The following is a 112,467-nucleotide window of genomic DNA, read 5'->3' as shown; positions in this document are numbered from 1 at the left end:
ACTGCCATTCCACTGCCGCCAGCCGCGCAGCTCGGCGCGCCGGCCGCCAAGGTGGAAGAACTGGGTGGCCGGGTTGGCCCGTTCAAGGGCGGTGACCATGGCGCGCATCGCGTTGGTCTTCCCGCTCTGCGGCGGCCCGGCGATGACGAAGGTGCCGATGGGCTCGAAACCGCATGGACCGAGGGTGGCATCGGACAGGCCGATGGCCGGCAGCCCGTTGACCGTGTCGGGCAGCGCCGCCGCCGCGAATTCCTGGGGGAGGGTTTCGACCCCGGCTGCCTGCGGGGCACCGGTTGCCGCGAGCTCCTGGGCCCAGCTGGTGGTCAGCGCCGTCTGCTCGGCCACATTGGCGGTGCCGCCGAGTACCGCGATCTGCGCCTCGTGGCCCTTGATGATGGCGCGGCCGGGCACGCTGCGCTCATTGAGCACGTCCTTGGCCACGCCCAGCACGTTGTAGGCCTGCTCGTCGGCCATGCGCAGCACCACGCGCTGGGTGATGTTCGCGCTGATCGCGGTGGGCACCGCGCCGAAGCGGTCGGCGGTGGCGACGACGTGGATGCCCAGCGGGCGGCCCTCGCCGACGATGCGCATGAACACCTGGTAGAACTCGCCGCGGCCGTGGCCCAGCTCCCAGTCGTTGCGGAACTGGCCGAAGCCGTCGATCAGCAGGAAGATGCGCGGCTCGGACAGGCTGCCGGTCACCTGGCGGTACTCGCTCAGCGAGGCGGCGTTCGCGGCCGCATAGCGGGCCGAACGCTCATCGAGGTGCTCGGCCAGGATGCGGAAGACGCGCTGGATGCGTTCCACGTCATCGCCGCCAATCACGGCGCCCAGATGCGGCAGCGGTTCGAGCGAACGCAGCGAACTGGTGCCGAAGTCCAGCGCGTACACCGCCGCGGTGCCGGCCGCCGGGTTGGCTCCCGCAGCGATCGCGATGCTGCGCAGCGCCGCGGACTTCCCGGCACCGGAGGTGCCATAGACCAGCAGGTGGCCGTCGGTGTCGGGTTCGAACCAGGCGGTTTCCTGGGCCTGGTGCTCGGGGATGTCGGCCAGCGCCAGCGGGATCCGGCTGTCCGAATCCGGGGCGAGATCGCGCAAGTCCACGGTGGCCGAGAGATCATCGAGCCATGGCCGGCGCGGGGCCGGGATCCCGGCGCCGTTCGAGGCGGCGATGAAACTGGAGACCAGGCGCTTCTGGTCGTTCGGGCCGCTGTTCTCCTCGATGTCCGCATTCTCCGTTTCGGGCTGCTCCCAGACGCGCGCCCCGCCGAAGCGCAGGTCCTCCACGCGCACCTCGGCAGCTTCCGGCTCGTCGGTGGTCCAGCCGCCGGCGTAGCCGGACTGGAAGGGCACCAGCCGTCCCGGGCCGGTCTTGGCGATGCCGCGCCCGGGCAGCGACGGGTCGAAGCCAGCGGCGATGGGGTCCTCCACCACGTCATTGGAGTCCGCGGCATCGGCCATGCGCAACGCCACGCGCAGGTTGGTGTTGGCGCGCAAATTGTCCTTGATCACCCCGGCAGGGCGCTGGGTGGCCAGGATCAGGTGGATGCCCAGGGAGCGGCCGCGCTGGGCGATGTCCACCACGCCGTCCACGAACTCGGGCACCTCCCCGGCCAGGGCGGCGAATTCGTCGACCACCAGCACCAGGGCCGGCGGGGTTTCCGGATCCTGGCGCTTTTCCAGCTCCAGCAAGTCCTTGGCCTTCTTGCGGTGGAAGAGCTTTTCGCGGTGGTGCAGTTCGGCGCGCAGGCTCATCAGCGCGCGGCGGACCAGATGCGGGGAGAGGTCGGTGACCAGCCCGACGCAGTGCGGCAGCTCCACGCAGTCGGCGAAGGCCGAGCCGCCCTTGTAGTCCACGAACAGGAACGTCACCCGGTCGGGGCTGTATTCGGCGGCCATGGCCAGCACCCAGGCCTGCAGGAATTCGGACTTGCCCGAGCCGGTGGTGCCGCCCACCAGCGCGTGCGGGCCCTGGGTGCGCAAATCCAGGCTCATCGCATCCGGGGTGCCCTGGCCGATGAAGGCACGCAGGGTTCCGGCGCGCTTGAGCCGTGGCCGGGCGCCGGTGGCGGCGCGGTCGATCACCGAGTTGTTCTGCTTCCAGCGTTCCAGCACTGCATCCGGGGATTCGGCCAGGTCCGGGCCCAGGATGCGCAGCAGCGACACCGAGTCGGGGATGTCCGAGGAATCCGGGACCAGCGAGCTGGAGTCCACGATCGGGGCCAGCCGGCGGGCGAAGTGCTCGGCGTGCTCGCGCGAGACCCCTTCCACCGACACCTTGACGGCTTCCTCGCCGGCACGCACCCAGCCCACGAGGGCATCATCCAGGCCCTCGGTGACGTCCACGAAGGTGCGGCAGGCCGCGGGCAGCGACTGCACGGTGGGGGCCACGAAGATCGTGTAGATGCCCACGGCCGGGCCGCGCTCGATGATCTGCGAGAGCCGGGCGCGGTCCACCGGGGCGTCATTGGTCACGAACAGCACCAGCGAAAGATCCTTGGCCATCGGCACGCCGGTGGACTGCTCGCCGGCTTCCCTGCCCAGCTCCATGGAGGTGTGCCGGGTGGCCAGCGGGCCCAGCCGGTAGGAGGACGGATCGTTGCGCCGGGCGATGAGCTCTTCGAGGGCGTTGACCAGCACCGTGCCCGAGGTCTGCGTATCGGCCAGCGCCACCTGGGCCAGCGGGGAGCGCGGGCCGGTGGTGTGCGGCAGCCACTTGAACCATTCCAGGTCCTCGGTCCAGGCCGGGTCGATGATCGCTGCGGTGCACAGGTCGTTGGGCGCGTGCAGGCCGAATAGCTGCACCGCCAGCGCGCGCAGCGCATCGGCGGATTGCAGCCGCGGCCCGGCAATGCCGATGGCGCCGGCCGAGGGCAGCAGCTCGATGATCGGCACGTCCTCGATCATCCGGTATTGGGCGGTGAGCGCGTCGACGCGTTCCACGTATTCCTGCAGCCCGGTCCGGTCGGCCAGCGCGGCGACGGTGGTGCGGCTGCGCGCGGTACCCGAGCCCAGCCGCAGGGAGAGGAAGTTCCAGTGCTCCGGGCGCCGGGTCCATAGCAGCGGGCCCAGCGATTCGGCCTGCTCGAAGACGGTCGCGGTGGCCGGGGCCTCGCTGCGCCGGTGCGCGCGTTCGGCTTCCTCCCCGGCCAGCAGGGAATCCTCCAGCGCTTCGAATTGCCGTTCGAAGGTCTCGATTTCCAGGCGCAGCTTGTTGTTGTTCTGGGTGCGCTGGCCGATCAGGTTGCCCAGCATCATCAGCGGCGAGATCAGCACCACGATCAGCGACAGCGCGCGCTGGGTGAGCGAGAAGATCGTCAGGCCCATGATCAGCGGGGCGAAGATCATCGGCCAGGGGAAGAGCTTGGGGCTGGCCTCCTGCGGGATCGCCGGGCGCGGCAGTTCCTCGCCGGGGTAGCGCACCTCCACCCGCGGGGAACGGTTGAAGAGGATCGAGCCGCCCTTCTCATAGACCGGGGAATGGCCGGTGGCGGTCCCGGGCAGCAGCTCGAAGAAGACCTCGGTGGCGCCCAGAGTGATCAGCTGGCCGGGGATCACCGCGACGCGCTGGGCCAGCCCGCCATCGACCAGGATGCCGTTGGCGGAGTTCAGGTCCACCAGCTCGATCTTGCTTCCCACCTCGATGCGCGCATGCCGGGTGGAGACCATGCGGTCGTTGAGCACCACGGTGGCCTTCTCCGAACGCCCCACATAGGAGGTGCCGGCGGGCAGCGCGAAGGCCATGCCCGCATCCGGGCCGTTGGCCACGCGCAGCACCGCTGCCGCCGAGCCGCCCGAGACGAAGGCATCGGTGGTCGGCACGACCTCGATGGTGAAGCCCGAACCCAGTTCGGCCTCGGCCAGCGGGGTGTGCGGATCGAGCTGGACCGGTGCGGTGCCGGCGGCGGTGGCCAGCAGCGTGGGATGCTCGGGAACCTGTTCTCCGGCCAGGGCCCGGGCGGCATCTCCCACGGTGGCGGTGGCATCGCAGGTCAGCACTACGTCGATGGTGCTGGTGTCCTGGCGCCTAAGCGTGGCCTTGATTTTCACTTCGCTGTCTCCTGGAAGGTAATGCGGAAGGTACGGCTGCCTATCTGGACGACATCCCCGTCATTCAGATGCAGGCGGACATTGGGTGGTGCATTGCGCGGGGCGCGGGAGGCGGCGGTGACCTGCGTGCCGTTGCTGGAACCCAGGTCCATGATCCAGGCATTCGCCCCGTCGCAGCCGAAGGCCAGATGCGTCTTGGACAGCAGCCGTTCGGGGTCCTTCAGCGCGACCAGCAGTTCATTGCCGGACTCTTCCGTGGCCTGGGGCGCACGTCCGATCAGCCCGGATTCGGGAACAGGGAGATAGGACCCGTCGTCAAAGGCGAAGGCCGCGCGGCGGACGGTTCCCGTCTGTGGCGCAGATGGCGAATGCCAGTCGCTGTTCTGCGCTCCGATGATGCCCGCTGTGGATCGGGGACGCGCGGGCACTGCGGCGTCATCGTATATGTCGTCCTCGGCGGACGTGCCCAGCGATGGCAGATGCTCGGAAATGTCCCGGTCCGGGCGGGAGATCAGGTATTCGGCACGGGCCAGCGCCCGCGGGTTGGTCGGATCCAGGCCCTTGCGGATATCAACCACGTAGGTTTGGGCGATCTTGTCCATCCAGCTGCGGCGGTGCTCCCGGTCGAAGAAGCAGGACAGCAGCATCAGCAGCGGGCCAATGACCGGGATCAGATGGCTGAGCAGGAAGACGAAGGCGGCGAGGAGGATCCGGCCGAAGCCGGGTGCGGAAAAAGAATCCAGCCGGGCGGCGCGCAGGCGCATGGCGGACTTGCCGGGCGAAGAGCCCCTGCGGCTGTTCATCACGAGCAAGACAACCAGATAGGCCACCAGCAGCAGGGCGCTGACTCCGGACAGGACCAGCGGGACCGTGGAGTAGTGACCTGTCACCAGGAAAATCACGTATCCGATGCCGGCGGGCAGCAGCGCGGCCAGCGAAATGGCGTAGTCGATGAGGCAGGACCAGATCCGGAGGCGTGCTTCGGCTGGCTGCATTCCGAGGGTTGAGGATCTGGCCAGTGCTGCTGCTGAAACTACGTCCATGGGATCTTTCTACTTCAGTTCAATGCCGGCGCGCTACGGGGAGTTCTCCCCATTGAGAGCAAGTCAGCTGCCACACTAGTCTAGTCTGTGGACGAAAAAAAGTGGCCCGGCAGCCGGGCCAGTCGATAAGTTGAGGAGCATTGTTGTGACTGATTTCAAGGCTAATTATGGCGAAATGGAAGCCATGGCATCGAAGCTTGACACCGGGCGCGAGGACTTGGACGGCGTGCTTGAGCAGCTGCAGTCCGGCGTGGACAAGCTGCTCGGCGAGGACTTTACCACTGAGCACGCCTCGGGCCAGTTCGGCGAAGGCTACAAGGACCTGAACGACGGCTTGAAGACCGCGTTCGATGGCATCAACGACATGGCCACTGCGCTGCGCGATATGATGACCCAGATCCAGGACACCGACCGCGGCATGGCCGGCCAGTAGCCGGACGCAATTTTCCGGCTGATGTGGTCGCCTCGTTATTCACGGGGCGACCACATTTCTGATCATGCTGCGTGCATGAGTCGAAGTGGACGTTTGGATTTTAAGGAGTCGTTGCCCCGTGGCCGATGAGATATACCTGGCTCGCCTTGACGAGATTGTTACTGATCTTGGTACCAGCAAGTCTGAATTTGAGGACGCATCACAGGTCGCAAGGGACATTGCACGATCCGTGGGCAACCCGAAGGGCAAAGGAGACCTCAAGAACCGAGTTGAAGATTTTGAGGATGATTGGAACGACACACGAGACGACCTCTTGGAAAGGCTGGCCACCGTGCATCAGAAACTCAATGAGATCCGTTGCACTTTTCAAGAGTGGGACCTTGAAACCAAGAAAGCCTTCCTTAACTCCCGAAGTAGCGACATTCCCAAGGCAGCGAAGTAGACGAACAGAAAGCACCTGAAGATGACCTTGCAGTCACCGAAAACCGGAGAAACCCTCGAACTGATCGATGGCGATGCCGACGGCATCAAAAGGCATGCCTTGGACCTGATTGAGTCAAGTGAGGCTATGGATCGAGCTGCGGACCGATTGGAAGACATCTGCAATGGCACTACCGATCTAAAGTCTGAAGCTATCGCTACGGTGCGCGAATCGGCCAATGAAGTCTTTCCCGAACTGCGCAAAGCAGCCATCCGCTACAACGGCACGGGTGAAGCGCTGAAAACCTATGCAGCTGCACTGGGTAGCGTCCAGGGTGCCTTCGCCCGGTGCACGCCGCAGGGAGGCTCGGATCCCTATGCTTCCATGAGCATCTTGATAGACGAGATTGAGGAAGCGAACACAACCGCCATATCGAAGCGGAACCTCGAAGATGAGGCACAAGGTCTTGTCAATGAGCACAACGGATTTCTGGGCATGGGAGAAGGCACAGATGAGCAAAAGGAAGATGCCGCGGAAGGCCTGAAAGAGGCAAAGTCAGCCCGCGAGAGTGCCGAGGATGAACTTGACGAGCTGTGGGGCAAATTCGACGGACGAGTCTCGTACTGGGAAGACGCCTATGACGACGCCGTGAGCAATATCGAAAAGGCGTTTGAAGCAGCAGGTAACAATGACCGTTTTCTCGATGTATTCATGGACATTCTGACTCTCGTCGGGATCGGCCTGGCCATTGCTGCCTTCGTGCTGACCGGTCCTCTTGCGGCTGCCCTGGCGTTGATTGCCGTGGCAGTGTCTGTTCTCAGCCTGGCAATCGAGATTGGCAAGTTCATGAACGGTGACGGAGACTGGTTGGACTTGTCTTTTGCAATTCTTGGCCTACTTCCCTTCGGGCGCATTGTGGGCAAAGCTGCATCCAGCCTGGGCAAGGGCTTTGGTGGATTCTTCAAGGCGATGGCCAAGAGTCCGACCAAAGAAGCGAAGGGTATGGTCCGCCGTTCAGTCAAGGCGACCACCAAGCAACCGAAGAAGACCCCCATCAAGGGTGACCCACGCCAGCGCCGCCAGGCCAGGGAAGCAAATGCCGCAAAACAGGACAAACGCCGAGGGGCGCGCAATGCGCGAAAAGATCGGTACATGGATGGTTTTGATGACTCGTTCACAGAGAGCAAATGGAAGATGTTTACCAAGTACGTCCTGGACAACGACGCCGCCAAGCAGCGCGCATTGGCGGATTATGTTCTTGAGAATCCTCGCCCCGTGAGCAGAAAGGCAGAAGACTGGGCAAGAACCGTGAAGGCGCAAGAACATAACGAGACCGTAATTTCCTTGTACTATTCGATAGGCCTGCCTTTTGTGGACAAGAGCATCGACGCTGTGAAGGCGGAAATTGACAAAGCGAACGCGTCGAAATAATCGGAGGGCAGTCACTGCATCCCGCGGGTGAGCAGTGATGGTTTCAGGTGAAAAATGACAATGCAAGATAATCTGTCGGCTGATTCGAAAAACCGAAGCCTTGGTTACAGTATGTTGTTCCCGCCGGGATGGCGCGAATTCAGAACGACCGTTGAATTCGAAAAGGTATTGGTCAATCTTATAACCGCGGAGGCAAAATCGGCTGGGCGCGCAGATGTGGTGCTCAAACTACGACAGCACGTGCATGAAATGTTCGAGCATCTACGTCGTCGAGGATCATTGGGATTCGCCATCCCTGTACACGAAGCCACAAGCGGACGCTGGCCTGCATCACTGATCGTGACTCCGCTGAAGGTCGGGACTAGCGGCACGCTGACAGGCGGGATACAAAAGGTAGCCGCAGGAAATGCAGTCGAAACCGAGACTGTAGACGGAACCACATGGTATCTCTGGGATTCCGCTGGCTCTCCGGAAGAATCGCCTAGTATTCGGAGCCATGGAATTAACCTGGTAGTTCCCCGCCCATTGCGAGATGGAGGCATTGATCCTGATCCCAAAGCCGGATTGTGGCTGCTATATTCATATGCCGAAATTGACGGGGCTGTCGGCAAAGAAGCCGCCGACGGGCTGCGCCAGCTTGGACATGCAATATTGGGAACGTTCAAATGGGGGATTGGCCAGTGACGACCTACGAAATTGATGCCGACCTCGAGATCTGGATACCGGTACCACGCCAATTCCCCGATGACGTTTTCACATCCGCGGAAGAGTGGGCAGATGACTTGTCCGAAGCGGCAATTCCTGATGACCAAGCGCAGCGCCGAATATATCGGGGTTTGGCGCTAGAAGTGGCCCACAACCAACTAGAAGAGGCGTCGCATACCTTTTGGTACTCACCGGAGGACGGCCACGCGCTAGGCACTGCTTCCCTATCCATTTTTGAGGAAGAGCCGGAAATAAACCTGTCTGAGGTTGTGCGGCCAGAATACGAGTCTGCGACTCCATTGCAAATCGAGACCTTCGAATCGAGGACTTTCGGACAGGTTCTACAGGCTGCGAGCACTATTTCTGCGGATCCAATAATTCAGGACAACGTGGCGACTGCTCCTGTGGTTGGCCAAGTTCGAACAGTCGGGTACAGCAAAGGGCTGCTTTTCATTCTCGATGCCTACGATGCGGATTTGGCTACGTTGGGCTTTATGATGAAGCCGATGCTCGAGCTATTTGAAGCGGTTACCATTTTCGACGACGAGGATAATGAGGCTACCGAGTGAGTGATTCTGAACCTCAATCACGTGGCAGCGAATGGTTCGTTTCGCTCCCGCAGTATCACCGGCCGCGACTGCGGCGGGGACTCTATTCGCTGGCGATCGGCGTGGCCCTTTTGGGACTCGGCACGTACCTCTTCAGCCAGGGTCTTCCTGATATTTCGTCGCGTCGTCCACAGCTAATGGCGCAAGGAATCCCGACGATCGGTGGTGCCTTTACCTTGATCTTCGGTGTCATCGGGGTAGCCACCTCGGCAGTGCGCCTTCGACGCAGAGGCTCTCAGGCTACTGACTTGGAGCTTGAGCAACAAGGAATAAAAGTTCGCGGGGACCAACTAATTCCTTGGGATTCGATCGAGTCTGTCACCAGCATCAAGTATAAAAACAGTGCCAAAATCCAACTCCTTTGGAACCATGATGATCTGCACCGTGCCTTGCTAGTGATCCTTAACGAAGATATCGATATTCCTGGCCAGAAAATCGTCGATGGGAAACCCCGTATCACGATTGATCTTTTGTACTACCCAGCGGCGGATTATTCAAAACGGTATGAAGCCGCGATTCAACAGTTCAACAAGCGCAAAATTTCCGTTACCCACAAGACAAAGTGGAAACAGACCTGACGAGTACGCATATCACTCTGCCCGCGTCAGCGTTTGGGGTGAACGCATGGACGATCCGGAAATAAACAGCGCTAATAGATGGACCGAAACTGGGCGAAGCCTTGCGAGGGCACGATCAGTAGTGGGCCGCATCAGGGCGGCCGGAAGCGAAGGCGCGAGCATTTCGTGCTCGACGCGTTCGACACTGACACCGTGGCACTGGCATTCATGGTGGATCCAATGGTTGAGTTGCTCGAATAGATCACCATCACCTCAAGACCGCGGACCTGCCACCTGTCGAAAGTCCACTAGTGAAATTCATCAGTACCCCGCAACTGCATGCCAAACGCCTGAAGCGTGGAATCATCCTGACCGTGCTGGGCCTTGCCTCGGCCGCCGCAGGATTCTGGATCCTGGGCCAGAACATCCGAGTGGGCGAGAGCAGCATTGCCACCAATTGGCTGAACTACGGCCTGATCGTGATCGCCGCGGCGTTGCTGACCTTCGGCATCGTGGGCATCGTCACCGGCCGGCAGGGCACTCGCCGCAGCGTCGGCGATGATTCGATCGACGTAATCGTCACCGAGCAGGGCCTGGTGACCCGTGGCGGCCGGGAGGTGCCGTGGTCGAATATTGGCCGCGCCGAGGTCATCCGCTACATCAATGACTCGATGGTGCCGCTGCTTTGGGACTACTCGGTGCTCAACCGCGTGGTGCGGATCAGCCTGCTGGATAACTCCGAGGTCGACCCGGCGTCCCCCGGGGTGCGCGGGCGCGCGCCAATGCATTATCTGGAGATCGACCTGCGGCGCTACCCGATGGCCGAATACCAGGAGCACCTCGATGCACTGGTCGCGACCCTCAAGGAGCGCCGCTTCCACACCAAGGAACGGTTCAAGCACAAGCAGTTTTGAATGGAACCCTACGAGGTCAGGAATGCACACCGATCGCCCACGGCCGCACTCGGCGCCAACTGCCCAAGCACTTCATCACCGCCAAGGCCCACCATTGGCCGCGGGTGCAACGCAGTTCCCAGCTGCTGACGGTGGCCTGGATCCTGCTGCCGCTGGGGCTGTATCTGGTAGCCAACGACCTGCCGGAGACCTCCGTCCGACGTGCGCAACTCATGGCGAGCTACACGCCGACGTTCTTCGGTGCCATTCTGCTGCTGTTCGGTGCCTGGGGCATAGGTACCGCGGCGCTGGCCATGCGCCGCAAGGGTGTCGATGCCATCGATGCGAAGATCCGCGCGTCCGGGCTCATCCTGCGCGGCGGGCGGAAGGTGGCTTGGGATGACATCGGCTCGGTGACCGCGATTAGTTTCCAGATCGATGCCAAGGTGCAGCTGCTCTGGGACCGGGCCGAACTGCACCGCCGGCTGGACGTGCAGCTGAAGCAGCCGGAAACCGGGACGCTGCGCATCGACCTGGTGCGCTATCCAGCAGTGGACTGCCTCGGGCTCTACGAGTCGCTGCTGGACGAATTCGAGCGCCAGCGCATCCCGGTGATGCACAAGAAAAAGTGGATGCAGACCTAGCAGGCAGGGATGCCCTTTTACAGGGTATCTGGCGCCTTGCCAATACGCGCGGGGAATCACTAGTTGGCCTGTGCACAAGAGAAAAGCCGGGCCCGGTACGTCGAAATTCGACGTACCGGGCCCGGCTTTGCCGTGGGCTACTTCTTCAGGTGGTCGACCAGCTGCGAAGCGATGCCGTTGTAGGTGCCCGGGGTCAGGGACTGCAGGCGGGTTTCTGCTTCAGCAGACAGGCCCAGCTCGCCGACGAATTCCTTCAAGCGGGCTGCATCCACGCGGTGTCCGCGGGTCAGGTCCTTCAAGCGCTCGTATGGGTTGTCCATGCCTTCAACGCCGGCGATAGCCTCGGCGCGCATGACCATCTGGATGGCCTCGGCGAGAACTTCCCAGTTATGGTCCAGATCGTCAGCCAGCACAGCTTCGGCGACGGACAAACGATCCAGGCCCTTGGCGACGTTGGAGATCGCCAGGACCGAGTGGCCGATAGCGGTACCGATGTTGCGCTGCGAGGAGGAGTCGGTCAAATCGCGCTGCCAGCGGCTGGTCACCAGGGTGGAACCCAAGGTGTTGAGCAGGCCGTTGGAGATCTCCAGGTTGGCTTCGGCGTTCTCGAAGCGGATTGGGTTGACCTTGTGCGGCATGGTCGAGGAGCCGGTGGCGCCAGCGACTGGGATCTGAGCGAAGTAGCCGATGGAGATGTAGCTCCAGACATCGGTGCACAGATTGTGCAGGATGCTGTTGAAGCGTGCGATGTCTGCGTAGACCTCTGCCTGCCAGTCGTGGGATTCGATCTGGGTGGTCAGCGGGTTCCAGGTCAGGCCCAGGTGCTCGACGAAGCCCTGCGAGATCTGCTGCCAGTCTGCGTTTGGAACCGAAGCGTAATGGGCTGCGTAGGTGCCGGTTGCACCGTTGATCTTGCCCAGGTACTCGGTCTTCTCGATGCGGTCCAGCTGGCGGGTCAGGCGCCAGGCCAGTACTGCCAGTTCCTTGCCCAAGGTGGTTGGGGTAGCTGGCTGGCCGTGGGTGCGCGAGAGCATCGGCACTTCACGGGAATCCTCGGCCATCTTGGTCAGCTGGGCCACCAGATCGCGGGCGGCTGGCAGCCATACCTGCTGTACGCCACCCTGGACGCCCAGAGCGTAGGAGAGGTTGTTGATGTCTTCGGAGGTGCAGCCGAAGTGCACCAGCGGCTTGAGGTTTCCAATGCCGATCGCTTCCAAGCGGTTGGCGATGTAGTACTCCACTGCCTTCACATCGTGCACGGTGACCGCTTCGATCTCGGCCAGTTCCTTGACGGAATCTGCATCGAAATCGGTAACGATCTTGCGCAGGGCGGTCTTCTGTTCCGCAGTCAGCGGGGAAGTGCCTGGAAGTACCGAGTTGTCGGTCAAGTGGATCAGCCATTCAACTTCAACGTGAACGCGATCGCGGTTCAAAGCCGCTTCGGAAAGGTAGTCAACCAGCGGTGCCACGGCGCTGCGGTAGCGTCCGTCAAGGGCAGTCAAAGCCAGTGGTTCATTAGCAAGGGAAGTGCGCGCAATCTCAGCCATACTCATATTCTTCCATCCTCGGCGCTACATCACATCTTTTACTTCACCGCTGTTTCCACAGCTAGCGGCAAACAGTGCTGTCCGGCTCACAAAGCGATCCATGATGGTGGACAAATCCTTAGAGATGCGGAGTAGGCAAATGATGTTTCAAGCAACGCTGCTGAGCGTGGCCAGCCAGTTGGATGATGCCCAGAAAACTACGAAGTTCGCCATCGCGCAATTGGGTTCAATCAGGACATTGACTTGGAATTCAAAGGTTGGCAAGGCCTTTCTCGATAATGTCAATGAGCTCAGCGAAAGATTAGAAATGCTCACCGGCGAGTTGTCCAACGCTGAAGAATATTTGGGGATCGCCATGCGTGAGATCCAGAACTTGGAAGCACAAATCATGGATCAGCGAATGGCCTCGTAGCCATGGGATATGAAGTCAATTACAACGAATTGGATTACGCGCAAGCTGGCGAAATATGCCAGCAGGTTGCCCGCGATATCAACGACGTGGTCGATGCATTGGCCAATGCCTCGCAAACGGCAGATCGCTGCGAGACGGATATGAATCTTCAATGCATGGTGTCCGGTATCGGAGCACAGGGCTACAGCGTTGGAATTTTAGGAGACTTGATCCGAAAGGGCTATCACCAAGCCAGAGAAGGTGAAATCCAAGCGTTCGAACTGACAGGAAAAGTCTCTGAGGCCATGCGCAATTATGAAGCTGCCGAAGCTGCCGTGGAACGCATGATGCTCACCAGCACCAGAAGCGTGCTGATAGGGGACTTCATTTCCAAGACCCGCGAAAACGGGTGGCGCCCACCGCGGGAGAACATGCAGACTTTTCTGCGGTTGCTGATGACCTACATGCCGCACTGGAGATTCAACACCGATAGAACACTGAACGACCAGATCGAAGGTGTCACCAAATTCCTGTCCCAGACAATCAAGGGGCTGGGACCGAACCGGAATACCGAAGTTGAACTCACGCAGCAGGACCCGGAACAAACAGTCGAAATTGATGGCAAGCTGACCAGCTACTTCCAGCTGCACGAAATGCTGGAAGGAAAGGGGACAGAAAATAACGGGAAGATCATGATCGTGCAGGCTGATCCTGATACGTATCTTGCACTGTTCCCGGGAACCCAGAACGACTTGGACGTTCCCTCGCCCTTTGGGTTGGAAGGCATTGCCGATGGTTTCGGTCTTGAATCCGAAAACTTCGTGGATCCCCTCGACGAGGCATTGGAGATCAGCGGGGCAAAAGAGGGTGATGAAGTAATTCTTTCCGGGTACTCGCAAGGAGGCATTCACGTCGCCCAGCTGATGAAGAACAAGTTCCTGAAGCACAAGTACAAGATGAACAAAGTCCTGACCCTGGGTTCGCCCATCGGGAACATCGACTTGCCTGAGGATGTTCGCAGCCTGCATGTCGAAGACCGGAAAGACATGGTGCCCGGCACTGACGGCACCGCTAATCCCAATAAGGATCAGCAGTACACGACAACCTTTCCCGGTCCACGTGAGCAGATGAATGGAATCCTGCCAGAGGATGGCTTATTCGGTCCGCCGCATAACCTCAAGAATTACGGTGATCATCTGCTGGAGCTTGACCAAGAACCAAAGACCGAAATTCGCGAGCACTTGAAGAATTTCTACCTGCCTGAACCGTTGGTGAAGATACGGATGTTCAGGCTTGAACGCAAAGAAAAGAAGCGTCCACCGCTGAAAGAGGATGACAAAGAACGCCTCAATCAGGTGGCGCCGCCGCATTAGGCCGAGGCCGGATGGAAGAGAACAAGTTCCTGATGACAGCTCGGTAAAAGATTTGCGGAGACAAGAGCTGTTCAGCAGCGCCGGATTGAGCGGATTAACGCACTAGAGGAGGGCATCGGGTAGATGCCCTCCTCTAGTGCGAAGTGTTGAACTCTCTGGCTTTACTCGTTCCCGCTCTTGACGAACAATCCCAGGACCGCCGAGACGATGGAAATGATGATCGTGCCAGCGATGGCGTCCCACCAGAATTTCTCGATGATCAGTTCGAATGGGGTGAAGGTAGTCAGCCATGAAGTCAGCAGCAGCATCACGGCATTGATCACGATGGTGAACAGGCCCAAGGTCAGGCATGTGATTGGCAAGGAGAACAGCTTGACGACCGGACGTACCAGGGCGTTGACCAAGCCGAAGATTGCAGCAACCACCAGATAGGCGATCACCGTGCTCGTGAGCCCTTCATTTGTCGCGACGATTTTGAGGCCGGGCACAATCCAAACGGCCGCCGCGAGGGCAAGTGCATTGACGATGACTCGAATCAGGAAGCTCATACCTTAATTTTGTCATATAAAGCAGGGATGAAGATGAACTGCAGATATCGCTAAGGCCGTAGTGAGGACTAGGCTTTGAAGTATGACTGAGAACCCGGTGACCCAAGATCAGGTGCAGCCACGCTCTGTAGTTGCACGTTTGCCAAAATACGCAGCGGGCAAGCCGCCAGCGTCTGTTCAGGGCATGACAGCCTACAAGCTGTCGTCGAATGAAATTCCCTTTGGACCATTGGATGCGGTGCATCAGGCCGTGGTCGAGCAGAACAGCTTGAACCGCTACCCGGATCCGCTGTCCACCAAGTTGCGCGATGCACTCGCCGATTACCTGGACGTTCCGGCACAGGACATTGTGACCGGTGCAGGTTCGCTCGGTGCCCTGGTGCAGATCCTCAATACCTTCGCGGGACAGAACGAAGATGGCGTTCAGGACGAAGTGATCTACGCGTGGCGTTCCTTTGAGGCCTACCCGATTCTGGTGCAGACTGCCGGAGCTCTTCCGGTGGAAATCCCGTTGCTTGAGGATGGACGCCATGATCTGGAATCCATGATTGCCGCGGTCAACGAGAACACGTCGGTGATTTTGCTGTGCACCCCGAATAACCCAACCGGCCCAGTGCTGACGCAGGCCGAAGTTGATGACTTCCTGGCTCGGGTTCCCAAGAATGTACTGGTAGTCCTCGATGAGGCGTATATCGAGTTCGTTCGCGACGAGAAGTCGGTGGACGGCATCCACACCTACAACGAGAACGAAAACGTCGTTCTGCTGCGTACCTTCTCCAAGGCCCACGGCATGGCGAACCTGCGCGTGGGCTATTCGGTGGCTCACCCGCAGATCACGGAAAATATCCGTGTCGTAGCCACGCCGTTTGCCGTCTCAAGCGTGGCTGAAGACGCTGCGGTCGCTTCGCTGGCCAACATCGACCAGGTGCTTGAGCGCGTTGAAGGGTTGGTATCCGAACGCGAACGCGTGGTGGCTGCCTTGAGCGAGCAGGGGTGGAAGATTCCATCCACGCAGGCGAACTTCGTGTGGCTGCCACTGGGTGCGAACACCGAACAGTTTGTCGAATGGGCAAACGCGGTGGCCCTGTCGGTGCGCGGCTTCGCTGATGAAGGGGTGCGTGTCTCCATCGGCGAAGTTGAGGCAAACGATCGTTTTATTGAACTGTGCAAGGAATCACTAGACCTGGCATAGGTGTAACTGGGGCTGTTTTCTCGCGTTTTAGCGGTCGATGCCTATAGGCTTAGGAAGTAGACAAGCCGTATATGTCCCATGCGGAATGTATTCCGCGTGGGGCATATTCATGACCGAAGGATGATAGATGACGCGTGCTGAGACCCAGGCGTCGGAGACGGATCTGATTCAGATCTTGACACCGGACGGCCAGCGTCAGTCCCACCAAACGTACGATGCGTATCTGGGCGACGTTGACGATGACATGCTCCGCGGTTTCTACCGCGACATGGCGTTGACCCGTCGATTCGACCAAGAGGCCACAGCACTGCAGCGCCAGGGCCAATTGTGCCTCTGGGTCCCACTGCGCGGACAGGAAGCGGCGCAGATCGGCTCGGGCCGCGCCACGCGTCCAAGCGACTACATCTTCCCGACGTACCGCGAACATGGCGTGGCGCTGACCCGCGATGTCTCGTTCTCCGAGATGCTGCGCCTGTTCCGCGGCATTTCCGGCGGCGGCTGGGATCCACGGGAAAACAACTTCCACATGTACACCATGGTGCTCGCCGCCCAGATGCCGCATGCAGCTGGCTACGGCATGGCGCTGAACATGGAACAGCGAGGCTGGGATGAAGCCCGCCGTGCCAAGGAAGGCAACGCCGTCGTGGCGTACTTCGGCGATGGTTCCTCCACCGAGGGCGAGACCCATGAGTCCATGGTCTTCGCCAGCTCCTTCAACGCACCGGTGGTCTACTTCTGCCAGAACAACCAGTGGGCCATCTCGGTGCCATTCGAAGTTCAGTCCAAGGTGCCACTGGTCAAGCGCGCCGCCGGCTACGGCATGCCGGGGATCCGCGTGGACGGCAACGACGTGCTTGCAGTCCTGGCAGTCACCCGCTGGGCACTGGAACATGCCCGCAGCGGCAAGGGACCGGTGCTCATCGAGGCCGTCACCTACCGCCTGGGAGCGCACACCACCGCCGATGATCCGACCAAGTACCGCATGAGCGAAGAAGAAGCCCAGTGGGCGCCGAAGGATCCGCTGATCCGCCTCGAAACCTACCTGCGCGAAAACAATCTCGTCGACGACGCCTTCTTCGAGCAGCTCTCCGCCGACGCCAACGCAATGGCCGCCAAGGTCCGCGAAGACGCCATGGCATTCCCTGTCCCACCGCTGGCCAAGTCCTTTGAACAGGTCTACGCCGAAGCGCATCCACTGATCCAGGAAGAACTGGCCTGGCACTTGGAATACGAAGCAGGATTTGCCGACGCGGCCGAGGGAGAGCACTAAATGACCACCACAATGACCCTGGCCAAGGCCATTACCAGCGGCCTGGACAAGGTGCTGGAATCCAACGACAAGTCGTTGCTGATGGGCGAAGACATCGGACGCCTCGGCGGCGTCTACCGCATCACCGACGGATTGATGGCAAAGTACGGCGAACACCGCGTCATTGACTCCCCGCTGGGCGAAGCCGGAATCGTGGGCACCGCCGTGGGCATGGCCCTGCGCGGATACAGCCCGCTGGTGGAGATCCAGTTCGACGGCTTCGTCTTCCCTGCCTTCAGCCAGATCACCACCCAGCTGGCCAAGATGCACGCCCGCTCCGAGGGACGACTGACCGCCCCGGTAGTCATCCGCATCCCCTACGGCGGCGGCATCGGCTCCATCGAGCACCACTCCGAATCCCCGGAAGCGCTATTCGCGCACACCGCGGGACTGCGCATCATCACCCCATCCAACGCGCATGACGCCTACTGGATGATCCAGCAGGCCGCGACCTGCCAGGACCCGGTGATCTTCTTCGAACCCAAGCGCCGCTACTGGCTCAAGGGCGAGGTCGACACCGAAACCCCGGCACTGGATGCCTTCAAAGCCCAGGTAGTACGCCAGGGCACCGATGCCACCATCGTGGCCTACGGCCCGCTGGTGCCGATCGCCTTGGCTACCGCCGATGCCGCGCTGGAAGATGGACGCTCCATCGAGGTCATCGACCTGCGCTCGCTCTCGCCGATCGACTTCGACACCATCACCGAATCCGTGCAGAAGACCGGCCGGCTGATTGTCACCCATGAAGCCCCGACCTTTGGCGGCCTGGGCGGCGAAATCGCGGCCCGCATCACCGAACGCGCCTTCCTCTCGCTGGAAGCTCCGGTGCTGCGCGTGGGCGGATTCCACATGCCATACCCGATTTCCAAGGTGGAGTCCCAGTACCTGCCGGACATCGACAAGTTGCTTGAAGCCCTCGACCGGTCCTTCGCGTACTGACGCGGAAGCCAAGGAGTAGAAATGACAGTCTTTAATCTCCCCGATGTGGGTGAAGGCCTGACCGAAGCGGATATCGCCGCATGGAAGGTCAAGGTCGGCGACACCGTCGAGGTCAACCAGGTGTTCGTAGAAATCGAAACCGCGAAGTCGCTGGTTGAGCTTCCCTGCCCTTTCGCCGGCGTCGTCACCGAACTGCACGCCGCCGAAGGCGACACCGTGCTGGTGGACAACCCGCTGATCACCATCGACGAAGAGGGCAACGCCGCCCCTCCAACCGGTGTGCCCGAAGCAGCCGAAGCCATGAGCACGGCCGCGCCGCAGGCCTCGGAAGAACCTGGCCCGCTGGTCGGTTCGGGTCCGACCGCCGACTCCTCGGTACGCCGGGTACGCACCAGCCGTCCGGCCCCGTCGGCCACCGGACAGCGCTCGGCAGCAGTACGCGCCTCGGGTTCGGCCCTGGCGGAGAACATCACCCGCCGTGCGCAGTCGCTGGGCAACGCGGTCACCCGCGAGGTGGACCGCCGCAAGCCGGCGGTCGCGAACTTTGTTGACCGCGTGCTGGCCAAGCCGCCGGTACGCCGCCTGGCCAAGGACCTGAGCATCGATATCAATGATGTCGTCGGTACCGGCAGCCAGGGCGAAATCACCCGTGAGGATATCAACAGCTACCAGGCCCAGCGCGAAGCCGAGCACGCCGCGGCGCCAACCTACTGGGCCCATGGCCAGCTGGCCGATGCCCGCATCGAGCGCACACCGGTGCGCGGGGTGCGCAAGGCCACCGCGAAAGCCATGGTGGAGTCGGCATTCACCGCACCGCATGTCTCGATCTTCGTGGACGTGGATGCCAGCCGCACGATGGAATACGTGCAGCGCTTGAAGAAGTCCCGCGATTTCGAGGGCATCAAGGTCTCGCCATTGCTGGTGCTGGCACGCGCGGTCATCTGGGCTGCCGCACGCAACCCATCGGTCAACGCCAGCTGGGTGGAGACCGAGAATGGCGCGGAGATCCACCAGAAGCGCTTCATGAACCTGGGCATTGCCGCAGCCACCCCGCGCGGCCTGCTGGTGCCAAATATCAAGGATGCCCAGAACCTGAGCATGAAGGAACTGGCCATTGCCCTGAGCGAGCTGGCGACCACCGCTCGTGCCGGCAAGACCCGTCCTGAGGACATGCGCGATGGTTCGCTGAGCATCACCAACATCGGTGCGCTGGGCATCGATACCGGCACCCCGATCATCAACCCGGGCGAGGTCGCGATCGTTGCCTTCGGCACGATCCGCCAGAAGCCGTGGGTTGTCGACGGCGAAGTGGTCCCGCGCTGGATCACCACCCTGGGCGGATCCTTCGACCACCGCGTGGTGGACGGGGACCTCTCGGCCCGCTTCATGGCCGATGTCGCCTCGATCCTGCAGGAACCAGCCCTGTTGCTGGACTAAACGCCTGAAAATGACACCCCGGGGAAAACTCCTGAAAAAGTTTTCCTCGGGGCGTCACAGTTTAAGCTCGGAATCCGACGTACTTTTGAAGGGCATGAGATTGCCTGGACACCACGACGGATTGGAGCCATGCCATGCGCATGAATTTGAGTAAGACCCATAAGAAGGGCTACGCCGCAGTGCTGGGATTGGAAGGCTACGCCAGCGGATCGTTGCCCAAGGAACTCTACGAACTGGTCAAGCTGCGTGCCTCGATCCTGAACGGATGCTCCTTCTGCACCGACATGCATTCGCACGACGCATTGGAAATGGGCATGCCGGCAGCGAAGCTCTTCGCGGTGGCTGCCTATAACGATTCCCCGCTGTTCAGCGCTGCCGAATGCGCTGCCCTGCGCTTGACCGACGCAGTGACCCGGCTGGATCCGCTGCAAGGCGTCAGCGATGAGGTCTTCAATGCCGCCGCAGAAGAATTCAGCGAAGAAGAAGTGGGCAACCTGATCTTGGCCATCGCCACCATCAATGTCTGGAACCGCATCGCCATCACCACGCAGCTCGAGCCACCTGTGCGCGGCTAATGCCGGAAGCAGCTCCATCGCCCGGGGTGGCGCAATGGCACGCCCAGCGCGGTCAACTGACCGCGCTGGCCTACCGCATGCTCGGGCAGTGGGCGCAGGCCGAAGACGTGGTCAGCGCCGTCGGCGAGCAGATCCTGTCCATGGATCCTGCCACGGCTACTGGCGTGCGCCGTTGGGAAGGATATCTGCGGACACTGACCACACGCCGGGCCATCGATGCGCTGCGCTCGGTGCAGCAGCAGCGCACCGAATATGTCGGCACTTGGCTGCCCGAGCCGGTAGACCAGGCGCTGCTGCCCGAGGACGCGGTGGCCAACGAATCGATGCTGCGATTGGGAGTGCTCTTCTTGCTCGAAGAACTCTCCGCACCGACGCGCGCCGCCTACGTGTTGCACCACGGGCTGGGCTATTCCTCGTCGCAGATCGCTAACGTGCTGGAGATGAAGCCGGCGGCGGTGCGCCAGATGCTCAGCCGCGCCGCGCGGAAATAGGGCCGAGCCCAAGCCCCGCAACGTGAGGAAGCCGAGGTCAAAGGCCTGCTGGCCCGCATCGTGCAGGCCATTGAACGCGCAGATGTCCCCGAGCTGGTCGCCTTGCTCGATGCGCAGGTCATCGTGCACTCCGATGGCGGCGGCAAGGTGCGATCCGCCCTGAATCCGGTTTCCGGTGCCGACCGCGTGGCCCGGTTCCTGATCGGCGTGCAGCGCAAGAGCCCGGTAGGCAACATCAGTTTGGGACAGGTCAACGGCGCCCCGGCGCTGCTGATGGAATGCGAAGGGCGCACGGACCTGCTCACCGTGGACACGGGGGCAGGAGCGGCCACACGCATCTTGCTGATCGCCATCCCCCAGAAACTGGGGCATCTGGGCGCAGCATTCGGACCACTGCCCGGATAGCGGCAGGACCCTGCCCGAGGAACTAAGTTAGTCAATCTCGTGTTGATACCATGGAACTCATGGACCGCACCACCAGCCCTGGCAAGATTTCTGCAACGAGGATCATCTGCGCCTGCTTGGGCGCGCTGCTGCTGGTGGCCGGATTGAACGCACTGAGCTTTCCTGCCCAAGCCGCTGGCGAAACCACCGAGCCGGTCTACCCCTCGGCGCCGCCTGCGCAGGACTCCGAGGATGAAGGCAGTGTGCTGATCCCGAGTGTCACGTCCCAAGAAGGACAGTTCTATCTGGCAGTCACCGATGCGGCACTGGATAACGTGGACCAAGAACAAATCATGGATGCGGTCCGTGAAGCTGTCGCCGGGCAGAACGTAAAGATCCTGCTCGGAGTGGATCAGGAACCGAACAACCTGAAGGGCGCGGCCCAGCTGGTGCGCGGCATGCTGTTGTTCGGAGACAGCGACGCGATGGCCGATGACTGGCTGGAGAACGGCAAGGAGCTGGGCTACGTCGGCAAGGGGTGGATTGCCATTGGCGTGATGCTGCCGGAGACGAGCGGAGATCCGGTCCAGGTCTACGTTGACCCGGGACGCGACGTGAGCGAAACCCAGCCTGGCGGCCGGGACGCGGTGATGAAGGCCGGCGCAGCTGAATTCGCGGCCGGGAACTACACCGAAGGCACCATCGCAGTAGCGTTGGGTGCCACCAAGCAACTGCAAGCTCCTGCCGATAAGACCTTGGCTAAGTTCATCGCCCTGGGCGTGCTCGCACTGCTGGTGATCGTTGGAATCATCTGGGCGCTGCTGGCCAAGAAGCGCAAGGCCAAGGGCCTGCAGGTGGCGCAGCGGACCAAGGAAGCCGAAGTGCTTGTTTCGAAAATCCACCGCGGCCGCAACTTCCTGGCCCGCCGGTATGTGCCGGAGCCGGGGTTGCCCGCCACCAGCACCACCAGCGCCATCTTCGCCGGAATCCAGGAGCGGCGCACCCAGGTTCTGGCCCTGCCTCCAACGGCCGAATCACAGAACCCATCCGAGCGAGAGCTGAACGAGCTGCGCGCCCGCGAGCAGGAACTATCACAGCTGGGCAGCGCCATCATACTGTGCACTGAACTAGCCGGCACTCCGGCGAAGAACCGGGATACCTGGCGGGGAATCTTCGGGGCGCACACTGCCAAGGTGGAAGAGCTGGCACTGTTCCTGGACCTGCCAGGAGCCAGTGATTCTCACTGCGCGCCCGCGGTGCGCACCGTGATCATCACCCATACCGATGCCCTGCGGCAGCTGCGCCGAGAGGTGGAACAGCGCGGCGCTGGAACGCGGGAATCACTAGCCGTCTTGGAGAAACTGTGGCCGCTGCGTGAAGAACTCGACCAGGTCTGCAAGGAGGCACGAGGCGAACTGCGCAAAGGAAGTGTGAAGGGCGAACACCGCACCAAGAGCACGCATCTTTTCGAATCGCCCGAAGGCGAAGACGGCTTGGGGCTGCTCATCGGCTTGGCAGGCAAGGGCGGTAGCCGCTGATGCCAACAAGAATGCTGCATGACTCCATGGGCCGCCGCTTGCGCCGTCCATGGCATTGGTCTGGGGTGGCCGCGATCATTATGGCGGTGCTCACCGCGCTGTTCGGCATCCAAGCCGGCCTGTCCATCGCCGCGGCGAATAAGCCGCTGGAACATGAAGTACGGATCATCGTGGAGGGCGAGCAGGACTACAACATCAGCCAGGGGACCGTTGATGCGCAGCTGGCAGGCAATCCCGTCCGCTCCTCGATACCGCTGACCCTGGTGCTGACCGACCGCTGGCTTACCGGCGATGAACTGCTGCGCGGAGAAGTTCCGGAAAACACCATTATTCTCAGCTCCCAGCTCGAAAACCTGGATCAGGACTATGATGATCCGCAGTTCTCCGAGCAACGATTCGACGGTGCCGGGGTGGATTACCGGCTGATGGGCAGCGAGGAAGAACTCGACGACGCAAGCTACGACATCGCCGGGTCCTTCACCAAGAACGTCTCGGTGGGCCACGGGCCCAAGGCCGTGATCGCCGCAGCGCATACCGCGGCGGTGGCCACCGGTGATACGACACCGCGCAGCATGCTCTTCTGGTTCACCGTGGTGGGCGCGAGCGCAATGATCACCGCGGCCTTCTTCGCTCGCTCGCTGTCCTTCCGGCGGCGCTGGTCCTCGCGCCATCGCCGGTTAGCTGCCGCGCAGCGCAAGCTGGCGCGCGTGGTGCTGGACCTCGAAGCGCTGGAAGCCACCTACTACGCCACCGCGGAATCCCGCCGTCCCCAAGGCTTCACCAAAGCCTGGTCGCAGCTTCAGCAGCTTTCGCTCTCCCTCGCCCGGCGCGAGGATGCTGTGGTCAGTTCAGTGTTCGATCGCAAGAATTGCCTCGATCAGACCACGAACATCCTGCTGAACGAATTCGAAACCGATGCTCGCAAGCTGACCAGCCTGGCCGACAGCCTCATGGGTGCAGGCTCGGTTCACGCAGACCTGGCCGGAACCGGTTCGGTATTCGACAAGCTCAGTACGCGCATCAACGATGCGGCCACCAAGCTGCTGATCCGCTTGGAGAACGCTCCAGGCCAGATGGTCCGCGGCACCGACATTGAGCAGCTGCGCGATGCGCTGGGTTCGCTGCTGCAGGCCGCACGCGGCAACGCCCAGCACAGCGCGGCGGTGCAGCGCTGGGCCGCTGCGGAGAAAGAATTGGCACAGGCAGCCCACAGGATTATCGGCCGTTTGCGCCACTATCCTCATGGCAAGCGGCCAACGGTGGAACCACTGGATGAGTCGCTTGATGATTTGCGCGCCACCTTGGGACTGGACGCGGCAAGCGCCAAGGGCGCGCTGCATCGGCTGCGCTTGGCCAACTCGATGACCCGCGCAATCCTGGGCGACACCTTGGACAGCGATCGTCAGGAGTCAGCGCGGAAGCCGAAGAAATCCCGCAAGCCCGCGCACCACAAGGAGCTGGTGCGCGGAACCAGCCGCCTGGTCAAGTACGGCCTGCTGGCAGGGCTGCTGGTTGCCAGCCTGATTTGCGCAGGGCTGGTAGTCGCCAGCCTGCCCCAGGCTCCCAAGGCCACCTATGAGGGCAGCGGCCAAGGCATGGTGCTGCAGATCGATGATAAGGCGAAGCTGGTCGATGAATCAGAGATCCGCAGGTACATGCATGAGGACTTCGCCGAACGCCAGGACTTGCTCATTGCGGTGCGCGACGCCGAGTCCTATTTGGAATTCACCCGCATTGAAGGCAGCGAGTACCGCGATTCCACGCCGCAAAGCGTGCGCGAGGCGATCTGGCGGATCAAGGACGAATACCCGGATCGGCAGGATCCTGCCAGTGGTGAGCTGGATGGGGATCTGACCATTATTCCGCTGCTGATCACTGATGCGGGCGACGGCATCATGCCGGGGTTGATTTCCGGGGCCGTGATCAGCGGTGAAGCTTCTTGGGGCTCGACCAGCGGCTGGGACTACGGAAGCATCCACGAATCGAAGTACCCGGCCATGGAAGCGGCCAATGCGGCCGAGGATTTCGCGGTGGTGCTCAAGCGCGCCGGCTATGAAAAGCCGGATTACAACGTGAGTCTGCTGTACTGGATGCTCGTGTTCATGCTGTTCTTCAGCGTGCTCAACCTGGTCCAGGTGGTGCAGTACCTGCTGGGTGCAACCAGCAGGTTCAGCCGGTTCTCCCGCGGATCGCGCTCCGTGCAGCGCTCGCGCCGCCAGCTGGAACAGCTGGCGTTGGGGCTGGAGGAAACGCAGATCAACGCGGTCGCGGTGCTCGGTGCGAGCAGCTCGGGCCGTGCCGATGAGGCAGGCCAGCGTCTGTTCGAACGTGCGCTGATGATGGCCTGGCGCGAGGCAGAGGAACTTTCCACGATGACTTTGGGCCAGCGGCTGTCGCCGGGCTATGAACGGCGAACCGCGCATCTGGCGCAGCTGGTGGATCTGCTCGGGGAGCGCGACGCCGATGTTGCACGCCGCGCCAAGGCGCTGGTGGTGGCCAGCCGCGGTGCCGGCGGTGATGCGCCGGCACCGGTGAAGCTGGCCTAGATCCGGCTACCCGAGCAATTCGGGCAGCTCGTTAGGTGCGTTGCCCAGGACCTTCTGCGAGAGGAACTCGGTGACGACCTGGTACCAGATCTTCGCGTGCTGCGGGGTGAGGATCCAGTGGTTCTCATCCGGGAAGTACAAGAACTGGTGCTCGGTGCTGCCATCTTCCTTCTGCGGCAGCCCGGAATCGGCCAGCAATTCGTACCACAGGCGCAGCCCTTCGCCGATCGGCACGCGGTAGTCCTTGTCGCCGTGGATGACCAGCATCGGGGTGGTGATATTGCCTACCGAATGGTGCGGCGAGTTCAGCTCGCGCATTTCCGGGCTCATTTCCCGGGTCCAATAGAAAGCCGCGTCGGTGGTCTTGCCGAAGCCTTCCAACGCCCACAAGCTGGCGTGGGTGACGATCGCCTTGAAGCGGTCGGTGTGCCCGGCCACCCAGTTGGCCATGTATCCGCCGAAGGAGCCGCCCATGGCCGCGGTGCGGGTTTCATCGATGTCATCGCGGGCTTCGGCGGCATCGGTGATGGCCAGCAGATCGGTGTAGGGCTCTTGGCCCCAGCGGCCCCAGCCGCGCTGGATGAAGTCCTGGCCGTAGCCGGTAGACAGGGCTGGATCAGGCAGCAGCACCGCGTAGCCCTGGGCCACCAGCAGCCACGGGCTCCAGCGCCAGCTCCAGGCATTCCACGAGCCCAGCGGGCCGCCGTGGATCCACAGCAGCAGCGGCGCCTGATTGGCGGCAGAAGCGGATTCGGGCAATGCCAGCCACGCGCGCACGGTTGAGCCGTCCTCGGCGGTGGTGGCGACTTCAGTGAGCGTGCCGGGCAGAGCCGGGCGCGGCGCAGGGGAGGGCAGTTCAAGCAGCGGCGCGAATTCTCCTGCTTCCAGATCCTGGGTGTGCGTCAGGTCGATGGCCACCGGCTCAGCAGGGTACAGATAGCTGGAGCGCAGCGCGTAGGCGGTGCGTGAATCGTGGCTGATCACTACATTGGTGAAGGAACCCTGGTCAGTGAGCCGGGTGATCTTGTCGTTGTACAGGCTCAGCTGGAAGATCGGGCTGTGCCCCTGGTCATCGGCGGTCAGCAGCAGGGAACGGCCGTTGGGCACCCACTGGATGTCATTGACCCAGCGGTCCCAGCCGGCCGCGATCTGGTGGGTGGAGCCGTCGGCCAGATCCATCAGCCACAGCTCGAAGACCGGGGCGGTTTCGGCCGTTGAGCGGTGCCAGCGGCCGTAAGCCAGGTGGGTGGAATCCGGGCTGATCTTGCCCATCGTGTATTCGAAGGTGCCATCCGGTGGCAACAGCATTTCCTGGGCGCCGGAGTGCAAATCAATGCGCATCAGGCCAGTGGCCATCGAAGCGCGGCCTTCGCTGACCAGCCACTCGGTGATCAGGAAATCACCATTGGAGGCCGCATCGTAGGCGGTTTCCTGCAGGTTCGCTCCGATGTCCGGGGTCAGATCGGTGAGCTGCGTTTTGCCGGTATCTTGCAACGCTGGCAGGGAGCCAACATAGAAATGCGGGGTGGAGGGGCCCAAATCATGGTCCCAGTAGCGAACCGGGTAGCCGGTGTGCAAGATGGCAGAGACCTTCTTGTCCTTGCGGCCGGTGCGCAACTTGGCTTCGGCTTCCAGATCCTTGGCCCGGCTATGCGCCGCGGTGCGCAGCACGACGGTATCTGCAGCATGGGCGCAGAGGCTCAAGGACTGCACGCCGGCAGGGTGGGAGATCACCGGGCGGGCCTCGCCGCCGGCGACCGGCAAGATCCATCCTTCAGCCTTGGCATCCTCCTCGGAGGAGCGCTTGGCCACGAACATGAGGTCGCCGTTGGCGGTGAACTGGGGCTGGGATTCGCCGTTTTCGCCGAAGGTCAACCTGCGTGCTGGGGCTCCTGCCTTGGGATCCAAGGACCAGAGCGCGCTTTCGTACTTTGTCTCATCCTCGGAAAGGGTGCTGAGGGTGGTGACGAGTTTCGTGCCGTCGGGTGAGAGCGCCAGGCCGCTGAGCCGACTCAGGCCAATATACGAATCTAAATTATGAAATGAATGCTTAGAGTGTTCCACTTCACATATCTTGCCACTGTTCGCTGCTTGGCACTACTGCTTTGCGAAAATTACGCGTGCCCAATGGCAAGATGTGGAACATTTGTAATCAAGGCGTGACGCGCTCGCTATCGCAAATCCAAGGCAGAGCGTGGAGGATGGGCTCATGGGGAAAGCAGGATGACCCGAGGGCATCGCCACGTCTTCAACGAGGAAGTTGATAATCATGAACCGCAACCGTATCCGGCTTGGCACGTTGTCGCTGCTATCGGCCTCAGCGCTCCTGCTGGCTTCGTGCACGGCTGGTGACCAGCCCGCCCCGTCACCGGATGGCAGCACCCAAGGCACCGCTGCAGCCTCTCAACCAGCAGATGACTCGATGGAGCCAACCCCGGCCCCCAGCTCGGCCCCGGAGCCTACCGCGTCGGCCTCGGAGAACGCGAAGCCAGCTGAACTAAGCAAGGTCCAGCAGATTCATGGTATCGAATTCAAGACTCCCCAAGGGTGGAGCGCGGCCGGTGAGGATTGCGAGGGCGAATGCACCGAATGGGACGAATGGGAAATCAAGGACGCCGATGGCAAGCATGTGCTGACCTTGATCCCGACGACAGCAACTTCCCCGGACGGCGACATGTCCCTGTACCAGCGGGAGCTGCTTGAGCGCACCGAATTGCCGGATCCCGGAGCCGGCACGGGCTTCCACCCCACCAGCTTCATCGCCGAGTTCTGGGAATCCACCAGCCAGGAAGATGGCGAGAAGGACAGCGGATTCGACATTGCCCTGGCCGATGACCAGATGCTCGAGCAGCGCAACGAGAATCCGGACCTGAATTTCTTCAAGGTCGGCGAGCAGTCGCCGATGATGTGGGTCGAAGAGGACTACATGGAAGATTACGGGGTCGAAGACGATCCGACACAAGACCAGGCGCAGCAGTTCATGGACAGCTCGCAGTATGCGCTGGTCCGCGGGATCCTGCTCAGCGTCAAGCCGTCCTCGTAGTCCAGGGCCGCCAACGAAGCCGGCCCGGCAAGCAGCAGTTAGCTGCTTCCCGGGCCGGTAGCTATCCAAGAATCGTGCGGCTTAGACTAGTGCTGGTTCGCCGACTGCTCGTTGCGCAGCCGGGCCGCGGCAATCTCGTTGATTCTTCCGCGGCACAGGTACCAGCCGCCGATGATCAGCGGAATGATGATGGCCAGCGAAGCGATGGTCCAGGTGCCGATGGGGTTGTCGAAGGCCATCATCACCAGTACCAGGGCCAGGAACCCCAGGGTGACCCAGCCGGAGACCGGGGCCAGCGGCATGCGGAAGCCGGGGCGTTCCTGCTCGCCGCGCCTGGCGGATTTCACCAGCGCCATCTGGCACAGCACGATCATGGCCCACGAAGCGATGATGCCGACGGCGGCGAAATTCAGAACGATCTCGAAGGCCGCGGCCGGGACCACGGCGTTGAGCACCACGCCGAACACTGCGACCACAGCGGTGATCACGATGCCGCCGTAGGGAACGCCGGCCCGGTTCATGCGCCCGGCGAATTTAGGGGCCGACCCGTTCAGCGACATGGAGCGCATGATGCGCCCGGTGGAGTAGAGCCCGGCGTTCAGCGAGGACAGTGCCGCGGTGAGCACCACCAGGTTCATCACCACGTCCATGCCCTGCACGCCGATGGATCCGAAGAAGGTCACGAAGGGTGACTCGCCGGAGCTGTAGGCCGTGTAGGGCAGCAGCAGGGAGAGCAGCACCAGCGAACCGACGTAGAACACGGCAATGCGGATGATCACGGTATTGATCGCCTTGGGCATGACCTTCTCGGGATTCGCCGTTTCGCCGGCGGCGGTGCCGATCAGCTCGATGGAGGCGTAGGAGAAGACCACGCCCTGCATTAGCACCAGTACCGGCAGCAGGCCATTGGGCAGCAGGCCGCCATTGGAGGCCAGCAGGGAGAACCCGACGTCCTGGCCTTCCAGCGGGGTGCCGAAGATGACGAAGTAGCAGCCGACGACCAAGAATGCGACTAGTGCCACTACCTTGATCAGCGCGAACCAGAATTCCATTTCGCCGAAGGCCTTAACCGAAATCAGGTTCATGGTCAGCACCAATGCCAGTGCCAGCAATGCCCAGAGCCACTGCGGCACCGAGCTGATCCACCCCACGTACTTGCCGAAGAAGCCCATGTACAGCGCCACTGCGGTGATGTCCACGATCGCGGTCATCACCCAGTTCAGCCAGTACAGCCAGCCGGTGGCGAAGGCGGCCTTCTCTCCGTAGAACTCGCGGGCATAGGAGACGAAGGAGCCGGTTGATGGCCGGTGCATCACCAATTCTCCCAGCGCCCGCAAGATCAGGAAGGCGAAGAAGCCGCAGACCGCGTAGCTGATGACAATGCCCGGTCCAGCCTGGGCCAAGCGGCCTCCGGCGCCCATGAACAGGCCAGTGCCGATGGCGCCGCCAATGGCAATCATCTGCATCTGCCGGGAGGACAGGCCCTTGTGGTAATCGTTGTCGCCGGCCGTCAGTGCGGCATCGGGGACGTGCGCCGCCGTGGCGTGCGGGGTGGAATTATCCATCGGGATCCTTGCGTCTAGTCGGAGAGGTTGGCGAGGCGCTCGGGGGAGAGCAGCTCGTTGAGATCTTGTGCGGAGAGCAGTCCGCGTTCGAGTACCAGCTCGGCCACGCCGCGTCCGGTGTGCAGCGCTTCCAGAGCCACCGAGGTAGAGGCCGCGTAGCCCAAGCGCGGATTCAGCGCGGTCACCAGTCCGATGGAGTTCTCCACCTCGCGGCGCAGCGCCTGCTCGTCGACGGTGATGCCGTCGATGCACTTTTCAGCCAGGGTCAGGCAGCCGTTGGTCAGGTGCTTGAGCGACAGGCCGATGGAATGGGCGATGACCGGCTCGAAGGCGTTCAGCTGCAGCTGGCCGCCTTCGGCTGCCATGGTCACGGTCAAGTCATGGCCGACCACCTGGTACGCGATCTGGTTGACAACTTCCGGGATCACCGGGTTGACCTTGCCGGGCATGATCGAGGAGCCGGACTGCACCGCTGGCAGCTGGATGTCGTTCAGGCCCGCACGCGGACCGGAGGACAAGAGGCGCAAATCGTTGCAGATCTTGGAGATCTTCAGCGCCACGCGCTTGAGCACGCCGGAGAGGTGCACGAAGGCGCCTACATCGGAGGTGGCCTCGATCAGATCCGGGCTGGTGGTCAGCGGCAGACCGGTCAGCTCGCGCAGGTGGCGGCAGGCGGCTTCGGCGTAGCCGGCCGGCGCGTTCAGTCCGGTGCCGATGGCGGTGGCACCGAGGTTGATCTCGGTGACCAGCGACAGCGACTCGGCCAAGCGGGCCCGGTCCTCGCCCAGAGTCACGGCCCAGCCGCGGAACTCCTGGCCTACGGTCATCGGCACGGCGTCCTGCAGCTGGGTGCGGCCCATTTTCACCACGGTGCGGAACTGGTCGGCCTTGGCATTGCAGGAAGCCTGGAGCACCTCGATAGCTGCCAGCAGCGGCTGGGTGGCGAAGTGGGTGGCAATGTTCACCGCTGTCGGGTAGGCGTCGTTGGTGGACTGCGACAGGTTGACGTGGTCGTTCGGGTGCAGGTACTGGTACTCGCCCTTTTCATGGCCGAGGATTTCCAGTGCCAGGTTGGCGATGACCTCGTTGGCGTTCATATTGGTGCTGGTGCCTGCGCCGCCCTGGATCGGGTCCAGGATGAATTGGTCGTGCAGCGAGCCCTGGGCGATGGACTCGCAGGCCTGGTCGATGGCGCGGGCGCGGTCGGCATCCAGCAGTCCCAGCTCGTGGTTGGCCCGGGCCGCGGCCTGCTTCACGCGCGCCAGTGCGCGGATCAGGTGCGGGTTGCCGGCCAGGGTGGCGCCGGTGATGTCGAAGTTGTTCTTGGCGCGCAGGGTGTGCACGCCCCAATAGGCCTCCACAGGGATGTCAAGGTCGCCAATCAGATCATGCTCGCTACGCATTTCGCCGCTGAGCAAGGTTTCAGACATGGTGGATGTATCTCCAAAAAGGTAGTTGTTCGGGAAAGTGGAATCTAGAGGGCGGCCAGAACGCCCACCGGGACGCCGCCGCCCAAGGCAGGGGAGCTGGCCAGTTCGGCCAGGGCCGCGCTGGCTGCATCGCCTAGGTGCTCGGCCAGCAGCTTGGCGGTGATCGGCATGCGCGCCCGGTCCGAGCCGTCGGCAATTTTCACGGCCAGGGCGCTGCCGTCGGGCAGGCCCACGGCCTGGATGCCCTCGAAGCCGTCCTTCGCTACGGCACCGGGAATGGCGCGCATCAGGGCGGTGACATCGCGGCCAACGCCTGCCACCAGTTCCGGGTAGCGGGACATTGCCGCGGCCACGCGGGCCTCCGGGGTGCCGGGTTCAGCGGCGGACAGGCGGGCGAAGCCACGGGCCAGGCCCAGCAGGCTGATCAGGTAGACCGGGGTGCCGCAGCCGTCGGTGCTCACGCCGCTGATTTGCTCGCCGGTGAGTTCTTGGACGGTGTCTTGCAATAGCTGCAGCAGGTGCTCGTCGTGCAGGTAGTTGGCGGTGTCCCAGCCCCTGAGCTCGCACAGTGCGGCCAGGGCGGCGTGCTTGCCCGAGCAGTTCTGCGCCAGCTGGGTGGCGGTGCCGCCTCCGGCCAGGTAGTCCGCGCGTTCGGCCACGCCGTAGGGCAGGTCGGTGGAGTTGCGCAGCGCAGATTCATCCAGGTTGGCTGCTGCCAGGGTGGAGCTGGCCACCTGCTGGTGGCTCGGGGCGCCGGAGTGGCTGGCCGAAGCCAGCGCCAGCTGCTGGTCATCGAGCTGAAGGCCGGCGCGCAGCATGCCCACCGCGAACAGCGGCTTGAGGGCAGAGCGTGGGTAGTACGCGGCCTGCGGCTCGCCCAAGCTCACGAGCACCTGGCCCTGCGCATCCAGCAGCACTGCCGAGCCGTAGTGGATGGATTCCACTGTCTCCCCGCGGGTGGCTGCCACCAGTGGCACATGCTGGGGCAACACCGGGTTGGCCAGCGGGTCGGTCTGCGGCTGAGGATGGTCGGGGATCACTTATTGCTCCTGACGATGGTGGACACGGCTTGCTGTACTGCAGACAGATGATCGCTCATGGCCGCGGTGGCGGCCTGCGGATCCTTGGCTTCAATGGCGCGGAAGATGGCCAGGTGCTCGTCCTTGGACGGGCTGCGGCGTCTGGCTACGAGGTTCACGGTCTCGGACTGGCGCGCCATGGCCTCGCGAATGTCGGCGACGACCTTGGTGAACACCGAGTTGCCGCTGGCCTGGGCGATGGCGGCGTGGAAGGCGGCATCCAGTTCTACCCAGGCGGCGGCGTCGTCTTCTTGGTCCATTTGCTCCAGCAGCCCGCTGATGCGCTCCAGGTCTTCGGTGGTGCGCCGGGTGGCTGCCAGGGTGGCGGCGGGGATCTCGATATGGGGACGGGCCTCAAGCAGGTCGTCGGAGGAGAAATTGCCCAGCTTCAATTCGCGGGTGGGTCTGTGCGAAATAACAAAGGTGCCGCGCCCGGTCTCGGTGCGGGTCAGGCCCAGGGCCGCGCAGGAGCGCAGTGCTTCGCGGATCACCGAGCGGCTGACCCGGTAGTCGGCGGCGAGGGCTGCTTCGGAACCCAGTTTGCTCCCGAGCGGGATTTCCTGGGCTTCAATGGCTAGGCGGAGTGCATGGAAGACGCCTTCGGCAGCGGATCGTCGTTCAATCGGCTGCTGTCCGGGTGTCCAGCTGTCAGACAGGTTCACGTGTACCAGTGTGGGGGTGTGATGCGCCTAACGTCAAGTCGAGAACTGAAGTGATCAAGAATACTCAGGTCAGTGACGGGCGAACACCGCGAACACGATGCCGAAGGCAGGGCGTGCGCGGTGTTCGCGGCTGAGCCTCAGGCGTTCTCCAGGATGCTTTTCAATGCCCTCAGATCAGCCATGTTGGCTCGCTTCATCATCGTTTCCATCAGCGGGGCGACGAGCTTGCCGAAGCCGGTCGGCTCGCCATCATTGCGCAGGTGGACCCGAGTCGCCGTCGGCGCTATCGCTTCGAAGCGATAGGTGGTGCGCATGGGGAACGGGCCCTGCACGGTCGCCATGACCAGTTCCTCGTTCTCCGAGAACCTGATGACTTCGTAGGTGTAGGAAAGGTTCCGTCCGAGGAACCTGGCTTCAAAAGCGGTGCGCGAGCCGAGGCCGAAACCATCCTGGTCCAGCCGGCGCACGGAGTGGATATTCTGGTACCAGTTCGGAGCGTTCAGCGGGTTCATCGCGTAACCGGCCACCATGGAACGTGGCCGGTCAATCACGATGCTGGTGGAGACATCAACCATGGGGTCCTCAGGCTCCTGCGGGAACGCGACCGGTGAAGGCAATCAGGCGATCCATGCTGCTGGCGGATTCGGCGACCAGGGTTTCTTCTGCGAAGGAACCGGAGGTGCGCTGGGCCGGACCGACAGTCTTGCGTGCCAAGCCCAGTACGTATTCCGCGTGGCCAAGATGGATCTCGAACACCTGGCCGGTGGCCTGCGCGAAGTCCCAGCCGTGAACCATTAGTTCCAGATTCAGGATGCCGGCAACCACTGAAGCTGGCATGACGGCGAATCCGAGATCAATCTCGCCCTCAACGCCGCGAGCGGCAAAAGCCTCCGGGGTTGGCTGCGCCAGATTGGCGATGCGTGCTTCCGGCGCCAGGGACGGGTCATCGGATACCGCGGCGCCCAGGGCGCCGCCGATCATCGAGACCGAACTTCCAAGGTGGTCCAGCAGCTCGCTCACCGAGAATTCGGAGCAAGGCGTGGCCTTGCCTAGGTCCGCTTCCGAGATGTTGTTCAGGGCGAACTGCAGGGTTGCCAAGGATCCCTCAGCGGAAACGATCGGGTTCTCGGGATCCGGAACTGCATTCCACTGATCGATGGCGGCTTCGCCGGATGCGGCAAAGTCCTTCAGGCGGTCCAGGAAGTGGTTCCATCCCTCGGCATGGCCCGAAGACTGCTCGGCATTCAGCCCCTCATGGCGCAGGGTCAAGGCCGTGCCCTTCTCCAGCGGTTCCAAGGTGATGAAAACCGTCGAGTCGCCGGGCGGCACGGCATCCGAACCTTCCCAGCCCATGGTGAAGACCATGCGCTTGCCCGGCTCGATTTCGGTGAAAGTGCCCGATGCCTGGTGGCCAGGCCCCATGGTGAAGCGGTAGCTGCCGCCGATCTGCAGGTCGACGCGGTTGGCAACGGTTTGCCAGCGGCGAAGCCGTTCCGGGTTGGTGACAAGCTCAAAGGCGGTGTCGGCGTCAACGGGGAGGATGACTGTTCGTTCGAAGCTCATGGCTTTTCTCCTGGTGGCTGGTGCGGTGGCCCATTGAACGACGCCAATTCGGTGGCCTCGGCAACGAGCAGGTCGAGTTCGGTATTCCAGAACGAGTCAAGGAGGGCCTTGAGCTTCGTGATGCCTGCAGGGTCCAGCGAGTAGTAGCGGCTGCGGCCATCCTTGCGGGCGTGGAGCAGTCCTGCATCAATCAACAGCAGCAGGTGTTGCGAGATGGCGGAGCGGCTGACTGTGAAGTTCGCGTCCAGTTCCGTCACGGTGCGTTCCCCGGAACCCAGCAGCTGAACCAAGCGCCTTCGCGCTGGCTCGGATGCGACTTCCAGTAGATCGAGCATGAAAGATGCGTTAGCGGTCACTAACGCATTTAAGCAAGGTCATCTCTCGGATAATTTTGGAGCGAAACCTCAAGAGCCGTTAATGCACTAGTGGGCGCGCCGGCATTGCTGCCGGGGCGCCCACTAGTGGTGAAAATGCTTATGGGATGGTGATGATCTGGCCTGCATAAGCCAGGCCGCCACCGAAGGCGAAGAGCAGCGCCTTGGAGCCCGAAGGCAAAGGCTCGTCCGAAGCCATCAGCTTGGAAAGGGCAAGGGGGACCGAAGCTGCCGAAGTGTTGCCCGAGTACACCACGTCGGTGGCCACACGTGCATTCGGTGCACCTATCTTCTCGGCAAGCGGCTCGATGATGCGAAGGTTCGCCTGGTGCAGAACGATGGCATCCAATTCTTCTGGCTTCATGCCTGCGCGGTCAATGATCTTCGAAGCGATCTTTGGCAACTGGGTTACGGTCCAGCGGTAAACGCTCTGGCCGTTCTGCGCGAACTTCATGTTGTTCTCGGTTTCAATGCGCACTGCATCGGAAAGCGACGGCACCGAGCCCCAAACTACCGGCGAGATTCCATTATCTTCCGAAGCGGTGATGATGAAAGCTCCGGCGCCGTCTGCGGTCAAGACGCAGGTGGTGCGATCGGTGAAGTCGGTGTAATCGGTGAGCATCTCCGAGCCGATAACCAAAGCATTCTTGGCCGAACCCGCGGCGATGGCGCCCTGCGCCAAGCCAACTGCGTGGGCGAAGCCAGCGCAAGCTACGTTGACGTCCAAAGCTGCCGGGCCCTGATCCATGCCTAGTGCATTGGCTACGCGAGCGGCCATATTAGGGGAACGGTCCGTCGCGGTGCAGGTGGCGACGATGACCATATCGATATCCGCTGCCTTGATGTCGCCTGCGTTGCCCAGCGCCATCTTGGCGGCCTTGATAGCCATGGAGTCAACGGTTTCAACACCGGTGCCCCAGCGGCGTTCTTCGATGCCGACCCGGCGGGTGATCCATTCATCGCTGGTTTCCACCAACTTTTCCAGCTCGGTGTTAGGGACGATGCGCTCTGGCTGGAAGTGGCCAAAGGCGACGACTTTGCTGCCGGTCATGGATATAGCTCCTCGGTGGATTCAAATCTTCTCTTCCAAGATTAGTCGTTTTGAATGCTACTCGCCGTTCATATGCACTACAAAGCATGTATCGGCCCGGATTCCCGTGAATTTGGGCCAAATTTGTTCGGTAATCGAGAAATCTGATTCGCCAGGACTTCATATGGTGTCGACGCCTTGTTAACCTGCCGGTCAGACCCCCGGGCTTCAATGGGAAGGAATGCACCACCTGCACGGGGAAGGAATGATGAAGCCACTGACCGTAGTACAAGTCAGCGATACTCACCTGTGCCCCGAAGGCCAGCTGCTTCACGGAAGCATCGACACCTGGCAACTAACCGAGCAGGCATTTGAAGCCGCTGCTTCGTTTGCCCCGGACGCGGTGGTGGTCACCGGGGATGTCTCCGATCGCGGAGCGAAGATCCATCGGCGGGCTGCGCAGATCTTCAACCAAGCGCAGCAAGACCTGGGCTGCCCGGTAATCACCATTCCGGGCAATCATGATCCGTTGGGTGCGATCGCCGAATCCTTCAATATGAAACGGCTATCCACCGGCCCCTATCCGGCTGACACGGTGCACGAAGTCATGGGGCTTCGCATTATCGGCTTGGACACCGGGGGATTCCAGCAGGCCCAAGGCCAGCTGAATCGCGAACAGCTCGATTGGCTCGCTTCGCTGTTGACCGTACCGGCACCGCGGGGAACTTTCTTGCTCCTGCACCACCCTCCGGTTGAAGCCACCAGCCAGGCCCGGGCCGGACGCGGTTTGCACAACCCCATGGAACTGGCCGCAATCATTGCCGGAAGCGATATCCGGATGATTCTGAGCGGCCACTACCACCAGATGGCCACCAGCCAGTTGCTGAATACTCCGGTGTTCATGGCGCCAGCGGTGTCCTACAACATGAACCCATTTGCCCCAACCCAGATCCTGGACGAACCCGGTGCCGCATTTGCGGTCCATCAGGTTTCCCAATCGTCGGTGGACTCATTTGCCGTATCCAGCGCGCAGGCGCTGGGCCTGCATGACGGCCCGAGCTTGCCTGCACCGGTTAAGAGTTCGCAGACCAGCGACTAACCCGAAGAACAGAATTGCGCACCGTGCACGCGAAGCTGCGGTGCATGCCAGAAAGAAGAAGACGATGACTGCACAAAAACTAATCCTCATCCGCCACGGACAGACCGAGTGGAACAAAGCCGGACGACTGCATGGCCGCAGCGACCTGCCGATGAACGAGACCGGAGTCCGCCAGGCCAAGCAGCTGGCTGCCGAGCTGGGTGGGCAGGGCCCATGGGAAGCGGTCTATTGCTCCCCGCTCTTCCGTGCCCGCCAAACCGCACAGATCATCGCCAATGACTTGGATATCCGTGCCCTGCACGAGAACCAAGAACTGATGGAACAGGACTTCGGCGATCTTGAAGGCACGCTGGTTGGCGACGGCGCCGATGAGCAGCGCCAGTTGCTAGTTGGGACCGGCGAAACCGAAGAGCATCTGGTGGGGCGCGCAGTGAACGCGCTGTTCAAGATCTGCCACCAGCATCTTGGCGGCAAGGTGCTGGTAGTGAGCCATAGCGCCCTGATCTGCTCGGTGATAGCTGCGCTTACCGGTGAAAGCAACCCGCGCATGGCCAATGGAAGCTATGTCGAGGTGGACGCGCAGCTGCTGGTCAACCACGTATCGCGCGAGCCACTGTGGCATTAGGAAACGCAAAAGTGCAGCCCGCGAAATCGCGGGCTGCACTTTTGGGCTAGGTGAGGTTACAGCGAACGCAGCACCAGAGCAGTACCCTGCCCGCCACCACCGCAGATGCCAACGGCGCCCAGGGAACCGGCCGGCAAATCTTGCAACTGGCGAGCCAAGGTTCCGATAATGCGTGCACCGGACGCGCCAATCGGGTGGCCCAGCGCGATTGCTCCACCATGAGGGTTCACGATCGAAGCATCAAGACCCAGCGCCTTGGTGGACTGCACCGAAACAGCTGCGAAAGCCTCGTTGATTTCCACGGCTTTCAGGTCCTTGGCCTCGGCGCCGGCCTTCGCCAAAGCAGCCTTGATCGCATTGGAAGGCTGCTCGTGCAAGGTGCGGTCCGGACCGGCAACAAAAGCGTGCGAAACAATTTCGGCCAGTGGCTTCAAGCCCAGACGCTCGATGGCCGCATCGCTGGCCAGTACTACCGCGGCAGCACCGTCGGTGATCTGCGAGGAGTTGCCCGCAGTGATGGTGCCTTCCTTGGCGAACGCGGGACGCAGCTTGCCCAAGGACTGAACGGTGGTTGCCTCGCGGATGCCATCATCTTCGCTGATCACGGTGTCGCCGCGACGGCTGGAAATAGTGAACGGCTCGATCTCGCCAGCTGCGAAGTCGCGGGAAGCTGCCGCGCGCTGGTGGGATGCGGCCGAAACCTGATCCTGTGCCTCGCGAGTCATCGACAGCTTCGCATTGTGCTCCTCGGTGGAAGCGCCCATGGAACGCTTCTCTGCGGCATCGGTCAGGCCGTCGTATTCCAAGGTGTCGATCATTTCGATGGCACCGTACTTGGCCCCGGCACGGGCACGCTGCACATGCGGCGCCAGCGACATCGATTCCTGGCCGATGGCCAGAACGACATCTGCTTCCCCGCTGTTGATCAGACGGGCACCAGCCACCACGGCTTCAGCACCAGAGAGGCACACGGCATTCACTGCAATTGCTGGAACGTCCAGCGGTACCCCGGCACCCACCGCAGACTGGCGAGCAGGGTTCTGCCCGGCGCCGCCTTGCAGCACCTGGCCGGCGATGACCTGCTGGACTTCGCTGGCATCAACACCGGCACGAGCCAGCGCGGCCTTGGCCGCGTGGGCACCGAGCTCGGTGCCAGGCACGGATGCGAAGACGCCGTTGAACTTCACGAATGGGGTGCGGGCGTAGCCCACAATCTTTGCGGTCATGCTTTCAGATCCTCCACCATGTCCACGGCAAATTCTGCTGCCGTGATTTCCTTGATTGTTTCTACGCTTTCACCCGGGGCAACCCCCCGCAAGGTCAAGCTTCCGTTTTCTATATCAAACACCGCACGGTCGGTGATGATGCGATTGACCACGCCCACCCCCGTCAGCGGCAGGTCGCATTTCTCTACGATCTTCGAAGTTCCGTCCTTGGCCACATGATCGGTCAGGACGATCACGCGCGGGGTGCCTGCGACCAGGTCCATGGCGCCTCCCATGCCCTTGACCAGCTTGCCCGGAATGGTCCAGTTGGCCAGATCACCGTTGGCGGCCACCTGCAACGCACCGAGGATGGCAGTCTGGACGTGCCCGCCGCGGATCATGCCGAAGGACGTCGCCGAATCGAAAAAACTGCCGCCGGGCAAAATGGTGACGGTCTGCTTGCCTGCGTTGATCAAATCCGCGTCTTCTTCACCCTCATAGGGGAAGGGCCCCATGCCCAGCAGACCGTTTTCACTTTGCAATTTGACCGAAACACCCTCAGGCAGGTTGTTAGCCACCATGGTGGGGATGCCAATACCGAGATTCACGTATTGCCCGTCGGTCAGCTCGCTGGCAGCAATGGCTGCCATTTCATCTCGTGTCCACATGCTTAGGCCTCCTCTCGGGCGCGCACGGTGCGCTGTTCAATGTCCTTGACCTCATCGGCCTGGACCAGGGTCTGCACGAAGATCCCCGGGGTTTCCACCAGCGATGGATCCAAATAGCCGTCGAGAATCTCTTCGGCTTCGGCAAAGGTGTGCCGGCCGGACATGGCCGCCAGCGGATTGAAGTTCTTCGAGGTCATCCGGTAGCGCAGGTTGCCCTCGGCATCGGCCTGATGGGCCTTGACCAAGGCGATGTCAGCGAAGATGCCACGCTCAAGGATGGCTGGCTTGCCGTTGAACTCCATGACTTCCTTGCCTTCGGCGATTGGAGTTCCCACTCCAGTGGGCGTGAAGAAGGCCGGAATGCCCACGCCGCCAGCGCGCAGGCGCTCGGCCAAGGTGCCCTGCGGGCAGAATTCAACTTCCAAATCCCCGTTGAGGAACTGCTGGGCGAAGAGCTTATTCTCGCCAACGTAGGAAGCCAGGACCTTGGAGACCTGCTTGTTCTCCAACAGGATGCCCAGTCCTTTTCCATCGACACCCATGTTGTTTGAAACGATGGTCAGATTCGTTGCCTTGGAGTCCCGAAGGGCTGTGATCAGCCGGTTGGGGATGCCCGAAAGGCCGAAACCACCCACGGCAATGGTCATGCCGTCTTCTACGACTGCAGCCAAGGCGGCGGTTGCGTCATCCTGAAACTTCGTTGCCATCGATTCCTCCATGTGTCCACTATGTGGAGCGCGGATCTGCTTACTTCCTAACGTACGTAGTGGCCGGTGCGCATTCAATAGCACTTGGAGCATTGCTGGGGTATTGGTCGGATGGTGAGGAAAAATGACCAGGGTGCCCATATTATGAACGGTCATTACTCGGGTTAGACGATGTCGAACTCGTTGCCTTCGATATCGAACATGCAGATCGCGAAATGACCCATCTCCGGCATGTCGTGAACGGCGCGGACCGTAGCGCCCAAGCCGACCAGGCGCTCCGCCTCGTCGGTGACGGTTTGCCTGCGCTGCTCAAAGCGCACGCCGCGACCACCGCCTACCAGCAAGTCCAGGTGCAGCCGGTTCTTGATGCTCTTGGATTCTGGAACTTGCTGGAACCAAATCCGGGGCCCACCACCTTGCAGATCGACCAGCGACTCCGGAATTTCACCGGCTCCAGGTGGCAGCTCGTCCTCTGGCACACCCATCGACTGCCAGTAGGTGCGCCATGTGCGATGCCCCGCTGGGGCCGGCTCGGGAACGTAATGCAAAGCCTGTGCCCAGAACTTCGCCATTGCCTGCGGAGCAGCGCAGTCAACGACGATCTGCCATGTATTTTCCATGTGCCGAATTATCCGCCGATAAGTCCGCGGGCAACAGGGCTATGGAGACAAACTATGAAGCAGAAATTACTTCGGCCCGAGCACATCGTCCATAATGTGGTCATGAGCAATTCCCCGGCTGGAACCCAGGTAGTAGGACGGTTGGCTTCCGTGCTTCGTGCCGTGAGCACCTCAATGCCCGAAGGCATTACCACGACCCAAGCTGCCCAAAGCACCGGATTGGCCCGCCCTACGGTGCACCGTTTGCTCAGTGCCTTGGTAACCGAGGGATTCTGCGACCATGACAATCGCACCGGCCGCTGGCTGCTCGGCCCAGAGCTCTACCTCATGGGCGCAGTGGCAGCTGAACGCTATGACATCAGCGACCTTGCCCGCGAACACGTTGCCGCGCTTGCCGAAGCAACCGGAGAGAGCGCCTTCCTCTCGGCACGGCGGGGAGATGAAACAGTGTGCCTGCTGCGCCAAGATGGTGCATTCCCCATCCGCTCGTTTGTCCTCTATGAGGGACGGCGCTTCCCGCTGGGTGTCGCTTCTGCCGGTATCGCCATCCTTGCCTTCCTGCCCGAGCAGAGCACCGAACGCTACTTGAAGAATGCGGATCTGGAACCAGAATACGGTCCTGCGCATTCACCTGCGCAGCTGCGCAAGAAGATCGCCGAAACCCGGCAGTTGGGCTATTCGGTCAACCCGGGGCTGATCGTCGAAGGCAGCTGGGGCATGGGAGCAGCGGTTTTTGATAATTCAGGACAGCCTGCCTGGGCTTTGAGCCTGACAGGGATCCATACCCGTTTTGAAGCCCAACGACGCCAAGAGCTGGGAAAGCTCTTGCTGCACCACGCCCACGAACTGTCCACCAAGCTCTCGGCGCGGAACAACTTGGTCACGCGCTAATTCCTCCTTCCCCGCTATAAATCTTCCTGCGGTAGTCTGTCTGATCGGCGGGCTTGCTTGGTTTGAAGATAGTCCGCGGCAAATTCAAAAATATGAAGGAACGGCAAATTTGAGCACCATCCCGGTCGGAATCAGTACCCCGCAGATCCTTGTTGACGTGGCGAAACTGGAAAAGAATATTGACCGGGTGGCACACCGTGTGGCAAGCCAGGGCCTGAAGCTGCGCCCGCATGCCAAGACCCACAAGATGCAGGAAATTGCCGAACGCCAGATGAACGCCGGGGCTGCCGGACTCACCGTGGCTACCGTGGGTGAAGCCCTTTCCTTTGCGCTGCACGGGGTCGCGAAGATTTTCATTGCCTATCCTCTATGGGTCGATCAGGCCCAGGCAACGCGGATCCTGGAACTGATGCGCCGGGCCAAGCTGAGCATCGGGACCGACTCCGTTGAAGCAGTCCAGCAGATGGCGAAGATGCTGGGGGAGAAGGCTTCCAAGGTCAAGCTCATCATTGAAATCGACAGCGGCCACCACCGCAGCGGAGTCAGCCCGCAGGGAGCAGTTGAAATTGCCGAGGCCGCCCGTGCCGTGGGGATGCGCGTGCACGGGGTCTTCACCTTCCCCGGACACAGCTACGCACCGGGAGGCATCGACGCCGCGCTAAACGATGAGCATAAGGCCCTGGCCGAAGCAGCGTGCCTGCTGCGCGATGCAGGGCATACGATCAAGCGCATCAGCGGCGGCTCCACCCCGACCGCCGAATTGAGCGACAACGCGGTGCTGACCGAGGTGCGCCCAGGAGTCTACGTTTTCGGTGACGCACAGCAATTCGAACTGGGACGCGTGCGCTGGGAAGACATTTCGCTGACCGTGGCGTCCACCGTGATCAGCCGCCACGAAGGCGATGGGCAAATCCCGCGCCGGATCGTGCTGGATGCCGGCAGCAAGGTGCTCGGCGGGGATCGCCCGGTGTGGGCCACCGGCTATGGGCGCATTGCCGAGTGCCCTGAAGCGCGCATCAGTGCACTCTCGGAGCATCACGCCACCGTGCTGTGGCCCGAGCACTTGCCGCTGCCAGCCCATGGCCAGCAGCTGCAGGTTATTCCGAACCACGTCTGCGTTGCGGTGAACTTGGTCGATACGGTGCTGGCCGTGCATGAGGATGGCAGCCACGAGGCCTGGGATGTGGCAGCCCGCGGGCTGAACTTCTAGTTCCCGCCCGCAGTCCGCTTGCGGCGTTGCTCGGGAAGGACCGCCGCAGAACTGCGTCCAATGGCCGAACGCACGACGCGCAGGGCCGTTCGATGGGCAGAAGCCGCCTCTAGGCAGTGCCTGGGCGAACACCGTCAGCTCGCCTTCCCAAGAAAGCGCAGCAGGCACCGCGATGCAGGATCCAAATGGTTCTTGGCCTTGAGTTGCTGCTTGGAGCGTCGCAGCGCCGCCAGCTTTTGCGGTTCGCCAGCCAAGGCAAGCACACGCGGATCGATATAGGAATCCGCAGCAATCGCAGGAGTGTTGCCCAGTGCGCTGGCGGCCTGCTCCACGGCCAGCTTGCGCAGGTTGCTTGCCTTTTCGCTTGCCTCAGTTGACGTCGGAGAATCGAGCAGCGCCTTGAAAGCAGTCAGGCTGCCTCCCCAGGTCCTGAAGTCTTTCGCGGTGAACGCCTCCCCAAGATGCTCTGCCAGATAACGGTTGATCTGCGAGGGCTGCACCAGCTTGGATTGCCCATCCTCGTCCAGATAGCGGAAAAGCTCATAACCCGGTTCATCACGCAATTCGTTCAGCGCCTGGACCAGAAGCCGGCTTTTGACTTTGACGCGCTGCTTCTGCCCGCTCTTACCGGGGAATTCGAGGCTGGCGCAATTCCCCTGGATTTCCAGATGCTTGGTACGCAGCGACGCGGCGCCGAAAGACTTGTTGTCGCGGGAATAGGCGTGCGAGCCGATCCGCAGCAGATGCAGATCCATCAGCAGCACCACTGCGGCGGTGACCCGGTCCTTCTCGTTCCCGGATCTGCGCAAATCCCGGAGCACCTGGCGTCGCAGGTCGGGCAGCGCCCGGCCGAATGCAGCCAGCCGGTCGAATTTGGCGGCATCCTGCCTATTGCGGAAAGACTGGTGGTAGATCATCTGCGTCCGGCCTGCCGCATCGATTCCGCGGGCTTGGACCTTGGCCCGCGCGCTGCGCGCGATCTCTACCTGCTGCCACGCCGGTGGAATGGCCAGTTGGGTGATCTGCTCCAGCAGCTGCGGGTCCCGGACCTTGCACGAGTCCAGCAGGTAGAAGAAGCCGCTGCCGGCTCGTCGACGCGTAATCGGAAGCCGCTTGCTTCGCTGTGCTGGCATGGAAGCCTCCTGGATGCTGCGCAATGTGTAATTACCGACACGCTAGCGCTAATCGTGTGCGTGACCTCAAGTTCGCAGGAAAATCCCAGCCAGCCTGCTCCAAGCTGCTGCTTCTCCGGCGCCTCGAAGGTGCAGAAATGCCTCCCGTCTGCATCTGTGCAGGATTCCAAATCGCGCAGCGTCCCGTAACAAGGCATGATTAGAAGTATGGAAAATAGTGCTGCGCCCGCATGGGTGGCGAATTACCAGCCGGGAGTCCCCGCCGAAATCGACCTGCCAACCGAGCCGCTGAGCGCCATGTTCGAACGCTCCGTGCGCGAGGCCTCAGAAAGCCCGGCGACCGAATTCTTCGGGCGCCGCACCAGCTACGCCGATCTGGGCGCACAGGTTGCCAAGGCCGCCGAAGGCCTGCGCAAGCTCGGCGTGCGCGCCGGAGACCGCGTCGCCCTGGTCCTGCCAAACTGCCCGCAGCACGTGGTTGCTTTCTATGCCATCCTGCGCCTGGGCGCCGTCGTGGTGGAGCACAACCCGCTGTACACTTCACGGGAACTGCGCCACCAGTTCGAAGACCACCAAGCGCGCATCGCGATTGTCTGGGACAAAGTCGTGTCCAGCATCCAGGAATTCCCCAAGGACGTGCAGCTCGATGCGATCGTCGCGGTCAACCTGCTCGAAGCCTTCCCCGCAGTCAAGCGCATTGCGCTGAACCTGCCGGTGAAGAAGCTGCGCGAGACCAAGGCCTCGCTCACCGCCCGCACCTCGGGCACCGTTGCCTGGAAGGACCTGCTCTCCGGTGCTCAACTGGATCCGAGCCACCCGCACCCGGGCGTCGATGACCTGGCGGTCATCCAATACACTTCGGGGACCACCGGCCACCCGAAGGGTGCCATGCTCACCCACTTCAACCTGTATTCCAATGCCCTGCAGGGCGAGGCCTGGATGCTCGGCGCCAAGGAACGCGAGGAAATCCTCTACGCGATCCTGCCGATGTTCCACGCTTTCGGCATGACCCTTTACCTGACCTTCGGTGTGAAGAAGCAGGGACTGCTGGTGCTCTTCCCGAAATTCGACCCGGACATGATCCTGGATGCCTGGAAGAAGTCCCCGGCCACCGTGTACTGCGCCGTGCCACCGATCTACGAGCGCACCGCGCTGGCAGCCAAGGAACGCGGCGTATCGCTGAAGAGCGCCAAGTACTGCATTTCCGGGGCCATGAACCTGCCGGACCACGTGGTGGAACTGTGGGAATCGATGTCCGGCGGACTGCTGGTGGAAGGCTACGGCATGACCGAGTCCTCGCCGGTGGCTCTGGGCAACCCGTTCCACCCCAGCCGCCGCACCGGCACCATCGGGGTGCCTTTCCCTTCGACCTTGATGAAGGTCGTGGATGTGGAGGATCCTTCGGTGGAAGTGGCCCAGGGCGAGCCGGGCGAATTGCTGATCAAGGGCCCGCAGGTTTTCCAGGGCTACTGGAACAATCCGGAGGAAACGGCCAAGACCAAGACCGAGGACGGGTGGCTGCGTTCGGGCGACGTGGTGACCGTGGATGAGGACGGGTTCGCCCAGGTGGTGGATCGGGCCAAGGAGCTGATCATCACCGGCGGCTTCAATGTCTCGCCGACCGAGGTGGAGATCGCGTTGCGCCAGCATGCTGACGTTGCCGATGCGGCGGTGTTCGGCAAGCCGCTGGCCCGCGGCGGGGAGATGGTCGTTGCCGCGGTGCAGCTTGAAGCCGGTGCAGGCTTGAACGAGGATGCGCTGCGCGCCCACTGCCGCGAGCTGCTGGCCGCCTACAAGGTGCCCAAGCGCATCGTGCAGATCGAGGAGATGCCGCGCTCGCTGCTGGGCAAGATCCTGCGCAAGCAGGTCAAGGACCAGATGGTCGACTTGGTCTAGGGACGCAGGACCAGCCCTTCGGCAACCGGGCAGTCTTGGGCTATAGGGAAACTGCAAAGCGCATGCTGCGCATTCTGAACGCTGCTTGGAGCCAGAATGCGGAGCATGCGCTTTGCCGTGGACGATACGGCTGCGGTGGCTAGTTGTATTGGATAACCGCGCGCACGACATCGCCTTGGTCGAGCTGGCTGTATCCTTCGCGGATATTCGCGAGGCTGTACCGGTGGGTGATCAGCTCATCGAGCTTGTACTTGCCCTGCCGGTACAGCGCGAGGATTGTCGGGAGATCGCGACGCAGCGAGGAGGAACCCATCACTGTGCCGCGCACGGTGATGTGGTTCATGACCAGTTGGTTGACCGGAAGGTCCAAGCGGAACTTGGCGGGGTTGCCCAAGGCAGCGAGGACCAGCCGTCCGCCCTGGTCCAGGACGGAGATCGCCTGCGTTGCCAGCGGGGCGACCGGAACGGTCAGGATCACCACGGTGGCCTTGCGTCCATGGCTGGCGGCGTCGATGTACTCATCCGCCTCATCCAAGGAAGCGAATGCGGCATCGGCACCGAATTCACGGACCAACTACAACTTATTGCGGGGATAAGTCCACAGCCACGACGGTTGAAGCACCAGCAACTTTGGCGCCCTGCACCGCGTTGGTGCCCACGCCTCCCATGCCCACGACGATCACATGGTCGCCGGGCTGGACCTTTCCTGCGTGGACCGCAGCGCCATAACCGGTAGGAATGGCGCAGCCCAGCAGAGCCGCGACATCCATGGAGATGTCCTTGTCGATGACCACGCACGATGTGGCCTTCACGATGGCGTGCTCGGCAAAGGTCCCGACCAGGCTCTGGGCATTGAGCGCAATGCCGTCCTGGGAGAAACGAGGGTCCGTGTCTCCGGTTTTGATCTGCTCGATTTCCGTGCACAGGTGGGCCTTGCCATCTGCGCAGTAGCGGCAGAGCCCGCAGCTGGGACGGAAGGTGAAGACCAGGTGGTCGCCGGGCTTGATGTGGGTAACCCTTCTCCCACGGTGACGGCGACTCCGGCGCCTTCGTGGCCGCCGACCAGAGGGAACTGTGCGGGCAGTTCGCCGTGGCGGATGTGCTCATCGGTGTGGCAGAGGCCAGCGGCTCCCATGCGAATCAGGATTTCTCCGGGACGGATCTCGGTTTCGCGCAGTTCGACTTCGCGCACGTCCCATTCGGCGTTGACCCCGTCAATAACGGCAGCTTGCAGCTTCATTTTCTATTCCAATCCAATCCAGGTTGCCTTGACTTCGGTGTAGGCCTCTAAGGCTTCCTCGCCCATTTCGCGACCCCAGCCCGAGGCACGCATGCCGCCCCATGGGGCCGCCGGGTCCAGGCCGGAAACGGTATTCACGCGCACAGCACCCGCCGAAATCCGCGCCGCCAGACGATGTCCCCGGGCCAGATTCTCGGTCCACACCGAGGCCGAGAGCCCGTAGTCGGAATCATTTGAATCGGGCGATCACTTCGTCTTCATCCGTGTAGGTCATGATTGGTTTCTACGTCCTGAATTCGCAGCAGTTCTTCGCAGTTCCGGAAACTTGGGCAGGAACCATTGTGCTGGGCCTGCTCGGCTATGTTGCGACCCTCATCTTCGTATTGATAGAACTCCGCGTTATTTCCTGGCACCACGGAATGTATGCCGCTAGCGAGAAAGCCTGAGATCCATCATGAACAATCAATATCCCGCAGAGACTCTGCTGTGCGTTGAAGAATTGCGCGAGAGCTATGGAGATGTGGCCGTTCTCGACGGCAATAATTTCGAGGTCAACCGCGGCGAATTCGTTTGCATTGTGGGTCCTTCGGGCTCGGGCAAAACGACGCTGCTGCGCAGCATCGCCGGCTTGCAGCCGCCGACCAGCGGCAAGACCGTCTTCGAGGGGCAGGAAGTTACTGAACCACCGGCCAAGCTTGCAGTGGTTTTCCAGGACTACTCCCGGTCGTTGCTGCCGTGGATGAGTGTGGCGGACAATGTCGCGCTTCCCCTGAAAGGGAAAGGCAGCAAACAAGAGATTGCGACCCGGGTCGACCAAGCGCTGGTATCGGTAGGACTGGCTGGCAGGGGCAAGGTCCATCCGTGGCAGATGTCCGGCGGCATGCAGCAGCGTGCGGCGATCGCGCGCGACCTGGCCTACAACCCGCATGTGCTCTTGATGGATGAACCTTTTGCCGCAGTCGATGCCCAGACGCACATTGAGCTGGAAGACCTCGTCCTGCGTTTGCGCGATGAGTACAACACGACGGTGCTGTTCGTTACCCACGATATCGATGAAGCCGTCTACCTGGCGGATCGGGTGCTGGTGCTCTCCGGTGCCCCTACGAAGGTTACCGAAAATATCCGCACCGAGCTGCCAAATCCACGCAACCAGCTGGAAACCAAGCGCCTGGATCGTTTCGGAGAAGTCCGCGAGCAGGTATTCACCCTGATCCAGAACGCGAAGTCGCACGCCTCGATCTAAGAAGCGTGGCCGCTGCGGCGAATTGCCCTGTAAAACAACGCCTCCAGATGTTGTTTTACAGGGCAGCGCTGATTGCGGGCTCGTGGCAGTGTGCGAGGAGATTTCAGCGCAACCGCGGCATCGCCGAAAGCAAGAGCTTGGTGTACTCCTGTTGCGGGGCGCCGAACACCTGGGCAGTAGCGCCCTGCTCGATGATCCGGCCCTGGTTCATCACCGCGACGGCATCGCTCATGTGCTCGATGACCGACAGATCATGGCTGATGAACAGATAGCTGGTTCCGGTTTCCAGCTGGATCCGATCCAGCAGATCCAGCACCGTGGCCTGGATGGACACATCCAAGGCGGAGACCGGCTCGTCGAGCACCAGCACTGATGGCTTAGGTGCCAAGGCGCGGGCAATGGCCAGGCGCTGGCGCTGGCCGCCGGAGAGCTCGCGTGGATTGCGACCCAGTAAATCGGTGGACAACTCAACCTGTTCGAGCAGCTCGGCCACTGCCTTGCGGTACTCGGCGGCGCGCTTTGACGTGCCGCGGCTGAGCGCATCGGTCAGCAGCTGCCCTACCGAATAGCGAGGATCAAAAGATCCCAGAGGGTTCTGGTAGATCGCGCCCATTTGTTCGCGCAGCATTCGGCGCTGGGATTCGTGGGCCGGGGCGAAGTGCTCGCCGAGCAGCTGGACCCTGCCGTCATCAGGCTTCTGCAAGCCCAGCACCATGCGTGCGGTGGTGGTCTTCCCGGACCCGGATTCACCGACAATCCCCAAGGTCTTGCCTCTCGGCAGCTCGAAGCTGATCTCCTCCACAGCCTGATGCTTGCCAAAGGCTTTGGACAACTGCGTCACGGATAGTGCGGGGGCAGCATCCACGGGTTGATTTGGCAGCGGTGCCGTCAACGGCTTGCTGGCTGCCGACAGTGCAGTGAAGCGCGGCACCCCCGAGGGAACCGCGCGCAGCAGTTGGCGCGTGTATTCGTGCTGGGGGTTGCCTAAAATCTGCTCGGTGGTGCCTGCCTCGACGATTTCGCCATGGCGCATTACCGCAATGTCATCGGCCAGATGAGCTACCTGGGCCAGATCGTGGCTGATCATCAGCACGCCGCGGCCCTGTTCTTTGAGCTCGCGCAGCTGCGACAGAACCAGAGCGGTCAAGGCCGAGTCCAAAGCGGTAGTCGCCTCATCGGCGATGACCACCTGGGGGTTGCCGGCCAATGCTTGGGCAATCAGGGCACGTTGGCGCATGCCGCCGGATAGCTCGGTGGAACGCTGCTTGGCGCGGCGCTCAGGTTCGGGCATGCGCACCGATTCAAGGACCTGCAGCACCCGGTGGGTGCGTTCGGATTTGGGCAGCTTGGCGTGGACCTTGAGCGCATCACCGATTTCCCGGCCCACCGGGCGCAAGGGGTCCAAGGCCATCAGGGCATCCTGCAAGATCATGGACACCGAATTCCCGCGGATCTGCTGCCAGCTGCGGTCAGGCAGCGCCAAGGCATTCTGCCCGCAGACAGAGAGCTCGGTGGCGCTGACGGTACCGCCGGAGAGGCCAAGCAAGCTGCGCGCAGTCACGGATTTCCCCGACCCGGATTCGCCGACCAATGCCAAGCAGCGTCCGGGGACCACGGTGAAGGAAATGTTCTTCACCGCAGCTGTAGTGCCGAAGCTGACCGAAAGATCCCTGACGGTAATCATTGCTTGCTCGCTCATAGGGCCCTGGCCTTTGCGCCTAAGGCACGGCCAATCATCGTGGCACCAGCGGCCACGAAAACTATTGCCAGACCTGGGAACAGGCTCATCCACCATGCGAAGTGCAGATAGGTGCGTCCGGCTGACAGCATGGCACCCCATTCGGGAGCTGGCGGGGGAGTGCCCAAGCCGAGGAAGGACAACGCGGCCGCCCAGATGACGGCCTGGCCAATGCCCAAGGTGACCAGCGCCAGCAGGGGTTTCAGGGCATTGGGCACCAAGTGGTTGCGCACCAGCAGCCAGGTGCCGCGGCCCAGCACGGTGGCGGCTTCAAGCATTTCAGAATTCTTCAGCAGGCGGATCTGGCTGCGCACCAACCGGGCGTAGCCCGGAGCGGTGGACAATCCGACCGCGACGATGGCCGGGCCAACACCGGGGCCGGTGAAGGCAATGATCAACAAGGCCATCAGCAAGGAAGGAATCGCATAGAGGGCTTCGAGCACGCGCAGGATGATCTCGTCACACCAGCGCGGGGACAGTGCGGCGGCAGTGCCCAGGATAATGGCCAATCCCATGCCCAGACCGGTGGCAGCTAAGCCGATGGACAGTGAATCGCGGGCACCATGGATCACCCGGGTGTAGATGTCGCGTCCGGACTCGTCGGTGCCGAACAAATGCGCGGCGCCGGGTTTTTGGAACGCCTCGACCGGGTTAATGGCCAATGGGTCTCCCGGGGCGAGCACCGAGGGGGCCAAGGCGATGAGCAGCCACAGGGCGATGAATGCTGCGCAGAGGACTCTGGCGGTGCGGCTCATGAGCTTGCTCCTGCCGGGTCGATGGCGCGTTCGATACCTTCGGTGATTGCCATGACCACGATGTACACCAGCGCGGAGAACAAGGCGATGCCGGTGACCATCGGGATATCGCGGGACAGCACCGCCGAAAGCAGGGAACGGCCCAGGCCCGGGCGGGCGAAGATCGCTTCAACCACCACCGCGCCGGAAAGCAGCGAAGAGAAAGCCCAGCCGGTCAGGCTCAAAGCAGGCAAGGCGGCATGGCGCAGGCCATGGCGCCAGAAGACCGCCAGTTTGCTTTCGCCGCGGGCGCGGGCGGCCAGCGCGAACTGGCTGCCCATGGCCTCGGAGAGTGAATCGCGCATCAGCTGGGTGAGGAATCCGGCCAGCGGCAAGGCCAAGGTCAGCACCGGCAAGGCCAGGCCTTCCACGGTGCCGTTATCCACTGCCGGAAGCCAGCCGAGCACCGAGGAGAAGAGCATGATCAGCACCGCGCCGAGCCAGAAATGCGGCACCGCGGCGGCAATGATTTCCAGGATGTTCCCGATCACCGCGCCCACGCGGTTGACGCGCATGGCCAAGGCCGAGAAGCACAGGGCCAGCAGCCAAGCGGCCCCCAGGGCCAGCAGCGACAGCCACAGGGTATTGGGCAGGACCTCGCCCATGATCTGGGTGACCGGCTGCTTGAGCGAATACGAGGTACCCAAGTCCAAGGTGGCCAGCTTGCCCAGATACATCAGGTACTGGAGCGCCAGCGGCTGATCCAGCCCGTATTCGGCGCGGGCGGCGGCCAGCGCTTCGGCCGAGGCCTGCGAGCCGGGCCCTCCCATGATTGCTTCGGCCGGGTCGCCGGGAATCAGCCGGATGGCAATGAAGATGGCGGTGGCTACCAGCCACAGCACCACCAAAGCGCCACCGGCTTTGCGCCCGGCCCAAGCAATCGTGCCCACGTACTGCTACTTGGTGATGAAGGTGTCGTAGTAGATCGGGGAGGACACCGCGGTGGTGGCGCCAACCCCGTGCACGTTCTTGCCGTAGAGGAAGTGGTTCTGCTGATCGTAGAGCGGCAGCACGTAGTAGCCTTCCAGCACGATCTTCTGAGCCTGCTCGTAGAGCTTGGCGCGTTCTGCTTCGTCGCTGGTTTCCTCGGCCTGGGTCAGGATCTGGTCGAGCTTCTCGTCCTTCACCTGGGCGTTGTTGGCGAAGTAGCCCGATGGTGCTGGCACGGTCGAATTGGAGTGGTAGAGGATGCGCAGCACCGACGGTCCGACTTTGGTGTACGGAGCGGAGACGAGGTTGTATTCGTGCTTGGCCAGCGCGCCGTACCAGCTGGACAGATCCAGCAGCTCGATCTTGACCTCGAAGCCCACGGCCTTGGCCTGGGCCTGGAACTGCTCGAACAGGGACTGCTCGGCAGGAACGGACTGGTTGGTGGAGACCGGGAAGGCCAGCGACAAGCGCTTGCCGTCCTTCACGCGGTAGCCTTCGGCGTCGCGTTCGCTCCAGCCTGCTTCATCGAGCAGCGCATTGGCCTTGGCGACGTCGGTGGTGAACAGCGACTCGTCGGAGTAGCCCAGCGGCTCCACCGAGGAGAGCAGCGAGTAGCTGCGCTTGGTGGTGTCGAAGAACAGCGAGGAGATGCCTGCATTGGCGTCCACGGAGCGGATGAATGCCTCGCGCACGCGCTGGTCATCAAATGGCGCCTTGGCGCTGTTCAGCTCGATGCGATTCGAAGCGCCCGGGCGTGGGGCATCCAGGTGGCCCAGGGCGTCGTCCTTCGACGCGGTGGCGATGGTATCTGGCTGGGCGTTGTCAATGACATCAACCTCGCCGGATTGCAGGGCTGCATAGCGGGTGGCGGCTTCCGGGATGAAGCGCCAGGTGATGGCGTCCAGGTAAGCCAGGTCATCGGTGCGTTCAGCGTTGTCCACCGGCAGCACGTAGTCCTCGTTGCGGACCAGGTTCACGGCCTGCTGGTGCTCCCAGGACTCGACCTTGAACGGGCCGGTGCCTACCGGGGAGACACAGTTGGTGGCCTGGTCGCGTTCCAGGGCCTTGGGGGATTCGATGGCGGTCCACGGCATGGACAGCGATTCGAGCAGCGCGTTATCCGGGGCCGAAAGCTTCAGCTTGGCGGTCAGCTCGTCGATGACCTCGATGTCAACGACCTTGCCCACGGCCAGGTAGCCGGTGGAGGAAGCGGTGTTCGGGTCCTGCAGGTGCTCGATATTGGCCTTGATGGCTTCGGCGGTCAGCTTGGTGCCGTCGGTGAAGGAGATGCCCTCGCGCAAGATGATGGTGCGGGCCAGTCCGTCTTCGGAAACCTCGGTGCTTTCGGCCAGCCACGGGATGATTTTCCCGTCCTCATCCTTGGTGAACAGGGATTCGAGGTACTGGCTGGCAACCAGGGCCTGCGGGTAGTTTCCACCCACATGCGGATCCAAGCAGGCAGGTTCGGCGTCGCCCGATGCATAGACCAGGGTGCCGCCGGAAACTGGCTGCACCTCCTGGGCTGCGGGGTCGGACCCGGTTCCTGCGGAGCAGCTGGCTAGTAGGGAACCAAGTAGCGGAAGCGCAATGGCACAGCTGAGGATTCGGGACGCGCGCGAGTTACGTTGCATGGGGAAGGGCTTACCTCGATGAACTAGTGATGATGACCTATCCAACTCTAGTCATCCGGAACGCATTCGTCAGATCGGAGCCTTTCGCTCCGATCTGGCGAAATGCGCAATGCTGCCAGCTGCCAGCGGTTTTACTTTTCGCTGGCTACGCTCATGCGGCGGTTGGCGTGGACCGGGGTCTCGATTTCATCGAGAATCGCTACCGCGAAGTCCTGGCTGGAGACGAAGTCGCCAGCTGGCGAGTCGGTGCCCAGGGTGTAGCTTCCGGTGCGGCGTGCCGGCATGATGACCGGGGCAGGAGCCACTACGGTCCAGGTGATCCCGGAGACCGAGGTGAACATGTCGTAGACCTCAGCGCAGGTGGTGGCTTCGGCCTTGTATTCCTCGGGGAAGCCCGGGGTGTCGACCAGGCGCACGCCGTTGACCTCGGTAGCGCCGGCGCCGCCGACAACCACCAGGCGGGCAGGGATGAGGGTTTCGGTGATCTGCTCGAAAGCGTCCAGGTATTCCTGGTGGTCCCCGCCGGTGCGCGATGGCGGAACGGCAATGACAATCACGTCGTTGTTCTTGCCCAGGTCGCGGTAGGTCGCGCCATCGGACAGTTCGGCAGCCACCGCGGTGGTGCCTGCGACCTCTTTGCCCGAACGGGATACGGAGGTGACTTCATGGCCGCGGGAAATGGCTTCGGCAACAACTTCCGAGCCGACCATGCCGGTAGCTCCGTAAACTGCAATCTTCATGGTGCTCTCTTTCCTTGAAAGGGATTGGGTTCAGCACAATGATATCTTTTAGATACCGGCCACTACAACGAAACTAGGTTTCCTCATGGATAGCCATGGCTCTTTTAACGTGTTCGTGCAGGAATGTCCTTCACGTGAAATTATGCAGCGTTTAGGCGATAAATGGACACCGCTGGTCCTTTTGGCCCTTGCTGGCGGTGCGCAACGTTTCTCCGCATTACGCCAAGGCATCGGAGCGGTTACCCCGAAGGTGCTCACCAATACCCTGCGCAACCTAGAACGCGACGGACTGGTGCAGCGCACCGTATACGCGCAGGTGCCAGTGCGGGTCGACTACGAGCTGACCGATTTGGGCCGCGGGATCCTGGAGCCCATGGAAATCCTGCGCCTCTGGTCCGAGGAGCATGTGCCCAAGGTGCTCGCCGCGCGGGAACGGTTCGACGCCCGCCGCTAGGGGGTTGAGGCAGGAACCGGGTGCAAGTCCAGGAACATGAAGTGCTGCCCCACCAGGCCCTTGGTTGGGTGGTTGAACGAACCTGGAACGGTGCCCAGGATCTTGAAGCCCAGCGATTGCCATAAATGCACCGCCGGCTCATTGGTCTCGACCACCGCGTTGAACTGGATGCCGTGGTAATTTTCCCGCCTAGCCCAATCGATCACGTATCGGCCCAGGGATCGTCCCACGCCGCGATTGCGCGCTTGCGGGTCAACCAGGAATGAGGCGGTGGCAATATGGGAGCCGGCTTCGGGCTTGTTAGGTCCCATTTTGGCCGAGCCGATGATCCTTTTATCAGCCGCGGCAACGACCGTTTGTCCCGGCGGCTGCTCCATCCACCAGGACCGCGCTTCCGCCAATGCCTGGTTCAGCGGAAAGGCGTAAGTCTGCCCCTCATCCATGATTTTTTGGTAGAAGCTGAAGATCTCAGGCTCATCGCCGGCAGTGCTTGTTCGGATCTGCATAGGGGTTAGCCCAACACTTTCGAAATGAACGCTTCGGAACTTATTTGATTTGCCCTAATTGTATCCTCCATCACATAGACTGAGGTCAAAGACGGCAAGTAGCAGGCAAAGGAGCCGGTGTTGTTTGAAGTAAGCGAAGACCAGAAGTCATTGATCGAGATGGTCCATGACTTTGCCGAGACCAGGATTGCTCCCAATGCCCTGAAATGGGACCAGGAGCAGCATTTTCCGGTCGACGTGTTGGCCGAAGCCGGGCAGCTGGGCATGGGCGGGATCTACGTTTCAGAAGACCATGGCGGATCCGGACTGAGCCGCAGCGACGCGGTGCTGGTCTTCGAAGAACTCGCCAAGGCTGATCCGACCCTTGCCGCATATATTTCCATCCACAACATGGTCGTGTGGATGGTGGACACTTTCGGCAACGATGAACAGCGTGCCAAATGGCTGCCGTCGATGACCGCCATGGAAGACCTGGGCTCCTACTGCCTGACCGAGCCGGGTGTCGGCTCCGACGCGGCGGCCCTGTCCACTCGCGCCCGCAGGGACGGAGACGAGTATGTGCTCAGCGGGGTCAAGCAGTTCATCTCGGGTGCCGGCAGCTCAGCGCTCTACATCGTCATGGCCCGCACCGCCGATACCGGATCACGCGGCATCAGCGCGTTCCTGGTTCCAGGGGACGCTGAAGGCCTGAGCTTCGGCCCGAACGAAAAGAAGATGGGATGGAAAGCACAACCCACCCGACAGGTCATCATGGAAGGCGTGCGCATTCCCGCCGGGAACCTGCTGGGCGAAGAAGGCCAAGGCTTTTCCATGGCCATGCAGGCACTGAACGGCGGCCGGCTGAATATCGGAGCCTGCTCGCTGGGCGGCGGGCAGAGCGCGCTGGAAAAATCGGCGCTGTATCTGAAAGAGCGCCAGGCCTTCGGCGGACCACTGACCCGCCAAGAAGCACTGGTCTTCAAGCTGGCCGAAATGGACATGGAATTGGAAGCCGCGCGGTCACTGCTGCGCCGCGCCGCAGCGGCCTTGGATGCCAAGAGTCCGGACCGGGTGCGGTTGTGCGCAATGGCCAAGAAGATGGCAACGGATGCCGGATTCAACGCCGCGAACAGCGCCATCCAGCTGCATGGCGGGTACGGCTACCTTGCCGATTACGGGATGGAGAAGATCGCCCGTGATCTGCGTGTGCATCAGATCCTCGAGGGCACCAACGAGATCATGTCGCTCATCGTGGGACGTACCCTTTTGGAATCCTGAGCCGCAGCGGTTCAGCTGTTGAAAAGCTGTTCGGTACTGCGCACAGCATTCCCTGACTGGGAGTCCTTAGGGTCTGGATGAACCGAGGAGATCACCGGCTTGCTGGAGATGATCTGCTCGATGCTGCCCCGCTCCATCGCATCCAACAAGGTGCGCTGGGTGGGGCGCATCATTTTAACCTCGCCGCGTTCCAGTGATGCGAACAGTGCCACCGGGCTCACCCACTTGGAGACCACTGCTTCAGTGGTCTGGTGGCGCGGGTCCTGGTCCGCGCGCAATGCCGCGACGAAGAAGTAGGTGTCGAAACGCCGGGGGAAACCAGCTGGGGTCACCCAGTTCGCCCACGGGTGCAGCTGGCCAGGATCCAGCAGTAGACCCGTCTCCTCGAAGACCTCGCGGCGCGCTGCCGCCAGAATTTCACCGGCCAGATACTGGGCCTGCTCGGGACCTTCGGCATGAACAGAGGTGTGCTTCCACTGCTGGGCGTGCTCCGCTAGGGGCGCGCCATCGAGTTTGCCTTCGCTCACCGCTTGGCCATCTTGTGCATCAACGCGCCCGCCGGGATAGACCACCATGCCGGCTGCGAAGTCCATGGTGCTCACCCGATGCTGGATGAAGACCTCAAACCCGTCTGCTGCTTCGCGAAGCAGCAGAACGCTGGCCGCTTTGCGGATCGGGACGTCAGCGGAGGCGCCCGGCGCCGGGGAAGTCGTCATTGTCTACCATGTCCTTGGTGCTGCGGGGCTTAATTGCTTATTCATGGCCAGCTTAGCTTCTGGCGCACTGCAATTGCAGAACCAGAGGGACTTGCTGTGCGTGCTTGCACATTTGCCTGCGGAATCTGCACAGCTCATATCGTTGACCGGGTTCAGTCCCGGAGCCTAATTTGAAACCAAGGACCCGGTGCAAAAACCGGCAATGGATATTCAGCAACCGGGAAGGCAAAACAGCGATGAGCGAAAAGACAGGATCCGCTGGCGGGCACTTTGCGCGGTTGGCAGGACGCCGTGCACTGGTCACCGGCGGAGCCTCGGGAATCGGGCTTGCCTGCGCAACTGCCTTGGCTCAAGCTGGAGCAACCGTGACGATTGCCGACCTCAATGAGCGGGCCGCGGAAGACGCGGCGCAGAAGTTGGGCGGCACGGCGTGGGCCGTGGATTTGGCCGATACCAAGTCCTTGGAAGAGCTGAGCATAGATACCGACATTCTGGTTAACAACGCCGGCATGCAAAGGGTGGCCCCAATTCACGAATACGATCCCGAAGCTTGGCGACTGATCCACCGACTCATGCTTGAATCCCCGTTCTTGCTGATCCGTGCCGCATTGCCCGGCATGTGCGAACGCGGATTTGGGCGGATCATCAATATCTCATCGATCCACGGGCTGCGAGCCAGCGCCTTCAAAAGCGCCTATGTCTCGGCCAAGCATGGACTGGAGGGGCTGTCCAAGGTCACCGCCTTGGAAGGCGCAGAGCACGGCATCACCAGCAACTGCATCAACCCGGGCTATGTGCGCACGCCATTGGTGGAAAAGCAGATTGCCGACCAAGCGAAGATCCATGGCATCGGCGAATCGGAAGTTATCCAGAAAATCATGCTCGCCGAAGTAGCCATCAAACGTCTGGTGGAGCCCGAAGAAGTCGCTTCATTGGCAACATGGCTCAGCGCAGATGCCGCCGGCATGGTCACCGGCGCTTCCTACACCATGGATGGTGGCTGGAGCGCTAAATAAGCCGGAAGCACTGTTTTTGGTAAAGCCGGTGGCATTCCTAGGCCGGCGGCAGCAATAGGGTGCCTCCGATGGATACGGCGATGATCACCAAGGTGGCCAGCAATCCCAGCAGTAAGGCCCGTCCACTAGATTTGAGCATGCCGCGAAGGTGGACTTCGAGCCCCAAGGCGAACATGGCAGCTGCAAGCAACAGTGTCTGCAAGCTGGCCGCAGCAGAAAGCAGGATCTCGGGCAGCACTCCGGTGGTGCGCAGCACCACTGCGGCCAGGAACCCGAGTACGAACAGCGGAATCAATGGCGGGTTCTTGCCGCCTTGAACCAGTTGGTTGCGCCGCATGTACAGGCCTACACCGGCGATGATCGGAGCCAGCAGCACCACGCGGGCCAGCTTGACGGTTACCGCGACGGCCAAGGCCCCTGCGCCGACTGAACCGCTGGCCGCGACTACTTGGGCGACCTCATGGGTGGAGGCACCGATGAGCATTCCAATACTGCGTTCTTCCATGCCGAGCAGCAAGCCCACCGCGGGCATCAGCGGAATCATCAGGGTACCGAAGAGCACCACCAGTCCGATGGCGGTGGCGACCTGTTCCTGCTTGGCCTTGATGACGTTCTCGGTCCCGGCGACCGCGGCGGCGCCGCAGATGGAGAAGCCGGTGGCGATCAGCAGACGCTGCTGCAGGTCGATGCCGAGCTTCTTGCCTATCCACAGTGTGGCTAGGAAGGTCACGCCGACCGAGAGAGCGACCACCAAGAGCGCTCCGGGACCCAAGCCGAATATGGTGTGCAGAGACAGCTGCAGACCCAGCAAGACGATGCCCAGACGCAATAACTGCTTGCCGGCGATTGCTGTTCCGGCTTCAAAGGCCTGCGGAATTGGGGCCATGTTGCGCCAGAGGGCACCAAGGACGATGGCCAGCAGCAGTGCGCTCAAGCCGTTGGCATAGTGGCTGGCGAACATGCACAGGGCCCCGACCAGCAAGCACAGGAGCAATCCCGGAAGGGCGGACGCGAGGCGTGCAGCCGGTTTTCGATGCGTGCTCTCGTCGGTTCTTGACGCGGCAGATTCGTCGACGGGACTTGTGGGGTCGTGCATGCCTTTAATTCTTCGCTGGCCTAGCCGATTGCGGTATACCCGTTCTGGCTATTGCAGGCATATGATCATGATATGGAAAGCAGCTCGTCATCTCTTGAAGACATTGCCCGCTGGATTCAACCCTCTTCACTTGAACTGCTGGTTGGCATCGCCGAACACGGAAGCCTAAGCGCTGGTGCCAGAGCGGCGGGCGTGGCCCAGCCAAATGCCACCCGTGCCTTGAAAACCTTGGAACGCAGACTCGGATACCAGCTTGTAGCCCGCAAAACCACGGGATCCCGATTGACCGCTGAAGGGGTGCTGACCGTCCAGTGGGCTCGGGAAGTCCTGGCAAGCCTGGAAGCCTTCGCCGACGGAGCACGCTCCCTGGCGGAATCCGGAGAAGGCGAGCTGGAGTTCGGAGCCAGCATGACGGTGGCAGAATTTTTGGCGCCAAATTGGATTGGCCAACTTCATCGCGCCCTGCCACAGGTCAAGCCCCGCATGCAGATCATGAATTCGCAAGATGTCATTCGCGCAGTGCAGCAAGAGCTGCTCGGGCTGGGATTCGTGGAAACCCCGCATATTCCTCTGGGACTGAAAAGCCGGCAGATACTCCAGGATGAAATGCTCGTAGTCACCTCACCGGAGCATGCATGGGCGCAACGCCAAGAACCCCTGAGCCTGCACGAATTGCAAAGCACGCCGCTGATTGAACGCGAGGAAGGCTCTGGCACTCGTGCGTTCTTGGATTACATTGCCCATGCCGAACGACCGAATCCGGTAGCAGTCTTCAACTCCAACGCCATAATTTGCCAGTGCGTGGCACGCGGGATGGGTCCGGCTGTGCTCAGCCACTTGGCGGTGGAAAGCCAACTGGAGCAGGGATTGCTAGTCGAGATCCCTTTTGACGGGCCTGCGCTGTTGCGCGAGCTGAGGGCGATCTGGCCTGCACACCGCGTATTGAATGCCACCGAGCAGAAGCTGCTTGAGATTTCGGTGGACTCCAAAACCGCGCAGGGTTGATCGGCAGTTTAACCGGCACTTTGGAACAGGGCAGGGAAATGCGGCGAGCGGCCGCCTGTACAGGGACGTGTGGGTTCCCGGTACGAGCCGCCGGTCCTAGAGCTTGGAGATCTCGTTCGTGAGCAGGTCCGCCAGGCGCTTGACGCCTTCGTCGATGGTCTTCTCATCAACCGAGCAGAAAGCCAGACGCAGCTTGTTGTCGGCCGCCCCGCTCGGGCTGAAAGCCGCACCTGGAATGAAGATGACTCCAGCCTTCACACCCTGCTGAAGCAGAGCGTAGGTATCGATGCCTTCTGGCAAGGTCAGCCAAACGAAGAAGCCGCCCTCAGGATGGGTGTGCGTGACGCCTGCCGGCAGGTACTTCGCCAAGGCCTCAAGCATCGCGTCGCGGCGGGCACGGTACAAATCGTTGTACTTGGTGATCTGTCCCTTCCAATCATGCTCCTGCAGGTAGGCACTGATAATCATCTGGTTCAAGGGCGGCGGGCACAGGGCTACCGCTTCACCGGCAAGGTAGAACCGGCGGAACAGGTGGGTCGGGACCGCAGCCCAGCCGATGCGCAGGCCCGGAGCGAAGATCTTGGAGAAGGAACCCATGTAAATGACATTCTCGGGATCCAGGCTGCGCAGGGTCGGAGCGGGGGTACCTTCATAGCGCAGCATGCCATACGGGTTATCTTCCAGAATCAAGATCCCGGCCTCGCGGCAGATGTCCACGATTTCCTGGCGGCGTTCGGCCGCCAAGGTAATGCCCGATGGGTTGTTGAAGTTCGGGATGGTGTAGAGGAATTTGATGCGCTCGCCGGCCGCGCGCAGTTCGGCAATGCGCTCGCGCAGAGCGCTTGGAATCAAACCATTGCCATCGGTGCCTACTGGGCGGGCCTTGACCTGGTAGGCCTCGAAGGTATTCAGCGCACCGACATAGGTGGGGTCTTCGCACAGCACGGTGTCACCGGGATCGCAGAAAACTTTGCAAGCCATGTCCTGTGCTGATTGGGAGCCGTTGGTGACAACAACATCTTCGACCTTGACATTGGTGATGCCTTCGGCTGCCATGACGTCGATAATCTGTGCCCGCAGCTCAGGAGTGCCAAGGCCAGAGCCGTACTGCAACGCTTCGGGACCCCGCTCGACGATGATGCGCCGAGCAATCTCACCGACCTTTTCCAACGGGAGCAGCTGCAGGAAGGGGTTGCCTCCGGCCAGGGAGACCAATGAAGGGTCCAGCGAGAGCTCGAAAACGTCGCGCACCGCAGACTGCTTGATTCCGGCGGCGCGCTCGGAAAGCAAGGCTTCATGCAAAGTAGTCAGCGTTTCTGGTGCGGTGGTCATGGTTCTCCTTGGCGAAGGCTCCCGGGGCCGGGGAGCGGGGTTCCTGCGCTGGGTGCGGCACATGGTTTGTTTTCAAATAGAATACTTTGGTATTCCAGCAGGAAATTCACGCGTTGGCAAGATCTGCGCCCCCAACGCCTTGATTCTTCTTCCTCAGCGCAAGGAATTGCGTTCCTCAATGTGCAGTTGGCTCAGCGCCGCGTTCACGCGTCCGCGAAGTTTCTCAACGAGGTTCCGGGGCTTGCTCCGGCTAGCCAGCACTCTTGCGCCAAGAGATCCAGCAGATCAACGCAATCCACCGAAGCCCGAAAGTAGCCGGACTTGGAATGGTCAATGGCCATGTCGATGATTTGCAAGGACATATCCAATGCGCTGTTAACAGCTTGCGTGGTGCGCTGCCGGCTGGACAGCTGGCGCTCTTGGACCACCAGTTCTCGAACTTCGCGCAGCTTCTCGTGAATGGAGGCCACTGCCCGGTACGCCCGATTCTGGATGCCCATGAGTTGCAGCGGACGTATTGCAGCCATGAGCAACCCGACGATTGCGAACGCAGTCAGCGCGACAATACCCAGCTTAGCCAGCAAAATTCCCACGGTAATAGCGAGCGCGGCCACCGCAAGGATGATGAAGAAAATGGCCAGGGAGCCAAACCGTGGCTTTTGGGGCTCCGGGCGATAGAGCCCGGATGTGCGGATCTGTTCAAGCTTCGCCCGGATTTCGGGCACGTTGGGAACACCCAGATTGCCCTGGGCAATTCGTTGGGAACTTCGCCAAGCCTGAACACGTTTGCGGCTGCGCATGACTTGGAAAACCTGCCAACCTGCCAGCAAGGGCAGGGCCACCATGAAGAAGAGCAGTGCCGCGGAGCCCAAAGGTGACGTTGCCGGCTTGGTACATGCCATAGGCACCCATCCACGCAAAGAGCGAATAGCCTGGAAGCCGAATCAGCAGCCGGTCCCACCACACGACTTCCTGAGGGGCGCTGGCCGCCCCGACGGAAGATGGTTTCACTTCTCGGTCTCGGCGCGCGAATCCAACCAAGCTTGAATTGCGCTCGGGCGTATGCGGCGATGCGTGCCGCGGTATTCCACTTCGATGATTCCAGCATCGGCCAATTTACGCAGGTAGCTGTTGGAGATCCCGGCCAGCTGAGCTGCCTGCGAAGTATTGAGCAGCAGCTCTGGCGTACCAATGCTGACCGACTCGCCATCAGCAAAACGCGAGAGCACCTCAATCAACGCTTGATGTGCTTCTTTTGGCAGCTGCAGTGCGGTGCCGTTGACGAACACCGTCGTGTCGTTTGACTCGTCCAAGGCGCGGCGAAGTCGCTTCGTGGTCTTCTCGTCCAATGCCTCGAAAGTGCGGACCTTGCCCAGTGCTGAAGTCGGTGATGCCATGGCCCTTATTTTGCCTGAGATGTGCTTTTGGCGCACCTCATGACGGCCCGTTGCTTTTGGCAGATGGCAAATCGTTTATGACGCCGATGCGACGAATGGGGGTTGTATCGCGCCGAATGGTTCCCGTATGGTTGAAATTGTAGGTCTAAAGAAAGTACTGACCAGCCATCTTCCGGCACACCACGGCGGATACTCCAGTCTCACCCGGCGGAGCCCTTGTGGGATTTGTGTATATGGAAGCCTGAAGCCCAGCTTAATTGTCTGCGGGTCACGATCCGTTGCGGTCGGATGAATGGTCATGCGCGTTCCTACGCTCTGCCACCAACTTCGTGGGTACTGCGTTTTCGTCAATCAGAACTTTCTTGAAAGAAGAGCTATTCAATGTCTATTGAATCCACTAAAGACCTGTCCACCATCACCGACGCAGAGGTTTTCGACGCCCACCTGGGTGGCAAACTCTCTGTCCAGTCCAAGATGCCACTGAACACCAAGCGCGATCTGTCCATCGCCTACACCCCGGGTGTAGCCAAGGTTTCCCAAGCCATCGCCGATGATCCGTCCAAGCACGCCACCCACACCTGGGCCTCCCGCCTGGTCGCCGTCGTCTCCGACGGCACCGCAGTACTGGGTCTGGGCAACATTGGTGCGGCAGCATCCCTGCCGGTGATGGAAGGCAAGAGCGCGCTGTTCAAGGAATTCGGGGGACTGGACTCCATCCCGCTGGTTCTGGACACCACCGATGTTGATGAAATCGTCGAAACGGTCATCCGCCTGCGCCCCAGCTTCGGTGCAGTGAACCTGGAAGACATCTCCGCCCCGCGCTGCTTCGAAATTGAAAAGCGGCTCATCGAAGCACTGGATATCCCAGTGATGCACGATGACCAGCACGGCACCGCCGTGGTAGTTCTGGCCGCTTTGATCGGCGCGGCCCGCCAAACCAAGCGCGATATCAGTTCGTTGAAGGTCGTGGTCTCTGGTGCAGGGTCGGCCGGTGTCGCGGTAACCAACCTGCTGCTTTCGGCTGGAGTAGATGACGTCATCGTGCTTGATTCGCGTGGCACCATCCACCGTGAACGCGATGACCTGAATCCGATCAAGGCCGATCTGGCTGGCCGCACCAACCGCGAAGACGTCATGGGCGGACTGGCCGAGGCCTTGGACGGTGCTGACGTTGTTGTCGGCCTGTCTTCCTCGTCCTTCGAAGAAGCAGCGGTTGCGAAGATGAACAAGGATGCAATCATCTTTGCCCTGTCCAACCCAACCCCGGAAATCATGCCGGATGTTGCTGCCAAGTACGCGGCCGTGGTCGCGACTGGCCGCAGCGACTTCCCGAACCAGATCAACAACGTACTTGCCTTCCCAGGCATCTTCCGTGGAGCGCTGGATTCCGGAGCCAAGAAGATCACCGAAGGCATGAAGGTGGCTGCTGCGCATGCCATTGCCGATTTGGTTGGCGAAGATCTGGCCGCGGATTACATCATCCCGTCGGCAACCGACGATCGGGTGATGCCTGCTGTAGCCGCCGCAGTGGCTGCTGAAGCGGAAAAGACCAAGTAGAAACCTCGCACTAAAAGCACTGCCGGCAACGACTCGTTGCTGGCAGTGCTTTTTCGCGCCTTGGCCTATTTCGAGGCTTTGGCCAACAGATATCCACAATCGCAAGAAATTCCTGCCAGTGCCATCATTTCGCGCCACACTTGCTGACATCAGATCAACCAAGGAGGAATGCGATGAGCAATCTGGATGGCGTCCACCTCAGCGTCCGCAGCTCTCTACCTGAAATGCAGTTACTTGGCTGTATTGCGTCCAGCGAAATAGCAGCGCAAGGGTTTGCCGTAGTACTCGGAAGCCTGGCAAAGCGGCAACAAGTCGTTGGGTACACACTGGGCCTGGCAAAACTTGGACATCCTGAAATTGTCAGCGTTGGTGGAGAAGAAGATGATGTTTTCGGACTTTTGACTTATCTGGCGACACAGGTCGTCGAACATGGCCAAGTATTTTCCGAGGGTATTCACGACACACCGCTATTCAGCGAGCTCGTCTTTTGCGATCAAGAGGCGGAACCGCACAATCTACCACTCATGGAGCAAGTCCTTGGCGACACCCCGGTAACGGCTCTGTCCTGCATTGCTCCCAGGGACTTCACCGTAATCCAGCAACGGCCAGCTCACCGGGATCTGCGCCGCATTGCTTGAGGAAAAGCGGAGGAAAGAGAGGAACCTGAACATGTGCGATATGTGCAATGGAATGACCCGCAAGCAAGTCGAAGCCAAGGCGGATCGGCAGATCCGCGACCATGGACGAGTCGTGATTTTTGTTGAGCCAGACCGCATGAGCCAACCCTTTGCCTACACAGTTGGCTTGTCCCGCATCGGTCATCCCGAATTCATCGTTCGAGGGCTGAACGCAGAAGACAGTATCCAGTTGCTCAACGGATATTCCGACTCTGTGCTGGACTGCAATGAGGTTTTCGCGCACGGGCATACCGGACGGTGGAAAGACGGGACATTGCTGTACTTCTCGAAAATCAGTTCCGGGATCCGCAAGCAAGTTCCCATGGCTTACCAGCGATATGGCGAAAGCACGGGACTGCTAGAAGTTTTGTTTGTCGGCAGGGACATACCGTATGAATACGTCGTGGCTCGGCACAATTAGGTTGCTACTTGCTCGTTGAAGCGGTTAGCCACGGCGGTAGGCCTCGGCAGCTTTGTTCTCAGAGAGAGCTTTTGCTCGATGCGCTGCACGCAGCTGCTGATGGCGTTTGGACTTGCGCACCTTCAGATAGAAGATTCCAACAACTAGGAACCATAGGGGCGTAGCCAGCAATGCTGCGCGAGTATCGGCTTGCGTGGTCAAAGCCCACAAAATGAAGACGAAGAAGGCGAGCACCATGTAAGGGGCTCCCATGCCACCGGGAACCTTGAATTCCGAGGCGTCATGCAGCTGTGGTCGGCGCTTGCGGAAAGCCAAGTAGCTGATCAGAATCATTGACCAGACAAACATGAAGCACAACGCCGATACGGTGGTGACCAACGTGAAGGCCTGCGCTACGGAGTCACCTGCGTACAACAGCACGACGGCCGCAAGAAGGAAAATGCAGGAGAACAACAAAGCATTACGTGGCACCTGGGTGGCAGAAAGCTTGCCGAACTTCCGTGGAGCGTCGCCATCTTGGGACAACGCGAACAGCATGCGCGAAGTCGAGTAGATCCCGGAATTCGCACTGGAAGCGGCGGCGGTCAGTACAACAAAGTTGACCAGACCAGCAGCGGCGGCCAAACCAGCCATGGAGAACATGCCAACGAATGGCGATGCATCAGCAGTGAACTTGTACCAAGGCGTTACAGCCATCAAGACTGTCAAAGCGCCGACGTAGAAGAGGATCACGCGCAGTGGAATTGAGTTGATGGCCTTGGGCAGATTCTTTTCAGGATCTTTGGTCTCGGCAGCCGCTGTACCAACCAATTCGATGCCGACAAACGCGAAGACCGCGATTTGGAAGCCTGCTACGAAACCCATGAAACCGGTTGGGAACATGCCGCCGTGGGCCCACAGGTGGACGAAGGAAGCGGTATCGCCATCCGAAGAGCTGAACCCGGTGACGACCATGGCTAGCCCGCAGACGATCAATGCCAAGATTGCAACGATTTTCACCAAGGAGAACCAGAACTCGGTTTCGCCAAACGCCTTCACCGTAGGCAGATTCAATCCGACAAGCAACAGAATGCAGCAAAGTGCAGGGATCCACAACGAGATCTCAGCCCACCAGTAGGCAACGTACTGGGCGATCGCAACTACGTCGGCAATGCCGGTGACGACCCAGCAGAACCAGTAGGTCCATCCCGTGAAAAAGGCAGCCCAAGGTCCCAGAAGATCACCGGCGAATTCCGCAAAAGTCTTGTAGCTCAGGTTGCTGAGCAGGATTTCTCCCATGGCGCGCATGACGAAGAAGAGTATGAAACCGATGATCATGTAGACGAAAATGACCGACGGTCCAGCGGCAGAAATGGTCTTTCCTGAGCCCATGAACAATCCGGTGCCGACTGCTCCGGAGATCGCCATGAGCTGGATGTGCCTGCTGGACAGGCCGCGCTCAAGTTTCGTTCCGTCGGAATCGGTTTTCAGTTGCGTGGGAGCATTCGCCACGGCTGCGCCTTTCATGAGCAGATCCCTTCGGCCTTTCGAAGGAGACGGTCTGCTTGGAGGACGAACAAGACCGCAGAATGAGGTTATAACAGATGCATTGGCTAGCTATATTTGGTCGTCATCGGCCGCTGTGAGCGAGCTTAATAGTTGTGAATTTGGTTATATGCCACTGGAATCCGGCGGAGAGTAAGCGATCGGGAGATTTGCTTCGGCAGAAGGCATCTGCACGCGAGTGGTGATTTTTGCGCCAAGAAGATCTTGGGACCACGAACCTTCAAGGGATGAAAGCGGCCGGAAGGGATGAAAGCGGCCGGAAGGGATGAAAGCGGCCGGAATTCTTCGAGCAAAATCCTCCGTTTATCACGCGTGGAATAAACAGAAGTTAGTTGAGTAGTAGGTTCAGCTCATTCGATGCCTAGTTCCGCAAATTTCCAGACCGGTATAGAGCAGGGAAAACGATGCGGGAAGTGCAGGGCTGTACTGCTGGATGCATGTCGAGGTGGCTGATGCTGCTGATTGCGCAGTGAAACTGGAAGGGTGGAAACCAACGGCTTCAGCGGAGCGTTTCACGGCTTTTGGCGCACTTGAATCAAATACTGTGCATGGCCAGTGGAAGCTTAGAGGGTCAAGTGAGTAGTGTAGGAAGCATGGCTTTCCGAAATCGTCGAGCAGCGGCTCTTCCTGCAAAATTGTCCCGTTCCTGGCTCTTGGTCAATGCGGCCAAGGAGGAGACTTTCGCTCCTTCGCTGGCATGCGAAGCAGACTCGGTGATTTTCGATATGGAAGCTGCCGTTCCTGATGATCAGAAGATCCAAGCTCGCGACAACGTGGTTCGTGCCCTGTCCAACGGCATGACCGCCTGGGTACGCGTTAACGGAATCGATACTGACTTCTGGGCCGATGACCTTGCAGCACTTTCTGGCACCCCGGGCCTGCGCGGAATCATGCTGGCCATGACCGAGCAGCCTGAACAAGTCACCTACTCCGCTATGCGCCTGCGTGCAGGTACCCCGGTACTGGCCCTGATTGAAACCGCACTGGGTATCGAGAACGCAACCAAGATTGCCTCGGCTCCGGGCACGTTCCGCTTGGCCTTCGGCATTAACGACTTCCGCAAGGACACCGGTGTTTCCGATGACCCAATGGCCTTGGCCTATGCACGCGGCCGATTGGTGATCGCTTCACGTGTGGGCAAGTTGCCAGGCGCCATTGACGGACCTCCGCCGGCAGGTGCCGATGCAGCCAAGGTGACCGAGGAAACCCGTGTGACCGCCTCCATGGGCATGACCGGCAAGCTTTCACTGTCCACCGAGCACGTTGATGGCATCAACGCTGCCCTGGCGCCTAGTGAGGATGAGCTGTCTTGGGCCATGGAACTGCTCGAAGCGCACGCTGCCGGCGCTTCGGTGGGCGATGGCTCGTACTTGCCACGTCTGGCCCGTGCACAGAAGATTGCCGACCTGGCCGACTCCTACGGTTTGTGGAACGCATAGGAATCTAACTTTAGCTAGAACGCAAAGAACCCGTTCAGCAGTTGAAATCAATCAGCTGCTGAACGGGTTCTTTTAGTCTACGGGGGTTATACCTCGTGAGCACCGCGGTGGTGCGAAGAGCCGACTACATCGCCGGCTTTCCACTCAGCCCAGCCTGGACGCTCATTCATGAAGTCCTCGATCTGGGCCTTGTTGGCTTCCAGCTTCGGATCATGCTTGAGGTACCAGCGGGTTTCGCGGACAACCATGCCCGAGAGGATCAGCAGGCCGACAAGGTTTGGAAGGGCCATCAGGCCGTTCATCATGTCGGAGAAGTTCCAGACGGCGGTCAGCTCGGTGGTGCAGCCTACGTAGACGACTAGCGAGAAGACGATGCGGAATGGCATGACCAGCTTTCGGCCGAAGAGACGCTCGATATTGCGCTCACCGTAGTAGCACCAGCCCAGGATGGTGGAGAATGCGAACATGACCAGACCGATAGTCACGATCCAGTGGCCCCACTCACCAGGCAGGCCGTTGGTGAATGCCTGACCAGTCATCAGCGCGGCGGAGATCTGTTCGCCGGTTTCTTCATCGATCATATTCCACGTACCGGTGGTGACGATGACCAAGCCGGTGCAGGTAACGACGATGATGGTGTCGATGAACGTCTGGGTCATGGAGACCAGGCCCTGGCGAACAGGGTGGGTGGTCTGTGCCGAAGCAGCCGCGATAGCAGCCGAACCCATGCCGGACTCGTTGGAGAAGATACCGCGAGCCACACCGTACTGGACAGCGATGATGATCGCCGAACCGACGAAGCCGCCAACAGCCGAGGTGCCGGTGAAAGCGTCGGTGAAGATCTGTCCGAAAGCTGCAGGGATGCCGCTGACGTTGGAGATCAGGATGTAAATCGATGCACCGACGTAGAAGATGATCATTACCGGAACGAAACCAGCGGTAACGCGGCCGATGGACTTGATGCCGCCAACCAGTACGGCGATGGACAGCACGGTCAGTACGACACCGGTAACCCATGGGGTCACGTTGAAGGAGTTATCCAAGTTAGCGGCAATGGAGTTGCCCTGGGTCATGTTGCCGATGCCGAAGCAGGCCAGGGTAGCGGCAATAGCGAAGAACAGCGCCAAGAACTTGCCGAACGGTCCCTTGATGCCGCGTTCCAGGTAGTACTGCGGACCGCCGGATTTTTCACCGGCTGCGTCAGTGCCACGGAAGCGCACGCCGAGGTAGGCCTCGGTGTACTTCGATGCCATGCCGAGCAGGCCGGTAACCCACATCCAGAACAGTGCACCCGGGCCACCGATACCGATGGCGGTCGCAACACCGACAATATTGCCGGTACCAACAGTGGCGGCCAGCGCCGTAGTCAGTGCCTGGAACTGCGAGATGTCGCCTTCGGCTTCAGCATCTTTGCGTTTGAGCAGCCCGAGCCGCAACGCTGCGGCGAGCTTGATGAACTGCAGTCCGCCCAAGCGGATGGTCAGGTACAGGCCAGTACCCAGAAGTAGCGGGATGAGAACAAAAGGTCCCCAAATAACACCCGAGATTTCTCCGAAGAGAGCACCCAAATCGTCCATGGATTCAGCATCCTTATTTGCGAGTGAATGATGACTAGGGGTCTCGAGCCAGAAGCCGATCCCCCTATGTGAGTGCCATCATATGCCACGTGGGAGAGCTGTGTCACAAAGCGCGCGGGTCGATGGCATGTCCGGTTCGTAAACTTTATTTCACGAATAAACCGTGCCCCGGGCTCGACATTGAATTGCCGGCGCCCACCGTGGTGGACGTCGGCAATTAAAGGCTTCAGCCTTGTCGTGCTTTCATTCGCGGATTCTTCTTGTTGATCACGAAGACGCGGCCGCGTCGTCTAACGACCTGGGAGCCAGGCGCCTTCTTCAGTGCGCGGATGGAGTTCCTAACTTTCATGCCATTCACCTCCTTGGTGATGTGTTGAGTCGAAAAGGCCGTTGAGTTCTTCTTCAGTGACCTGGCACTGGTCAAAGATCGATTCGATCTGTGAAGCTTCGTGCTCGGATCCGTAAAGCAGTAGTTCTGAGACGGCGATATGCGAATCCCAGGCGCCAGTGTTTTCCATCCAGACGCGTGGGCCAGCCCCGCCGATGGCCACGCGTTCGCTCAAGGTGCTGGCGACCCAGAGCACCCCGCGGATGCAGGTGCAGGATTCGGCCAGCGAAGGCAGCGCTTCGCGGAAGCGCTCGGGATGAAGGGGCCTTTCGGCCAGCAGTCGGATCGGGGCATTGTCGGCAGCTGCCGTTATCCGAGGCAGATGCCCTGCCTGGGTGCGTCGGCGTGCTGCGGCGGGATGGAAAGAACCGGGTTCCTCATCGTGCACGCAGATTTGGGCATGCGGTGCCATTTGCCGGGCCAGTTCTACGCCTGCCGTGAAGTCGGAGCCGCCAGCGCGTCGTGGACTTGCGGCGCTTTCAAGCAGTTGGGTTTCCAGCCCTTCGACCGGAACGAGGGTATCTGCCTGCATTAGTTCGGTGAAGAAGAACTCGCCTGAGGTTCTTTCGTCGTGTTCCATGGCGTTGAATCCCGACTCCCACAGGGTATGCCGGTCCCACATCTGGTTTTCCAGCTCGATGGGGTCCAGCGCCAAGGTGATGCTGCTGATCTGGATGTTCAGCGGTTCGAGCTTGTTGCCCAGCATCTCCAGCAACCGTCCACTAGGCCATGTAGCTGGCAATCCCAAGATCATGGTGGTCTCGGAGTCTGCCGGCGCGAGGCGTTGAATGGTTGGCAGGATCTCGTATTTCGTGGCGCAGCCGATGCACGGATGTTCCAGGGCTGCTTCGGCATGCTCGGTGGCTGCTGAACCGGCAACATCTCGAACCAGCCGGTTGCCGTCGCCGAAGTCGTAGCGGAGGGTGATCGCATCACGATGGTGACGGCGCAGGTGCTCCATGCCGGAGTCGCGGCTGGAAGTATCAAGTGCGGAGAGGACGATAAGATTCACAATGTCCAATTTATATGAGAATGGGTCTCAATAGCAAAAAGGGAAAGGCTGGCTTAAAGCGCCCGGGGCCCGCCCGCAGTTGCGGGCAGGCCCCGGAGGGAACAAAGAAAAATCAGTGCTGTGGCGCGTGGAAAGTGACCGTTGATTTACCCAGGCCTTCGATCGAGGTTTCAAGCACATCGCCATGCTTGAGCCAGGGATGGCGTCCATTTTCGTCGCGGCGGCCCAAGGCGACACCTGAAGGCGTGCCGGTCAGGATGACGTCGCCTGGCTGCAGCTCGTTGAACGTCGAAAGGTAGGAAACCAGCTCGGCGGCCGAGAAAATCAGGTCGTCGATCTTCTCATCCTGCACCACGGTGCCATTGACCGTACTGGTAATCCGGGCTGCCGGATCCAGTTCGTCGGCGGTGACGAGCCAAGGGCCCAAGGGAGTGGAGCGATCCCAGATCTTGCCTTGAAGCCATTCTTGGGTGCGGCCTTGATATCCGCGCATGGACACATCACTTGAGACGGCGTAGCCGGCAATATGCGAGGCGGCATCTTCTTGGGAGATGCGGCGGCCCGGCTTACCGATGATGATTGCCAACTCGGCTTCGTAGTCCACCCTGTGGTCTTCTACGGGAATTTCAATGCTGTCGTTGGCGCCGCAAAGCGTGGAAGCGAACTTTGCGAATATCGTCGGGTACTTGGGCAGCTCTTCACCGACTTCAGCGGCATGGGTCTTGTAGTTCAGCCCGACGCAATAGATTTTCTCCGGCTTCGGAATCAGCGGCGCATAGTCTGCTTCACCCTCGGTGATTGAATCACCCACCAAGGCGCGTGCAATGACTTCCTGCTGGTTGGAGTCATCCAGGCGCAGGAAGCGCTGCACCGTATCCAGATTGTCCAGGTAATAGGCGCGGCCATCTTCAATGACAGCTGCAGTGGTATGGCCGGGTTCGCTGGCGAGGCGGAGCGTGGCAAGTTTCATGACTCTATCTCACTACATTTCTTGCTGAAAGTGCACCATATTGCGTACTCGGATATACAGCACCTGCTGATTCGGCTAGGGCCGAATCACTGTCATACGCGACGTTGTCAACATGGCCAAGGCTCGTGGACACGGCTAAACTCATGGCATGCTCCGGTCTGAAAGACCAGATGTAAATTATTGATCTGTATACGAAACTAAAGTGAAGTAGGTTTTAATGTGGGTGACTTTTTTGGCGAGCGATCTCGCCATATCCTCTTCGCCTCGTGGCAGCACTTCTCGCTTGTTGCGCAGTGCTTGATTTTAGCGACAATTATTTCTGTGCTTATTGCCGTATTGGTATACCGCAACAAGACTTTATCGGGATTGGCTAACGGCATTAGCGCCATCGGCCTAACAATTCCATCCTTTGCCTTGATCGGTTTGCTTATTGTCCCGGTGGGCTTTGGCGTCACACCAGCAGTCATCGTGGTGACGTTCTTCGCGGCTCTGCCGATCTTGCGCAACGCGATCGTAGGGCTGAACAATATCGAACCAACCATTATCGAATCAGCGCGCGGTATCGGCATGAGCCGGATGAAGACGCTGATATCGGTAGAAATTCCCATTGCTTGGCCGGTAATCCTGACCGGCGTGCGAATTTCAGCCCAGATGGTAATGGGCGTTGCCGCCGTAGTCTCTTATGCTCTGGGCCCAGGCCTTGGCGGATTCATTTTCCAAGGGCTCTCGCGCCTTGGCGGTGCAAATTCCCTGAATTCCGTGATTACCGGCGTCGTTGGCGTCGTCATCCTAGCGCTCATCCTTGACCTGATTTTGCTCGGCGTTGGCCGACTGACTACCCCGCGAGGTATCCGTGTCTGATAACAAGATTTCTGAAAATACCGTGGCCGAAAACGTCACCGGCGCTTCGATCATGCTCGAAGAGGTAACAAAGACCTACCCAGGGCAGAAGAAATCGGCCGTCGGCGGCCTGACTCTGGAGATCCCCGCCGGTTCCATCGTGATGTTCGTCGGGCCTTCGGGTTGCGGCAAGACAACGACGCTGAAGATGATCAACCGTCTGATCGAGCCGAGCAGCGGCAAGATCGTCATCGACGGAGAAGACGTGACCGGCATGAACGGCGATGAATTGCGCCGCCGTATCGGCTACGTGATCCAGGCCGGTGGCCTGTTCCCGCATATGACCGTGGCAACCAACATCGGAATGGTTCCAAAGATGCTGGGCTGGTCGAAGGAAAAGATCGCCGCTCGAGTAGATGAGCTGCTTGAGCTGGTGTCCTTGGATCCAGAACTTTACCGCGACCGGTTCCCCAAGGAACTCTCCGGTGGGCAGCAGCAACGTGTGGGTGTGGCCCGTGCTTTGGCTGCCGATCCTCCTGTCTTGCTGATGGATGAGCCTTTCGGTGCCGTTGACCCGATTACGCGCCAGCGACTGCAAGATGAGTTGCTGAATATCCAGTCTGAAGTTCAAAAGACGATCGTGTGCGTGACCCACGACTTCGATGAAGCGGTGAAGCTGGGGGATTGGATCGCGATCTTCAACGAGGGTGCGCAATTGGAACAGTATGATTCCCCAGAGCGAATCCTGGCTAATCCGGCCAGCGAGTTCGTGGAGAACTTCATTGGCTCAGGCGCAGGGCTCAAGCAGCTGTCGCTTTCACGTGTGAACGAAGTGGAACTAGAGGAAGCGCTGACCACGACTCCGGGCAAGAATGCTTCGGAGGTGCTCTCGCAGCTTCAGGGTGCGGGACGCAAATATGCCGTGGTGCTTGATTCACGTGGACGTCCGCTGCGCCGGATGGACCGCCGCCAGCTTTCGCGGGCACAGATCATCGAGGGCACTTACGATGAAAATATGCCGATAGTTGGCGAACAGGCGACCTTGAACGATGCGTTGGACACCATGCTGGTCTCCAGCTCTGAATCGGCCCTGGTTACCGGGCGCCGTGATGTGCTTACCGGTATCATCACCGTCCAGACCGTGATGGAAGCGATCGCTGCAGCGAATAACTCCGCGGATGCCGAACATGAGGCGCCGGTGGGCTTGAACTCAGGAGCTATCAATGTCGTGGATATCGATAGCTCGGCCGCCGCACAGGGTGGTGAATCTGTATGAGGTCCGAAACTCGCAGCTTGATTTGGCAAATAGCCGGAATCGCAGCTGCTTTTGCCATATTGGTGGGGTGGCTGGTGACAGCGGACCTCACCGAAACCGAACAACAAACGCTGGATCCGGGGACGATTTGGGGTTATACCCTTGAGCATCTGCAGCTGACCGTTGTCTCAGCGCTGATCGTGTTGCTGATTGCCATTCCCCTCGGCGTATTGCTGACCCGTCCAGGGTTGCGCAGGGCGGCCCCTGCGGTGCGCGCTATCGCGAACTTCGGACAGGCCGCACCTGCCATTGGCGTGATCGTGCTTTTGGCATTCTGGTTGGGCTTCGGTGCAAAGACTGCCATTGTGTCCCTGGTGATCTACGCGATCCTTCCGGTGCTTTCCAACACCATCGTGGGCCTGCAACAGGTTGATGAACGCTTGGTGGAAGCCGGGCGTGGAATCGGCATGAGCCAAATGGCTGTACTGGTGAAGGTTGAGCTGCCTTTGGCTGTCCCCGTGATGCTTTCAGGTATCCGCACGGCCTTGGTACTGCTGGTCGGTACCGCAACGCTGGCAACTTTCATCAATGGCGGCGGGCTGGGCATCTTGATCACCACGGGCGTGAACCTGAACCTGAACGTGGTGCTGATTGCTGGTTCGTTGCTTGTGGCCCTTCTGGCTTTGACGATTGACTGGCTTGGCCGCGTCGTTGAACAGGTGGCTCGACCGAGAGGACTTTCGTGAACCGCAAACTGAAATTCGCCGCATTACTCGCCGCTGGGCTGGTTGGCCTGACCGGCTGTGGACTGAGCCCTTCGACCGGTACGGTGCCCAAAGCTGGACCGGCCGATATCAAACCTTTGGTCGAGAACCCTGAAGAAACCACTGTGACCGTTACGTCCAAGGCCTTTACCGAGCAGTTGCTGCTGGGCAAGATCACCGTGATCGCGCTCAAGGCCGCTGGATATGACGTCACCGACCTGACCAATGTGCCTGGTTCCCAGCCGGCCCGCCAGCTCTTGCTTGCTGGTGATGCGAGCGTGCTTTGGGAATATACCGGTACCGCGTGGTTGACCTATCTTGGGCATGAAAAGCCGGTGGTCGGTGAACAGGAACAGTGGCAGGTGGTACATGATGGAGATGTTGCCAACGGCATTACCTGGGGAAAACCAGCGCCGTTGAACAATACCTATGCCTTGGCGATGAACGAAGAAACCACCAAGCGGCTGGGAATTACCAAGCTTTCTGAACTTCAGGAGCTTGAATCCGATGAGCTGACGTTCTGTGTGGACCCGGAGTTCAACTCGCGTCGTGATGGGCTGACTCCAATGCTGGAACACTACGGCATTGAACGTGGCTCGGAAGTTCCTGAGGACAATATCGGTCTGTACGATGTGGGCGCGATTTACCAGGCTACGGCCAATGGAGCCTGCAACTTCGGCGAAGTCTTCACCACCGACGGACGGATCAAGGCATTGAACTTGACCGTCTTGGAAGATGACCGCAAGTATTTCCCGAGCTACAACGCGGCCCCGGCATTCAACAGCGAGTTCTTGGAAAAGCACCCGGAAGTTCAGCAGGTGATGGGACAGATCGCACCATTGCTCACCGATCAGGTTCTGATGGACTTGAACTACCAGGTGGACGTTGTTGGACGCGAACCAGCCGATGTGGCCTTCGAATGGATGATCGACCAGGGGCTGATCTCTGAACCTTAAGGTGGAGGCTGATAATTCAACGCACCAAGTACTAGATCCCCGGCATCAATCCGATGCCGGGGATCTAGTTTAATGTTGCCGAGGATTCACGGGAGATCGGTATCGCCTCACTGATTTTGGTTGCAGGATGGAGACAGGTAGAAAGCATGAACTTAGTGCTGCTCACGGGTGCCGAGCTCGCCATCGACTTCATCGGCGATTTCGGTCGTGGCAGCGGTGGTAATGGATTCTTCCTGCCAAACTTCCTCTAGCTCTGCAGATAGATCGGCTTCTTCGCGGGCATGGTCGGGGTCGGAGATATTTGCGGTCATGGCCTCAGTCTAGCCATGAATGCAACAGAGTAAAGGGGGGAATGAGAATATTTTTATTTCAATTCACACTAGTCAGGGACGAAATTTAAGTTTCTGCTGACGGAAATGAAAGTTTTTTGAACTAAGTGGTTGACGCTTCAACTTCATTAGTGTCATACTGGTATCAACAAAACAAATTGAGGCGTCAACTACATGATGGCGCGACGAAAGGAATCAGACATGACTGCACTGACCACCGGAACCTGGAACCTCGACGCATCGCACTCCGAGATTGGCTTCTCGGTTCGCCACGCTGGCATCTCCAAGGTCCGCGGCTCGTTCACCGAATTCGACGCAACCTTGACCACCGGCGAGACCCTGGCTGACTCCTCGGTCGAGGCAACCGTCCAGATCGCATCGGTCAACACCAAGGACGCCAACCGCGACGGCCACCTGAAGAGCGAAGACTTCTTCAACGCCGAGCAGTTCCCAACCATGACCTTCAAGTCCACCTCGGTCAAGGGCGATGCAGGCGATTTCGTTCTCGTTGGCGATCTGACCATCCGCGGCGTGTCCAAGGAAGTTGAATTCGCAGCCGAGCTCGGCGGCGAAGCAGTAGACGCATTCGGCGCAACCCGCGTTGGCTTCTTCGCTTCGACCACCATCTCCCGCAAGGAATTCGGCATCACCTGGAATGCTGCACTGGAAGCCGGCGGCGTTCTGGTCAGCGACAAGGTCAAGATCGAAATCGACGCTTCGTTCGTACTGCCAACTGCAGAGTAAAAGTTTCCCGTAGGCCGTCATGGGGATGACGGTGCAAGGGCCGATACCGGCAAAGCCTCCGACTCGAGAAATCGAGCCGGAGGCTTTGCCGTTAAAGCGGGATTGGGATATGGCCCGCACAGCCAGATAGCTCAAGGACTAGAAACCCTGGGGAGTCGAGACGGCTGGGACGCTGAATACTACGAGGATCATGAAGGCAACGTAGGCGACCCAGCCCAGAGCAAGGATCAGGCCAATCCAGCCAGTAATCTTGCCTGCTGTGGCAGGGGTGTTGAATTCGCGCTCGGCACGGTTCGCTTTGGCAATGGCCAGAGGGCCCAGAATGATGCCGATGAAGAAGATTGAGAGGATGCCCAAGACCATAGAGGTCTGGGCCATCTGGATTCCAGCCATGTTCGGCCCTGCTGGATAGCCGGGGTATCCCGGATAGCCGGGCTGATGGTGTTGGTAAGGGCTCTGCTGGTATTGCGGGTATCCCTGATTCTGGGCATTGCCCTGGTACTGCGGATACTGTGAATACTGGCTATTTTGGCCTTGCTGACCCGTGGCGTAAGGATTGCGTGGTTCATTATTCGGAGTTGTCATGGCAGCCTGCTCTCAAAGTACGAGTGAATCCCTTGAAATAGTATTCTCCCACCTTCTCTCGCACCGTGGCTGATCCATAGGCAGGAAAAGCGCCAGCAGGCTAGAACGCTGAAAAATACCGTGGCCTAAAGCGAAGCTGGGGGATTCTTGCGCCTCCACAATGCGTGGGTGCCAGTTGCCAGCAGCACGAGGGCAAAGCTAAGTACCAAACCGATTCCGAAGATCTGCCCGTACTGAGCGCGCTGCGCCAAATCTGCAGTCAGGTATGTTGCTACAGAAGCGCCCGCGAAAAGGGCGAAAACGAACAGGGAAACGGTAGTAGCCCGCGCGTCGGGGGAGATGTCGGTGGCCCACCCCTGCATCGATGAGTGCATGATCGCGTTCGCGGCCCCCAGGAAAAATGCGGTGACGGTGTATGAGGCAGGGGAGGGGAAGAGCGCCGAGGGAAGGAATGCCACGCTGAGCAGCAGGCCTCCACCGCCAATGAGCCAGGTTCGAGAAAAGCGTGCCACCAACTTGCGCATCAGGCGTGCACCGAGGATCACGCCCAGGGCGAAAGCGCAGCCAAGCGCTCCGGCCAGGCCGATCTCGACACCCGACTCTTGCAGAGCCGGAACGATATAGGTCAGCGGTCCCATCAGCAATCCGCCTTCGAGGAAGACGATCGCGTAGAGCGCCAAATTCATGGGACGTACAGCGGCACGGAAATTGAACCCGGCACGCGAATGCGCAGGCTCCGCGACCTTCCGCAAGGAGAACAAGGCCGCGGCGCAACCGAATGCAGGAAGCGCGAACACCAGCCGCCAGTCCACATAGGTCGCCACCGCGCCTGAAGCCAGTGTTGCCAAGGTGGTGCCCAGCGAGGAATAGATCTGCAAGTCAGACAGGCCCCGCGCGCGTTCCACCCCGGTACGGGTATCACCCAGCAGCGTCATCAGCGTTGGGTACAATGCGCCGAACAAGAGTCCGGTGAGCGAGCGGGCAATGAGCAGCGGGATGAAGCCGGTGAAAAGGATACTGGCAATTGCACTGAGGCCGGCACCGGTAAGCGCGGCGCGCAATACCGCCAAGCGACCGAAGCGATCACTGAGTACGCCCCAGACCGGCTGGCCGATGGCATAGAACAGGGCATAGGAAGCGATCAGCTGGACCGCTTGGGCGAAACTGAGCGAAGTGCCCAGCGAGAGCGCGACCAGCATCGGCGCAGTGCCATAGCGGTCAAAGAAGGAAAGGAAGCCTACAAAGCGCAAAGCCGAATCCGGGACTGAACCTATTGAAGGCTCAAGCTCCTGCTGCTTCTTCATGCCCGCCCTTCATCCGAGACTCTTTCGCATTCCTACCCCATGAAAGCAGAATGCGCCCCGCGATGCTGACTTGGATGACAGCAACACCGGGCACATGACGCGAAGGCGGAGCGGATATTTGGTTTTAAATGCACTCGTGGCCGGTTCCCTGGAGGTTTAGGAGGAGGGAACCGGCCACGAAAGCTTTATATATGCCAGCCTTACAGACCGCGAACCATCAGGACATCCAAGGTACGCGGACCGTGCACGCCTTCGACGCGCTCCAGCTCGATATCACTGGTTGCCGACGGACCTGAGATCCAGGTCTGCGGACGGGTGATGGTCAACCGGGGCATGGCTTCTGGCAGCAGGCGCACTATCGAGGAGATCGGCACGATGCACACATGGTGGTCCGGAACCAGCGAGATCGCACGGCGGCCCTGGTCTGGCTCGCCATCAAGGATGATGGTGCCCGACTCGGCAACCGAAACGGCCGAGGAAGTGACCACGGCGCTGGTGCCGTCCAGCTCAGCGATGCTCAGGCGTGCGCCTGGGGCATCGACGCGCTGTTCGATATCCGCACCCAGTGCGGACAGCCAGCCGGCATCCAAGCCGTGCGGGTAGACCACGCTGTTGGCATCCTTGAGCTTCGCAGCTACGAATTCCGGAATCTGCGCGGCGTCGATGACGTCCACGCCGGCCTTGTAATCGACCAGGCGGTCGACCAGCAGCTCGATGAGTTCGGCTTCGCCCATATCCGAGGTCTTGCGGTATTCGCGGGGAATCTCTTCGGCGACCGGAGCGTCGGCCAACGCTGAACGGATCCGTCCTAGGATTTCGTCTTTTGCGCTCACTTGGACTCCTTCTCGTCGCTCCACCAGTCGCGGAAGGACTTGTTTGGCGGGGCAGGGATGTCGCGGCTGGCGGTCCATCCTGCGGCGATACCCGGAAGCTTCTTGATCTTCTTATCCTTGCCAGCAGCCAAACGGCCTAATGGCAAGGCCTTTTCGAGCAGGCCCAGGTTCTTGCCCTTGCCCAATGCCCAGGATCCGCCCTTCATCAGCAGATCCATCTGGGTAGGGAGCTTGTGCTTATCGCGGTTGGCATCCACATCTTCGCCGCGCAGGTGCACGAGGATTTCCGGGATGTTGATCTTCACCGGGCAAGCGTCGTAGCACGCGCCGCACAGCGAGGAAGCGTATGGCAGGGAGCCATTTTCCTCGACCTCGATGCCGGTCATCAATGGCGAAAGAATCGCGCCAATTGGGCCCGGGTAGGTCGAACCGTAGGCGTGGCCACCGGTGCGCTCGTAGACCGGGCACACGTTCATGCACGCCGAGCAACGGATGCAGTTCAGTGCGGTACGGCCGAAGCGGTCAGCCAACGCGCGGGTGCGGCCGTTATCCAGCAAGACGATATGCACGTTCTGCGGACCGTCATCTTCGCTCACACCGGTCCACAGCGAGGTGTACGGGTTCATGCGCTCGCCGGTGGAGGACCGGGGCAGCAGCTGCATGAACACCTCGATGTCTTCCCAGTGGGGCAGGACCTTCTCGATGCCCATGACGGTGATCAGGGTCTCTGGCAAGGTCAAGCACATGCGACCGTTGCCTTCGGATTCCACAACGCCCAGGGTACCGGTGTCAGCCAGCGCGAAGTTCGCGCCGGAGATGGCGACCTTGGCGGAGAGGAACTTCTTGCGCAGGTGCTTGCGGGCAGCCTCGGCCAGCTTGGCCGGCTCATCGGTCAGGTTCGGATCCACCACCGGCATCTCCTTGAGGAAGATGTCGCGCACCTCGGTGCGGTTCTTGTGGATGGCCGGGACCAGGATGTGGCTTGGCTTGTCGTTGCCCAGCTGGACGATCAGCTCGGCGAGGTCGGTCTCGAAGGCCTCGATGCCCTCGGTTTCCAGATACTCGTTGAGGCCGATTTCCTGGGTGGCCATGGACTTGACCTTGACGACCTCTTTGGAACCGGTCGCCTTGACCAGCTCGGTGACGATCTTGTTCGCCTCGTCGGCGTCACGTGCCCAGTGGACAATGCCTCCGCGGGCGGTGAAGTTCTTCTCGAACTCCTCCAACCGATCTTCGAGGTTGGCCATGGTTGTGTTCTTGATTGCGCTGCCGGCGTCGCGCAGTTCTTCCCAGTCAGGAAGTTCGCCCACGACGTTCAGGCGCTTGTCGCGAATGGTGTGGGTGGCGTGGCGCAGGTTCTTGCGCATCTGGGTGTTGCCCAGTTCGCGGTGCGCCGCCTTGGGGAAGGGCTCGGTCTCGAACAGGTTGCCCTGTCCGCCGGCTGGCATGCCGAGGAATACCTGAGTCACAGTGACACCGTCTCTTCCATGGTGCTGGCCAGGATGTCGGCCAGGTGCAAGGTCTTTGGCTTGGCACCGGTGCGCGAAAGTCCGCCGCCGATGTGCATCAGGCATGAGGCGTCGCCGCCTGCGCAGGCAGAAGCACCGGTGGAGCAGATGTTCTTCATCTTGTCTTCGAGCATCGCCGAGGATACATCGGAGTTCTTGATGGAGAAGGTACCGCCGAAGCCGCAGCACTGATCTGCTTCTGGAAGCTCGTTGACGGTAATCCCGCCCACGGTCTTGAGCAGATCCAGCTGGCGATCGCCCAGTTTCAGCGAACGCATGCCGTGGCACGAAGGATGGTAGGTGATGGTCTGCGGGAAGTAGCTGCCCAGCTGCTCGGCTGCGTTGGTGATTCCCAGGACATCGACCAGCAGCTGGCTCAGTTCATAGGTGCGCTTGCCAACGGCAACGGCGCGCTCCTTGAGCTCAGGCTTGCCCAGCCGCTCCGCCAGGTAAGGGTGCTGGTGCTTGACCGAAGCGACGCAGGAGCCCGATGGGGCAACAGCGACATCGTAGTCTTCGGTGTCGAAAGCATTAATGTGGTTTTCTACCACTGGCAGGGCTTCAGGCATGTAGCCGGAGTTCATGTGCATTTGCCCACAGCAGGCTTGCGCCTTCGGGAAAATTACTTCATGGCCCAAGCGTTCCAGGATTTTCACGGTCGACTTGGCGGTTTCCGGATACATAGCATCCACAATGCACGTGGCAAAGAGAGCAATTCGCATAATAAATGACTCTTTCAGGGTGTGGTCAGACCATACTATGCGAGAATCTTCGTAATAGTCAAGACTTGTTGTGATGGCACTCACCTTGTACTGTAGATGGTCGGACCACATATGGTCAGACCATCTCGAGTAAGGACGCCCACACCGTGTTTACACCATCCACGGATCCGATTGCGGGGAGCATTGCTGTTTCAGCACTTGTCGCGCTGATCCCGCTTGTAGCATTTTTCGTGCTCCTGGCAGTTATCAAGGTCAAGGCCCACTGGGCAGGCCTTGGCTCGCTAGTCGTAGCTATTATTGTCGCCATTTTCGGCTGGAACATGCCAGTCGGAATGGCATTGAATTCCGGACTGATGGGCATGGTCTTCGGTGCCTTCCCAATCGTCTGGATCGTCGTCATGGCGATCTTCCTTTACCAGGTGACCGTGAAGTCCGGCCGCTTCGAGGACCTGCGCCGTGTCTTTGACGTGATCGGCGGCGGCGACGTGCGCATCCAGGCCGTGCTGATCGCCTTCTGCTTCGGCGGCCTGCTTGAAGCACTGGCCGGATTCGGGGCCCCGGTGGCCATTACCGCCACCATGCTGCTGGCCCTGGGCCTGTCCCCGCTGCGCGCTGCCTGCGCAGTGCTGATTGCCAACACCGCCCCAGTAGCCTTCGGCGCCGTGGCGATCCCAATCACCACCGCTGGTGCTTTGACCGGCATCCCTGCTGCTGACATCGGTGCCATTGTCGGCCATCAATCGCCACTGCTGGCACTGTTCGTGCCATCGATCCTGGTACTGATCCTCGACGGCTGGCGCGGCATGCGCCAGACCCTGCCAGCAACCCTGACCATTGGTGTTAGCTTCGGTATCGCCCAGTGGCTGTGCTCGACCTACTTCTCCTACGAGCTGACCGATATCGTCGCTTCGCTGGTTGGCCTGGCCGCAGCTGTCATCCTGCTTCGCTTCTGGACCCCGAAGGGTGCCGATGAGGCTCGCCAGCGTGTACTGACCGCTGAAGCCGCAGCAGTTCCCCATGAGGACAACGCCAAGCTGCACATGGGCAACACCTGGATGGCTTTGTTCCCGTACCTGCTGGTTATCGTCATCTTCGGCGTGGCCAAGCTGTGGAAGCTGGGCGTGGATATTCCTGCCTGGCTGGCAAGCACTGACATCAAGTTCGGCTGGCCGGGACTGGACGGCAACATCCTGAATAGCGAAGGCGAATCGGTAACTTCTACCGTCTACAATTTCCAGTGGCTCTCCTCGCCTGGCACCCTGCTGCTGATCACCGGCCTGATCGTGGCCCTGGTCTATGCAAAGAACGACGGCAACGGCAAGTACGCCATGACCTTTGGCGAAGGCGCTGCCGAAATCGGCAAGACCATCTACAACATGCGCTTCGCAGCCCTGACCATCCTCTCGGTCCTCGGCCTGGCATACGTGATGAACCTTTCGGGCCAGACCATCACCATTGGCACCTGGCTGGCCGGCACCGGCGCGTTCTTCGCCTTCCTGTCCCCAATCCTGGGCTGGATCGGCACCGCGGTGACCGGTTCGGACACCTCGGCCAACGCACTGTTCGCCAAGCTGCAGCAGACTGCTGGCATCAACGCCGGCATCGATCCGAACCTGCTGGTTGCCGCTAACACCTCCGGTGGCGTGGTCGGCAAGCTGATCTCCCCGCAGAACCTCGCCATCGCCGCGACCTCGGTGAAGATGGAAGGCCAGGAATCGGTGATCCTCAAGAAGGTTGCCGGTTGGTCCGTAGGCATGTTGCTGGTGCTGTGCTGCTTGGTGTATCTGCAGTCCACACCGGTCCTGTCCTGGATGCTGCCATAGCCCTGACCGGCTAAAATAGATCCGATGTCAATGAACCCAGCTCCGCGTGCGTACCAGATCGTTCTCCAAGCAATTGAAGAGGATCTGCGCAAAGAGAAGCTTTCCGTAGGGGACCAGCTTCCCGGCGAGCGTGCGCTCGCGGAGCGGCATGGGATCTCGCGGGCTTCGGTCCGCGACGCCATCCGCATCCTTGATGTGATGGGTATTATCAAGACCTCTGCTGGCTCCGGGCCGAACTCCGGAGCGGTGATCATCTCCAATCCCTCGGCCGGCATTTCGCAGGCCTTGCGGCTGCACTTGGCAGCCAAGGGGATCAACGTCCGCGAGATCGTCGAGTCGCGCATCCTGCTGGAAACCTGGGCCGCGCAGATGACGCCGCGCGACCCGGTCTACGCCCAGCAGGTCATCGACCGCACCGCGGTGCTGATCATGCGCATGGACGACGCGCAGCTCTCGCGCGAGTCATTCCACCGCATTGACGCCGAGTTCCACGTGCTCCTGGCCTCCATGGCCGGGAATTCGGTGGTTGAATCCATGATGGAATCCCTGCGAAACTCGATCAGCGACTACGTCTCCGACTCGGTGCCCAGCGACGAGGCCTGGCAGCCGGTGGTGCGCGTGCTGCGCCGCCAGCACAAGGCCATCCACCACGCCTTTGCGACGAACCAGCGCGAGCGGGCAGCCCAACTGCTCGAAGAGCACATCAACTGGTTCTACTCGCAGACCCGCTAGCGCCAACAGCTACTTCGACCGTATAAGTCGGACTTTATTGCCCCTCGACCCTTATATATCTGATATATTCTGGGACAGCGACGGGGCTACTTTTTCGGATGCAACAGCAGGTTCATATCGCAGGTCAGTTCCCGTCGATTTACCATCGAGACTTCTTGCGAGGGAATTCATGAGCCAACTTTTTGACCTGTCCGGACGACTGGCCTTGGTCACCGGGTCCTCCCGCGGCATTGGCCGCGAACTTGCTAAAGCACTGGCCGATGCCGGTGCCACCATCATCCTGCACGGCCGCGATGCGCAAAGGCTTGACAAAACGGCCGCCGAATTCGCCGCCTGCTACGGCGCAGAAAGAATCCATAGCGTCTGCTTCGATGTCACCGATGACGCTGCTGTGCGCGAGAATATCGCCGCCATCGAAAAGACCATCGGCCCCATCCGCATTCTGGTGAACAACGCAGGCATCCAGCACCGCGTGCCTATGCTGGAACTGGAAGTCGCCGACTGGCAGCGCGTGATCGATACCAACCTCACCAGCGCCTTCTTAGTAGGCCGAGAAGTCGCACATGGCATGGTAGAACGCGGCGAAGGCAAGATCATCAACATCTGTTCGGTGCAAACCGACCTGGCCCGACCCACCATCTCCGCCTACACCGCGGCCAAGGGCGGACTGCGCAATCTCACCCGCGCCATGACCGCAGAATGGGCCGGAGCAGGACTTCAGATCAACGGCATCGCACCGGGCTATATCCACACCGAAATGACGCAGAATCTGGTGGATGACGAGAAATTCAACTCCTGGATCCTGGGCCGCACCCCGGCTGGCCGTTGGGGAACCGTCGAGGACCTGGCAGGCCCAGCAGTGTGGTTGGCCTCGGGTGGATCGAACTACGTGAACGGGCAAACCATTTTCATCGACGGAGGCATGAGCGTTGTCGTCTAGCACCCTGTCCAACATGACCTTGGCCGTCGTGGCGCACGCGGCCGGGGACCTGCGCATCGAGCAGATCGAGCTGCCAGCACCGGCAGCAAATGAGGCACGCGTAGCCATTGCCTACGGAGGCATCTGCGGATCGGACCTGCACTACTGGAGCCACGGAGCCGCTGGGGAATCCATCCTCAAGGCCCCGATGGTTCTGGGGCACGAGATCGTCGGCACCGTCATCCAGGCTGCCGCCGACGGCAGCGGTCCGCCAGCCGGAACCAAAGTTGCGGTGCACCCTGCAACACCAGGGGAGACCGGGGAACCTTATCCGGAGGCCTGCCCGAACCTTTCACCGGGATGCACCTACCTGGGCTCGGCTGCCCGCTACCCGCATACCCAGGGCGCCTTTGCGCGCGAGGTGAATCTGCCCTCCCGGATGCTTCGCGAACTGCCTGCCGGACTGTCGCTGCGCGACGCTGCGCTGGCCGAGCCAGCCGCAGTGGCTTGGCACGCGGTATCGCGAGCCGGCGAGGTTGCCGGCAAGAAGGCGTTGGTCATTGGCGCTGGCCCGATCGGAGCGCTGGCCGTGGCCGTGCTCAAGCGTGCCGGAGCCGAAGAAATCATCGCGGTGGACATGCACGATAAGCCGCTGGAAATTGCCAAGGAACTGGGTGCCACATCCACCTTGCGTGCCGATGACCAGGATGCAATTGCCAAGGTGAACGCCGATGTGGTGATCGAGGCCAGCGGCAATTACCGCGGATTGGCCTCGGCGGTGCGCGGTGCTGTGCGCGGCGGGCGCGTGGTCATGGTCGGGTTGCTGCCTTCGGGAGAGCAGCCTGCACTGATTTCCCTGGCGATTACCCGCGAGCTGGAACTTGCCGGGTCCTTCCGCTTCAACGGCGAAATCGACCAGGTGCTTGCTGCCCTGGCCGATGGCTCATTGCAGATTTCCGCGGCGGTAACCCACGAATTCCCGGTGGCCGAGGGCCTCGAAGCCTTTGAAACAGCCAAGAATTCTTCGAAGTCCGGCAAGGTCTTGCTGAACTTCCTCGGGAAGTAGCCCGCCTTTACCGCAAGTGCGCCGCCGCAGCCCCGAAGCCAGGGCTCGCGGCGGCTACTTGTTTGGTTTAGCGGACGTTAATTGGCCGCTGCAATGCTCACCGCGGTACGCACCGGTACCGGGTTGGCGAACAAATCCAGCACGGGGCAGTGGGCGTCCACTGCCTGGCGCAGCTCCTCATAGCGTTCGGCCGATTCCGGGCCGGCAATCTGGATGTCCAGATCCACAGAGGAGAAGCTCGGACGGATGGCCTTGTCGATGCCGAACAGGCCGCGGACATCGAGGTGGCCATTGGCCACAATCTTCACGTCGTCCACCTGGATGCCAAGGTTCTGGGCATACAAGCGGTAGACCACGACTTGGCAGGAAATGAGTGCGCCCAGCGCGTATTCCACTGGGCTGGCGGCCACGTCGTTGCCACCCAATGCGGCAGGCTCATCGACCTGGAAGGAATGCTTGCCGGACACAATGTTGCTGGCTACCGAATCGAAGCCCTCGCCTTCGACGGTGAACGTCAGCTTGGCGCTTTGCGGGGCGGCTGAAATGCGTTCGCCCCAGCCATGGCCTGCTTCTTGCAGGCGCTGGGCGCGGTCCTCGGAAATGCTGAGGGTAGATGCTGCGTTAGTCATGGGAATTAATCCCCTTTCTGGCGCAAGGGGCGCCATCGCTTACGCACCTTGGCGGTCAAGATGCGTCGAATCTTCACCTGGGGCACCCCGCACAATGACGAAGGAGGGTTGCCGTCCACTCAGCCAGGGCTCAAGCAGTGGAACTCGTGATTCAATGGTTCTTTTCTACCGGCCACGTTGCCTGTGAGTAAAGGGCGGGGTAACTTTTCTTCACTAAGCATCTTGTCGGGGAGCTGGCTAAGATGGAATTTAGCTTTCGGGCATCTACTGCACGATCAATGAACGGCGAGTATGGAATTCCAGCTGACACTTTCTGCGGCCCAGACCCTGGTGACCGAATCCGAATACGACTTGGGCCAGTTCCTGTGCGATTCCGGAAAAGTGCAGATTGCCAACCGGGTCATGCAACCCGGCTCCACCCGCATCTCCGGCATGGTGCTGCGCGATTCGGTGATGGCCCAGCTGGAAATCACCGAGGGCAATATCAGCTTCAGTAGCTTTTGCGGGAAGCACCCAGGTGTGCAGTCTTGTGAAGATGTCGCCGCCTTGCTCATCGAGGTGACCACCGAAGAGGACCAAGGCTTCTACGTTTCTGATTCCGGGGTGGACCCCCACGCGTGGAAACGCAACAGCAAGCCGCAGTGGGAACGCACCTTGGACCGGTTGCTTCCAACTATTGTTGATGAACCGCTGGCAGCCGAAGAACCGCTGGGACTGATCCTCAAGGTGATCAGTGAACCACGCTACGGCGGAGAAGACGCTCTGAGCCTGCAAGCCCGCCCAGCCCGACAGGGCACCAAGAGCCCGTGGATCCAGACCGGGGTCAGCTGGCGCAGCGTGGCCTTCGACGCGCGATTTTCCAAGAAGCAGCGCCGTGCGCTGGTTGAACTGGACCGGCTGCGCGAGCACGTAGAACAAGATACCTACCGCCATTCCTGGGATCCCAAGGACTGGATCTCGCTGATGAACCTGCCCGGCCAGGACCTGCTGGATGCCTTTGAATCCCTACGCGAAGCCGGGGTGCAGATCGTCAACGGCGGTTCAGCGGCCAAAGTGCCAGTAGAGTTCAGCGAGCAGCCAGCCCTGGCCCATGTGGATTTGCGGCGCGGTGAATATGGGCTGGTCATGAAAGGCAAACTGCGTGGACCAAGGGCAGAGCATACCTACCTGCTGCCGATAGGCAACCCTCCAACCTTGCTGGCCTATGCCTCCAGCCCCTTGCCGAAGTCGAAGCAAATCGGTTTGGCACTATTTGCTGAACCGGTGACGAAGGAACTGGCGACATTCATTGAATCCGGAGCGCAAACCGTTCCGCAGCAAAGCATCGGGCTTTTTGAACAACAGCATCTGGACCGGTTGCGCCTCATGGCACCGTTGAAAAGCGAAGATGAAAGCTACCCGATTCCGGTTCCAGCACGTCCTAGCCTCAAGGTCTGGTTGGAGAGCATCCAAACTCCACTAACCGTGCGCTATTCGTGGGAATACACCAGCAAGGGACCGCGCCAGCGTGCAGTCGAAAAGGAGATCGCCGATTCGGTCCAGGACAAGCTCGGTGCCCAGGCTTCCTTGGGCCAACTGACTTCTTCGGGTATTTTCCCGTCCAAGAAATTCACCACCTCCGAGTCCATCGAGTTCTTGGTCTACGCCTTGCCACTGCTGGCCGAGCATCCCGATGTGGTCATTGAAGAGCAGAACAGGCTCCCGAAGTACCGGATCAATCATGAGCCAGCCACCGTCAGCGTTGAAGCTGGGGAAAGCACCGGAGACTGGTTCGACCTGTCGGTGGTAGTGCTTATCGATGACATCAAGGTTCCGTTCGCCCAGTTGCTGGAGGCCTTGACCAAGCAAGACGAATACCTCATCTTGGATGACCTGACGGTCATCCCGATTGCTGGTGCCGACTTCACTCAGCTGCGCCAGCTGATCACGGAAGCCGGGGAACTGGGCACGGTCCAAGGCGAAACAATTCGCATCCATAAGTTGAGCATCGACTGGTGGCAGGAACTGGTAGATCTGGGAATTATTGAAGCCCAGCACAACCAGTGGCTGCAGACCATGAAAGAGCTGGACGGCAACGAGCAGATGCAGCCGGTCGAGCTAGCGGAGTCCTTCAACGCCCAGCTGCGTCCTTATCAGAGCCATGGCCTGTCGTGGCTGAACTTCCTGCGCGTCCACGGTCTGGGCGGTGTGCTGGCCGACGACATGGGGTTGGGCAAGACAGTTCAGCTTCTGGCTTGCCTTGAACAAGCCCGGGTTGAAGATCCAGCGCAGAAGTTCTTGGTGCTGGCCCCGACCTCGGTGGTGGGCAACTGGATCAATGAAGCGCAGCGCTTTGCGCCTCAGATGAGCGTCACCGGCATAACCTCGACGGCTAAGAAGAGCGGACAGAGCATCACCGAGCAGATCGGCGACGTCCAGCTGGTCGTCACCAGCTATACGATCTTCCGCCTGGCCTACGAAGATTTTGAAGCCGCCGGTTTCAGCGTGATGATCATGGATGAGGCGCAGCAGCTGAAGAACCACGCTTCCAAGGGCTATAAGCAAGCACGCCAGCTGCCGGTTCCGTGCAAATTCGTGGTCACTGGTACCCCGATGGAAAACAACCTCTTGGAACTGTGGGCGCTGGTCTCGCTGGCAGCACCGGGCCTGCTGGGCGGGGCGAAATCCTTCAAGGATAACTACCAGAAGCCAATTGCCGACGGGGACCAGCAACGGCTTGAACGGTTGAAGAGCCGCCTGCGTCCGTTCGTGCTGCGCCGCACCAAGGAGCAGGTCGTTCCAGAGCTTCCAGCCAAGACAGAACAGGTGCTGGAAGTTGAATTGGAGCCTGGGCATCGCAAGGCTTATGACCGCCGTTTCCAACGGGTACGCCAAGAAGTTCTGGGCTTGGTTGATGACGTGGATTCGAACCGATTCAAGATCCTGCAATCGCTGACCCTGCTGCGCCAGCTTGCCTTGGACCCATCCCTCGTGGGGGAGGGTGATGCCCCGAGCGCGAAGTTGGAAATGCTGCGTGAGCTCATGGCAGATGCGGTCTCTGAAGGGCACAAGATTCTGGTCTTCAGCCAGTTCACCGGCTTCCTCCAAAAGGCTCGCCAGGTCGCTGAGGAGCTGGGTATCGAACACGGGTACCTTGATGGGGCAACCAGCGGAGTAAAGCGAAAGGAACTGATTGATGGCTTCAGCGCAGAGCAGTTCCCGGTCTTCTTCATCTCGCTGAAGTCTGGCGGCTTCGGCATCAACCTGACTTCGGCGGACTATTGCATCTTGCTGGATCCTTGGTGGAACCCGCAGGCTGAGGCGCAGGCTATTGACCGTGCTCATCGCATCGGGCAAACGCGTCCGGTTTATGTGTATCGCTTGGTAGCAAAAGACACCATCGAATCCAAGGTGCTGGCGCTGCAAGCCAAGAAGACCCAGCTGTTCAATGATGTCTTGGGAGAGAGCGCGGAGGCAGCGCAGAGCACCTCATTGAACGCGAGCGACTTCATGGCGCTCATGGAATAAGCGGGCCACGAACTTGAAGTCTTGGGAACCGAAGAGTTTCCTAGATCTGGGTGCTCGAAAGTTTGCTAGAGAATCTCGTCGAAGCTGGTATTCAGACGGTGCAGCAGGTCGCCGAAATTCTTCAATTCGGCAGCTTCCCACTCTTTGAGTTGGCGGCGCAGTTCCTGACGCAGCGTGTTGCCGCTGGTACGCCACTTTTCCTTGGCACGAGTGGTCGCCGAGACCAGCTGGGCGCGGCCATCGGATGGGTCCTGGGTACGGGTGACAAGTTCCAAGGACTCAAGATGCTGCACTAGGCGCGAGACGGTGGCTTTATCCAGGCGCAGCTTCTCTGCCAGGGCCCCTTGTTGCTGTGCCTCGTCACGGATGACAACTGCAAGCAAGCGGTATCCCGGATCCTGCAGGTCCGGGTGGATGATCTTGGCGCGGCGGATCAGCATCTGGCGGGCGCGCAGTAAGATGGCCGTGAATTCATCTTCAACGGTCTGCATCAAGTCTTCTTCTTGCATGGAAACCATTCTAAAGTTCAATGTTCTCCAAAGACGATTTTGACGGGCTTGATGCTCAACGCTCCGGGCTCCGGCCATGGATATCCACCCGAATCAGCGATAGCTCTACGCTGGCGCCAGGACTCAGTGCAGCACGAAGGCAGGAGGGAGGTCAGCGGTTTCCGCGCTATCGATTCAGTCCTTGGTAATAGTGGGATATCTTGCATAATTCACTCGTGCATTTAGATGAATTTCTCATTACTCAAGCCTGCCGATCTGCGAGGATTTGACCAAGCGCAAATTTGTGCCTGGCAACTTCCATTTCGGAGGACAAATGCTCTGGCCCCCGGGAAACGTGATCGCCAAGAGGTTCCAAGCTCTGGTGAAATCGGTGTTATCGGAAGTTGAATTGCGCCATGTCTTCCTTGATGATCTGGACAAGCTGTCTGGTGCTGTTAAACGGTGTGGAAGATAGACATTCAAATTCCTTGACGCTTCAACTAATGGTTGGTAAGTTTAAATCATGAATCAGCTGCCCGATACTCCTCCCGTCTTGTTCCTGAGCCATGGCGCGCCGCCCTTGGCTGACGATCAACGCTGGACCCAGGAACTGGCCGGATGGTCTGACACCTTTGCGAAGCCAAAAGACATTCTGATGATCTCCGCGCACTGGGAAAATGCGCCAGTGTCACTGAGTACCACTGTCCAGAAGAATGAATTGGTATATGACTTCTGGGGATTTGACCAGAAGTACTACGACGTTCGGTACGACGCCCCCATGGCGCCTGAGCTGGCCAACGAAGTCGAGCGGCTGACTTCGGCCCATGGTCATCACGTGCAGCGCGATGAATCACGCGGGCTGGACCACGGCGCTTATGTTCCGCTGAAGGAAATGTTCCCGGAGGCCGATGTGCCAGTGGTGCAGATGTCCATGCCAACGCTGGATCCTACAGGGCTCTTCGAGCTGGGCAAGAGCCTGGCGCCTTTGCGCGAGCGGGGAACCTTGATTGTCGGTTCCGGGTTCACCACCCACAATCTGCGCTGGTTCAACCCAGCTGGGGGACCGGATTCAACCCGCCTTCAGCTTCCAGCGAGTTTGACCACTGGGCCGAGGAGGCTATGGCCCGCGGGGATGTGGACTCCATCCTTGATTACCTGCATAAGGCTCCGGCTGCACCACCTCTTGCGTATTAAGCGACCTTGCAGGCGCGGACGATGCAGTTGTTCTAAAAAATTTTTGAGAATTTAAAATGGCAATCCACTGTGGAGTCGATTCTAGAAACACAGAGTCAGTCCAAATCTACGGGTAGATAAATAGCCTGTGAATATGATTCACGTCACCCAAATCCTGTGAGTGCGCTCACTAAGTGACGCGCTTCACTGTATGCTCTTATGGTCAGACCATAGTGGTCTGACCATAAGAGGTCATCTTGTTGCAACGATCGAATCCGCGTGTGGGCGGATTCCCTGCGCGAGTATGGCAGAAAGGACCATGGATATGGACAACCTAGGTGTGCTCGCACTGTTGGCGCTGGCACCAATTCTCGTGGTGGGCATTCTTCTTGCCGGCCTCCGTTGGCCCGCTAAATACGCCATGCCCGTTGGATACGTCGTTGCAGTAATCGTGGCGCTATGGGTTTGGAAAATGGACTTCAATGGTGTGCTCGCAGCATCCATCGAAGGCCTGGTAATTGCCTCAACGATGCTTTATATCGTCTTCGGCGCATTGCTCTTGCTCGCGACCCTCACGGTGGGTGGTGCCATGAACACCATCCGAGCAGGCTTCAACAACATTTCCGCCGACCGGCGAGTTCAGGCCATAATCATTGGCTGGCTTTTCGGCAGCTTCATCGAAGGCGCTTCCGGCTTTGGTACTCCTGCAGCGGTGATTGCACCACTGCTTCTGGCCCTGGGCTTCCCGGCAATGGCAGCGGTCATGGTTGGCCTGATCATCCAGAGCACTCCGGTCAGCTTCGGTGCCGTAGGCACCCCAATTCTGATTGGTGTGAATCAGGGTCTTGGCGGCGATCCAGCCGTGGCCGAACGTATCAATGTGCTCGGTTTGACCATGCCTGAATTCATCAGCAACATCGGCTTCCAAGTAGCACTCATGCACGGCATTATCGGCCTGCTGATCCCGCTGATCATGGTCTGCATGCTCACGGGCTTCTTCGGCCCGGAACGCCGCTTCAGCGATGGCCTGAAGATCTGGCCATTCGCCATCTACGCGTCGCTGGCCTTCACCGTCCCTTCGGTGCTGACCGCCCGTTTCCTCGGCCCAGAGTTCCCATCGCTATTTGGCGCACTGGTTGGCCTGGCATTGGTAATGTTCACCTCCAGCCGTGGCTTCCTGATGCCAAAGGATGTCTTTGACTTCGGCCCTCGTCCGACCTGGAACGAGCGTTGGAACGGCAAACTCGATCCGGAAAACGCTGTTGACAGCACCATTACCGTTGGCAAGCTCAGCGCTTGGTCGCCGTACCTGTTGATGGGTGTGCTGTTGGTTCTGACCCGCGTAATTCCGGAAGTGAAAACCTTCCTGACCGGTCTGCAGATTCCAGTGGCCGATATTCTCGGTACCGGAATCACCACTTCCATTCAGCCGTTCTACCTGCCTGGCTTCATGATGATCTTGGCTTCCTGCCTCGCCTTCGTGTTGCACAAGATGAGCGGAGCGCAGATTGCCCGAGCCTTCAAGGTTTCGGCAGCCCAGTTGTGGGGTACTGCGGTAGCCCTGCTCTTCGCGGTACCGCTAGTACGCATCTTGATCCAGTCCGGACCTGAGCTGAATGACTCGGGTCTGGCAAGTATCCCGGTGACGCTGGCCGAGGGTGCAGCGGCGATTTCTGGCGGTGTGTGGCCGCTGATCGCGCCGTGGATCGGTGCTTTGGGTGCTTTCGTTGCGGGCTCCAACACCATCTCCAACCTGACCTTCTCGCAGTTCCAGTTCTCCACCGGTGCGCAAATCGGTGTCGATCCGGAAGCGATTGTGGCAGCCCAGGCTGTCGGCGGTGCCGGTGGCAATCCAATCTCGATCCACAACATCGTGGCTGCTTCGGCAACCGTGGGCTTGCTGGGTCGTGAGGGTGACTTGTTGCGCAAGACGATTCTGGTTACCAGCTACTACTGCCTGGCTGGTGGCGTCATCGCGTACCTGTTCGTTTACGGTATTGGCTTGAACCCGGGAACCATCATGTTGGTTCTGCTCCTGCTGGCGTTGATCGCCATCGGAGCATGGATGATCAAGCGTGACAATGCGGCGAAGCAGGCCGCAGTCCGCTAGACATCGCAAGAAGGCGGAAATAGGCACAAAGGAGCGTGGCATCGGATGAGAATCCGATGCCACGCTCCTGTCATGCAAGAACCAAATTGAGCTTGGTGCTAGTTGGCGGTTACCGATGCATCGTCAATGCGGAACAAGGTAGCCTGCGAGCTGTCTTCGACGCCCTTGAAGCGCAGGGTTACGGTCTTGCCGCGGAAGTTGTCCAGATCGACAGTCTGCAACTGATACGAGGAGCTGGCATCCAAGTTAGACCAGGTGCCCATGTTGTAAGTTCCATAGCCGTCCAGTACCTGTACGGTCAGCTTGTCGTACTGGCTGTAGGAAGTACCTTCATTGGTCAGCACGCGTAGGTAGAACTTCAGCTGTGCATTGCTGGCATCTGCTGGGATGGTGACCTTCTGATCCAAGGTGTAGGTGTTGGAATTGCCCCAGCCATTCAGGCCAGCCAGTCCGTTGCCGGAACGAGCGGCCGTACCCGACTCGAAGGTGTCAGCGCGGTTAGCAGTCCAGTGGTCAGATCCGCTTTCAAAACCTGGGTTCAGCAGCAGGTTGCCGCTTGGCTCTGGATCTGGGTTTGGAGTTGGCTCGGTGCCATCCGACGCATTCATGATCTTGGTGGCATCCACCAGGCCTGCACCGCAACCGATACTGCAACCACCTGGCATGGAGCGGGTGCCCTGCTTCAATGCAGTTTCAACAGCGGCAGGGGACATTGCAGGATCCACCGACTTCATCAAGGCGACCATGCCCGCTACGTGCGGGGTAGCCATGGAGGTGCCCTGGTAGAAAGCGTAGCCCTGGCTTGATGGGGTGGTGGAACCGGTGTTGATGGTGGAAAGTACGCCCTGGCCGGAGTAGCGGGTGTCGCCGCCTGGTGCAGTCACGTCAATGGCTGAACCGTAGTTCGTGTAGTACGACGGTGCGCCCGATGGGTTGCTGGCCGCTACGGTGATGACGTTATCGCAGTTGGCTGGACGGGAGTTTGAAGCATTCTGACTTTCGTTGCCTGCGGCCACGACTACCGACGTGCCGCGCGAAACCGCAGCGTTGATTGCTGACTGATAGGTGGTGCCGCATGCGCCGCCACCGCCTAGGGACATATTGATGGTGTCTGCCGGGGTTGGATTATTGGGAACACCGGACACTGAACCGCCCGAAGCCCAAATGATTGCATCAGCGATGTCAGAGAGGCTGCCGCCGCACTTAGCCAGAACACGCACTGGCTGGATCTTGGCGTTCGGGGCAACGCCAGCGACACCGCTGGAGTTGTTGGTGACAGCCGCGACAGTACCCGCCACGTGGGTGCCGTGCCAGGAGGAGCTGCCCGAGTAGCTACCGCCGCATTCACCGGCGGCGTACCAGTCGCCTTCATCCTGAGGATTGGAGTCGCGGCCGTTGCCATCACGTGCCGAAGAAGAACTGGACACGAAGTCGTAGCCGGAGATGACATTTGCATTTAGATCCGAGTGCGAGGTGATGCCGGTGTCCAAGACAGCGACGATGCTGCCCTGGCCCGTGGCGATGTCCCAAGCCGAAGGCAGGCGCATTCCGTTGGTGCCGCTGTAGTGCCACTGCTCGTCGTACCGGGTGTCGTTTGGCGTCATGGAAATCTTCATGATGGCATCGGGTTCCACCGACTCCACAAGACCAGATTTTGCGATATCGGCCATGAACTCCTTGGCGCCATTGCCTTTGAGCTTTTCGTCGGCCTTCACTACGAAACCACCGGTGGCCATGGCGCGCATTTCCTTGACGGAAACGCCAGCTGCCTTGGCGGCTTTGCCCCAGGCCTTAGCGCGGGATGACTTGCCAACGGTGTTGGCTGAAGCCTTGTAGGTGACGATGAACTGGTCGTAGGACTCACCTGATTCGACCGAGCCAATCTTGACCTTTGCTTCTCCCTGAGCCTTGGGGAGGGACTTTTCCGCCGGAGCGGTTACTGGGGCGGCGTTGGCTGGCAATGCGCCGGCGCCGAAGCCGCTCATTCCGATCACGACGGCCGCAGAGACGGCCAGGGTTCTCCGAAGAGGGGTAGAAAAACGTGCCATTGATGTTCTCCTTGTTGGGTTTTTGGGCGCACAAGGTTCGTTGATCAATCGACCAGGTGTGTGCCGGTAGGAGCGTAACTGGTCGGTAACACCAAATGGAAGTATTTCTCAAATAAATCTTTTATATTCACACATGTACTAAAAAGGTGTTTCACATATTTACGTGCGTGCACCCCGGCGGAATCACGGATTAGCGAAATGAATGATAGTTATTTGTCGAAGAATTTGGATGAAAATTTTCAGATTTGATCTGACTACAGTAAACGTGTCAAGTAATATCCGACGCAGACGAAGTTATCCAAAGATGAGGGGGAGTTTACTGGATGCATCTTGTCCGGTAAATCTGGCCGGATAGATGCGATTGCAGAGGCTCAGTTGGATATCTAATTCATTGAGAAACCGAATTCTTGGGAATGCGTAAGATCGAAAGGGGTTGTTCTCTGCCGATCCTGATCAGTGAGGTGTGTGGCTGGGATGGTCAAGCCAACTTCGAAGAGGCCGCATATATTGCAAGAATCGAATCGCGCGGCAGTAAGGCGCAATAGTGCCGAGCCCGATGAGCCCTGAAGGCGTAGGCTGAAGCTGGTCAAAGAAGGGAATAGGTAAATGGTATCTGGGCTTTTGTCAGTAGACGGCGGGCAGACCGGCGTTAAAATGCGTTTCGAGCACGGTGATGAGACGCAAGAACTTCGCTTTCCCGGCGTGCAAACCCAAGAACCAGTACTTCCTCAACTTGCCCGTGCGATCAATCAAGCAATTGCGGAGCACAACGCGCCTTCCGCAGTAATCAGCGTAGGCACCACCGGACTGGTGAAAGCTGAACACGATGCCCGCCAGCTCTTTGAACTCATCGATTCCCCAGCTACTGGCCAAGTCGCATTGGCTCACGACTCGGTGACCAGCTATCTCGGTGCGCTTGGGGACTGCCACGGTGTTGTTGTTGCAGCGGGCACCGGAGTAGTCACCCTGGCAGTGGGCCACGACGCCGTGGCACGAGTCGACGGGTGGGGCCACATCATGGGCGATATCGGCAGTGGCTACTGGATCGGCCAGCAAGCCATGGACGCTGCGATGCGTGGTTTTGACGGCCGGGGGCCTGCCACGGCGCTGACCGATCAGCTGGCCGCGCGCTGGCCAGACCTGACCGAAGCCTATATTGAACTGCAAGCTATGCCGGAACGGGTAGCAACGGTTGCCTCCTTTGCTCAGGTTGCCGCAGACCTGGCCGCCACCGATGCGATTGCCGCCCAGATCTGCGCGCGTGCAGGAAGTGAACTGGCCAATTCAGCAGCAACCGCATTGCGCCGAGTAGCTTTGGCCCAGGGGGCCGGGCCGGTATTGGTCGCGGGCATCGGGGGAGTGCTTGCCGGTGAATACGTCAAGAACAGCTTTGCCCAAGAACTGGAGCGGCTAATCCCAGCCGCACAGCTTCAAGACAGTTCCGGAAATGGGCTGGACGGTGCACAAAGGCTGTCGCGGCTACCTGAGGATCATGCTTTGCAAGAGCTGGTATCACGCTTCGGAACGCAGCGGTAAATCGCTGACAGCGGGGCAGCGCATCATCAAGTAGGCGCTGTTGCGCAATAGGTGACAAGATTAGTGGTAAACGTCGTGATTATTAAGGAGTCATTGTGAGTTTCCGAGTCGGACCCGTAGATCTTATCCCAGAAGGCGAATCGCTGCTGGTTGAAGCCAAAGACAGCGGCGCGAGCGAAGACATCGCGATCTTCCACGCCGAAGACGGCAACTTCTATGCCCTGCAGGATGAATGCACGCACGAAGTCGCGTCGCTCTCCGATGGCTGGATCGAAGACTGCACCGTGGAATGCCCGTTGCACTCATCGAGCTTCGACTTGAAGACCGGCAAGGTGCTGTGCATGCCAGCTACCGTGGATGCCCGGACCTACAAGGTAAACGTCGTGGACGGCTTCTTGGAGCTTGAAGTCTAGATGCCTTCAGTGCACATTATCGGAGGCGGGGTCGCCGGGTACACCCTGGCCCGGCATCTGGTGCAGCAGAACTACCCCGGATCCATCAAGATCAGCGATGCCCAAGGTCTGCCCTATGACCGCCCTCCGCTGAGCAAATCCCTGCAGGTTGAACCGTTTGCACCGCTGTCCTGGTACCAGCAGAACAACGTCGGTCTAATCCAGGAAGAAGTGGAAAACCTGCAGCTGCCGCAGTCGGCTGAAGACTGGCTAGTGCTGGCTACCGGCACCACGCCCAAGGCATTGGATGTCTCCGGCGGACACCTTGCACGCAGTTTGCACAGTGCCGCTGATGCAGCCTTTATTTCAGACGTCTTGGAATCGGGAATGTTCGGCCAACGCGTGCTTGTCATCGGAGCGGGACTGGTAGGCGCCGAATTCGCTTCTACTGCCAAGATGTCCGGCGCGCAGGTCACCCTGATTTCCAGCTCTGCCGCTCCTCTGGCCCATGTGCTGGGCCAGGAGCTTGCCGAACAACTGCACGCAGATCATGCCAACCACGGCATAGCCACCCTCAGCGGAGCGGTCACTGAAGTGGGTCCAAACCACGTCGTGGTCGATGGCCAGCGCCACGAAGCAGAACTGATCGTGGCGGCTATCGGCGTCGAACCGGAAACTGCGCTCGCCGAACAGCTGGGATTGAGCGTAACTGACGGAATTCTGGTGGACGCGCAACAGCGTTCGCCGAGCAACTCGCAGGTGCTGGCGATCGGTGATGCCGCGCGGCAGGAAAACCAGCCGCGCGCGGTGCATTGGGAATCGGCCATGGAAGATGCCGCCCAAGCAGCGGCCACCATCATGGGCACTGCCGCACCCAAACGCTCGGTCCCTTGGTTCTGGAGCGACCGCCACGAAATGCATGTGGAAACCGTTGGGGACTTCAGCAAAGCCACCCGCACCGTGACTCGGATGAACCGCCGGGGCAGGATCCAGACGGTCTTCGGGCTGGATGCCGACGGCACACTGGTTTCCGCTTCCATGATTGATGGTGGCTTGATGGCTAAGGCCGTCAGGCGGCTAATCGAAAAATCGCTGACCCCAAGCGTTGAACAGTTGAAGGACCCAACGGTGGGTCCTCGCGAGTTAGGCCGGTAAGAATTCTATGAGTGCAGCAGAACCCTTCAAGGTTCCACTTGCCCTGCAAGCGCCTAGCAAACGCGTTGGCCCAGGTTGGATCGCCGCGGTTGTCATAGTCCATATAGGCATCAATGTGGGCTTTTTCGCCCCCATCCAGGTCTTGCTGGGCTTGCACGCAGAACAGCTGGATGCCAGCCAGAAGAACGCGATCCTCTCCCTAGTCACCGGTGTGGGTGCAGCCGTCTCGTTGGTTGCCAATCCGCTCTTCGGTGCACTGAGTGACCGAAGCACTTCGAAATTCGGGCGCCGCATACCATGGGTCTTCTTTGGCACCATCTGCGGTGCGTTGGCCTTGCTGCTGATGTCCACCGCGCAGACCGTGAGCATGCTGGTCATCGGCTGGGCGCTGATGCAAGCTGCCGGCAATGCCGCCCTGGCTGCAATCTTCGCCGCGATCCCGGACAAGGTGCCGGTAGAGCAGCGCGGAATGGTTGGCGGGCTAGTTGCCCTGGGCCAGACCTGCGGTTCGCTGATTGGCGCGGTGATCGGCATGGTCGCTGCGAGCAATCTTGTTTTCGGCTACGCCATCGTGGCTACCGCCGTGGCGATCTGTTCCATTCCGTTCGTGCTGATGCGCCAGGACGTGGCGCTGCCCAAGGGAACGCTGGAGCCAATCAAGCCGCTGGAGTTCGCCAAGAGCTTCTGGATCAACCCGGTCAAGCACGCCGACTTCGGATGGGCATGGCTGACGCGCTTCTTGCTGTATCTGGGCTGCCAGCTATGCCTGGTCTACCTGCTGTTCTTCCTGCAAGACGAAATCGGCCACCCGGACCCGGCCCAAGGCGTGCTGGTGCTGACCGCGATCTACGCTTTCTGCGTGATCTTCTCCTCGGTCATCTCCGGCAAGCTTTCGGATAAGGATGGCAAGCGCAAGAAGTACGTGATCATCTCCTCGGTGATTGTCGCCGCCGCTGCAGGTGTCTTGGCAGTTTCTTCGACATTCACCTTCGCAGTGATCGCAGCAGTGCTGCTGGGTATTGGCTTTGGCGCCTACCTGGCCGTGGACTTTGCGCTGCTGACCCAGGTACTGCCCAACGCTGATTCGCGAGGCAAGGACTTGGGCATGATCAACATCGCCAACTCGCTGCCGCAGGTAGCTGCCCCGCTGATCGCATGGCTGGCAGTTACCTGGTTCGGTGGCTACTCAACACTGTTCCTATGCTCCGTGGTGGTCAGCCTCTTCGGTGCAGTTCTGGTTCGCCAGATTAAAAGCGTCCCCTGAGCATGCTCGAGACAATCTCATGGCTGGTCAATGACGCACCGTTCGCGTTGACGTTTGCGTTCTTTTTCTGCGGGGCTTTTGCCCGCGGAAACGCGACCTATTGGGTTGGTCGGGGGATAGCCAAGGGCATGGAGCGTACGCGTTTCGATAAGCATCTGCAAGGTCCGGGCTATCGGCGCGCCCAGCGATTCATCAGTCGCTGGGGCGTGCTGGCAGTTCCACTGAGTTTTCTGACCATCGGCATTCAAACGGCAGTGAATGCTTCGGCTGGTGCCAGCCGTATGCCGTTGCGGCGGTACTTGCCAGCGGTCATCATCGGATCCCTGCTCTGGGCGCTGATCTACACCACGGTTGGCATGGCGGTCATCTATGCCTGGATCGCCTTGGACTGGCCATGGCTGGTAGCAGGGACCGTGGTAATCGGCGTGGTGGTGTTCCTGATGTTGCGCTTGCGCCGCCGCAATCGGCAAGAAGATGATGTCCCTAGCCGCAGTACGGCGGAATCAACGATTGACCGGTCGTATGATGAATCAAGCGAACCGCGAGAAATGGGAGCAGGTGCGGCTGAATGACGATGAGTGGATCCGGACGTGAGAGCCGAGCAGCGCAGCTGGATGACATTGATCGGAAGCTGCTGGCGCTGCTGACCAAGAACTCGCGGCGGACGAATAATTCCTTGGCTGAAGAGCTGGGGATAGCCCCGTCAACCTGCCTGGCACGGCTAAATGCCTTACGCGATTCCGGTGTGATCTCCCGTTTCACCATTGAGGTGGACCCACAGGTTCTGGGCCGGGAACTAGAAGCCTTGATCTTTGTGAAGATCCGCCCCGGCGCTCGCCATTTGATGTCCAACTTCGCCTCTGACATGCGCAGCAAGCCCGGTGTGCGACAGCTATTCTTCCTCGGCGGCGCAGATGACTTCGTACTGCACGTCGCGGTGCGCAACTCCTCGGATGTGCGGCAGTTCGTGCTCGACAACCTTTCTGCTAATCCTGCGGTCGCGACCACCCAGACATCCCTGGTATTCGAACATGGACACGGCAGCGGAGAGTTCTAGCCTTGACTCTTGGCGACTTTTTGCGTGAGCCAGGTGTTCGCAGGAGTTACTCCCGACACTGCATTCTTCGAAGAAACATGCTAAACTTGTTGTTCTTCTCTTAGTACGCCGCGGCCCGTTGTCCGTTGGGAAAGATTGCCCAGCAAGGCGACGGCCCCACCGCAGCTACTACTGAAAGAATGGGGAGGTCGAGAAGACTATGAATTTTGATGCAGCTGTATTCACTGCACTGGTGATGCTGATTGTTTTATCAGCCTCAACCGCCGTGCTGGTTATGCGCTACAAGCGCACGCATAAGGCTGAGATTCGCCAAGCTTTGATAGCTAAGGCGCGCAAACGTGGTGTTGCTTCGCCAGAGGACCTGTCGAATCATGATTTGGCAATGCAGATTCGCGCAGCAAAGCGCCAGCGCAAACGCGATGGCCAGGATCTCAAAGCAGCTTAGGTTTGCTTTGATCTAAAGAGTCATTTGAGCCCCCGTCCATTTTGGACGGGGGTTCAAGTGCGTCTTGAAGAAAATGCGTGCTGGCCACCGCATTTATAGGCCGTGAACAATTCAGGAAATATGATCGGGAAACTAGTCGGCGACAGGAGGAATGACGCCAAATAATTAGTGCAGAACAATTCTCTAAAACTATGTCCCCGGTCACCAGAAAACACGATTTAGCCCCGAAAACATGCGGATTGCATCACAAGTGCATGTGGGCTTCTGAACAAAGCACTTCTCAATAGATAAATGGTCGGAAATGATGGATATGACTGGAAATGTGTCAATGAAAATTATTTAGGAGCAACAGCAATGGCCTCGATCCCCCTCGGCGAAGATATTCTTTTGGCGCGCCATGGTGCCAGCATCGTCAAGTTTCGCCAGGATCGTAAGAACCGCATGACTGTTGCATACCTGCGTGACGGAGCAATCGACAGCGCTTCGAACTTGATTGCCGCTCCCGTTCCAGCATTGACACCAGCAGCCAGCTTCAGCCAAGGCGCAGTTCGCTACCTGAATGATGAAGCAGAAGTCAGCCGAGGCGAAGTACGTTCCCTGGTCAAGATCTCCCTTGGATTCTCCGCCGTCATGGGCATTGTCTTCGGTGGCCTGGTGCTGGCGCTGTACAAGATCGGTGGCAATGAAGCTATCCAGTCGCTGACCTACATGGGCGCATCCCAGTAGCACTCCAAAGCATTTCTAGAAAACGGGATTCCGAAGGCACTTCGGGGTCCCGTTTTCGATTCTCCATACACAATGCTTACTGCACCAAAGCGCTTGGGACAAGTCTCGTAATTCTTGGCTTGCGGGCATAGGATGGCGGCAACGAGAAGGATGGAGCAGCCATGCGTTTTGTTTTGGAAGTTAACTTCGATACCGAGAACATGCAGCTCAAGCCGTTGGAAGAGCTTCAGAAGATTCTGCGCGACTGGTCAACGAACGTCGCCATGTATCCGATCGTTGCCGGCGCTCAGGAGGATGTCTACGACTCCGATAATGAGCAAGTGGGGGAGTGGGCAATCCTCGAAGATTAGCCGCGTCTTCCGGAGAACCGCCCGATGGCATAGCCTACGGCCAAGGTGATGAGCAAGATAAGCCAGAGCGGAGCCGTGGAGTGGATCAGGAAGAATTCCACACGCACGAAGGTCAGGTTCTGCAAGATGAAGACCAGCGCGACGATTACTAGTGCAATCGCGGCCCATTGCTTGGGAGCGGGGCCTTTACGGGGCTTTCGTTGTTCAGGATGGTAGCTCAACATCAACTCCGAATCGCTAGTAGTCCGGTCACGAGAGCCGAAAGCCCGTGCTGGAATGAATCGTCGCTGGTATTTAGCTTCGATCGCCGTTGCGCTGCCACCGCCTGGGTGAAATGCGGGGTGAGGTCCTGATGGTTTCGGGTATCGAAAATGTCATGTGGAGCAGCCGTGTCCATAGCCGAACCAAAGATGAATGACTCCAGTGCGACAATCGTTGGAACAACTTCGCTCTCTGCCATGCCGTAATCGCTCAGCGCTTCAGCAACGCGCTCGTACATGCCCAAGGTGCGCGGTGAATCGGAAACGGGCAGTACCGCAATAACCGGAATCAAGGGAATATGCCGCGCGAAGACGTTGCGGTAGCTCGTGGCCCATTGGAGCAATGCTTCCTTGATATCTGCTTCGTCAAAAACTGACGTATCGATATCGGCCATGACCAGTTCCTGGATCCACTGCAAAAGGTCGTTTTTGGAATCGACATGGTTGTACAGGGCTGAGGGTGAGACACCTAAGGATTTAGCCAGTCGCTGCATGGTAAAAGACTCGTAGCCATCGTCGGAAACGAGTTCCAGCGCATGCTCGGTAATGCGTTCGCGGTTAAGCACTGCCTTGCGGGGACGGCCGGCTCGCCTCGCTTCCGTCTCGCTCATGCGTATCTCTTCCTGACGTGGGTTGCTTCACAACTGGATGTTCGTACTCTATGCTATATGACAGGTAAATGAATCGGATTCATTTTATTGTTCAAGGGAGTCGAACATGGAACATTTAGAACGCGACGTCGTCGTCATCGGAGCTGGGCCCTCCGGACTGAGTGCAGCTTATGAACTGAACAAGGCTGGCAAGTCCGTAGCGGTGCTCGAAGCCCGGGACCGCGTGGGCGGACGTACCTGGACTGATGTCATGGACGGTGCAACCATCGAAATCGGCGGCCAATGGATCAGTCCAGACCAGACCGGACTCTACTCGCTGATCAATGAACTGGGCATCGAAACCTTTGAACGCTACAAAGAAGGCAAGAGCGTGTACCTCACCGAGGAAGGCGAGGCGATCGCCTATGAAGGGGCGGACTTCCCCGTGGCGGAAAGTACCGTGGCCGAAATGGAGAAGCTGGTAAAGCTCATGAATGAGCTGGCCGCTGACATGGATCCAGACAAGCCATGGGAGCACCCGCAGGCAGAAGAACTGGATAGGATCTCCTTCCACCACTTCCTGCGACAGCACTGTGCTGATGAGCTGGCCTGCAATAACGTGGGACTGTTCATTGCCGGCGGCATGCTGACCAAGCCAGCGCATACCTTCTCTGCCCTGCAAGCTGTGCTCATGGCCTCCTCGGCTGGATCCTTCGACAACTTGGTGGATGAAGACTTCATCCTGGACCGGCGCATCGTGGGTTCCATGCAGGGCGTTTCCAAGGCCGTGGCCGAACGGCTGGGAGAAGACATTGTCTTCCTGAACAACCCTGTGCTGAAGCTCGAATGGTCTGAAGACGCAGTGGTTGCTCATGGCAGCAGCATCACGGTCTCGGCCAAGAAGGTTGTGCTGGCGGTGCCGCCAAACCTGTACTCGCGCATCTCCTATGTTCCGGCGCTGCCTCGCAAGCAGCAAATTACCCACCAGCACCAGTCGATGGGACTGGTGATCAAGGTCCATGCTGTCTACGAGACCCCGTTCTGGCGCAATGAAGGATTGTCAGGAACCTGTTTCGGACCCAACAGCTTGGTCCAGGAGCTCTACGACAACACCTACATCGGTGAAGAGACCGGCACCTTGGTTGGATTCATCTCCGATCTGAACGCCGATGCCATGTGGGAGCTGGATGAGGAACAGCGCCGCGCAGCGATCCTCAAGGCCATGGCCGCGTACCTGGGCGAGAAGGCCCTGGAACCGAAAGTCTTCTACCTCTCGGACTTCGCCGCCGAAGAGTGGACCCGCGGCGCCTATGCCACCAGCTATGATCTGGGCGGACTGTACCGCTTTGGCCCAGCGCAAAACGAGAATGTCGGTCCGATCTACTTCTCATCCTCGGATCTGGCAGGCGAAGGCTTCCAACACGTGGATGGAGCGGTGCGCATGGGACGTCGCAGTGCCGCTCGAATCATTGCCGCGTTGGATGGGACCACCTATGACCAGAGCTATGACGGAGTGGCCACGCTGACGGCAGGCAAAGACAAGGTCAACGCCTAACCATGAAATTACTCGTAGGATACACCGCGGATCAACGCGGTGCCGAGGCTATTGAGCTGGCCAGCGCCCTGGTGGCCGGTACCCGCGACGCATCCTTGCGCATTGCCATCGTGCTGCCCGCGGCAACCCCGTTCAGCGCTGTCTACCCGGGCGGGGATCATGGATTCTCTTCCATCCTCTCAGCCCAAGTTGATCGTTGGGCTTCCGAAGCTCTGGCCATGGTGCCGGACTCGATTAGCACTTCGGTGGTGGCCCGCTCCGTGCCTTCTGTGGCCGAAGGGCTCATCGCATTGGGCGAAGAGTTCGGGGCCCACGGCATCGTGCTTGGCGGACGCAAGCGCCACCGGGCGGGGTTCTTCACCCCGGGGGCCATCGCCAATGCCTTGTTGCACTCTTCACCGATGGCCGTGTTCATGTCATCGCCGGCTTCGCTGGCTACGCTGCGTGCGGCAGACGGGAAGATTACCCGGTTGACCGCCTTTGTCGGAGACCGACCAGGCGCTCGGGACGTCATCGACCTCTCAGCACGAATTGCTGCAGCCTGCTCGCTGCCGCTTCGTGTGGCCACTCTGGTGGCCCATGCGGAAATGGCTGACCCGGCTCAAGAACTGGATTCGCATCTTGCTGCTACCGAGAGTTATCTTCGCGAACTGACGCAATCACTGGGGTCGGATGCGGCCATCGAAGTGGTCTCTGGTACCGGCCTAGACGAAGCTACCGCCCAGCTATCTTGGCAGGACGGCGATCTGGCCCTGCTTGGTTCGGCCAGGCTGGCAACCCCGCGCCGCTTGTTCATCGGGGCTAAGGCCCAACGGATTCTTAGCCAGTTGAATGTCCCGATAGGCGTAATCCCAACACTTGATGCCAACGGCTGACCGTAAACACATAATTCCTGCACGATCCCTTTGTCCTCGGACACAGTTGGTCTGCCTTTAGCAGATCCGTGTCCCTCTGAACGATTTGGAAGGTGGCTCGGTACTTCTGACCGACGCACGAACACCTCATTAATAATTTAAGGTAATCACCATGTCGCAAGACCTGAGTCAGGCATCGCCGCCTGCACATTCCGAGAGCGGATTGCACGAAAAAGGACTTTCCAAAGGCACCGTAGGGGTCTTGGGACTTGTCGTTATCGGCATTTCCTGCATCGCCCCGGCCTATACCCTCACTGCAGGTTTGGGGGCTACCGTGGCTGAAGTGGGTACCAGCCTTCCAGCGATCCTGCTGGCCGGCTTCCTCCCGATGCTCCTGGTGGCATTGGGCTACCGCGAGCTGAATAATGCCATGCCGGATTCGGGTACCTCCTTCACCTGGGCTACCAGGGCTTTTGGCCCCATGATTGGCTGGATGGGCGGATGGGGCTTGATCGCCGCGACGGTGATTGTGCTGTCCAATCTGGCCGCCGTGGCAGTTGACTTCTTTTATATCCTGATTGCCCAGATCACCGGCCAGCAGTGGATTGCGGACCTGACTAACAACCTCTGGATCAATATCCCCACCACACTGGTATTCATTGCGGTGGCTGCCTGGATCTCTTACCGGGGAATGAATACCACCAAAGTCTTCCAATACCTCTTGGTAGGTTTCCAAGTAGCCGTGCTGTTGCTCTTCGCCTACATGGCATTGACCTCCAATACGCCCAATGATGCAACGCCCATTACCTGGCGGATGTTTGACCCGACTGGCATCGATTCCTTCACTGCGTTCGCCGCTGGCATTTCATTGTCCATCTTCGTGTTCTGGGGCTGGGACGTCACCCTGACCATGAACGAGGAAACCACAAACCCGAAGAAGGTCCCCGGCCAAGGTGCCACCTGGACCGTGCTGGTGATCATCGCCCTGTACCTGGCTGTCTCCATCGGGGTGATCTACTGGGCCGGTGTGGGGACCACCGGTCTGGGTGCAGGCAACCCGGAGAACCAAGAATCCATTTTTGCGGTGCTTTCCGGACCGATCATGGGGCCGTTGGCCATCCTGATGTCCTTGGCGATCTTGTCCTCCTCGGCGGCTTCCCTGCAGTCCACTATGGTTTCTCCGGCGCGTACCTTGCTGGCCATGGGCTACTACAAGGCGTTGCCATCGAGCTTCGCCAAGATTTCTGCTCGCTTCATGTCCCCGTCGGTAGCGACCTTTGCGGCAGCCGCCGCGGCGGCAGCATTCTATGTGATTACCCGGCTGCTTTCGGAGAATGCGTTGTGGGATACCATCACTGCGCTGGGCCTGATGATTTGCTTCTACTACGGACTGACCGCTTTGGCCTGTGTCTGGTATTTCCGCGGAGAGCTGTTCGCCAATGCCAGAAACTTCTTCTGCAAGTTCCTGGCTCCGCTGTTGGGCGGCGTCGTGCTGCTGGTGATGTTCTTTGCTACTGCGATTGAATCCATGGATCCGGAGTACGGCTCGGGTTCGAACATTGGGGGAGTAGGTATGGTGTTCATCCTCGGGGTTGGCGTGCTGTTGATCGGCGTGGCCATCATGTTGTGGATGCGGATACGCAGGCCCGCGTTCTTCCGTGGAGAGACCATCAAGACGTACAAGGTGTTGAAATAGCGCTGGGATAAGACGCATTGAGCCACCTGCGACTTGGTCGCCGGTGGCTCAAAGCACTTATGGACGAGATTGACGCCATGGGCGGCAGGTTCCTTGCTTCGCAACCTTGAAACCTTAAGGCTCTTATTTGCTCGGTGAATGGTTCAATAGGTTCATGGCTAACTCGGTACTTTTCATCTGCTCTCGCAATGCCGGCAAATCGCAAATGGCGGCCGCATTGATGGACTACATTTCTGAAGGGAAAGTGACCAGCTATTCTGCTGGAACCAACCCAGGTTCAGGTATCAACCAAGAAGCGGTTGAATCGCTTTCACAAGCTGGTGCCGACATGTCCCAGGGAACGCCTAAGGGCATCGACCCCAGCCTTGTCGCGCAGGTCGACCGGGTAGTGATCCTCGGATCGGATGCGAACCCGCAATTCGACTCGGCGATCAAAACCGAACGCTGGGTGACTTACGAGCCAAGCGAAGACGGCATCACTGGCGCCGAACGAATGAACATGATCCGTGATGAAATCGCTGACCGTGTGCGTGAACTGTTCCACGAGTTGGAGCGGTAAAAATCAACCTTCGCTCAACCACCAACAAGACAACTCCATGGTGGCTTCCTGGTGCGTGCCTTGTACTCACCGGTTGGTGTGCCAACCAATACGTCTCGCTGATCAGCTGGTACCAGCAATTCCGTGAGCTCAGCGAGTTCGAAGCGATGCTCGTCATGGCCAGCTACCTGCTGGGGATGATTCCCGCGTTGGCTTTCGGCGGCCCGCTAGCCGACAAATTCGGGCGCAAGCCGTTTTCCCTGCTGGCGCTGATGTGCTCAATTTTCGGATCTGCCGGGCTGGTCTTCGGATCGATGCACGACTCTGGGTTGTATGCCGGACGCGTCTTTACCGGCTTTGGCATGGGCCTGGCCATGGTTGCCATCACCAGCTGGGTGAAGCTGATCAGCCCAGGACCTGCCGGAGCAACTCGTGCGGCGCTATGCACGTCGCTGGGGTTCGCGCTTGGCCCGGTAATCTCCGGAGCTATCGTCGGTGCAACAGCGAGTCCCGAACTGGCATATTCGGTTCACGGCGTAGCGGCCCTCGCGTGGTTATTGCTGCTGTTCACTGCCAAAGAAGACTCTTCTGTTGACCTAGCAGGGAATCATTCACGAGCAGAACCAACTACTCCGGAGAATCTTCAGCGCTTCTACCGCATCGTCTTGCCCGCAGCTCCATGGGTATTTGGGATGGCTGCAACCGGCTTCGCTATCGTCCCGGCACTGAGCAATGGAGCAGGTGAATCCAGCCTGTTCTACACCACCTTGGCGGTAGCGGTAACCATGGGCATGGGAACCTTGATCCAGCCATTCGTGAAGCGATTCAACGACTTGGGTAAAATCCAATTGCTGATGGCAGGGCTAGCTACCTCGCTCGCAGGGCTCTTGCTGATGATCGTGGTGTCCCTGAGCGGTTCGGAATTCTTGGGAACCATTGCCTTCGTCATTGCTGGCGCGGCCAATGGCATTTTGCTGGTTGCAGGGCTCAGCCAGGTCTTGGATCTTGCTGGCAGCGCCGACGTTGGAAAATTGACCGGCAGATTCTACATGTGCTGTTTCATCGGGTTCACCTTCCCGACCTTCTTCGCCCTGTGGCGCACTATTGCCCACCCCGCGATATTCATCGGGATACTTGCGGTGCTCTGTCTGCTGTCGATGATGCAGGTGTACCGCTCACGGAAGTATCTACCGAATGTCGTCCTTGAAGAAGTCCGGAACAGCCCATAATGCCAAACGCCGTTGCCGACCACCTCTAAGGTGACGGCAACGGCGTTCATGCGTTGGCCTGAGCGGGGAAAAAGAATTAATCCCGGCTCAGCTTCTTGAGCAGCTCGGTAGTGCGGAAGGGGATGACATCGCGCAGAATCATTGAGGTTGAAGTGCGGGTAATACCCGGGCACAAACGGATTTCTTCACTTACGCGGTATAGGTCATCTGGGTCGGTGGCGGCCACCCGAATCAAGAGGTCGGTATCGCCTGCAGGTGCAACGCATTCCAGCACTTCTGGGATCTGGCGCAGTGCCGCGATGGCATCATTCAAATTGGCCTGATTCAGTTCTGCGCTAACGAAGGCGCTTACGCCACGGCCCATAGCTGCAGGAAGGATTCGAGCGGTGTTCGGGCGCAAGGCACCTGAATGGGCCAAGCGCTCCAATCGGGTCTGCACTGTTCCGCGGGCAAGTCCCAACTGTTGTGCCAGCATCATGATGGGGACGCGTGGATCCGCGTCGAGTGCCAATAGGATACGTCGGTCGGTTTCATCGAGCTGATACGTATCCGAATTCATGTGCTGGTCTCCTGTGACAGGTTGTATTGCGCGTGCATAAGTACCAACCTAGATTTTAGTCAATATGACCAGTGAATCCCAAATGTGTTGCGCGGATTGGCTGATTATGTTGCGTGCCGGCCTGCTGCAAGGAGCGGCGGAGAAGTCAATGGGCAGATCATCATCTTTTGTCCACAAATTACCTGATCTGAGATCAAATGAGCGCTAAGCACAGTAACCTGTTGATATGAGGTTTTTGCGGTTAGAAGACGTGGCAGAGGAACTGAATGTAAAGCTTCCTCAGGTTCGCGCCCTGGTGAAAAGCGGTGAACTGCCAGCCATTCAAATTGGTGGACGGGGCATGTGGCGCGTGGAACGCGTAGCGCTGGAGAACTACATTGAGGAACGCTACGCTCAGGCCCGCAGCGATATCGCTAACGAATCCCAGGCCTAAGAGCACTAGTGGTGGCTTCTACCCAACGTTGATATTTCGTTCGGCAAAGATCTTCAACGCGTCGCGGACCAAAGTGGCATAAGCACCGTAGTTCTTCGCAAAACGCGCATCATCTACGTACATCTCGGCAAGGCCGCAGATGAATGTTTTGTGCTGTTGTTGGTCCCCGGAGGTCATTGGCGTCCCGGGTACGCTGTTCAGCCATTGCACGTGGCGAGCGGCAAGATCCTGTGCGTGTTGGCTGTCGGCAGCCACGTCCAGTTCGCCAGCCTGGATCCATGCGGCATTCAGCTCTTTGACTTCATCAATGAAGGAAGTGCGTTCGTTCGTTGTTTTAGCGTTCCACCACTTAGCCGAGGATTCATAGGCATCGCCACCCCAACGTTCGGTGACTTCTTGCTTGTACTGTTCGTTGAATCCATCAAAGCTTTTGCCGGGTTCCATGGGATCTCCTGTACTAAGTGCTGAAATACTGTGTTCCAGAGCGGCAATCTGCCGTTCCAAGGCTGCTTGCTGTTGGTGCAGCTGCTCCTTATGGGTACCCAATGCCGCCAGTTCATCGCGTTCCTCATCTAGGATTTCGGCGATCGTTTCCAGCTTCAGGCCAAGTTGCTTGAGTAGCAGGATCCGCTGCAGCCTGACCAGCTGTCCATCGGAGTAGTAGCGGTAGCCGTTGGCAGCCACATGGTCTGGAACCAGCAAGCCGATTTGGTCGTAGTGCCGCAATGTACGGCTGCTGATGCCAGCAGATTTCGAGACGTGCGCAATCGAGTGGGTAGCTTCCAATCGGCGGGCTGTTGGATCCTTCATGACTTACACGGTATCGGTTGACGCTACGTCAAAGTCAACAGCCTTTTCTGTGTCACCGGTGAGCAGGGTGTGATTCAGCTCTCATGGCAAAATGATGAATAATAACGGGAGTTTCCTTTGGTCATTGATCATATTGACTACTCGATC

At 60.0% G+C, this 112,467-nt stretch carries 110 protein-coding genes, 3 pseudogenes and 1 riboswitch (1 of these 114 running past the window's edge); of the genes and pseudogenes, 62 read left to right on the top strand and 51 right to left on the bottom strand.

The window, feature by feature from the left end; all coding sequences use genetic code 11:
• Together AB4Y71_RS14365 and AB4Y71_RS14360 are read right to left on the bottom strand one after the other, a co-directional pair.
• Window positions 1-4,050, bottom strand: the 5' portion of a protein-coding gene (locus AB4Y71_RS14365; protein WP_441721319.1) for an FtsK/SpoIIIE domain-containing protein. 405 nt of this gene lie to the left of the window's left edge; 4,050 of the gene's 4,455 nt are visible here — the first part of the coding sequence; its start codon is at window positions 4,048-4,050; its stop codon lies off the left edge, out of view.
• Window positions 4,047-5,093 (bottom strand): RDD family protein, encoded by a 1,047-nt coding sequence (locus AB4Y71_RS14360; protein ID WP_441721316.1) that lies wholly within the window; start codon window positions 5,091-5,093, stop codon window positions 4,047-4,049. Before AB4Y71_RS14360 ends, AB4Y71_RS14365 begins: the two co-directional genes overlap by 4 nt.
• 145 nt (window positions 5,094-5,238) lie before the next feature.
• Between AB4Y71_RS14360 and AB4Y71_RS14355 the strand changes: the two genes are divergently transcribed.
• The 8 genes from AB4Y71_RS14355 to AB4Y71_RS14320 all read left to right on the top strand — a co-directional run bounded on the left by AB4Y71_RS14355 (window position 5,239) and on the right by AB4Y71_RS14320 (window position 10,785).
• A complete protein-coding gene (locus AB4Y71_RS14355; RefSeq protein WP_038993214.1) occupies window positions 5,239-5,526 on the top strand; it encodes a WXG100 family type VII secretion target in 288 nt (95 codons plus the stop codon).
• Between the two features lie 118 nt (window positions 5,527-5,644).
• A complete protein-coding gene (locus tag AB4Y71_RS14350) occupies window positions 5,645-5,968 on the top strand; it encodes a hypothetical protein (protein ID WP_441721314.1) in 324 nt (107 codons plus the stop codon).
• Window positions 5,969-5,989: 21 nt separating this feature from the next.
• A complete protein-coding gene (locus AB4Y71_RS14345; protein ID WP_441721311.1) occupies window positions 5,990-7,378 on the top strand; it encodes a hypothetical protein in 1,389 nt (462 codons plus the stop codon).
• 54 nt (window positions 7,379-7,432) lie between these two features.
• Window positions 7,433-8,062 (top strand): hypothetical protein, encoded by a 630-nt coding sequence (locus AB4Y71_RS14340; RefSeq protein ID WP_441721308.1) that lies wholly within the window; start codon window positions 7,433-7,435, stop codon window positions 8,060-8,062.
• Window positions 8,059-8,652, top strand: coding sequence for a hypothetical protein (locus tag AB4Y71_RS14335; protein WP_441721306.1), 594 nt, complete (start codon window positions 8,059-8,061; stop codon window positions 8,650-8,652). The genes AB4Y71_RS14340 and AB4Y71_RS14335 overlap by 4 nt, the downstream gene beginning before the upstream one ends.
• Window positions 8,649-9,269, top strand: a complete 621-nt coding sequence (locus AB4Y71_RS14330) for a hypothetical protein (protein WP_441721304.1) — start codon at window positions 8,649-8,651, stop codon at window positions 9,267-9,269. Before AB4Y71_RS14335 ends, AB4Y71_RS14330 begins: the two co-directional genes overlap by 4 nt.
• A gap of 290 nt (window positions 9,270-9,559) precedes the next feature.
• Window positions 9,560-10,162: a hypothetical protein gene (locus AB4Y71_RS14325; protein WP_441721301.1), complete on the top strand. Its 603-nt coding sequence runs from the start codon at window positions 9,560-9,562 to the stop codon at window positions 10,160-10,162.
• A complete protein-coding gene (locus AB4Y71_RS14320) occupies window positions 10,159-10,785 on the top strand; it encodes a hypothetical protein (RefSeq protein WP_441721298.1) in 627 nt (208 codons plus the stop codon). The genes AB4Y71_RS14325 and AB4Y71_RS14320 overlap by 4 nt, the downstream gene beginning before the upstream one ends.
• Before the next feature lie 137 nt (window positions 10,786-10,922).
• On the opposite strand, the gene purB is transcribed toward AB4Y71_RS14320, so the two are convergent.
• Window positions 10,923-12,332: an adenylosuccinate lyase gene (purB, locus tag AB4Y71_RS14315; RefSeq protein ID WP_441721295.1), complete on the bottom strand. Its 1,410-nt coding sequence runs from the start codon at window positions 12,330-12,332 to the stop codon at window positions 10,923-10,925.
• Between the two features lie 100 nt (window positions 12,333-12,432).
• Here purB and AB4Y71_RS14310 point away from each other — a divergent pair, with 100 nt between their 5' ends.
• Together AB4Y71_RS14310 and AB4Y71_RS14305 are read left to right on the top strand one after the other, a co-directional pair.
• A complete protein-coding gene (locus tag AB4Y71_RS14310; protein WP_134779373.1) occupies window positions 12,433-12,744 on the top strand; it encodes a hypothetical protein in 312 nt (103 codons plus the stop codon).
• A gap of 98 nt (window positions 12,745-12,842) precedes the next feature.
• A complete protein-coding gene (locus tag AB4Y71_RS14305; protein WP_441721292.1) occupies window positions 12,843-14,096 on the top strand; it encodes a hypothetical protein in 1,254 nt (417 codons plus the stop codon).
• Between the two features lie 161 nt (window positions 14,097-14,257).
• Here AB4Y71_RS14305 and AB4Y71_RS14300 read toward each other — a convergent pair whose 3' ends face one another.
• On the bottom strand, window positions 14,258-14,644 hold the full coding sequence (locus AB4Y71_RS14300) for a phage holin family protein (protein ID WP_013350183.1): 387 nt from the start codon (window positions 14,642-14,644) through the stop codon (window positions 14,258-14,260).
• 82 nt (window positions 14,645-14,726) lie between these two features.
• Between AB4Y71_RS14300 and AB4Y71_RS14295 the strand changes: the two genes are divergently transcribed.
• The 9 genes from AB4Y71_RS14295 (at window position 14,727) to AB4Y71_RS14255 (ending at window position 25,055) form a co-directional block, all read left to right on the top strand.
• Window positions 14,727-15,836 (top strand): histidinol-phosphate transaminase, encoded by a 1,110-nt coding sequence (locus AB4Y71_RS14295; RefSeq protein WP_441721290.1) that lies wholly within the window; start codon window positions 14,727-14,729, stop codon window positions 15,834-15,836.
• Window positions 15,837-15,963: 127 nt separating this feature from the next.
• Window positions 15,964-17,106 (top strand): pyruvate dehydrogenase (acetyl-transferring) E1 component subunit alpha, encoded by a 1,143-nt coding sequence (gene pdhA / locus AB4Y71_RS14290; RefSeq protein WP_441721288.1) that lies wholly within the window; start codon window positions 15,964-15,966, stop codon window positions 17,104-17,106.
• On the top strand, window positions 17,107-18,084 hold the full coding sequence (locus tag AB4Y71_RS14285) for an alpha-ketoacid dehydrogenase subunit beta (RefSeq protein ID WP_102599051.1): 978 nt from the start codon (window positions 17,107-17,109) through the stop codon (window positions 18,082-18,084).
• 21 nt (window positions 18,085-18,105) lie between these two features.
• On the top strand, window positions 18,106-19,521 hold the full coding sequence (locus AB4Y71_RS14280) for a dihydrolipoamide acetyltransferase family protein (protein ID WP_441721285.1): 1,416 nt from the start codon (window positions 18,106-18,108) through the stop codon (window positions 19,519-19,521).
• A gap of 140 nt (window positions 19,522-19,661) precedes the next feature.
• Window positions 19,662-20,096 (top strand): carboxymuconolactone decarboxylase family protein, encoded by a 435-nt coding sequence (locus AB4Y71_RS14275; protein ID WP_441721283.1) that lies wholly within the window; start codon window positions 19,662-19,664, stop codon window positions 20,094-20,096.
• The gene (locus AB4Y71_RS14270) at window positions 20,096-20,587 is read left to right on the top strand and encodes a sigma factor-like helix-turn-helix DNA-binding protein (RefSeq protein ID WP_441721281.1); all 492 of its coding nucleotides are present in this window, start codon (window positions 20,096-20,098) and stop codon (window positions 20,585-20,587) included. Before AB4Y71_RS14275 ends, AB4Y71_RS14270 begins: the two co-directional genes overlap by 1 nt.
• Window positions 20,588-20,647: 60 nt before the next feature.
• A complete protein-coding gene (locus AB4Y71_RS14265; RefSeq protein WP_441721278.1) occupies window positions 20,648-20,992 on the top strand; it encodes a hypothetical protein in 345 nt (114 codons plus the stop codon).
• Window positions 20,993-21,051: 59 nt separating this feature from the next.
• Window positions 21,052-22,509 carry a hypothetical protein gene (locus AB4Y71_RS14260; protein ID WP_441721274.1) on the top strand — a complete coding sequence of 486 codons (1,458 nt, stop codon included), beginning with the start codon at window positions 21,052-21,054 and terminating at the stop codon, window positions 22,507-22,509.
• Window positions 22,509-25,055 carry a hypothetical protein gene (locus tag AB4Y71_RS14255; protein ID WP_441721271.1) on the top strand — a complete coding sequence of 849 codons (2,547 nt, stop codon included), beginning with the start codon at window positions 22,509-22,511 and terminating at the stop codon, window positions 25,053-25,055. Before AB4Y71_RS14260 ends, AB4Y71_RS14255 begins: the two co-directional genes overlap by 1 nt.
• Before the next feature lie 6 nt (window positions 25,056-25,061).
• On the opposite strand, the gene AB4Y71_RS14250 is transcribed toward AB4Y71_RS14255, so the two are convergent.
• The gene (locus AB4Y71_RS14250; protein WP_441721269.1) at window positions 25,062-27,119 is read right to left on the bottom strand and encodes an alpha/beta fold hydrolase; all 2,058 of its coding nucleotides are present in this window, start codon (window positions 27,117-27,119) and stop codon (window positions 25,062-25,064) included.
• A 205-nt stretch (window positions 27,120-27,324) separates the two neighbouring features.
• On the opposite strand from AB4Y71_RS14250, the gene AB4Y71_RS14245 reads away from it, so the two are divergent.
• Complete coding sequence (locus AB4Y71_RS14245) at window positions 27,325-28,098, top strand: hypothetical protein (protein ID WP_441721266.1); 774 nt, start codon at window positions 27,325-27,327, stop codon at window positions 28,096-28,098.
• Window positions 28,099-28,184: 86 nt separating this feature from the next.
• Here AB4Y71_RS14245 and AB4Y71_RS14240 read toward each other — a convergent pair whose 3' ends face one another.
• The 8 genes from AB4Y71_RS14240 to AB4Y71_RS14205 form a co-directional block, all read right to left on the bottom strand.
• Window positions 28,185-29,663, bottom strand: a complete 1,479-nt coding sequence (locus AB4Y71_RS14240) for an amino acid permease (protein ID WP_441721263.1) — start codon at window positions 29,661-29,663, stop codon at window positions 28,185-28,187.
• Between the two features lie 14 nt (window positions 29,664-29,677).
• Complete coding sequence (locus tag AB4Y71_RS14235; RefSeq protein ID WP_134779383.1) at window positions 29,678-31,093, bottom strand: aspartate ammonia-lyase; 1,416 nt, start codon at window positions 31,091-31,093, stop codon at window positions 29,678-29,680.
• Between the two features lie 44 nt (window positions 31,094-31,137).
• Window positions 31,138-32,133 (bottom strand): asparaginase, encoded by a 996-nt coding sequence (locus AB4Y71_RS14230; protein ID WP_441721260.1) that lies wholly within the window; start codon window positions 32,131-32,133, stop codon window positions 31,138-31,140.
• Window positions 32,130-32,834 (bottom strand): FadR/GntR family transcriptional regulator, encoded by a 705-nt coding sequence (locus AB4Y71_RS14225; protein ID WP_013350170.1) that lies wholly within the window; start codon window positions 32,832-32,834, stop codon window positions 32,130-32,132. The genes AB4Y71_RS14230 and AB4Y71_RS14225 overlap by 4 nt, the downstream gene beginning before the upstream one ends.
• A gap of 137 nt (window positions 32,835-32,971) precedes the next feature.
• Window positions 32,972-33,409: an SRPBCC family protein gene (locus AB4Y71_RS14220; RefSeq protein ID WP_441721257.1), complete on the bottom strand. Its 438-nt coding sequence runs from the start codon at window positions 33,407-33,409 to the stop codon at window positions 32,972-32,974.
• Window positions 33,410-33,416: 7 nt separating this feature from the next.
• Window positions 33,417-34,397: a TIGR03086 family metal-binding protein gene (locus tag AB4Y71_RS14215; protein WP_441721255.1), complete on the bottom strand. Its 981-nt coding sequence runs from the start codon at window positions 34,395-34,397 to the stop codon at window positions 33,417-33,419.
• Window positions 34,394-34,753: an ArsR/SmtB family transcription factor gene (locus AB4Y71_RS14210; protein ID WP_441721252.1), complete on the bottom strand. Its 360-nt coding sequence runs from the start codon at window positions 34,751-34,753 to the stop codon at window positions 34,394-34,396. Before AB4Y71_RS14210 ends, AB4Y71_RS14215 begins: the two co-directional genes overlap by 4 nt.
• Before the next feature lie 118 nt (window positions 34,754-34,871).
• Window positions 34,872-35,822: a beta-ketoacyl-ACP synthase III gene (locus tag AB4Y71_RS14205; protein WP_013350168.1), complete on the bottom strand. Its 951-nt coding sequence runs from the start codon at window positions 35,820-35,822 to the stop codon at window positions 34,872-34,874.
• A gap of 244 nt (window positions 35,823-36,066) precedes the next feature.
• Between AB4Y71_RS14205 and AB4Y71_RS14200 the strand changes: the two genes are divergently transcribed.
• Together AB4Y71_RS14200 and AB4Y71_RS14195 are read left to right on the top strand one after the other, a co-directional pair.
• Complete coding sequence (locus tag AB4Y71_RS14200) at window positions 36,067-36,900, top strand: metallophosphoesterase family protein (RefSeq protein WP_441721249.1); 834 nt, start codon at window positions 36,067-36,069, stop codon at window positions 36,898-36,900.
• A 64-nt stretch (window positions 36,901-36,964) separates the two neighbouring features.
• Complete coding sequence (locus tag AB4Y71_RS14195; protein WP_013350166.1) at window positions 36,965-37,525, top strand: histidine phosphatase family protein; 561 nt, start codon at window positions 36,965-36,967, stop codon at window positions 37,523-37,525.
• Between the two features lie 56 nt (window positions 37,526-37,581).
• Here the strand turns inward: AB4Y71_RS14195 and AB4Y71_RS14190 are convergent, their stop codons facing one another.
• From AB4Y71_RS14190 to AB4Y71_RS14175, 4 genes are all read right to left on the bottom strand, one after another.
• On the bottom strand, window positions 37,582-38,751 hold the full coding sequence (locus AB4Y71_RS14190) for an acetyl-CoA C-acyltransferase (protein WP_441721246.1): 1,170 nt from the start codon (window positions 38,749-38,751) through the stop codon (window positions 37,582-37,584).
• Window positions 38,748-39,398: a CoA transferase subunit B gene (locus AB4Y71_RS14185; protein WP_013350163.1), complete on the bottom strand. Its 651-nt coding sequence runs from the start codon at window positions 39,396-39,398 to the stop codon at window positions 38,748-38,750. The genes AB4Y71_RS14190 and AB4Y71_RS14185 overlap by 4 nt, the downstream gene beginning before the upstream one ends.
• 2 nt (window positions 39,399-39,400) lie before the next feature.
• A complete protein-coding gene (locus AB4Y71_RS14180) occupies window positions 39,401-40,105 on the bottom strand; it encodes a CoA transferase subunit A (RefSeq protein WP_013350162.1) in 705 nt (234 codons plus the stop codon).
• Between the two features lie 164 nt (window positions 40,106-40,269).
• Window positions 40,270-40,725: a VOC family protein gene (locus AB4Y71_RS14175; RefSeq protein ID WP_441721243.1), complete on the bottom strand. Its 456-nt coding sequence runs from the start codon at window positions 40,723-40,725 to the stop codon at window positions 40,270-40,272.
• 102 nt (window positions 40,726-40,827) lie between these two features.
• Here AB4Y71_RS14175 and AB4Y71_RS14170 point away from each other — a divergent pair, with 102 nt between their 5' ends.
• On the top strand, window positions 40,828-41,616 hold the full coding sequence (locus AB4Y71_RS14170; protein WP_441721240.1) for an IclR family transcriptional regulator: 789 nt from the start codon (window positions 40,828-40,830) through the stop codon (window positions 41,614-41,616).
• Between the two features lie 109 nt (window positions 41,617-41,725).
• Entirely contained in the window at window positions 41,726-42,826 is a 1,101-nt protein-coding gene (locus AB4Y71_RS14165; protein ID WP_441721237.1) for an alanine racemase, read from the top strand.
• A gap of 134 nt (window positions 42,827-42,960) precedes the next feature.
• Here the strand turns inward: AB4Y71_RS14165 and AB4Y71_RS14160 are convergent, their stop codons facing one another.
• On the bottom strand, window positions 42,961-43,959 hold the full coding sequence (locus AB4Y71_RS14160; protein WP_441721234.1) for a DNA topoisomerase IB: 999 nt from the start codon (window positions 43,957-43,959) through the stop codon (window positions 42,961-42,963).
• 207 nt (window positions 43,960-44,166) lie between these two features.
• On the opposite strand from AB4Y71_RS14160, the gene AB4Y71_RS14155 reads away from it, so the two are divergent.
• Window positions 44,167-45,855, top strand: coding sequence for a long-chain-fatty-acid--CoA ligase (locus AB4Y71_RS14155; RefSeq protein WP_441674215.1), 1,689 nt, complete (start codon window positions 44,167-44,169; stop codon window positions 45,853-45,855).
• A 139-nt stretch (window positions 45,856-45,994) separates the two neighbouring features.
• On the opposite strand, the gene AB4Y71_RS14150 is transcribed toward AB4Y71_RS14155, so the two are convergent.
• The 4 genes and pseudogenes from AB4Y71_RS14150 to AB4Y71_RS14135 form a co-directional block, all read right to left on the bottom strand.
• Window positions 45,995-46,429, bottom strand: a complete 435-nt coding sequence (locus tag AB4Y71_RS14150) for a zinc-binding dehydrogenase (protein WP_441721232.1) — start codon at window positions 46,427-46,429, stop codon at window positions 45,995-45,997.
• A gap of 7 nt (window positions 46,430-46,436) precedes the next feature.
• Window positions 46,437-46,667: a hypothetical protein gene (locus AB4Y71_RS14145; protein WP_180993157.1), complete on the bottom strand. Its 231-nt coding sequence runs from the start codon at window positions 46,665-46,667 to the stop codon at window positions 46,437-46,439.
• Between the two features lie 33 nt (window positions 46,668-46,700).
• A pseudogene (locus tag AB4Y71_RS14140) lies at window positions 46,701-46,990 on the bottom strand (alcohol dehydrogenase catalytic domain-containing protein); the annotation flags it as partial.
• 108 nt (window positions 46,991-47,098) lie between these two features.
• Window positions 47,099-47,320 (bottom strand): annotated as a pseudogene (locus AB4Y71_RS14135) (aldehyde dehydrogenase family protein); the annotation flags it as partial.
• A 47-nt stretch (window positions 47,321-47,367) separates the two neighbouring features.
• Here AB4Y71_RS14135 and AB4Y71_RS14130 point away from each other — a divergent pair.
• Both AB4Y71_RS14130 and AB4Y71_RS14125 read left to right on the top strand, forming a co-directional pair.
• Window positions 47,368-47,541 carry a hypothetical protein gene (locus tag AB4Y71_RS14130; protein ID WP_441674216.1) on the top strand — a complete coding sequence of 58 codons (174 nt, stop codon included), beginning with the start codon at window positions 47,368-47,370 and terminating at the stop codon, window positions 47,539-47,541.
• A gap of 8 nt (window positions 47,542-47,549) precedes the next feature.
• Window positions 47,550-48,338, top strand: a complete 789-nt coding sequence (locus AB4Y71_RS14125; RefSeq protein WP_441721229.1) for an ABC transporter ATP-binding protein — start codon at window positions 47,550-47,552, stop codon at window positions 48,336-48,338.
• A 103-nt stretch (window positions 48,339-48,441) separates the two neighbouring features.
• Here AB4Y71_RS14125 and AB4Y71_RS14120 read toward each other — a convergent pair whose 3' ends face one another.
• The 5 genes from AB4Y71_RS14120 to AB4Y71_RS14100 form a co-directional block, all read right to left on the bottom strand.
• On the bottom strand, window positions 48,442-50,037 hold the full coding sequence (locus tag AB4Y71_RS14120) for a dipeptide ABC transporter ATP-binding protein (protein ID WP_441721226.1): 1,596 nt from the start codon (window positions 50,035-50,037) through the stop codon (window positions 48,442-48,444).
• Window positions 50,034-50,831 carry an ABC transporter permease gene (locus AB4Y71_RS14115; protein WP_441721223.1) on the bottom strand — a complete coding sequence of 266 codons (798 nt, stop codon included), beginning with the start codon at window positions 50,829-50,831 and terminating at the stop codon, window positions 50,034-50,036. The genes AB4Y71_RS14120 and AB4Y71_RS14115 overlap by 4 nt, the downstream gene beginning before the upstream one ends.
• The gene (locus AB4Y71_RS14110; RefSeq protein ID WP_441721221.1) at window positions 50,828-51,760 is read right to left on the bottom strand and encodes an ABC transporter permease; all 933 of its coding nucleotides are present in this window, start codon (window positions 51,758-51,760) and stop codon (window positions 50,828-50,830) included. The genes AB4Y71_RS14115 and AB4Y71_RS14110 overlap by 4 nt, the downstream gene beginning before the upstream one ends.
• Window positions 51,761-51,766: 6 nt before the next feature.
• The gene (locus tag AB4Y71_RS14105) at window positions 51,767-53,431 is read right to left on the bottom strand and encodes an ABC transporter substrate-binding protein (protein WP_441721218.1); all 1,665 of its coding nucleotides are present in this window, start codon (window positions 53,429-53,431) and stop codon (window positions 51,767-51,769) included.
• Between the two features lie 131 nt (window positions 53,432-53,562).
• Window positions 53,563-54,171 (bottom strand): NAD(P)-dependent oxidoreductase, encoded by a 609-nt coding sequence (locus tag AB4Y71_RS14100; protein ID WP_417366414.1) that lies wholly within the window; start codon window positions 54,169-54,171, stop codon window positions 53,563-53,565.
• A 142-nt stretch (window positions 54,172-54,313) separates the two neighbouring features.
• Here AB4Y71_RS14100 and AB4Y71_RS14095 point away from each other — a divergent pair, with 142 nt between their 5' ends.
• Window positions 54,314-54,625, top strand: coding sequence for a winged helix-turn-helix transcriptional regulator (locus AB4Y71_RS14095; protein WP_441721212.1), 312 nt, complete (start codon window positions 54,314-54,316; stop codon window positions 54,623-54,625).
• Here AB4Y71_RS14095 and AB4Y71_RS14090 read toward each other — a convergent pair.
• Window positions 54,622-55,131 (bottom strand): GNAT family N-acetyltransferase, encoded by a 510-nt coding sequence (locus tag AB4Y71_RS14090; protein ID WP_441721209.1) that lies wholly within the window; start codon window positions 55,129-55,131, stop codon window positions 54,622-54,624. The two genes, AB4Y71_RS14095 and AB4Y71_RS14090, sit on opposite strands and share 4 nt — an antisense overlap.
• Before the next feature lie 120 nt (window positions 55,132-55,251).
• Here AB4Y71_RS14090 and AB4Y71_RS14085 point away from each other — a divergent pair, with 120 nt between their 5' ends.
• Window positions 55,252-56,388, top strand: a complete 1,137-nt coding sequence (locus AB4Y71_RS14085) for an acyl-CoA dehydrogenase family protein (RefSeq protein ID WP_013350148.1) — start codon at window positions 55,252-55,254, stop codon at window positions 56,386-56,388.
• An 11-nt stretch (window positions 56,389-56,399) separates the two neighbouring features.
• Here AB4Y71_RS14085 and AB4Y71_RS14080 read toward each other — a convergent pair whose 3' ends face one another.
• Complete coding sequence (locus AB4Y71_RS14080) at window positions 56,400-57,104, bottom strand: NUDIX hydrolase (RefSeq protein ID WP_441721206.1); 705 nt, start codon at window positions 57,102-57,104, stop codon at window positions 56,400-56,402.
• 236 nt (window positions 57,105-57,340) lie between these two features.
• Between AB4Y71_RS14080 and AB4Y71_RS14075 the strand changes: the two genes are divergently transcribed.
• Complete coding sequence (locus tag AB4Y71_RS14075; protein ID WP_441721203.1) at window positions 57,341-58,120, top strand: 3-hydroxybutyrate dehydrogenase; 780 nt, start codon at window positions 57,341-57,343, stop codon at window positions 58,118-58,120.
• A gap of 37 nt (window positions 58,121-58,157) precedes the next feature.
• On the opposite strand, the gene AB4Y71_RS14070 is transcribed toward AB4Y71_RS14075, so the two are convergent.
• Window positions 58,158-59,216, bottom strand: coding sequence for a YeiH family protein (locus tag AB4Y71_RS14070; RefSeq protein WP_441721200.1), 1,059 nt, complete (start codon window positions 59,214-59,216; stop codon window positions 58,158-58,160).
• A 72-nt stretch (window positions 59,217-59,288) separates the two neighbouring features.
• Here AB4Y71_RS14070 and AB4Y71_RS14065 point away from each other — a divergent pair, with 72 nt between their 5' ends.
• Entirely contained in the window at window positions 59,289-60,221 is a 933-nt protein-coding gene (locus tag AB4Y71_RS14065) for a LysR family transcriptional regulator (protein WP_441721197.1), read from the top strand.
• A 96-nt stretch (window positions 60,222-60,317) separates the two neighbouring features.
• Here the strand turns inward: AB4Y71_RS14065 and AB4Y71_RS14060 are convergent, their stop codons facing one another.
• From AB4Y71_RS14060 to AB4Y71_RS14050, 3 genes are all read right to left on the bottom strand, one after another.
• Window positions 60,318-61,553 carry an aminotransferase-like domain-containing protein gene (locus AB4Y71_RS14060; RefSeq protein ID WP_441721194.1) on the bottom strand — a complete coding sequence of 412 codons (1,236 nt, stop codon included), beginning with the start codon at window positions 61,551-61,553 and terminating at the stop codon, window positions 60,318-60,320.
• A gap of 203 nt (window positions 61,554-61,756) precedes the next feature.
• Window positions 61,757-62,455 (bottom strand): hypothetical protein, encoded by a 699-nt coding sequence (locus AB4Y71_RS14055; protein ID WP_441721192.1) that lies wholly within the window; start codon window positions 62,453-62,455, stop codon window positions 61,757-61,759.
• 105 nt (window positions 62,456-62,560) lie between these two features.
• The gene (locus AB4Y71_RS14050) at window positions 62,561-62,950 is read right to left on the bottom strand and encodes a helix-turn-helix domain-containing protein (protein ID WP_102599085.1); all 390 of its coding nucleotides are present in this window, start codon (window positions 62,948-62,950) and stop codon (window positions 62,561-62,563) included.
• A gap of 381 nt (window positions 62,951-63,331) precedes the next feature.
• Here AB4Y71_RS14050 and AB4Y71_RS14045 point away from each other — a divergent pair, with 381 nt between their 5' ends.
• From AB4Y71_RS14045 to AB4Y71_RS14035, 3 genes are all read left to right on the top strand, one after another.
• Window positions 63,332-64,507, top strand: a complete 1,176-nt coding sequence (locus AB4Y71_RS14045) for an NAD(P)-dependent malic enzyme (protein WP_102599086.1) — start codon at window positions 63,332-63,334, stop codon at window positions 64,505-64,507.
• Window positions 64,508-64,680: 173 nt separating this feature from the next.
• Window positions 64,681-65,145, top strand: a complete 465-nt coding sequence (locus AB4Y71_RS14040; RefSeq protein ID WP_441721189.1) for a DUF4262 domain-containing protein — start codon at window positions 64,681-64,683, stop codon at window positions 65,143-65,145.
• The gene (locus tag AB4Y71_RS14035; protein WP_287040998.1) at window positions 65,138-65,605 is read left to right on the top strand and encodes a DUF4262 domain-containing protein; all 468 of its coding nucleotides are present in this window, start codon (window positions 65,138-65,140) and stop codon (window positions 65,603-65,605) included. The genes AB4Y71_RS14040 and AB4Y71_RS14035 overlap by 8 nt, the downstream gene beginning before the upstream one ends.
• A gap of 24 nt (window positions 65,606-65,629) precedes the next feature.
• Here AB4Y71_RS14035 and AB4Y71_RS14030 read toward each other — a convergent pair whose 3' ends face one another.
• The gene (locus tag AB4Y71_RS14030; protein ID WP_441721186.1) at window positions 65,630-67,111 is read right to left on the bottom strand and encodes an amino acid permease; all 1,482 of its coding nucleotides are present in this window, start codon (window positions 67,109-67,111) and stop codon (window positions 65,630-65,632) included.
• A gap of 632 nt (window positions 67,112-67,743) precedes the next feature.
• Between AB4Y71_RS14030 and AB4Y71_RS14025 the strand changes: the two genes are divergently transcribed.
• Window positions 67,744-68,589, top strand: coding sequence for an HpcH/HpaI aldolase/citrate lyase family protein (locus AB4Y71_RS14025; protein ID WP_134779413.1), 846 nt, complete (start codon window positions 67,744-67,746; stop codon window positions 68,587-68,589).
• 86 nt (window positions 68,590-68,675) lie between these two features.
• Here AB4Y71_RS14025 and AB4Y71_RS14020 read toward each other — a convergent pair whose 3' ends face one another.
• The 4 genes from AB4Y71_RS14020 to AB4Y71_RS14005 all read right to left on the bottom strand — a co-directional run bounded on the left by AB4Y71_RS14020 (window position 68,676) and on the right by AB4Y71_RS14005 (window position 72,536).
• Window positions 68,676-70,166, bottom strand: coding sequence for an alanine/glycine:cation symporter family protein (locus AB4Y71_RS14020; RefSeq protein WP_441721182.1), 1,491 nt, complete (start codon window positions 70,164-70,166; stop codon window positions 68,676-68,678).
• 226 nt (window positions 70,167-70,392) lie between these two features.
• The gene (gene ykgO / locus AB4Y71_RS14015; RefSeq protein WP_073707785.1) at window positions 70,393-70,515 is read right to left on the bottom strand and encodes a type B 50S ribosomal protein L36; all 123 of its coding nucleotides are present in this window, start codon (window positions 70,513-70,515) and stop codon (window positions 70,393-70,395) included.
• The gene (locus tag AB4Y71_RS14010) at window positions 70,505-71,566 is read right to left on the bottom strand and encodes a GTP-binding protein (protein ID WP_441721179.1); all 1,062 of its coding nucleotides are present in this window, start codon (window positions 71,564-71,566) and stop codon (window positions 70,505-70,507) included. Before AB4Y71_RS14010 ends, ykgO begins: the two co-directional genes overlap by 11 nt.
• 112 nt (window positions 71,567-71,678) lie before the next feature.
• Window positions 71,679-72,536, bottom strand: a complete 858-nt coding sequence (locus AB4Y71_RS14005) for a fumarylacetoacetate hydrolase family protein (protein ID WP_441721177.1) — start codon at window positions 72,534-72,536, stop codon at window positions 71,679-71,681.
• A 219-nt stretch (window positions 72,537-72,755) separates the two neighbouring features.
• Here AB4Y71_RS14005 and AB4Y71_RS14000 point away from each other — a divergent pair, with 219 nt between their 5' ends.
• The 4 genes from AB4Y71_RS14000 to AB4Y71_RS13985 are packed head-to-tail and all read left to right on the top strand — an operon-like array spanning window position 72,756 to window position 76,351.
• Entirely contained in the window at window positions 72,756-73,397 is a 642-nt protein-coding gene (locus tag AB4Y71_RS14000) for an ABC transporter permease (protein ID WP_134779417.1), read from the top strand.
• A complete protein-coding gene (locus tag AB4Y71_RS13995) occupies window positions 73,390-74,652 on the top strand; it encodes a betaine/proline/choline family ABC transporter ATP-binding protein (RefSeq protein WP_441721174.1) in 1,263 nt (420 codons plus the stop codon). Before AB4Y71_RS14000 ends, AB4Y71_RS13995 begins: the two co-directional genes overlap by 8 nt.
• Window positions 74,649-75,377 (top strand): ABC transporter permease, encoded by a 729-nt coding sequence (locus AB4Y71_RS13990; RefSeq protein WP_441721171.1) that lies wholly within the window; start codon window positions 74,649-74,651, stop codon window positions 75,375-75,377. The genes AB4Y71_RS13995 and AB4Y71_RS13990 overlap by 4 nt, the downstream gene beginning before the upstream one ends.
• Entirely contained in the window at window positions 75,374-76,351 is a 978-nt protein-coding gene (locus AB4Y71_RS13985) for a glycine betaine ABC transporter substrate-binding protein (protein ID WP_441721168.1), read from the top strand. The genes AB4Y71_RS13990 and AB4Y71_RS13985 overlap by 4 nt, the downstream gene beginning before the upstream one ends.
• Before the next feature lie 152 nt (window positions 76,352-76,503).
• Here the strand turns inward: AB4Y71_RS13985 and AB4Y71_RS13980 are convergent, their stop codons facing one another.
• Window positions 76,504-76,662 (bottom strand): hypothetical protein, encoded by a 159-nt coding sequence (locus tag AB4Y71_RS13980; RefSeq protein WP_441688122.1) that lies wholly within the window; start codon window positions 76,660-76,662, stop codon window positions 76,504-76,506.
• A 219-nt stretch (window positions 76,663-76,881) separates the two neighbouring features.
• Between AB4Y71_RS13980 and AB4Y71_RS13975 the strand changes: the two genes are divergently transcribed.
• Window positions 76,882-77,424, top strand: coding sequence for a YceI family protein (locus AB4Y71_RS13975; protein ID WP_013350127.1), 543 nt, complete (start codon window positions 76,882-76,884; stop codon window positions 77,422-77,424).
• Window positions 77,425-77,562: 138 nt separating this feature from the next.
• On the opposite strand, the gene AB4Y71_RS13970 is transcribed toward AB4Y71_RS13975, so the two are convergent.
• The 5 genes from AB4Y71_RS13970 to AB4Y71_RS13950 form a co-directional block, all read right to left on the bottom strand.
• On the bottom strand, window positions 77,563-78,009 hold the full coding sequence (locus AB4Y71_RS13970; RefSeq protein ID WP_013350126.1) for a DUF4190 domain-containing protein: 447 nt from the start codon (window positions 78,007-78,009) through the stop codon (window positions 77,563-77,565).
• A 125-nt stretch (window positions 78,010-78,134) separates the two neighbouring features.
• Window positions 78,135-79,313: an MFS transporter gene (locus tag AB4Y71_RS13965; protein WP_441721165.1), complete on the bottom strand. Its 1,179-nt coding sequence runs from the start codon at window positions 79,311-79,313 to the stop codon at window positions 78,135-78,137.
• Window positions 79,314-79,513: 200 nt separating this feature from the next.
• Window positions 79,514-80,146: a LutC/YkgG family protein gene (locus AB4Y71_RS13960; protein WP_441721163.1), complete on the bottom strand. Its 633-nt coding sequence runs from the start codon at window positions 80,144-80,146 to the stop codon at window positions 79,514-79,516.
• A complete protein-coding gene (locus tag AB4Y71_RS13955) occupies window positions 80,143-81,594 on the bottom strand; it encodes a LutB/LldF family L-lactate oxidation iron-sulfur protein (protein WP_441721413.1) in 1,452 nt (483 codons plus the stop codon). The genes AB4Y71_RS13960 and AB4Y71_RS13955 overlap by 4 nt, the downstream gene beginning before the upstream one ends.
• Window positions 81,595-81,611: 17 nt before the next feature.
• Window positions 81,612-82,376: a (Fe-S)-binding protein gene (locus AB4Y71_RS13950; protein WP_013350122.1), complete on the bottom strand. Its 765-nt coding sequence runs from the start codon at window positions 82,374-82,376 to the stop codon at window positions 81,612-81,614.
• Between the two features lie 146 nt (window positions 82,377-82,522).
• Here AB4Y71_RS13950 and AB4Y71_RS13945 point away from each other — a divergent pair, with 146 nt between their 5' ends.
• From AB4Y71_RS13945 to AB4Y71_RS13930, 4 genes are all read left to right on the top strand, one after another.
• Window positions 82,523-84,199 (top strand): L-lactate permease, encoded by a 1,677-nt coding sequence (locus AB4Y71_RS13945; protein ID WP_441721161.1) that lies wholly within the window; start codon window positions 82,523-82,525, stop codon window positions 84,197-84,199.
• A 24-nt stretch (window positions 84,200-84,223) separates the two neighbouring features.
• Complete coding sequence (locus AB4Y71_RS13940; RefSeq protein WP_441721158.1) at window positions 84,224-84,931, top strand: FadR/GntR family transcriptional regulator; 708 nt, start codon at window positions 84,224-84,226, stop codon at window positions 84,929-84,931.
• A 169-nt stretch (window positions 84,932-85,100) separates the two neighbouring features.
• Complete coding sequence (locus AB4Y71_RS13935; protein ID WP_441721155.1) at window positions 85,101-85,871, top strand: SDR family oxidoreductase; 771 nt, start codon at window positions 85,101-85,103, stop codon at window positions 85,869-85,871.
• 13 nt (window positions 85,872-85,884) lie between these two features.
• Complete coding sequence (locus AB4Y71_RS13930) at window positions 85,885-86,916, top strand: L-idonate 5-dehydrogenase (RefSeq protein ID WP_441721411.1); 1,032 nt, start codon at window positions 85,885-85,887, stop codon at window positions 86,914-86,916.
• Between the two features lie 77 nt (window positions 86,917-86,993).
• On the opposite strand, the gene AB4Y71_RS13925 is transcribed toward AB4Y71_RS13930, so the two are convergent.
• Window positions 86,994-87,545, bottom strand: a complete 552-nt coding sequence (locus AB4Y71_RS13925; protein ID WP_441721152.1) for an OsmC family protein — start codon at window positions 87,543-87,545, stop codon at window positions 86,994-86,996.
• A 30-nt stretch (window positions 87,546-87,575) separates the two neighbouring features.
• Window positions 87,576-87,697: riboswitch (SAM riboswitch) on the bottom strand.
• Between the two features lie 139 nt (window positions 87,698-87,836).
• Here AB4Y71_RS13925 and AB4Y71_RS13920 point away from each other — a divergent pair.
• Window positions 87,837-91,052 (top strand): DEAD/DEAH box helicase, encoded by a 3,216-nt coding sequence (locus AB4Y71_RS13920; RefSeq protein WP_441721150.1) that lies wholly within the window; start codon window positions 87,837-87,839, stop codon window positions 91,050-91,052.
• A 65-nt stretch (window positions 91,053-91,117) separates the two neighbouring features.
• Here AB4Y71_RS13920 and AB4Y71_RS13915 read toward each other — a convergent pair whose 3' ends face one another.
• The gene (locus AB4Y71_RS13915) at window positions 91,118-91,561 is read right to left on the bottom strand and encodes a MarR family winged helix-turn-helix transcriptional regulator (protein ID WP_189638373.1); all 444 of its coding nucleotides are present in this window, start codon (window positions 91,559-91,561) and stop codon (window positions 91,118-91,120) included.
• Between the two features lie 502 nt (window positions 91,562-92,063).
• Between AB4Y71_RS13915 and AB4Y71_RS13910 the strand changes: the two are divergent.
• Window positions 92,064-92,716 (top strand): annotated as a pseudogene (locus AB4Y71_RS13910) (dioxygenase family protein); the annotation flags it as partial.
• A gap of 322 nt (window positions 92,717-93,038) precedes the next feature.
• Window positions 93,039-94,823, top strand: a complete 1,785-nt coding sequence (locus tag AB4Y71_RS13905; protein WP_441721147.1) for an L-lactate permease — start codon at window positions 93,039-93,041, stop codon at window positions 94,821-94,823.
• Between the two features lie 98 nt (window positions 94,824-94,921).
• On the opposite strand, the gene AB4Y71_RS13900 is transcribed toward AB4Y71_RS13905, so the two are convergent.
• Entirely contained in the window at window positions 94,922-96,871 is a 1,950-nt protein-coding gene (locus AB4Y71_RS13900; protein WP_441721145.1) for a S8 family serine peptidase, read from the bottom strand.
• Between the two features lie 606 nt (window positions 96,872-97,477).
• On the opposite strand from AB4Y71_RS13900, the gene AB4Y71_RS13895 reads away from it, so the two are divergent.
• From AB4Y71_RS13895 to AB4Y71_RS13855, 9 genes are all read left to right on the top strand, one after another.
• A complete protein-coding gene (locus AB4Y71_RS13895) occupies window positions 97,478-98,407 on the top strand; it encodes a BadF/BadG/BcrA/BcrD ATPase family protein (RefSeq protein WP_441721142.1) in 930 nt (309 codons plus the stop codon).
• Window positions 98,408-98,502: 95 nt separating this feature from the next.
• Entirely contained in the window at window positions 98,503-98,820 is a 318-nt protein-coding gene (locus AB4Y71_RS13890; protein ID WP_013350110.1) for a bifunctional 3-phenylpropionate/cinnamic acid dioxygenase ferredoxin subunit, read from the top strand.
• Entirely contained in the window at window positions 98,821-99,954 is a 1,134-nt protein-coding gene (locus AB4Y71_RS13885) for an NAD(P)/FAD-dependent oxidoreductase (protein WP_441721140.1), read from the top strand.
• A 7-nt stretch (window positions 99,955-99,961) separates the two neighbouring features.
• Window positions 99,962-101,218, top strand: coding sequence for an MFS transporter (locus AB4Y71_RS13880; RefSeq protein WP_102599105.1), 1,257 nt, complete (start codon window positions 99,962-99,964; stop codon window positions 101,216-101,218).
• A 2-nt stretch (window positions 101,219-101,220) separates the two neighbouring features.
• Window positions 101,221-101,790, top strand: a complete 570-nt coding sequence (locus tag AB4Y71_RS13875; RefSeq protein ID WP_441721137.1) for a DedA family protein — start codon at window positions 101,221-101,223, stop codon at window positions 101,788-101,790.
• Window positions 101,787-102,275: an Lrp/AsnC family transcriptional regulator gene (locus tag AB4Y71_RS13870; protein ID WP_013350106.1), complete on the top strand. Its 489-nt coding sequence runs from the start codon at window positions 101,787-101,789 to the stop codon at window positions 102,273-102,275. The genes AB4Y71_RS13875 and AB4Y71_RS13870 overlap by 4 nt, the downstream gene beginning before the upstream one ends.
• A gap of 199 nt (window positions 102,276-102,474) precedes the next feature.
• On the top strand, window positions 102,475-102,720 hold the full coding sequence (locus AB4Y71_RS13865) for a hypothetical protein (RefSeq protein WP_441721135.1): 246 nt from the start codon (window positions 102,475-102,477) through the stop codon (window positions 102,718-102,720).
• 354 nt (window positions 102,721-103,074) lie between these two features.
• Window positions 103,075-103,446 (top strand): hypothetical protein, encoded by a 372-nt coding sequence (locus tag AB4Y71_RS13860; RefSeq protein WP_134779455.1) that lies wholly within the window; start codon window positions 103,075-103,077, stop codon window positions 103,444-103,446.
• A gap of 161 nt (window positions 103,447-103,607) precedes the next feature.
• Complete coding sequence (locus AB4Y71_RS13855) at window positions 103,608-103,796, top strand: hypothetical protein (protein WP_013350103.1); 189 nt, start codon at window positions 103,608-103,610, stop codon at window positions 103,794-103,796.
• On the opposite strand, the gene AB4Y71_RS13850 is transcribed toward AB4Y71_RS13855, so the two are convergent.
• Together AB4Y71_RS13850 and AB4Y71_RS13845 are read right to left on the bottom strand one after the other, a co-directional pair.
• The gene (locus tag AB4Y71_RS13850) at window positions 103,793-104,020 is read right to left on the bottom strand and encodes a hypothetical protein (protein ID WP_041649027.1); all 228 of its coding nucleotides are present in this window, start codon (window positions 104,018-104,020) and stop codon (window positions 103,793-103,795) included. The two genes, AB4Y71_RS13855 and AB4Y71_RS13850, sit on opposite strands and share 4 nt — an antisense overlap.
• Complete coding sequence (locus AB4Y71_RS13845; protein ID WP_013350101.1) at window positions 104,020-104,667, bottom strand: TetR/AcrR family transcriptional regulator; 648 nt, start codon at window positions 104,665-104,667, stop codon at window positions 104,020-104,022. Before AB4Y71_RS13845 ends, AB4Y71_RS13850 begins: the two co-directional genes overlap by 1 nt.
• Window positions 104,668-104,773: 106 nt before the next feature.
• Here AB4Y71_RS13845 and AB4Y71_RS13840 point away from each other — a divergent pair, with 106 nt between their 5' ends.
• The 5 genes from AB4Y71_RS13840 to AB4Y71_RS13820 all read left to right on the top strand — a co-directional run bounded on the left by AB4Y71_RS13840 (window position 104,774) and on the right by AB4Y71_RS13820 (window position 110,518).
• The gene (locus tag AB4Y71_RS13840) at window positions 104,774-106,201 is read left to right on the top strand and encodes a flavin monoamine oxidase family protein (RefSeq protein WP_441721133.1); all 1,428 of its coding nucleotides are present in this window, start codon (window positions 104,774-104,776) and stop codon (window positions 106,199-106,201) included.
• A gap of 2 nt (window positions 106,202-106,203) precedes the next feature.
• Window positions 106,204-107,076, top strand: coding sequence for a universal stress protein (locus AB4Y71_RS13835; protein WP_441721131.1), 873 nt, complete (start codon window positions 106,204-106,206; stop codon window positions 107,074-107,076).
• Window positions 107,077-107,227: 151 nt separating this feature from the next.
• On the top strand, window positions 107,228-108,751 hold the full coding sequence (locus tag AB4Y71_RS13830) for an APC family permease (protein ID WP_441721130.1): 1,524 nt from the start codon (window positions 107,228-107,230) through the stop codon (window positions 108,749-108,751).
• A 154-nt stretch (window positions 108,752-108,905) separates the two neighbouring features.
• A complete protein-coding gene (locus AB4Y71_RS13825) occupies window positions 108,906-109,310 on the top strand; it encodes an arsenate-mycothiol transferase ArsC (RefSeq protein WP_441676674.1) in 405 nt (134 codons plus the stop codon).
• Window positions 109,311-109,312: 2 nt separating this feature from the next.
• A complete protein-coding gene (locus AB4Y71_RS13820; protein WP_441721408.1) occupies window positions 109,313-110,518 on the top strand; it encodes an MFS transporter in 1,206 nt (401 codons plus the stop codon).
• 76 nt (window positions 110,519-110,594) lie between these two features.
• On the opposite strand, the gene AB4Y71_RS13815 is transcribed toward AB4Y71_RS13820, so the two are convergent.
• On the bottom strand, window positions 110,595-111,077 hold the full coding sequence (locus tag AB4Y71_RS13815) for an Lrp/AsnC family transcriptional regulator (RefSeq protein WP_013350095.1): 483 nt from the start codon (window positions 111,075-111,077) through the stop codon (window positions 110,595-110,597).
• A gap of 226 nt (window positions 111,078-111,303) precedes the next feature.
• On the opposite strand from AB4Y71_RS13815, the gene AB4Y71_RS13810 reads away from it, so the two are divergent.
• On the top strand, window positions 111,304-111,510 hold the full coding sequence (locus tag AB4Y71_RS13810) for a helix-turn-helix domain-containing protein (RefSeq protein ID WP_041649024.1): 207 nt from the start codon (window positions 111,304-111,306) through the stop codon (window positions 111,508-111,510).
• Window positions 111,511-111,528: 18 nt separating this feature from the next.
• Here AB4Y71_RS13810 and AB4Y71_RS13805 read toward each other — a convergent pair whose 3' ends face one another.
• Complete coding sequence (locus tag AB4Y71_RS13805) at window positions 111,529-112,320, bottom strand: MerR family transcriptional regulator (protein WP_441721128.1); 792 nt, start codon at window positions 112,318-112,320, stop codon at window positions 111,529-111,531.
• Window positions 112,321-112,467 lie beyond the last annotated feature (147 nt).

Source organism: Glutamicibacter sp. MCAF14, from assembly GCF_052114325.1.
Taxonomy (GTDB): Bacteria; Actinomycetota; Actinomycetes; order Actinomycetales; family Micrococcaceae; genus Glutamicibacter; species Glutamicibacter arilaitensis.
The sequence above is the reverse complement of the archived record's forward strand: the minus strand, read 5'-3'. Positions and strand labels throughout refer to the sequence as shown.

Excerpts from the sequence above, each read along its gene's own strand:
- AB4Y71_RS14360 (WP_441721316.1), bottom strand. The coding sequence starts at position 5,093 with ATGGACGTAGTTTCAGCAGCAGCACTGGCCAGATCCTCAACCCTCGGA.
- AB4Y71_RS14345 (WP_441721311.1), top strand. The coding sequence starts at position 5,990 with ATGACCTTGCAGTCACCGAAAACCGGAGAAACCCTCGAACTGATCGAT.
- AB4Y71_RS14340 (WP_441721308.1), top strand. The coding sequence starts at position 7,433 with ATGACAATGCAAGATAATCTGTCGGCTGATTCGAAAAACCGAAGCCTT.
- purB (WP_441721295.1), bottom strand. The coding sequence starts at position 12,332 with ATGGCTGAGATTGCGCGCACTTCCCTTGCTAATGAACCACTGGCTTTG.
- AB4Y71_RS14310 (WP_134779373.1), top strand. The coding sequence starts at position 12,433 with ATGATGGTGGACAAATCCTTAGAGATGCGGAGTAGGCAAATGATGTTT.
- AB4Y71_RS14300 (WP_013350183.1), bottom strand. The coding sequence starts at position 14,644 with ATGAGCTTCCTGATTCGAGTCATCGTCAATGCACTTGCCCTCGCGGCG.
- AB4Y71_RS14295 (WP_441721290.1), top strand. The coding sequence starts at position 14,727 with ATGACTGAGAACCCGGTGACCCAAGATCAGGTGCAGCCACGCTCTGTA.
- pdhA (WP_441721288.1), top strand. The coding sequence starts at position 15,964 with ATGACGCGTGCTGAGACCCAGGCGTCGGAGACGGATCTGATTCAGATC.
- AB4Y71_RS14285 (WP_102599051.1), top strand. The coding sequence starts at position 17,107 with ATGACCACCACAATGACCCTGGCCAAGGCCATTACCAGCGGCCTGGAC.
- AB4Y71_RS14280 (WP_441721285.1), top strand. The coding sequence starts at position 18,106 with ATGACAGTCTTTAATCTCCCCGATGTGGGTGAAGGCCTGACCGAAGCG.
- AB4Y71_RS14275 (WP_441721283.1), top strand. The coding sequence starts at position 19,662 with ATGAATTTGAGTAAGACCCATAAGAAGGGCTACGCCGCAGTGCTGGGA.
- AB4Y71_RS14270 (WP_441721281.1), top strand. The coding sequence starts at position 20,096 with ATGCCGGAAGCAGCTCCATCGCCCGGGGTGGCGCAATGGCACGCCCAG.
- AB4Y71_RS14260 (WP_441721274.1), top strand. The coding sequence starts at position 21,052 with ATGGACCGCACCACCAGCCCTGGCAAGATTTCTGCAACGAGGATCATC.
- AB4Y71_RS14255 (WP_441721271.1), top strand. The coding sequence starts at position 22,509 with ATGCCAACAAGAATGCTGCATGACTCCATGGGCCGCCGCTTGCGCCGT.
- AB4Y71_RS14245 (WP_441721266.1), top strand. The coding sequence starts at position 27,325 with ATGAACCGCAACCGTATCCGGCTTGGCACGTTGTCGCTGCTATCGGCC.
- AB4Y71_RS14240 (WP_441721263.1), bottom strand. The coding sequence starts at position 29,663 with ATGGATAATTCCACCCCGCACGCCACGGCGGCGCACGTCCCCGATGCC.
- AB4Y71_RS14235 (WP_134779383.1), bottom strand. The coding sequence starts at position 31,093 with ATGTCTGAAACCTTGCTCAGCGGCGAAATGCGTAGCGAGCATGATCTG.
- AB4Y71_RS14220 (WP_441721257.1), bottom strand. The coding sequence starts at position 33,409 with ATGGTTGATGTCTCCACCAGCATCGTGATTGACCGGCCACGTTCCATG.
- AB4Y71_RS14215 (WP_441721255.1), bottom strand. The coding sequence starts at position 34,397 with ATGAGCTTCGAACGAACAGTCATCCTCCCCGTTGACGCCGACACCGCC.
- AB4Y71_RS14205 (WP_013350168.1), bottom strand. The coding sequence starts at position 35,822 with ATGACCGGCAGCAAAGTCGTCGCCTTTGGCCACTTCCAGCCAGAGCGC.
- AB4Y71_RS14200 (WP_441721249.1), top strand. The coding sequence starts at position 36,067 with ATGATGAAGCCACTGACCGTAGTACAAGTCAGCGATACTCACCTGTGC.
- AB4Y71_RS14195 (WP_013350166.1), top strand. The coding sequence starts at position 36,965 with ATGACTGCACAAAAACTAATCCTCATCCGCCACGGACAGACCGAGTGG.
- AB4Y71_RS14190 (WP_441721246.1), bottom strand. The coding sequence starts at position 38,751 with ATGACCGCAAAGATTGTGGGCTACGCCCGCACCCCATTCGTGAAGTTC.
- AB4Y71_RS14185 (WP_013350163.1), bottom strand. The coding sequence starts at position 39,398 with ATGTGGACACGAGATGAAATGGCAGCCATTGCTGCCAGCGAGCTGACC.
- AB4Y71_RS14180 (WP_013350162.1), bottom strand. The coding sequence starts at position 40,105 with ATGGCAACGAAGTTTCAGGATGACGCAACCGCCGCCTTGGCTGCAGTC.
- AB4Y71_RS14175 (WP_441721243.1), bottom strand. The coding sequence starts at position 40,725 with ATGGAAAATACATGGCAGATCGTCGTTGACTGCGCTGCTCCGCAGGCA.
- AB4Y71_RS14170 (WP_441721240.1), top strand. The coding sequence starts at position 40,828 with ATGAGCAATTCCCCGGCTGGAACCCAGGTAGTAGGACGGTTGGCTTCC.
- AB4Y71_RS14160 (WP_441721234.1), bottom strand. The coding sequence starts at position 43,959 with ATGCCAGCACAGCGAAGCAAGCGGCTTCCGATTACGCGTCGACGAGCC.
- AB4Y71_RS14155 (WP_441674215.1), top strand. The coding sequence starts at position 44,167 with ATGGAAAATAGTGCTGCGCCCGCATGGGTGGCGAATTACCAGCCGGGA.
- AB4Y71_RS14130 (WP_441674216.1), top strand. The coding sequence starts at position 47,368 with ATGATTGGTTTCTACGTCCTGAATTCGCAGCAGTTCTTCGCAGTTCCG.
- AB4Y71_RS14125 (WP_441721229.1), top strand. The coding sequence starts at position 47,550 with ATGAACAATCAATATCCCGCAGAGACTCTGCTGTGCGTTGAAGAATTG.
- AB4Y71_RS14120 (WP_441721226.1), bottom strand. The coding sequence starts at position 50,037 with ATGAGCGAGCAAGCAATGATTACCGTCAGGGATCTTTCGGTCAGCTTC.
- AB4Y71_RS14115 (WP_441721223.1), bottom strand. The coding sequence starts at position 50,831 with ATGAGCCGCACCGCCAGAGTCCTCTGCGCAGCATTCATCGCCCTGTGG.
- AB4Y71_RS14105 (WP_441721218.1), bottom strand. The coding sequence starts at position 53,431 with ATGCAACGTAACTCGCGCGCGTCCCGAATCCTCAGCTGTGCCATTGCG.
- AB4Y71_RS14100 (WP_417366414.1), bottom strand. The coding sequence starts at position 54,171 with ATGAAGATTGCAGTTTACGGAGCTACCGGCATGGTCGGCTCGGAAGTT.
- AB4Y71_RS14095 (WP_441721212.1), top strand. The coding sequence starts at position 54,314 with ATGCAGCGTTTAGGCGATAAATGGACACCGCTGGTCCTTTTGGCCCTT.
- AB4Y71_RS14090 (WP_441721209.1), bottom strand. The coding sequence starts at position 55,131 with ATGCAGATCCGAACAAGCACTGCCGGCGATGAGCCTGAGATCTTCAGC.
- AB4Y71_RS14080 (WP_441721206.1), bottom strand. The coding sequence starts at position 57,104 with ATGACGACTTCCCCGGCGCCGGGCGCCTCCGCTGACGTCCCGATCCGC.
- AB4Y71_RS14075 (WP_441721203.1), top strand. The coding sequence starts at position 57,341 with ATGAGCGAAAAGACAGGATCCGCTGGCGGGCACTTTGCGCGGTTGGCA.
- AB4Y71_RS14070 (WP_441721200.1), bottom strand. The coding sequence starts at position 59,216 with ATGCACGACCCCACAAGTCCCGTCGACGAATCTGCCGCGTCAAGAACC.
- AB4Y71_RS14065 (WP_441721197.1), top strand. The coding sequence starts at position 59,289 with ATGGAAAGCAGCTCGTCATCTCTTGAAGACATTGCCCGCTGGATTCAA.
- AB4Y71_RS14060 (WP_441721194.1), bottom strand. The coding sequence starts at position 61,553 with ATGACCACCGCACCAGAAACGCTGACTACTTTGCATGAAGCCTTGCTT.
- AB4Y71_RS14055 (WP_441721192.1), bottom strand. The coding sequence starts at position 62,455 with ATGGCATGTACCAAGCCGGCAACGTCACCTTTGGGCTCCGCGGCACTG.
- AB4Y71_RS14050 (WP_102599085.1), bottom strand. The coding sequence starts at position 62,950 with ATGGCATCACCGACTTCAGCACTGGGCAAGGTCCGCACTTTCGAGGCA.
- AB4Y71_RS14045 (WP_102599086.1), top strand. The coding sequence starts at position 63,332 with ATGTCTATTGAATCCACTAAAGACCTGTCCACCATCACCGACGCAGAG.
- AB4Y71_RS14040 (WP_441721189.1), top strand. The coding sequence starts at position 64,681 with ATGAGCAATCTGGATGGCGTCCACCTCAGCGTCCGCAGCTCTCTACCT.
- AB4Y71_RS14030 (WP_441721186.1), bottom strand. The coding sequence starts at position 67,111 with ATGAAAGGCGCAGCCGTGGCGAATGCTCCCACGCAACTGAAAACCGAT.
- AB4Y71_RS14025 (WP_134779413.1), top strand. The coding sequence starts at position 67,744 with ATGGCTTTCCGAAATCGTCGAGCAGCGGCTCTTCCTGCAAAATTGTCC.
- AB4Y71_RS14020 (WP_441721182.1), bottom strand. The coding sequence starts at position 70,166 with ATGGACGATTTGGGTGCTCTCTTCGGAGAAATCTCGGGTGTTATTTGG.
- ykgO (WP_073707785.1), bottom strand. The coding sequence starts at position 70,515 with ATGAAAGTTAGGAACTCCATCCGCGCACTGAAGAAGGCGCCTGGCTCC.
- AB4Y71_RS14005 (WP_441721177.1), bottom strand. The coding sequence starts at position 72,536 with ATGAAACTTGCCACGCTCCGCCTCGCCAGCGAACCCGGCCATACCACT.
- AB4Y71_RS13990 (WP_441721171.1), top strand. The coding sequence starts at position 74,649 with ATGAGGTCCGAAACTCGCAGCTTGATTTGGCAAATAGCCGGAATCGCA.
- AB4Y71_RS13980 (WP_441688122.1), bottom strand. The coding sequence starts at position 76,662 with ATGACCGCAAATATCTCCGACCCCGACCATGCCCGCGAAGAAGCCGAT.
- AB4Y71_RS13975 (WP_013350127.1), top strand. The coding sequence starts at position 76,882 with ATGACTGCACTGACCACCGGAACCTGGAACCTCGACGCATCGCACTCC.
- AB4Y71_RS13970 (WP_013350126.1), bottom strand. The coding sequence starts at position 78,009 with ATGACAACTCCGAATAATGAACCACGCAATCCTTACGCCACGGGTCAG.
- AB4Y71_RS13965 (WP_441721165.1), bottom strand. The coding sequence starts at position 79,313 with ATGAAGAAGCAGCAGGAGCTTGAGCCTTCAATAGGTTCAGTCCCGGAT.
- AB4Y71_RS13955 (WP_441721413.1), bottom strand. The coding sequence starts at position 81,594 with ATGCCAGCCGGCGGACAGGGCAACCTGTTCGAGACCGAGCCCTTCCCC.
- AB4Y71_RS13950 (WP_013350122.1), bottom strand. The coding sequence starts at position 82,376 with ATGCGAATTGCTCTCTTTGCCACGTGCATTGTGGATGCTATGTATCCG.
- AB4Y71_RS13940 (WP_441721158.1), top strand. The coding sequence starts at position 84,224 with ATGTCAATGAACCCAGCTCCGCGTGCGTACCAGATCGTTCTCCAAGCA.
- AB4Y71_RS13935 (WP_441721155.1), top strand. The coding sequence starts at position 85,101 with ATGAGCCAACTTTTTGACCTGTCCGGACGACTGGCCTTGGTCACCGGG.
- AB4Y71_RS13930 (WP_441721411.1), top strand. The coding sequence starts at position 85,885 with ATGACCTTGGCCGTCGTGGCGCACGCGGCCGGGGACCTGCGCATCGAG.
- AB4Y71_RS13925 (WP_441721152.1), bottom strand. The coding sequence starts at position 87,545 with ATGACTAACGCAGCATCTACCCTCAGCATTTCCGAGGACCGCGCCCAG.
- AB4Y71_RS13920 (WP_441721150.1), top strand. The coding sequence starts at position 87,837 with ATGGAATTCCAGCTGACACTTTCTGCGGCCCAGACCCTGGTGACCGAA.
- AB4Y71_RS13915 (WP_189638373.1), bottom strand. The coding sequence starts at position 91,561 with ATGCAAGAAGAAGACTTGATGCAGACCGTTGAAGATGAATTCACGGCC.
- AB4Y71_RS13905 (WP_441721147.1), top strand. The coding sequence starts at position 93,039 with ATGGACAACCTAGGTGTGCTCGCACTGTTGGCGCTGGCACCAATTCTC.
- AB4Y71_RS13900 (WP_441721145.1), bottom strand. The coding sequence starts at position 96,871 with ATGGCACGTTTTTCTACCCCTCTTCGGAGAACCCTGGCCGTCTCTGCG.
- AB4Y71_RS13895 (WP_441721142.1), top strand. The coding sequence starts at position 97,478 with ATGGTATCTGGGCTTTTGTCAGTAGACGGCGGGCAGACCGGCGTTAAA.
- AB4Y71_RS13885 (WP_441721140.1), top strand. The coding sequence starts at position 98,821 with ATGCCTTCAGTGCACATTATCGGAGGCGGGGTCGCCGGGTACACCCTG.
- AB4Y71_RS13880 (WP_102599105.1), top strand. The coding sequence starts at position 99,962 with ATGAGTGCAGCAGAACCCTTCAAGGTTCCACTTGCCCTGCAAGCGCCT.
- AB4Y71_RS13875 (WP_441721137.1), top strand. The coding sequence starts at position 101,221 with ATGCTCGAGACAATCTCATGGCTGGTCAATGACGCACCGTTCGCGTTG.
- AB4Y71_RS13870 (WP_013350106.1), top strand. The coding sequence starts at position 101,787 with ATGACGATGAGTGGATCCGGACGTGAGAGCCGAGCAGCGCAGCTGGAT.
- AB4Y71_RS13865 (WP_441721135.1), top strand. The coding sequence starts at position 102,475 with ATGAATTTTGATGCAGCTGTATTCACTGCACTGGTGATGCTGATTGTT.
- AB4Y71_RS13860 (WP_134779455.1), top strand. The coding sequence starts at position 103,075 with ATGGCCTCGATCCCCCTCGGCGAAGATATTCTTTTGGCGCGCCATGGT.
- AB4Y71_RS13855 (WP_013350103.1), top strand. The coding sequence starts at position 103,608 with ATGCGTTTTGTTTTGGAAGTTAACTTCGATACCGAGAACATGCAGCTC.
- AB4Y71_RS13850 (WP_041649027.1), bottom strand. The coding sequence starts at position 104,020 with ATGTTGAGCTACCATCCTGAACAACGAAAGCCCCGTAAAGGCCCCGCT.
- AB4Y71_RS13845 (WP_013350101.1), bottom strand. The coding sequence starts at position 104,667 with ATGAGCGAGACGGAAGCGAGGCGAGCCGGCCGTCCCCGCAAGGCAGTG.
- AB4Y71_RS13840 (WP_441721133.1), top strand. The coding sequence starts at position 104,774 with ATGGAACATTTAGAACGCGACGTCGTCGTCATCGGAGCTGGGCCCTCC.
- AB4Y71_RS13835 (WP_441721131.1), top strand. The coding sequence starts at position 106,204 with ATGAAATTACTCGTAGGATACACCGCGGATCAACGCGGTGCCGAGGCT.
- AB4Y71_RS13830 (WP_441721130.1), top strand. The coding sequence starts at position 107,228 with ATGTCGCAAGACCTGAGTCAGGCATCGCCGCCTGCACATTCCGAGAGC.
- AB4Y71_RS13825 (WP_441676674.1), top strand. The coding sequence starts at position 108,906 with ATGGCTAACTCGGTACTTTTCATCTGCTCTCGCAATGCCGGCAAATCG.
- AB4Y71_RS13815 (WP_013350095.1), bottom strand. The coding sequence starts at position 111,077 with ATGAATTCGGATACGTATCAGCTCGATGAAACCGACCGACGTATCCTA.
- AB4Y71_RS13810 (WP_041649024.1), top strand. The coding sequence starts at position 111,304 with ATGAGGTTTTTGCGGTTAGAAGACGTGGCAGAGGAACTGAATGTAAAG.
- AB4Y71_RS13805 (WP_441721128.1), bottom strand. The coding sequence starts at position 112,320 with ATGAAGGATCCAACAGCCCGCCGATTGGAAGCTACCCACTCGATTGCG.